Origin of the sequence: Pseudomonas sp. PDM20 (assembly GCF_014852575.3) — a bacterium.
Taxonomy (GTDB): Bacteria; Pseudomonadota; Gammaproteobacteria; order Pseudomonadales; family Pseudomonadaceae; genus Pseudomonas.
In genome coordinates this window covers 390,829-503,025 of the sequence record NZ_CM181224.1, presented here as the reverse complement: position 1 = coordinate 503,025, position 112,197 = coordinate 390,829, and the positions used below count along the sequence as shown (strand labels likewise).

The following is a 112,197-nucleotide window of genomic DNA, read 5'->3' as shown; positions in this document are numbered from 1 at the left end:
CCCGGAATGAGCAGGCCGGCGAGCAGCAGGCGGAAGGTGAATGGCATGGATGGCGGCTCCGGAAAGGCTATGGCGGCACTATAGGCAATAAAAAACCCCGGATGTTTCCACCCGGGGTTTCTTGGCTGACGCCAGGAAGCGTTTAGGCTACCTGTACGCGCTCGGCCTGCATGCCTTTCTGGCCCTGCACGACTTCGAAGGTGACTTTCTGGCCTTCGGCCAGAGTCTTGAAGCCGTTACCTTCGATAGCGCGGAAGTGTACGAACACGTCCGGGCCGCTTTCCGGGGTAATGAAGCCGTAGCCTTTGGTCTCGTTGAACCACTTGACGGTGCCGTTCTGACGATTCGACATGGTGTTCTCCTTGGAACGTATTTTTAAAATTAGCCACGAATGGCCAGGAACTGAGTTGCAAGGAGTTACAAGGAGTCGAGCAGGACGGGGTGGAATAACCGACCGCATCAGGTCACGATCGACGGCGACCCATGCAAACACAGTCCGGAAACTCTACGACAAAAATCTGCGGAAAGCGAATCTCTTGAAAAAACCGCGGATCAGCACCTGGAGAAAATCGGACGAGTGGCCTCAAACCCTTGCCATATCAGCTTCTCAGCCCTCCTGAGGGTGCTCTCCTGCTACACTGCGCGGCCATATGGATTCACCCGGGCTCCCTTCGTGACCACCTCTGCATTTTCCAGCCTCGCGCTGTCGGCCGACCTGCTGGCCAACCTCGACTCTCTCGGCTATCGCGAGATGACGCCGATCCAGGCCGCCGCCCTGCCGGCGGTCCTCAAGGGCCGCGACCTGATCGCCCAGGCCAAGACCGGCAGCGGCAAGACCGCCGCCTTCGGCATCGGTCTGCTCAGCCCGCTGAATCCGCGCTACTTCGGCTGCCAGGCACTGGTGCTGTGTCCGACCCGCGAGCTGGCCGACCAGGTGGCCAAGGAAATCCGCCGCCTGGCCCGCGCCGCCGACAACATCAAGGTACTGACCCTGTGCGGCGGCACGCCTTTCGGCCCGCAGATCGGCTCGCTGGAGCACGGCGCCCACGTGGTGGTCGGCACGCCCGGCCGCATCCAGGAACACCTGCGCCGCGGCACCCTGAAGCTCGATGGCCTGAACACCCTGGTACTCGACGAAGCCGACCGCATGCTCGACATGGGCTTCTACGACAGCATCGCCGACATCATCGGCCAGGCGCCGGCGCGCCGGCAGACCCTGCTGTTCTCTGCCACCTACCCCGAGGGTATCGACCAGCTGGCGGCGAAGTTCCTGAAGAATCCCGAGCGCGTGGAAGTGGAAGCCCTGCACGACGACAGCCAGATCGAGCAGCACTTCTACGAGATCGATCCCAAGCAGCGCCTCGATGCCGTCGTCCGCCTGCTTCAGCATTTCCGCCCGCAGTCCTGCGTCGCGTTCTGCCATACCCGCCAGCAGTGCATGGAAGTGGTCGAGCAGCTCAACGCCCGGAAGATTTCCGCCCTGGCCCTGCACGGCGATCTGGAGCAGCGCGAGCGCGACCAGGTGCTGACCATGTTCGCCAACCGCAGCTGCAGCGTGCTGGTGGCCACCGACGTGGCCGCGCGCGGGCTGGACATCGCCGCACTGGAAGCGGTGATCAACGTCGAACTGTCGCGCGATGCGCAGATCCACATTCATCGGATCGGTCGCAGCGGACGTGCCGGCGAAAAGGGCCTGGCGCTGTCGCTGGTCACCCCCGCCGAAGCCAACCGCGCGCAGGCCATCGAAGACCTGCAGGGTGCACCGCTGAACTGGGAGCGCATCGACTTCCTCAAGGCCAACGACACCCCGCTGCTGCCGCCGATGACCACCCTGGCCATCGCCGGCGGGCGCAAGGACAAGCTGCGTCCCGGCGACATCCTCGGCGCGCTGACCGGCGACGCGGGGCTCAAGGGCCCCCAGGTCGGCAAGATCGCCATCTTCGACTTCCAGGCCTTTGTTGCCGTGGAACGCGACATCGCCAAGCAGGCGCTGAAGCACTTCAACGAAGGCAAGATCAAGGGCCGCTCGTTCAAGGCGCGCATCCTCTGACTTCGGCATTCATCTGCAGGAGCGCGCCATGCGCGCGATCGCGTGCATGGCCCGCTCCTGCAGGGACCTGCGGTGCAGATTTCCGCACTCGACGTCACCAACACCAAGGTCTGTCGCGCTCGCGATAGCCGCGCCCGGAGCGATCCGCTAGTCTGAGCGGCAGACATCCGGAAGTCCCGCACGCGCATGCTCTCCTCCCCACTGCTCCAGTCTCTGCGGCGCCTCTGGGCGCTGGACAAGTTCGCCTACAGCCTGCGGGTGTTCGTCGCCCTCAGCGGGGTCATGCTCGCGTGCTGGCTGCAGGGTCGGCCGGAGCTGGTGATCCCGCTGTTCCTCGGGGTCATCGCCAGCGCCCTGGCGGAAACCGACGACCACTGGCTGGGCCGCCTGCAGGCGTTGCTGGTGACCCTCGCGTGCTTCACCATCGCCTCGCTGGCGGTGGAACTGCTGTTCCCCTACCCGCCGCTGTTCGTCGCCGGGCTCGCGCTCTCGACCTTCGCCATGACCCTGCTCGGCGCCCTCGGCGAGCGCTATGCGGCGATCGCCTCGGCGACCCTGATCCTGTCGATCTATACCATGATCGGCGTCGACCAGCGCGGCGGCACGCCCACCGACTTCTGGCACGAACCACTGCTGCTGGTGGCCGGCGCGCTCTGGTACGGCTTGCTCTCGGTGCTGTGGAACGCACTGTTCGCCAACCAGCCGGTGCAACAGAGCCTGGCCAGACTGTTCCTCGAACTGGGCGAGTACCTGAAGATCAAGTCGACCCTGCTGGAGCCGCTGCGCCAGCTTGACGTCGAAGCCCAGCGCCTGGCGCTGGCGCGGCAGAACGGGCGGGTCGTGGTGGCGCTCAACCAGGCCAAGGAAACCATCCTCGCGCGCCTGTCCCACGGCAGGCCGAGCCCGAAGATCAGCCGTTACCTGAAGCTCTACTTCATCGCCCAGGACGTCCACGAGCGCGCCAGCTCCTCGCACTACCCATACAACCAGTTGGCCGAAGCCTTCTTCCACAGCGACGTGCTGTTCCGCTGCCAGCGCCTGCTCAACCAGCAGGGCAAGGCGTGCAAGGCCCTGGCGAAGGCGATCCAGCTGCGCCACCCGTTCGACTACAACGACAGCGAACTGGCCCTGGCCGACCTCAACGCCTCGCTGGAGTACCTGCGCCAGCAGGGCAACCCGGCCTGGCGCGGACTGCTGCGCTCGCTCGGCGCGCTGGCGGCCAACCTCACCACCCTGGACCGCAAGCTCAGCGGCGCGAGCAATCCGGACATGCTCGACGACGAGCAGGACAGCACACTGCTGGACCGCTCCCCCCGCTCATTCAAGGACGCGCTGGAGCGCATCCGCCTGCAGGTCTCGCCGACCTCACTGCTGTTCCGCCACGCCCTGCGCCTGTCGCTGGCACTGGCCGCCGGCTACGGCATGCTGCACCTGATCCACCCGACCCAGGGCTACTGGATCATGCTCACCACGGTATTCGTCTGCCAGCCGAACTACGGCGCCACGCGCATCCGCATGGTGCAGCGGATCCTCGGCACACTGGTCGGCCTGGTGGCGGGCTGGGCACTGATCGACCTGTTCCCCAACCCGCTGATCCAGTCGCTGCTGGCAGTGGTTGCCGGGGTCGCCTTCTTCGCCACGCGGAGCACGCGCTACACCCTGGCGACGGCGGCGATCACCCTGCTGGTGCTGTTCTGCTTCAACCAGGTGGGCGACGGCTACGGGCTGATCCTGCCGCGCCTGTTCGATACCCTGCTCGGCGCGCTGATCGCCGGCATTGCGGTATTCCTGGTGCTGCCCGACTGGCACGGGCGCAGCCTGCACCGGCTGGTCGGCGGCACCCTGGCGTGCAACAGCCGCTACCTGCGGGAAATCATGCAGCAGTACGCCAACGGCAAGCGCGACGACCTCGCCTACCGCACCGCACGGCGCAACGCGCACAACGCCGATGCGACGCTCTCCACCACACTGTCGAACATGCTGCTGGAGCCCGGTCACTTCCGTAAGGACGCGGAGATCGGCTTCCGCTTCCTGGTGCTCTCCCACACCCTGCTCAGTTACCTCTCCGCCCTCGGCGCGCACCGCAACCAGCTGCCGCCGGACGTCAACGACGACCTCATCGCCGAGGCCGCCGAACGCCTGACCAGCAGCCTCGACGACATCGCCGCGCGCCTCAACGAACGACGCGCGGTGGAAATCTACAGCGACGAGGAAGACGCGCTGGCCAAGCGTCTGGAAGAACTGCCCGAGGAACAGGACGACGCCCACCGGCTGGTGCAGACCCAGCTGGCACTCATTTGCCGACAGCTCACGCCGCTGCGCACCCTGGCGGCGCACCTGCTGAAGAAGGACATCGGCGCGGAACAGATCGAGGCCGCCTGACGTCGAAACCTCCAGCTGCGTTGGAGCGGACTCCGTCCGCGAAACCCTTGTAGGGCGGATAACCCGGAACGGGTTATCCGCCAATGGCACCGCGGCGGATAACGCTGGCGCGTTATGCGCCCTACGGTCCAAGGCCGATACGGTGGGGTAGACATTGAATCTCCTGCAAAGAGACGGAAAGCCCTTTACAGCCCGTGCTCGCGCATCAGCTCGTCGTAGCTGCCGTCCTCGTGCATCTCGCGGATCGCCTTGTTGAACGCCGCTATGATTGCCGCGTGGTCGGGCACATGCCGGCCGACCAGAATGTGCAGGCCATTCTCGGTCAGCGGCACCGGCAGGAATTCCAGCTGGCCCTTGAGCTCGGCGAGGTCGCCATTGAAGTGCACGCGCGCGGTGATCTCGTCTTCCAGCGTCAGGTCCACCCGCCCGGCCTGCAGCATCAGCGCCGCGTTGACGAAGCTGAACACTGGCACCCGCTGCAGTTTCGGATCGTTGTTGAACGCCTCGGAATAGGCATACCCGCGCACCATGGCGATGCGGTAGGGGTAGAGATCGGCCAGCCTGGCGAAGGTGATGGGCGAGCCCTGGCGCTTGATCAGGCGTACGCGGTTGACCAGGTAGGGCTCGGAGTACACGGCGAAGGATTCCCGCTCCGGCGAATACCAGGCATCCGCCACCAGGTCGTACTCGCCATTCGCCACGCCATGCAGCACGCGCGGCCAGGGCACTTCGATGTACTCGCTGGCGTACCCGGCGCGCTTGAGGGCAGCCTGCACCAGATGCACCGCCACGCCGTTGCCGGGCAGTTGGCGATCGGCGTAGGGCGGCCAGCGGTCCGCCGCGATGCGCAGCACTTCCCCGGCCCGCGCCGCGCTGGTAACGCACAGGAACAAGAGGATCAGCAGCAGGCGCAACGGCATCGGGCTTGTCGTCCAGAGAGAAGCTTTCAAGACTAGACGCTGCCCACGGCGTCGCGCCAACCTCAGAACAGCATCGCCGCGCGCAGGCTCATCCCGCCGCCGGTTTCCGGCACCACGGTCACGTTGTAGCGCTCGCTTTCCGGGCCTTCGAGGAACAGGTTGTAGGTGAAGTTGGCGAAGAAGTTGCCCACCGCCATCCCCACCAGCACATCGGTGGGATAGTGCTTGTCGCCTTCCACGCGCGACAGCGCGGTCAGCCCGTCAAGGGTGTAGAGGCCGGCCTTGGCGGTGTAGCGCCAGGTCGGGTCCATGTCGATGTAGTCCAGGTTGCGGCGGGTGAAACTGGTGTGCACGGCGGTAACGGCAGTGTGCTTGGACGGGAAGGAGTCGTCGGGAATCCCGTCCGGCCGCTCGCGCCCGGACCATTCCTTGGCTTCCTCGACGAAGCCGGTCACGGCGTAGCGGTCCGCCGCCAGCAGCGTCAGGTTGCGCCCGCGCCAGCTCCACTTCTCCTCGCTGCTCACGTCCTTGGGTGAAGCCACCAGGGCGGTGACGACGCTCAGGCCGGTGGCGAGGTTGAGCATGCGGTCGGCCGCCTGGTTGGCGTCGCCGCCGAAGAACCAGTCGTGGTTGCTCGCCGACTTCTGCCACTGATGGTCCCAGCCACCGGCAGCGATCACCGCCGCGCCGGCCACCGGGGCCCAGACGTCGGCACTGGTGACCGCGCGCTGCGCCGAATCCCCTACCCGATCCCAGCTCATTTGCGGTGCCCCTGCGCAACCGATGAGCGCGGCGCTGGCCGCCAGGGTGGCGACTGCCAGCAAAGTCCGATTCATGATGCTCCCCCATGCGCCCGGCCCGCTCCAGGGCAGCGGACGCGTCAATGCATGAGCGGGGAAGGATAGTCCGGTGCGTTCCGAAGGCCTCTGCCTTCAGTCATTAATCGGTAACTCTTCGTTTCCTTCAGCGGAAAAAGAAAAACCCCGCCGAGGCGGGGTTCTTCAAATCAGACGGAATCAGCCTTTGAAGACGTCTTCCACCGACTGCAGCGGGTAGTGCTTCGGATACGGCAGGGTCGCCACGCCAGTCTCGATGGCAGCCTTGGCCACCGCGTCGGACACGACGGTGATCAGGCGCTTGTCCATCGGCTTCGGAATGATGTACTCGCGGCCGAACTCGATGGCGCTCACGCCGTAGGCGTCGCACACGTCCTTGGGTACCGGCAGCTTGGCCAGGTCACGCAGGGCCAGGGCGGCGGCGATCTTCATTTCTTCGTTGATGCGGGTGGCGCGTACGTCCAGGGCACCGCGGAAGATGAAGGGGAAGCCCAGTACGTTGTTGACCTGGTTCGGGTAGTCCGAACGGCCGGTGGCCATGATCACGTCGTCGCGGGTGGCGTGGGCCAGTTCCGGCTTGATTTCCGGGTCCGGGTTGGAGCAGGCGAAGACGATCGGATTCGGCGCCATGCGCTTGAGATCGTCCGGGCTCAGCAGGTTGGCGCCGGACAGGCCGACGAATACGTCGGCGCCTTCCAGGGCGTCAGCCAGGGTGCGCTTGTCGGTCTCGGTGGCGAACACGGCCTTGTACTGGTTCAGGTCGTTGCGGCCGGCGTGGATCACGCCCTGGCGGTCGATCATGTAGATGTTCTCGACCTTGCCACCCATGCTCACCAGCAGCTTCATGCAGGAGATGGCGGCGGCGCCGGCGCCCAGGCAGACGATCTTCGCGGTCTCCAGCTTCTTGCCGGCGATTTCCAGCGCGTTGAGCATGCCGGCGGCGGTCACGATGGCGGTGCCGTGCTGGTCATCGTGGAATACCGGGATGTCGCACTGCTCGATCAGCGCGCGCTCGATCTCGAAGCACTCGGGTGCCTTGATGTCTTCCAGGTTGATGCCGCCGAAGGTGATGGAGATGCGCTTGACGGTATCGATGAAGGCCTGCGGGCTCTCGGCGTCGACTTCGATGTCGAACACGTCGACACCGGCGAAGCGCTTGAACAGCACGCCCTTGCCTTCCATGACCGGCTTGGAGGCCAGCGGGCCGAGGTTGCCCAGGCCGAGAATGGCGGTGCCGTCGGAAATGACCGCGACCAGGTTGCCCTTGCCGGTGTACTTGAAGGCCAGTTCCGGATCACGCGCGATTTCGCGCACCGGCTCGGCGACGCCCGGGCTGTATGCCAGCGACAGGTCGCGGGCGGTGGCGGTCGGCTTGGTCAGCTCGACGCTCAGTTTACCGGGGCGGGGTTGGGCGTGATATTCGAGGGCAGCGGTCTTGAGATCAGACATTTGGGCACTTCCGCTTTTGTTGCTTGTTGGACAGACGGGGGTCCGAGCATACGCACAAACCCCGCACCTGCCAAGGTAGCCCAAGCCCCTGCTGTCAAGACCTCTAGCGTACGACTTTCAGCCAGTCGCCAGCTTTTGGCTGACCAGTTGGATACAAGTCATTCAATAAACGTATACGATTTATCGAGTCAGATTCCGGACCGGATTCAGCCTTCGCGAACTGCTCGACAGTCTGCCCGGATTTGACCTGAATGACGGCGATCCGGCGCGGTTGTGCGAGTTTCTGCTCGTCGGCGCGCATCGGCCGGAAGCTGCGGATGACCTGCATGAAGTGGTCGTCTTCGCTTTCCAACGAGGCGCGACCTTTGACCACACCGATGAACAGGTAGGCGCGGTCCTTCTGGTAGATCACCGCGGCGCGGCGGGCGGGCGAGCCGGGCACCACGCCGGTGGCGACGTCGAGACCGGCTTGCTGGAAACTTTCTTCGTTCGATAACCGCCCGCCAGCGCCCTTGCGCAGGTATTCCGCCGGGGTCAGCTGGCCTTCGCGGGGCACCAGCTTCATGCCGATGTAGGCCTGCTGGTCAGCGGTGTAGCCCACCAGCGCGGTCGGCTGGTTGAGGATGCCCCAGCCCGACGGGTAGGTCAGGGTGAAGTCCAGCTCCGAGTGGTAGAAGCTCTGCCCACGGCGCACGCCACTGGAAGCGGAATCGCCGAAGGGCATGCCGTCGATGGCCTTCAGGTAGCGCTCGGCGCCGATCTCGTGCTGGCTGTTGGCGGCCAGGGCCTGGGCCGGGCCGAGTACCTGTTTGAGGCGCTGATCATTGTCCGGGTGGGTGTCGAATAACCCGTGGTAGCCGACCGGCTGAGCCGTCTGGCCCTTGCGCGCGGCCTCGTCGCGGGCGAAGTCTTCCTGGTTCTTCAGCACCCGCACCACCTGGATCATGGCGGTGGGGTCATAGCCCGCACGGGCCAGGTACTTGGCACCCAGGCCGTCGGCCTCCAGCTCCATGTCGCGGCCATAACCGCGCACGAAGGCGGTGCCGAGCACGTTGGTCAGGTCCGCCGCCGCGCCGACACCGGTGCCGATGGCCACGGCCTGACCGAGGATGCCCCAGGCGCTGGACTGGCTCTGCTGGCGCACGCTGTGGCGCGCGGTGACGTGGCCGACCTCGTGCCCCAGCACGGCGGCCAGTTCCGCTTCGGAGCCCAGGTACGCCATCAGCCCGCGGTGGATATAGATGTAGCCGCCGGGCAGGGCGAAGGCGTTGATGTCAGGGGTGTCGATGACCGTGAAGTGATATTGCAGGTTGGGCCGGTCGCCAGCGCGGGCGACGCGCTCGCCGACCTGCTGAACGTAGGCCTGCAACTTGCCGTCCTCATAGCGCGGATACTGCTGGGCGATCTGCTGGCTGTACTTCTGCCCCATCTCCAGCTCGCTCTGCTCGCTCATCATCACGAAGTCAGACTTGCCGGTGGCCGGGTTGGTGGCGCAGCCGCCGAGAACGCTCAGCAGCGCCAGCAGGGTCAGAATTCCGAACGAGCGCAAGCTCATGGCAATACCTCCATCATCGCCGGGTCGGTCACAGGCAGCATCCAGCGCGCCTGTCCGGGTTTCACGCCACCACGCTCGGCGCGGTCGATGACCCAGCCGCGCGCCTCCACCTGTCGACCCTTGAGATCGCGCAGGGTTGCATCGTCGAAACGCTTCACGAGTCGCGCCTCGATCCGCAGCACCAGCGGGCCATCGAGATCGATCCACAGCCCGCCGCGATTGCGTTGTACCTGCTCGCCCCGTCCGCGAACCACTGCGAATCCGCTTTCGTGAAGTTGTTCCGCCGTCTGTACCGGAGAGCGCTTCCACAGACCGAGCCCGGCGCTGCGGGCTTGCCGCTCGGCAGCCTGCTGGCAGACGGTGAGGTCAGTGTTGGGGGCGATAGCTACAAGGTAGCCCAGGCCTTCGGCGAGCAGGCGGGATTCGAGGTTGTTGCCGTGGGCGTCATAGGCGTGGGCCAGGGTGCGGCCGTACTTGTCCTTGCCCTGCTGGCCGGCAACCAGGCCGACCTCGCCGTCATTGGCCGCCACCAGTTGCTGCAGACGGCGCTGGGCGGCGACCGCGAAGGCTTCTTCGGAGCGGCCATGATGGGCCAGTTCCGGGGCGTTGACGCCGATCAGGCGGACGCTGCGGCCGTCGGCCAGCTTGAGCGTGTCGCCGTCCACCACCCGCGCCACGCGCACCGTTTCGGCCGACGAAGGCTGCGGGCAGGCAGCGGCGCTGGCATCCAGGGAAAAAAGGACGGCCATAAAAAAGGCGCCCACGAGGGACGCCTTCTTCGAATTACCGTGAAAAACCATCGTCGGCCTTTCCCGGAAATCGATCTTACTTCTTGCCGCCGAACATGGCGAAGCGCTGGTTGAAGCGGTCGATACGGCCGCCGGTGTCCAGAACTTTCTGCTTACCGGTGTAGAAGGGGTGGCACTCGGAGCAGACGTCCAGGTGAATGCCCTTGCACAGGGTGGAACGGGTCTTGATCACGTTGCCACAGCTGCAGGTAGCTTCGATGTCTTCGTACGCGGGATGGATTTCCGGTTTCATGGTCTCTTCCTCTCGGTGGTGTGCCGCCACCCAGTCTCTGGCAGAAGCCGAGCCACGGTCATCGAGGACCGCGGGCGGGATCTTTTACCGGGCACCGCACGGAAATTAAGGGCGTGGATCATACCAGAGAACGCTTTCAACGCAAGATCAGGCATGACCGACCGTCGCATCGCCCATGCTACCATCCGACGCTCCCCGCCGCCCCGGAATCCGTCGCGTGCCGTCACCGTCCATCCTGCGTCTCGCCCTGCCCTCGCCGCTGCGCCGCCTGTTCGACTACCTGCCTCCGCGTGGGGTCGACGTCGCACGCCTGCAGCCCGGCATGCGCCTGCGCGTCCCCTTCGGCCGCCGCGAGATGGTCGGCGTGCTGGTGGACAAGGTGGAAAGCTCCGAGGTCCCGGCAGACAAGCTACGCCCGGCCCTGGCCGTGCTCGACCGCGAACCGCCGATGCCGGCGCACCTGCTGGAGCTGTGCCGCTGGACGGCGCAGTACTACCAGCACAGCCTGGGCGACACCTTTTCCTGGGCGCTGCCCAACCTGCTGCGCCAGGGCGACCCGGCCGAGGCGCGCCAGCAGCGCTTCTGGCACGCCGAACCCGGCGCCCGCGAGGAAGACCCGCGCCTGGCCCGTGCACCGCGCCAGCGCGAGACGCTGAAGATCCTCAAACAGCATCCCCACGGCGTCGCCCACGACCTGCTCAGCCAGTTGCAGATCAACAAGGACAGCCTCGACCTGCTGCAGGAAAAGGGGCTGGTCACGCTGGAGGTGCGCGTCCACAGCGTGCCGCCGCACCACGGCCCGTGGCTGGCGCAAGCGGAACTGCCGCTGAACGCCGAGCAGCGCGCCGCCTTCGAGGCCGTGCGCGCGGGCTTCGGCAGCTTCCACAGCTTCCTGCTGGCGGGCGTCACCGGCAGCGGCAAGACCGAGGTCTACCTGCAGCTGATCCGCGAGACCCTGGAAGCCGGCAAGCAGGCGCTGGTGCTGATCCCCGAGATCAACCTCGGCCCGCAGACCCTTTCGCGCTTCGAGCGCCGCTTCAACGCGCGCATCGCCCTGCTGCACTCCGCGCTGACCGACCGCGAGCGCCTCGACGCCTGGCTCGCCGCCCGCGACGGCGAGGCGGACATCATCATCGGCACCCGCTCGGCGCTGTTCACCCCCATGAAGAATCCGGGGCTGATCATCATCGACGAAGAGCACGACGCTTCCTATAAACAGCAGGAAGGCCTGCGCTACCACGCCCGCGACCTGGCCATGGTGCGTGCGCGGCTGGAGAACGTGCCGATCCTGCTCGGCTCCGCCACCCCCGCGCTGGAGAGCCTGCACAACGCCCAGAGCGGCCGCTACGGCCTGCTGCGCCTGACCCAGCGCGCCGGCGGCGCACACCAGCCGAAGTTCCACCGCCTGGACGTGAAGAGCCTGCCGCTGGATTCGGGCATCTCCATGCCGCTGCAGCGTTCGATCAAGGAGACCCTGGCCGCCGGCCAGCAAGTGCTGGTCTACCTGAACCGCCGCGGCTTCGCCCCGACCCTGCTGTGCCACGACTGCGGGTGGATCAGCCAGTGCCCGCGCTGCGACGCACGGATGACCGTGCACCAGGGCAGCGGCGAGCTGCGCTGCCACCACTGCGACCACCGCGAGCGGCCGCCGCGCAACTGCCCGAAATGTGGCACGGTAGACCTGCGCCCGGTCGGCGCCGGCACCGAGCGCGCCGAGGAACGCCTGCGCATCCTCTTCCCGGATTACCCGGTGCTGCGCATCGACCGCGACAGCACCTCGCGCAAGAACGCCATGCGCGACCTGTTCGCCACTATCAATAAAGGTGAGCCGTGCATCCTGGTGGGCACGCAGATGCTCGCCAAGGGGCACCACTTCCCGCGCGTCACCCTGGTGGCGATCCTCGATGCCGACGGCGGGCTGTTCTCCGCCGACTTCCGCGCCAGCGAACGCATGGCCCAGCAGATCGTCCAGGTCGCCGGCCGCGCCGGGCGCGCCGAGGAACCAGGCCGTGTGCTGATCCAGACCCACCTGGCCGACCACCCATTGCTGGTGCAGCTCACCGAGCAAGGCTACTTCGCCTTCGCCGACCAGGCCCTCACCGAGCGCCGCTCCGCCGGCCTGCCGCCCTTCTCGCACCTCGCCCTGCTGCGTGCCGAGGCGCACAAGCCGGGGCAGGCCGAAGGCTTCCTCGACGAAGCCTGTGCCGAGGCCGAACGCCTACAGGCGACCCTCGGCCACGACGTCGACCTCCTCGGCCCGGTGCCAGCGCCCATGGAGCGCCGCGCCGGCCGCTACCGCGCGCAGCTGCTGCTGATGAGTACCGCCCGCGCGCCCCTGCACCGCCTGCTCACGCCCTGGCTGCAAACACTCGAAGGCATGCCCAGCGGACGCCAGGTGCGCTGGTCGCTGGACGTGGACCCGATTGACCTGTTCTGACAGATGCGCCGCACGGATAAAACCCTCCGGGCTTGCGCATCCGTCCTACATTGACTTCCATCAGCCGCGACGGATGGCACAGCGGCGAGACTGATCAAGGAGCGCTCCGCGGTTGGCAAGCCATGCCCGGCCACGGATAATGCGCGGTTCTGAGCCCGATAACCGGTCGCGCGCGCCGGATGCACGCGAGCACGGAGAAAACCATGAAAGACACGATTCGCCACCTGATCCAGCAAGCCCTTGTCAGCCTCACCGAAGACGGCACGCTGCCGGCCGGCCTGACGCCCGACATCCAGGTGGAGAACACCAAGGACCGAACCCACGGTGACTTCGCCAGCAACATCGCCATGATGCTGGCCAAGCCGGCCGGCATGAAGCCGCGCGACCTCGCGACCAAGCTGGTCGCCGCGCTGCCGCAGAGCCCGGAAGTGGCCAAGGTCGAGATCGCCGGCCCCGGCTTCCTGAACTTCTTCCAGGACCAGGCCTGGCTCGCCGCCAGCCTCGACAAGGCCCTGGCCGACGGCCACATCGGCGTACGCAAGGCCGGTGCGGCCCAGCGCGTGGTGGTGGACCTGTCCTCGCCGAACCTGGCGAAGGAGATGCACGTCGGCCACCTGCGCTCGACCATCATCGGCGACGCCGTCAGCCGCGTGCTGGAGTTCCTCGGCGACACCGTGATCCGCCAGAACCACGTGGGCGACTGGGGCACCCAGTTCGGCATGCTGCTGGCCTACCTGGAAGAACAACCGGTGGATGCCCAGGCCGAACTGCACGACCTGGAAGTCTTCTACCGCGCCGCCAAGAAGCGCTTCGACGAGTCCGCCGAGTTCGCCGACCGCGCCCGCGAGCTGGTGGTGAAACTGCAGGCCAACGATCCCAAGTGCATCGCCCTGTGGACCCGTTTCAACGACATCTCCCTGTCGCACTGCCAGAAGGTCTACGACCTGCTGGGTGTGAAGCTGACCATGGCCGACGTGAAGGGCGAGAGCGCCTACAACGACGACCTCGCGCAGGTGGTGGCCGACCTCACCGCCAAGGGCCTGCTGGTCGAGAGCGACGGTGCGCTGTGCGTGTTCCTCGATGAATTCAAGAACGCCGAAGGCGAGCCGCTGCCGGTGATCGTGCAGAAGGCCGGCGGTGGCTACCTCTACGCCACTACCGACCTCGCCGCCATGCGCTACCGCCACAAGGTGCTGCACGCCGACCGCGTGCTGTACTTCGTCGACCAGCGCCAGGCCCTGCACTTCCAGCAGGTGTTCGAAGTCGCCCGCCGCGCCGGTTTCGTCCCGGCCAGCATGGAACTGGAGCACATGGGCTTCGGCACCATGAACGGCGCCGACGGCAAGCCGTTCAAGACCCGCGATGGCGGCACCGTGAAGCTGATCGACCTGCTGATCGAGGCCGAAGAGCGCGCCTACACCCTGGTGAAAGGCAAGAACCCGGACTTCAGCGAGCAGGACCTGCGCCAGATCGCCCACGCCGTCGGCATTGGCGCGGTGAAGTACGCCGACCTGTCCAAGCACCGCACCAGCGACTACAGCTTCAACTTCGACCTGATGCTGAGCTTCGAGGGCAACACCGCGCCGTACCTGCTGTATGCGTACACCCGCGTGGCGAGCATCTTCCGCAAGCTGGGCAAGACCTATGACGAAGTGGGCGGCAGCATCCACCTGCAGCAACCCCAGGAAATTGCCCTGGCCGCGCAGCTGGCGCAGTTCACCGACCTGCTCAACAACGTCGCCGTGAAGGGTGTCCCGCACATCCTCTGCGCCTACCTGTACGAGCTGGCCGGCCTGTTCTCCAGCTTCTACGAGCACTGCCCGATCCTCACCGCCGAGGACCCGGCGCAACAGGAAAGCCGCCTGCGCCTTGCCGCGCTGACCGGCCGCACCCTCAAGCAGGGCCTGGAGCTGCTGGGCCTGGAAACCCTGGAGCGCATGTAAGCACCCATGGCGAAGAAGAAACCCGCTCCCAAGCGCGGCGCCAGCCGCTACCAGGCCCCGGCCAAGAAGACGTCGGTCCCCGGCTGGGTCTGGCTGGTCGCAGGCCTCGCCATCGGCGGCTTCATCATGTTCCTGATGAAGCTGGAGCCGGGTCGCAACGACGTCAAACGCGAGAAAGCGGAGGCGCCCAAGACCGTGGTCGGCTCCAACAAGCCTTCCGGCACCGTGCAGCCGCAGCAACCGGCCGCACCGACCGGGGTGAAGCCCAAGTACGACTTCTACACCCTGCTGCCGGGCTCGGAAGTCGCCGTGCCGCCCGAAGCCGTGCCGCCGCCGGCCAAGCCGCAGCAACCGGCAACCGTGGTCGCGACCAAGGAAGAAGCCGAGAAGATCGACACCCAGCGCGCCCTGGCGGCGCTGAGTGGGCAGAATCCGCCGCCGCCCGCGGTGGTCAAGCCGGCAACGCCCGCCACGCCGCCCACGACCCAGGTCGCCAGTGCGCAGAAGCAGGCGCTGCCGCAGGCCCCGGCCAGCGACACCGCGCCAGCCAAGCCGACGCCGCCGCCGGCGGTGGCCGCAACCCAGTACTACCTGCAGGCCGGCTCGTTCCGCAAACAGACCGACGCCGACCACCTGCGCGCGCAGATCATCATGATGGGCCAGAACGCCCGCGTGGAGTCCGGCACCGTCCGCGACGAAACCTGGTACCGCGTCATGGTCGGCCCCTACGGCGACCGCGCCAAGGCCTCCGCGGCGCAGAAACAACTCGCCGGCAACGGTTTCAGCAACCTGCTGTTACAGCAGCGTCAGACCCGCTGAGCCCCGGCCATTCCAAGGCTTGCGCCGACGGGTGGCGCGCGAAATGCGCGCTACTCGTCCGGCGCAGGACTTGAACCCCGCCTTCCTAGTCCCCATCTGACTCTGCATTCGGGCACATCGCCCCGCTAGTGTGGAGTAAGACCCTTGACCACCATCGTATCTGTCCGCCGCAATGGCAAAGTCGTCATGGGCGGCGACGGCCAGGTTTCCCTGGGCAACACCGTGATGAAAGGCAACGCGAAGAAAGTCCGTCGCCTGTACCACGGTGAAGTACTGGCCGGCTTCGCCGGCGCCACCGCCGATGCCTTCACCCTCTTCGAACGCTTCGAGCAGCAGCTGGAAAAACACCAGGGCCACCTGGTGCGCGCCGCTGTCGAGCTGGCCAAGGACTGGCGTACCGACCGTTCCCTGAGCCGTCTGGAAGCCATGCTGGCGGTCGCCAACAAGGACGCCTCGCTGATCATCACCGGCAACGGTGACGTGGTCGAACCCGAGCACGGCCTGATCGCCATGGGCTCGGGCGGCGGCTTCGCCCAGGCGGCGGCCCTGGCCCTGCTGCAGAAAGGCAGCGACGACATGAGCGCCCGCGAGATCGCCGAGACCGCACTGAACATCGCCGGCTCCATCTGCGTGTTCACCAACCAGAACCTGACCCTTGAGGAGCTCGACAGCGCCGTCTGAGCGCTGTCGTTCCGGAGTAGCACGTCAAATGTCCATGACTCCCCGCGAGATCGTCCACGAACTCAACCGTCACATCATCGGCCAGGACGACGCCAAGCGCGCCGTCGCCATCGCCCTGCGCAACCGCTGGCGGCGCATGCAGCTGCCGGCCGAGCTGCGCGCCGAAGTGACGCCGAAGAACATCCTGATGATCGGCCCGACCGGCGTCGGCAAGACCGAGATCGCCCGGCGCCTGGCCAAGCTGGCCAACGCTCCCTTCATCAAGGTCGAAGCGACCAAGTTCACCGAAGTCGGCTACGTCGGCCGTGACGTCGAGTCGATCATCCGCGACCTCGCCGATGCCGCGATCAAGATGCTCCGCGAGCAGGAAGTGCAGAAGGTGAAGTACCGCGCCGAAGACGCCGCCGAAGAGCGCATCCTCGACGCCCTGCTGCCGCCCGCGCGCACCACCGGCTTCGGTGACGAACCGGCGCGCGAGGATTCCAACACCCGCCAGCTGTTCCGCAAGCGACTGCGCGAAGGCCAGCTGGATGACAAGGAAATCGACATCGAGGTCGCCGACATTCCTTCGGGCGTGGAAATCATGGCCCCGCCCGGCATGGAAGAGATGACCAACCAGCTGCAGAGCCTGTTCTCCAACATGGGCAAGGGCAAGCGCAAGAGCCGCAAGCTGAAGGTCGCCGAGGCCATGAAGCTGATCCGCGACGAGGAAGCCCAGCGCCTGGTCAACGAAGAAGACCTCAAGGCCCGCGCCCTGGAAGCCGTGGAGCAGAACGGCATCGTCTTCATCGACGAGATCGACAAGATCGCCAAGCGCGGCAACGTGGGCGGCGCCGACGTCTCCCGCGAGGGCGTGCAGCGTGACCTGCTGCCGCTGATCGAGGGCTGCACCGTGAACACCAAGCTGGGCATGGTGAAGACCGACCACATCCTGTTCATCGCCTCGGGCGCATTCCACCTGTCCAAGCCCAGCGATCTGGTGCCAGAACTGCAGGGCCGCCTGCCGATCCGCGTCGAGCTGAAAGCCCTGAGCCCGAGCGACTTCGAGCGCATCCTCAGCGAGCCGCACGCGTCGCTGACCGAGCAGTACACCGCGCTGCTGAAGACCGAAGGCCTGGACATCGAGTTCGCCGCCGACGGCATCAAGCGCCTCGCGGAAATCGCCTTCCAGGTCAACGAGAAGACCGAGAACATCGGCGCCCGTCGCCTGCACACCCTGCTCGAGCGCCTGCTCGAAGAGGTGTCCTTCGATGCCGCCGACCTCGCCAGCGAGCACAGTGACAAGGCCATCGTGATCGACGCGGCCTACGTCAACGGCCACCTGGGCGAGCTGGCCCAGGACGAAGACCTGTCCCGCTACATCCTCTAAGCGATCCCTATCGCTGCGACGGGGCGCCTCAGGGCGCCCCGCTGTTTTTCCGGCGGCGCTACAATGCCGGAATCGCCGTCCAGGAGCCGTCCATGCGCATTCCTTCCGCCATCAAGCTGCACAAGGCCTCGAAGAAGCTTTCGCTGACCTACGGGGAACAGTCCTTTGATCTGTCCGCCGAGTTCCTGCGCGTGCATTCGCCATCGGCGGAAGTCCAGGGCCACGGCAACCCGGTGCTGCAGGTGGGCAAGCTGAATGTCGGTCTGAACAACATCGAGCCGGCCGGGCAATACGCGCTCAAGCTGACCTTCGATGACGGCCACGACAGCGGCCTGTTCACCTGGGACTACCTCTACGAGCTGTGCATGCGCCAGGACGAGATGTGGACCGACTACCTGGCGCAACTGGAGAAGGCCGGCAAGTCGCGCGATCCGTCGGAGTCCGTGGTCAAGCTGATGCTGTAAGCAGCTAACGCCGAAATGCCGCCTGCGCAGGAGCGGGCTCCGCACCTCGCAATACCGTGTAAGGCGTTATCCGCCATTGATGCCATCGGCGGATAACCCGTTCCGGGTTATGCGCCCTACGCGCGGGCTCTGCAGCGGGGTCGGTTGGCGAGCAGGCTCGCTCCTACAAGATCAGGAGCGCTTCCCGCACATCTCTTCACCGCCCCCTCCAACTCGTTCGATCTTTCCTCCCCGCCTCCCCCGGCGCACCAACCTTCGTCGGGCAATCGCTCCAGGGCACGCCATTTGCAATATTCCCGTTGCAGACTGCTGCGTGCAGGTCGGTCACCCCGGGTTTGGCGAGATGCCCCCGCTCTAGGGCGCGTTTTCTAACTTTTCCCGACATACTCCTAGGAGTTGGCCCACGCTGCACCAGCTTGCGCGGCGAAGGAAACTCGGGTAACCAAGGCAGTGCAATGTACGGAACTACAGTGCACAGAGCGTGGTTTCCTGAACTTCCAGTGATGCCGCCAAGTAGATGAATCGCGTGGAGCCCTCTCCACGTTCCGCAACCCCGAGAAGTACTTGGCCTTACGTCACGAAAGGTGAGCCCCGCCAGTATGTGTCTCAGGACAATGGAGCGTCGCCGATGACCCAGAAGAACAACAGCGATCTACCCCAGCAAGCCGCGGAAAATACCCTGAACCTCAGCCCGGTGATCGGCATTCAGGGCAAGGACCTGCTCACCTCTGCCCGCATGGTGCTGCTGCAAGCGGTCAAGCAGCCGTTCCACAGCGCCAAGCACGTGGCCCATTTCGGCCTCGAGCTGAAGAACGTGCTGCTCGGTAAATCCGACCTCAAGCCGTCGGACGACGACCGCCGCTTCAACGACCCGGCCTGGAGCCAGAACCCGCTCTACCGCCGCTACCTGCAGACCTACCTGGCCTGGCGCAAGGAGCTGCACACCTGGATCGGCGACAGCGACCTGTCCAGCCAGGACATCAGCCGCGGCCAGTTCGTCATCAACCTGATGACCGAGGCCATGGCGCCGACCAACACGCTGTCCAACCCGGCAGCGGTCAAACGCTTCTTCGAGACCGGCGGCAAGAGCCTGCTCGACGGTCTTACCCATCTGGCCAAGGACCTGGTGAACAACGGCGGCATGCCCAGCCAGGTCAACATGGAAGCCTTCGAGGTCGGCAAGAACCTGGCCGTGACCGAAGGCGCGGTGGTGTTCCGCAACGACGTGCTGGAAGTCATCCAGTACAAGCCGATCACCGAGAGCGTGCATGAGCGCCCGCTGCTGGTGGTGCCGCCGCAGATCAACAAGTTCTACGTCTTCGACCTGTCGCCGGAGAAGAGCCTGGCGCGCTTCTGCCTGCGCAACCAGGTGCAGACCTTCATCGTCAGCTGGCGCAACCCGACCAAGGCACAGCGCGAGTGGGGCCTGACCACCTACATCGAGGCGCTGAAGGAAGCCATTGACGCGGTCCTGGCCATTACCGGCGCCAAGGACCTGAACATGCTCGGCGCCTGCTCCGGCGGCATTACCACCGTCACCCTGCTCGGCCATTACGCCGCCCTGGGCGAGACGAAGGTCCACGCCTTCACCCAGATGGTCAGCGTGCTGGACTTCGAGATGAACACCCAGATCGCCCTGTTCGCCGACGAGAAGACCCTGGAAGCCGCCAAGCGCCGCTCGTACCAGTCCGGCGTGCTCGAAGGCAAGGACATGGCCAAGGTGTTCGCCTGGATGCGCCCCAACGATCTGATCTGGAACTACTGGGTCAACAACTACCTGCTGGGCAACGAGCCGCCGGCTTTCGACATCCTGTTCTGGAACAACGACACCACGCGCCTGCCGGCCGCGCTGCACGGCGAGCTGGTGGAGATGTTCAAGACCAACCCGCTGACCCGCGCAGGCGCCCTGGAGGTCTCCGGCACCGCCATCGACCTCAAGCAGATCACCTGCGACTTCTACTGCGTGGCCGGCCTGTCCGACCACATCACGCCCTGGGAAGCCTGCTATCGCTCCGCTCGTCTGCTGGGCGGCAAGTGTGAATTCATCCTGTCCAACAGCGGACACATCCAGAGCATCCTCAACCCGCCAGGCAACCCCAAGGCCCGCTTCATGACCGGCCCTGAACTCTCGGCCGATCCGAAGGCCTGGCAGGAAAACGCCAGCAAGCACGCCGACTCCTGGTGGCTGCACTGGCAGAACTGGCTCGCCGAGCGCTCGGGCAAGACGCGCAAGGCACCGACCGCCCTGGGCAACAAGGCCCACCCGGCCGGCGAAGCCGCCCCTGGAACCTACGTACACGAACGATGAAAACAGAACTCCTCCCGCAAGCCGGCGCCGTGGACGACGCCAACACCCCAGAATCGTCGCAGGCCGTGGAAGTGGCCGCGCCGACGAGCCGGCGCGCGCGCAGCAAGCGCAGCGCGGAGGAGATACTGCCGAGCAAGGCGCCGGCGGCGCAGCCCTTCGAGTTCCGCACCATCGAGCTCGACGGGCAGACCATCCGCACCGCCGTGCGTCCGGGCAAGAGGCACATGACGCCGCTGCTGATCTTCAACGGCATCGGCGCCAACCTGGAACTGGTCTTCCCCTTCGTCGCCGCGCTGGACCCGGACCTGGAGGTGATCGCCTTCGACGTCCCCGGTGTCGGCGGCTCGTCCACGCCCAGCACGCCGTACCGTTTCCCCGGCCTGGCGAAGCTGGCCGCGCGGATGCTCGACTACCTGGACTACGGCCAGGTGACGGCCATCGGCGTGTCCTGGGGCGGCGCCCTGGCGCAGCAGTTCGCCCATGACTACCCCGAGCGCTGCAAGAAGCTGATCCTCGCCGCCACCGCTGCCGGTGCGGTGATGGTGCCGGGCAAGCCGCGGGTGCTCTGGCGCATGGCCAGCCCGCGACGCTACATCCAGCCGTCCTATGGCGTGCACATCGCCCCGGACATCTACGGCGGCGCCTTCCGCCGCGATCCGAAGCTGGCCATGGCCTTCGCCAGCAAGGTGCGCTCGTCCGGCAAGATGGGCTACTACTGGCAGCTGTTCGCCGGCCTGGGCTGGACCAGCATCCACTGGCTGCACAAGATCCGTCAGCCGACGCTGATCCTGGCCGGCGACGACGACCCGATCATCCCGCTGATCAACATGCGCATGATCGCCTGGCGCATCCCCAACTCCGAGCTGCACGTGATCGACGACGGCCACCTGTTCCTGGTGACCCGCGCGGAAACGGTGGCGCCGATCATCATGAAATTCCTCCAGGAAGAACGGCAGCGCGCGATCATCCATCCCCGGCCTTTCGCTCCGAAAGCCAGCTGAAGCATCACAGCTTCGTCACAGTCGGCGGGCATCCTGCCTTGACCGATCGCTGCGCAGGCACTTTTTTTAAAGAGCCGAACAACAAACAGGCGTGTTCACGGGTATCGACACGTAGCGCCTGATTCGGGACCCGCGCTGCGGCCACCTTCGAAGGTGACCGCAGGGCAGCCCGGCTGCTGATCCGCTGCCCTGTTTTCGGGCAGTTGCCCTCTCGCGTCGATACCCGTGCACACCCCTCGAACCGGCGGCAGGCGTCTGGAACGGGAGTTTCCCGATTCTGGTACAGGCCTTGCGTCGCCATTGTCAGGTCGGACCCTTTACGGAGTGCTGTTCATGCGAGAGAAAGCTGAGCCTGGTAGCGTCCCCGTCCCCACCCAATACATGAATGCGCAGAGTGCGATGGTCGGCCTGCGCGGCAAGGACATGCTGTCCACCCTGCGCATGCTGGCGCTGCAGGGCGTGCGTCGGCCGGTCCATTCGGCGAAGCACCTGGCGGCCTTCGGCAAGCAGGTGGGCAAGGTCCTGATCGGCGACTCGCCGCTGCAGCCCAACCCGCAGGACGCACGCTTCCAGGACCCGTCCTGGCGACTGAACCCCTTCTACCGGCGCACCGTACAGGCCTACCTGGCGTGGCAGAAGCAACTGCTGGCCTGGGTCGACGAGAGCGACCTGAACAGCGACGACCGCGCCCGCGCGCGCTTCCTGCTGTCGATCCTCTCCGACGCCGCCTCGCCATCGAACACCCTGCTCAATCCGCTGGCGGTGAAAGAGCTGTTCAACACCGGCGGGCAGAGCCTGCTCAAGGGCGCGCAGCACCTGCTCGACGACCTGATGCACAACGGCGGCATGCCTAGCCAGGTCAACCGCAGCGCCTTCGAGATCGGCCAGAACCTGGCCACCACGCCCGGCGCGGTGGTGTTCCGCAACGAGGTGCTGGAACTGATCCAGTACAAGCCGATGGGCGAGCATCTGCATGCCAAGCCGCTGCTGATCGTGCCGCCGCAAATCAACAAGTTCTACATCTTCGACCTGACCAGCGAGAAGAGCTTCGTCCAGTACGCCCTGAAGAACAATCTGCAGCTGTTCATGGTGAGCTGGCGCAACCCCGACGCGCGCCACCGCGAGTGGGGCCTGTCGACCTACGTCACCGCGCTGGACGAAGCCATCGACGTATGCCGCTCCATCAGCGGCAGCCGCAGCGTCAACCTGATGGGCGCCTGCTCCGGCGGGCTGACCATCGCCGCGCTGCAGGGCCACCTGCAGGCGCGCCGACAACTGCGCAAGGTCGCCAGCGCCACCTACCTGGTGAGCCTGCTGGACAGCCAGGTGGAGACCCCGGCTGCGCTGTTCGCCGACGAGCAGACCCTGGAGAGTAGCAAGCGCCGCTCCTACCAGCACGGAGTGCTGGACGGCCGCGACATGGCGAAGATCTTCGCCTGGATGCGCCCCAACGACCTGATCTGGAACTACTGGGTCAACAACTACCTGCTGGGCAAGCAGCCGCCGGCCTTCGACATCCTCTACTGGAACAACGACAACACACGGCTGCCCGCCGCACTGCACGGCGACTTCCTCGACTTCTTCAAGCACAACCCGCTGGCCCGTCCCGGCGCCATGGAAGTCAACGGCAGCGCCATCGACCTGAAGAAGGTCGCGGTGGACAACTTCCACGTCGCCGGCATCACCGACCACATCACCCCGTGGGACGCGGTGTACCGCTCGGCCCAGCTGCTGGGCGGCGAGACGCGCTTCGTGCTGTCCAACAGCGGGCACATCCAGAGCATCCTCAACCCGCCGGGCAACCCCAAGGCCTGCTACTTCGAGAACGGCAAGATCAGCTCCGACCCGCGCGCCTGGTACTACGACACCAAGCGCCAGGAAGGCAGCTGGTGGCCGCTGTGGCTGGAGTGGATCCAGGAGCGCTCGGGCGAACGCCGGCCGGTGAACTTCGAGCTGGGCAACGCCGAATACCCGGCCAAGGAAGCCGCGCCGGGCACCTACGTGCACGTACGCTGAGGCAAGCATGGATCGGGCAACCCGTTGCGGGTTGTTCGCTCCGCGCCTTCCACTGGCACCGTAGAACGCTCTCGTAGGATGGGTGGAGCGCAGCGATACCCATGCTGACGGCGCGCTGAGTCGATGGGTATCGCTACGCTCCACACCATCCTGCGTAGATGCCCTGGCAACCCACGTCGCGGGGGCACCATGCAGAAGTTTGCCGCACAGCAATTGGCAGCCACCCTCTCCCGAAGCTATCGTCGGCCCCACTGCGGCTGGAACCTGAACACGGATGAAAACGCGCGACCGGATTCTCGAATGCGCCCTGCAGCTGTTCAACGAGCAGGGCGAGCCCAACGTTTCAACCCTGGAGATCGCCACCGAACTGGGCATCAGCCCGGGCAATCTCTATTACCACTTCCACGGCAAGGAACCGCTGGTGCTGGCGCTGTTCGAGCGCTTCCAGGACGAACTGGCGCCGCTGCTCGACCCGCCCGAAGACGTGCAGCTGGGCGCCGAGGACTACTGGCTGTTCCTGCACCTGATCGTCGAGCGCCTGGCGCACTACCGCTTCCTCTTCCAGGACCTCTCCAACCTCGCCGGGCGCCTGCCCAAGCTCGCCCGTGGCGTGCGGGCCTGGCTCAACCAGCTCAAGCGCACCCTGGCCACCCTGCTGGCGCAACTCAAGGCGCAGGACGAACTGGCCAGCGACACCGAAGCCCTCGGCCAACTGGTGGAGCAGATCACCCTGACGCTGCTGTTCTCCCTCGACTACCAGCGCATCCTCGGCCACGATGGCGACGTCCGCCAGGTGGTGTTCCAGGTCATGATGCTGGTAGCGCCGCATCTGCGCCCGGACTCGCAGCTGATCGCCGAGCGACTCGCCAAGCGCTACCTCGCCCCCTGACTTATCCCTGCAGGCTTTTGTCTTGAGAGAATGAAAACGCCCGGCGCGAGGCCGGGCGTGGGTGTTGCAGCAGACCGGTCAGGCCTGGGACGGCGGCGGCGTTGCCGGAGCAGCGGCGGACGGCGTCACGGCCGGCGCGGCGGCGGGAGCCGACGGTGCCGGAGTGGCGGCCGGAGCGGTTGCCGGTTTCGCAGCAGCCGGCTTGGCGGCGGCCTTGGGCGCAGCGGGCTTCTTCACGGCAGGCTTCTTCGCCGCGGCCGGCTTGGCTGCAGGTTTCGCAGCGGCAGGCTTGGCGGTGGCAGCCGGTTTTGCAGCGGGCTTGGCAGCAGGCTTCGCGGCGGCTTTCGCAGCAGCGGGCTTGGCAGCCGGTTTCGCGGCGGGCTTGGCCGCAGCCTTGGCAGCCGGCTTCGCGGCAGGCTTGGCAGCGGGTTTCGCGGCAGCCTTGGCAGCCGGTTTGGCGGCGGCTTTGGCAGCGGGCTTGGCGGCCGGCTTCGCTGCAGGTTTGGCAGCAGCCTTGGCAACCGGTTTGGAAGCCGCGGTCTTCACAGCGGGTTTCGCGGCCGGTTTGGCGGCGGCTTTCGCTGCGGGTTTGGCGGCGGCCTTGGCGGCCGGTTTGGCGACGCTGACGCCGGTGAGCTTCTCGATCTGCTTGGTGAGGCTGTCGACCTTGCTGTGCAGGTCTTTCACTTCACGGCTGCTCGGCACGCCCAGGCGCGAGATCGCACTGTTCAGGCGCTTGTCGAAGGCCTCTTCCAGCTCGCCCCACTTGCCGATCGCGGCGCCCTTGACGGCATCCACGCGCGCCTTCGCGGAACGGGTGGAGGTCTTCACCGCACCCTCGACTTCGGTCTTGGCCAGTTTCTCAGCCTTCTCGCCGTCCTTGACCAGGGTCTCGAACACCTTGCTGCCGTCCTTGCTGACCTTCGAGTAGGCCCCCAAGCCAGCCAGCCAGATCTGCCGCGAGTATTTCTCGATCTCGCCGATCCAACTGGACTCTTTTTTATCGGTAGTTTTTTTGCCAGCCATCCTGCTCTCCTTATTGGGTTCTCGCGACACGCTCGAGCACTGCGCTCAGCTCATCCAGCTTAGCAGAGAGCGCCTCCACATCACGCCTGGAGGGAATTCCGATTCGGTTGAGGGCGGAGGACACGCGCGCATCGAACGCCTCTTCGATCCTGTCGAAGTTCAGCTTGGCCTTGACGCTGTGCAGACGACCCTTGACGGTGTCGTTGGCGGCGTCGATCTGGGTGCTCACCAGGTCACGGCCTTTCTTCTCGACGGACTCGCCGGACTTGACCAGTTCCTTGAAGTACTCGCTGCCTTCCTGGCCAACCTTGGCGTAGGTGCCCAGGCCCGCGAGCCAGATCTGCCGCGCGTAGTGCTTGGCATCGGAGTAGAGGGAGGATTCGAGTTCTACGACTTTCTTCTTGCTGACAGCCTTGGCCATGGTGGCACCTCACAGATTCGGATTCGATGATGTCGAATAGCTGCCCGCGAAAGGCGGGACTGCGAGCCAAGGTATCGGGGAAAATTAGAAAACACATACCAGGCTTTGTAGGAAAGCCGGCGCCGCCCGAAAACGGCATGGCCCCGCGGGGAGCGGGGCCGGCAGGGAATCAGGCCAGCGCCTTGTCCAGCGCGCGCTCGATCTCGCCCTTGAGCAGGCCGCCCATGGCCGAGAGCATCAGGCCCAGCTTCACGTCCACCGCGACCTTGTCCGCGCCCACTTCGATGCGCCCATCCACGCCGCTGCGCTTGAACAGCAGGGTGTCGCCCTGCCACTCGCTGCTCACGCCGTGCTCGCGGGTGAGCTTGTCGGCAAGCTTTTCCGCCTTGGCGCGGGCGGCCTCGAGGCCGAGGGAGTGGGAACGTTCGACGTGGATACGGGACATGCTGGAACTCCGCAGTTGACTGACCCCGCCGATCATACGCGCCGCGCCGTATCGCCGCACCCCGCCGGCGGCGTGACCGGGGCGGCGTTTTCTCTGCATCCTGTTAGAATGCCCGCCACTGACTTCCAGGGTACAAACGCCATGAGCGAACCGCGCAAGCCCCAAGCCGGCCAGGACAGCGCCGATCCCACCACGCACTTCGGCTACAAGACCGTGCGCGAGAGCGAGAAGGCCGAGAAGGTCGCCGAGGTATTCCACTCGGTCGCCGCCAAGTACGACCTGATGAACGACCTGATGTCCGGTGGCGTCCACCGTCTGTGGAAGCGCTTCACCATCGAGCTGTCCGGCGTGCGCGCCGGCAACCGGGTGCTGGACATCGCCGGCGGTACCGGCGACCTGACCCGCCAGTTCTCCCGCCTGGTCGGCCCGACCGGCGAAGTGGTGCTGGCCGACATCAACGCCTCGATGCTCAAGGTCGGCCGCGACAAGCTGCTCGACAGCGGCGTCGCCGGCAACGTCAACTTCGTCCAGGCCGATGCCGAGAAGCTGCCGTTCCCCGACAACTACTTCGACGCGGTGACCATCGCCTTCGGCCTGCGCAACGTCACCCACAAGGACGAAGCGATCCGCTCCATGCTGCGGGTACTCAAGCCCGGCGGCCGCCTGCTCGTGCTGGAATTCTCCAAGCCCACCAGCAGCCTGCTGTCCAAGGCCTACGACGCCTACTCCTTCACCCTGCTGCCGCTGATGGGCAAGCTGGTGACCAACGATTCCGAGAGCTACCGCTACCTCGCCGAATCGATCCGCATGCACCCCGACCAGGAAACGCTGAAGTCGATGATGGTGGAGGCCGGCTTCGACCGCGTCACCTACCACAACATGACCGGCGGCGTGGTCGCCCTGCACCGCGGCATCAAGCCCTGATGACCCTGCTCCTGCAGGCCGCCCTGGCCAGCGCCGAAGCCACCGTCAACCGCGTGCTGCGGCTCGATGGCGTGGCCCTGCGGCGTCTCGGCCGGCTCGCCGGCAAGGTGCTGGAAGTGGACTGCCAGGCCCCCGCGCTGCGGCTGTTCATCCTGCCCGACGCCGACGGCCTGCACCTGGCCGCGCACCACGAGGCGCCAGCCGACTGCACCCTCGTCGCGCCCGCCGGCAGCCTGCTGCAACTGGCGCTGGCCAAGGACAAGACCCGCGTCCTGCACAGCCCTGAAGTGACCATGGGCGGCGACAGCGCAATGCTGCTGGAGCTGGCCGATGTCCTCCAGAGCCTGGAGCTGGACTGGGAATACGAAGTCTCCCGCTGGCTCGGCCCGGTGCCCGCGCACCTGCTCGGCGCGCGCTTGCGCGGCGGCATGGCCTGGGCCGGCGACAGCCTGGAAAGCCTGCGCCTGAGCCTCGCCGACTACCTCGCCGAGGAAAGCCGCAGCCTGGTCGGCCAGCACGAAGCCGAAGCGCGCTTCGCCGAGCTGGACCAGTTGAAGATGTCCCTCGACCGCCTCGACGCGCGGATCAACCGCCTGACCCAGAAGATCAAGCCTGACGCATGAAGCTGCTCGCCTTCCGCCGCCTGCTGCGCATCCAGCGCGTAGCCATCCGCTACCGTCTGGACGACATGGTCCTCGAACTGCCCTTCCTGCCCTGGTGGCTGCGCCTGCTTGGCGGGCTGCTGCCCTGGCGCTGGCTGCCGCGCAAGCCGTTGGACCTCAGCCGTGGCGCGCGCATCCGGCTGGCGCTGGAAGACCTCGGACCGATCTTCATCAAGTTCGGCCAGATACTCTCCACCCGCCGCGACCTGCTCCCCGACGACATCGCCCTGGAGCTGGCCTTCCTGCAGGACAAGGTGCCGCCCTTCCCGCCGGAACAGGCCGTGGCGCTCATCGAGCAGCAGCTGGGCGCGAAGATCGAGCAGGTGTTCTCCCGCTTCGAGCGCGAACCGCTGGCCTCCGCCTCGGTGGCGCAGGTGCACACTGCGCAGCTCAAGAGCGGCGAGGAAGTGGTGGTGAAGGTCATCCGCCCGAACCTGGAGCCGGTGATCCGCTCCGACATCGCCTGGCTGCACATCCTCGCCCGCACCGCCGAGCGCATCTCCGCCGACGCCCGCCGCCTGCACCCGGCCGAAGTGGTCAGCGACTACGAGAAGACCATCTACGACGAGCTGGACCTGCTGCGTGAAGCGGCCAACTCCTCTCAGCTGCGGCGCAACTTCGAAGGCTCGCCGCTGCTCTACGTGCCCCAGGTCTACTGGGACTGGTGCCGCCCCAAGGTACTGGTGATGGAGCGCATCTACGGCATTCCGGTGACCGACCTGGACACCCTGCGCGACCAGCGCACCGACTTCAAGGCGCTGGCCGAGCGTGGCGTGGAGATCTTCTTCACCCAGGTGTTCCGCGACAGCTTCTTCCACGCCGACATGCACCCCGGCAACATCTTCGTCAGCACCCGCACGCCGTGGAGCCCGCAGTACATCGCGGTGGACTGCGGCATCGTCGGCAGCCTCACCGACGAGGACCAGGATTACCTGGCACGCAACCTGATCGCCTTCTTCAAGCGCGATTACCGCAAGGTCGCCCAACTGCACATCGACTCGGGCTGGGTACCGGCCCAAACCAAGGTCAATGATTTCGAAGCGGCGATCCGCACCGTGTGCGAGCCGATCTTCGAGAAGCCGCTCAAGGACATTTCCTTCGGCCAGGTGCTGCTGCGCCTGTTCCAGACCGCGCGGCGCTTCAACATGGAAGTGCAGCCGCAACTGGTGCTGCTGCAGAAGACCCTGCTGAACATCGAAGGCCTGGGCCGCCAGCTCTACCCGGAGCTGGACCTGTGGACCACCGCGCAGCCGTTCCTGGAACGCTGGATGCGCGAGCGCGTCAGCCCCGGCACCCTGCTGCGCAACGCCCAGCAGCACATCGAACAACTGCCGCACCTGGCGCAGATGACCCGCGACACGCTCGAGCGCCTGTCCCGCGAGCCTCAGCCCGAAGCGCGCCTGAGCGGCACCCCGGTCGGCATGGCCGGCGCCTGGCCGGCGCGGCTGATTGGCGCAGTGCTGGTCGCCGGCGCCGCCGAAACCGGCCTCGCCACCCACAGCCTCGCGGCCTGGCCGGCCTGGGCGATGCTGGCCGGTGGTCTGTATCTGATTCTGCGCCGATAGCCAGTCGCCGCACTGGCTGGCACACTTAACCGCTATACGAAGTGGCTTACGAAGTGGCTCTGGGCACCGCAAGTGCCCGCTGTACGGAACCCGAGATGAAAGACTGGCTGGACGAAATCAAGTGGAATGCCGATGGACTGGTGCCGGCGATCGCCCAGGACCATCGCACCGGCCGCGTGCTGATGATGGCCTGGATGAACCGCGAGGCCCTCACCCTCACAGCCGCCGAGAACCGCGCCATCTACTGGTCGCGCTCGCGCGGCAAGCTCTGGCGCAAGGGCGAGGACTCCGGCCACGTGCAGAAGCTGCATGAGCTGCGCCTGGACTGCGACGCCGACGTGGTGATCCTGATGGTCGAACAGCTGGGCGGCATCGCCTGCCACACCGGCCGCGAGAGCTGCTTCTACCGGGTGTTCGAGAACGGCGCCTGGCAGACCGTCGACCCGGTCCTGAAAGATCCGGATGCCATCTACTCCCACGTAGGTACAGGAAAACCCCATGAGCACTGATACCCTCGCCCGTCTGGCGGAAGTCCTCGAAGCGCGCAAGAATGCCGCACCGGACAGCTCCTACGTGGCCAGCCTGTATCACAAGGGCCTGAACAAGATCCTGGAGAAGGTTGGCGAAGAGTCGGTGGAAACCATTCTCGCCGCCAAGGACGCCGCCGCCAGCGGTGACTGCACGGACCTGATCTACGAAACGGCCGACCTCTGGTTCCACTCCCTGGTGATGCTCGCCGCCCTCGGCCAGCACCCGCAGGCGGTACTGGACGAGCTGGACCGCCGCTTCGGCCTTTCCGGGCACGACGAGAAAGCCGCGCGCCAACCGTCTGCCTGAACCCGACAACTTTGCGAGGAAAACAAGATGGGCATCTTTGACTGGAAACACTGGGTCGTCATCCTGATCGTCGTCGTCCTGGTCTTCGGCACCAAGCGCCTGAAGAACCTCGGTTCGGACGTCGGCGAAGCCATCAAGGGCTTCAAGAAGGCGATGAACACCGAGGAAGACGAGAAGAAGGACCCGAACGCCGCTGCCGGCAACCCGCCGCTGAACCAGCCGCATACCATCGACGCCCAGGCGCAGAAGGTCGAAGAGCCGGCGCGCAAGGACTGATTCATGTTCGGTATCAGCTTCAGCGAACTGCTGCTGGTGGGCCTCGTCGCCCTGCTGGTGCTCGGCCCCGACCGCCTGCCGGGCGCCGCGCGCACGGCAGGCCTGTGGATCGGCCGGCTCAAGCGCAGCTTCAACGCCATCAAGACGGAAGTGGAGCGCGAGCTGGGCGCGGATGAAATCCGCCGCCAGCTGCACAACGAGCACATCCTGCAGATGGAACAGGAAGCCAAGAAGCTGATGGCGCCGCTGACCGACCTGCAGGAGCAGGCCCGGGAAACCTTCAATCCGCAGCAGCCGGCCCAGTCCGACGGCCATAACGCGCCTGCCCAGCCGCCCGCGGCGCCGAGCATCGCGCCCAACAGCCGCCTGAACAGCCTACCGGGCGCGGGCCTCGCGCCTGCCCCCGCGGAGGCCGCCGCACCGCAGGCGCCGGAAGCCGGCCAGCCGAGCCAACCGACCGCTGCGAGCCAGCCGCCCGCTTCGCCCGAGACGCCGCGTACCCCATGAGCGCCGAAAAACCCGACCAACCCGAACACGACCAGGAAATGCCCCTGGTCTCCCACCTGACCGAGCTGCGCACGCGCCTGTTGCGCTGCGTGGTTGCGATCTTCGTGATCTTCATCGGCCTGCTGTACTTCTCGCAGAAGATCTACGCACTGGCTTCCGAGCCGCTGCGCCGCTTCCTGCCCGAAGGCGCGACCATGATCGCCATCGACCCGGCGTCGGCCTTCCTCGCGCCGCTGAAGCTGACCATGATCGTCGCCGTGCTGTTCGCCATGCCGGTGATCCTCGCCCAGGTCTGGGGCTTCATCGCGCCGGGCCTGTACAAGCACGAGAAGCGCGTCGCCCTGCCGCTGCTGGCCTCCAGCATCGTGCTGTTCTACGCCGGCATGGCCTTCGCCTACTTCCTGGTGTTCCCGTTGATGTTCCACTTCTTCCTTGGCTCGGCCCCGGAAGGCGTGACACCGATGACCGACATCAACAGCTACCTGGACTTCCTCACCCTGCTGTTCGCCTTCGGCGTGGCCTTCGAGATTCCCGTGGCCACCGTGCTGCTGGTGTGGATCGGGGTGGTCAACGTGGCTTACCTGAAGAAAATCCGCCCCTACGTGATCATCGGCTGCTTCGTCGTCGGCATGATCCTCACCCCGCCGGACCCGCTGTCGCAGACCCTGCTGGCCGTGCCGATGTGGTTGCTGTTCGAGGCCGGCGTGCTGTTCAGCCACCTGATCCGCAAGCGCGGCCCGGAAGAGGAAGAAGAGTCCAAGGGCGACCAGCCTCCGGCTACCCGCTCGTGAACCTGCTGCTCCTCGACGACGCCGACTTCGTGGCGGCGGATCGCGTGATCCTGCGCGACCGCCGCCTGACCCACCTGCAGGAAGTCCACCGCGCCGAAAGCGGCGACCGGATGCGCGTCGGCCGCCTTGGCGGCCTGATGGGCGAGGGCCGCCTGCTGCGCCTGGAAGCCAACGAGGCCGAATTGCAGGTCAGCTTCGACCAGCCCCCTCCGGCCAAGCTGCCGCTCACCCTGCTGCTCGCCCTGCCCCGCCCGAAGATGCTCCGCCGCGTGCTGCAGACTGTCGCCGCCATGGGCGTGCCGCGCCTGGTGCTGCTCAACAGCTACCGGGTGGAAAAGAGCTTCTGGCAGACCCCCTTCCTCGAACCTGACGCCGTGCGCGAGCAACTGATCCTGGGCCTGGAACAGGCGCGCGATACCGTGCTGCCCGAAGTGGTCATCGAGAAGCGCTTCAAGCCCTTCGTCGAAGACCGCCTGCCTGCGCTGGCCGCCGGCAGCCTCGGGCTGATCGGCCATCCCGGCCCCTGGCCCGAGTGCCCACGGGCGTTGAGCGAGCCGGTGACCCTGGCCATCGGCCCGGAAGGCGGCTGGATTCCCTACGAGGTCGACAAGCTGCGCGAAGCCGGTCTGAACCCCGTGCAACTGGGCGAGCGCATCCTGCGCGTCGAGACCGCCGTGACCGCGCTTTTGGCACGCCTGTACTAACGGGAAATGGCTAGAGGCCAGTAACCACGCGGCCTCCAGCGTGAACCACCAGTCAGAAAATTACCGCAAAACCCTTCAGTTCCCCGCAGCGAAGCCGATATCAGCGGTACCGGTCGTCCCCACTCTGCGCATTTCCTGCTCAGCCATGCGTACCGGCCCTGTTCATCGCTGGAGCGCCGCCTTCATGTTTCGCTGGTTCAATAACCTGACTGTCAAACTCAAACTCGCCTCGGGCTTCGGCCTGGTGCTGCTGCTCACCCTGCTGATCGCCCTGACCGGCTGGATCAACCTGGGCAACGTGATCGAACGGGGCGACAAGCTCGGCGAGATTTCCGAGCTGATCGCGATCGCCAAGGACCTGCGTATCGCCCGTCTGAAATTCCAGTCCACCCGCGCCCCGGAAGACGCCAAGGCGGTGCTCGATACGCTGGACAAGCTGGACCAGCGCCACCGCGCGCTGAACGAGCGGTTCACCGAGGCCGAGGACCGTCGGGTCATCGACCAGCAGCATGATCTGAGCGTGGAGTACCGCAAACTGTACGCCCAACTGCTGAAGTCCTTCGAAGAGCGCGACGCCGCCAAGCAGGTGCTGATCCAGGCCGCCGGCGCGGTCAGCGAAGGCATGCAGAAGGCCGAGCAGAAGCTGGTCAGCAACGGCAGTCCCGAAGGTCTGCAACATCTGCAGGACCTCTCCGGCCTCGGTCGCAGTGTCATGGAGGCGCGCCTGCAGGTCATGGCCTACACCAGCACCGACGCGCAGAACCTCGAGCAACCCGCCTTCGCTGCCCTGCAGAAGCTCATCGACGGCGTGAAGAGTGACATGAGCACCTCGCCGGCCGAGCTGAACGGCGAATTCCGCGCCACCCTCGACGCGCTGGAGACCTACCGCAACGCGCTGACCAATTACCGCAACGAGGTCAACGACAGCCAGGCTGCCCGCGACCGCATGCGCGATGCCGGCCAGCAGATCGAGAAGCTCAGCAACGAACTGACCTCCACCCAGACCGCCAAGCGCGACGCCGGCGTCGCCCAGGCCAAGACCCTGCTGGGCCTGGCCGCGCTGATCGCCCTGGTGCTGGGCAGCATCGCCGCCTGGATCATCACCGGGCAGATCGTCAATCCGCTGCGCGACGTGCTGGGCCACGCCGAGCGCATCGCCGACGGCGACCTCAGCCGTGACATCCCCACCAATCGTCACGACGAACTGGGCCAGTTGCAGAAGAGCATGCAGCGCATGAACCTGTCCCTGCGCGAGCTGATCGGCCGCATCCACGATGGCGTGACGCAGATCGCCAGCGCCGCCGAAGAGCTGTCCGCGGTGACCGAGCAGACCAGCGCCGGGGTGAACAATCAAAAGGTCGAGACCGACCAGGTCGCTACTGCCATGAACGAGATGGCCGCCACCGTGCAGGAAGTCGCGCGCAACGCCGAGGAGGCCTCCGAGGCCGCCTCCGCCGCCGACCGCCAGGCCCGTGACGGTGAAGGCGCGGTGACCGAAGCGGTGACCCAAATGGATCGCCTGGCCGGCGAAGTCGGCCGCACCAACGAGTCGGTGCTCAAGCTCAAGCGCGAAAGCGAGAAGATCGGCAGCGTGCTGGACGTGATCAAGGCGGTCGCCGAGCAGACCAACCTGCTGGCGCTCAACGCCGCCATCGAAGCCGCCCGCGCGGGCGATGCCGGCCGTGGCTTCGCCGTGGTGGCTGATGAGGTACGCGGCCTGGCGCAGCGCACCCAGTCCTCCACCGAGGAGATCGAGGAGCTGATCGCCGGCCTGCAGAGCGGTACCCAGCAGGCCGTGCAGATGATGGAAACCAGCCGCGACCTGACCGTCAGCACCGTCGACCTGACCCGCCGCGCCGGCGAGCGCCTGGGCGCCATCACCCGCACCGTGTCGACCATCCAGTCGATGAACCAGCAGATCGCCGCCGCTTCCGAGCAACAGAGCGCCGTGGCCGAAGAGATCAACCGCAGCGTGATGAACGTGCGCGACATCTCCGAGCAGACCGCCGCCGCCAGCGAGGAGACCGCGGCTTCCAGCGTCGAGCTGGCGCGCCTGGGCAACGAGCTGCAGGTGCTGGTCAGCCGCTTCCGCGTCTGATCCGGCCCCGCCACGCAAAAGGCCCGCGCACTGCGGGCCTTTTTTATTCTGCGCAGGGTTTCCGCTGCAGGAGCGACAGCCAGGGTGGCTTTTGTAGGATGGGTGGAGCGCAGCGATACCCATGCTGTCGGCGCGCGATGTTTGATGGGTATCGCTTCGCTCCACACCATCCTACGAGGCGCTACAACGGCGCTCTTGGCAACAGGAAGCCGTACCGAGCCGGAAACATCGCGACAAATTCCCGCCTTCAGTTTCCCCTTTCGCCGCCGATAGCCTCTGACGCACGAAGATGCGTCCCGACAATTGCGCCTCGCCTCTGCACACTCGTTCTTGCCAGCCACGGGCCGTCGATCCCGTGGCGACGCCTGCCTGGAGTTTTCGACATGTACGATTGGCTAGTAGTACAGCTGGGACGCCTGAACGTCAGCCTGAAGCTGGTGGTGGGCTTCGGCATCCTCCTCTTCCTCACCCTGCTGGTGCTGCTCAGCGGCCTGCACAGCCTGGATAACCAGGCCGAGCGCGGCGAGCAGATGGCGACCATCACCGAACTCAACGACCTCAGCCAGCAGGCCAATCTCGCGCGCCTGCAGTTCGAGCTGGGCGGCGATCGCAGCCAGGCCGAGCGCGTCGAACAGCACAGCACGAAGATGCTGGAACTGATCGAGCAGCGCCTGAAAGACAGCGATATCGACGCCAGGCAGCTGGCAGCAGCGCGCCAGGCCGTCGGCGAGTACCGCGAAGCCTTCAGCGCGCTGACCCGCGCCGTCGACCAGCGCACCCAGGCCCGCGGCACCCTGGTAGGCAGCGCGCAGAGCGCCCTGCAGGCCTTCGAGGCGCTGGACAAGCAACTCTTCGAGCTGCTCGCCGAACAACCCGGCGACGCCCCGTTGCTGCATGGCGCACAGGCCGTCGGCCAGCTGCACCAGCAACTGCTGGTGGTGCGCTACCAGGTACGTGGCTATGTCTTCGAACAATCCGCCAGCGCCGAACAGGCCGCGTTCGCCGCCTTCGACAAGCTGCGCGACACCGGCACAGCCCTGCAGAGCCAACTGCCGGCCATCGCCGCCGACGGCCTGGGTACCGCGCTCAAGGACCTGCAGAACTACCGCAGCGGCATCGAGCATTTCCGCGAAGGGGTGAACGCCACCCAGCAGGCCCGCAAGGCGCTGAGCGGCGCCAGCGATGCATTGCTCGCCGCAGCCGACCGCCTCTACGACGACACCCTGGCGCGCAACGACGCCGAGACCGCTGCCGCCAAGACCCGGCAGATCCTCATCGCCGTGCTCGCCCTGGCCTTTGGCTTCCTCTCCGGCTGGGCCATCAACCGCCAGATCGTCCGCCCGCTGCACGAGGCCCTGGAGCTGGCCGAGCGCATTGCCCAGGGCGACCTCTCCCAGGGGCTGTCGCGCGACCTCAACCTGCAGCGCAGCGACGAGCTGGGCCAGTTGCAGCGGGTGATGCTGCGCATGCGCGAGAGCCTGGCGCAGCTGCTCGGCCACATCGGCGGCAGCGTCAGCCAGCTGGCCACCGCCGCCGACGAACTCTCCGCGGTCACCGAGCAGACCCGCGCCGGGGTGAACAGCCAGCGCGTGGAAACCGAGCAGGTTGCCAGCGCCATCCATGAAATGGCCGCCACCGTGCAGGAAGTCGCGCGCAACGCCGAACAGGCTTCCGCCGCCGCCCAGCAAGCCGACCAGCAGGCCCGCGAGGGGGAGCGGGTGGTGCAGGACGCGGTCAACCAGATCGACCGCCTGGCCACCGAGGTGGATCGCTCCGCCGAGGCCATGGAACTGCTGCGCAAGGAGAGCGAGAAGATCGGCAGCGTGCTGGACGTGATCAAGTCGGTGGCCGAGCAGACCAACCTGCTGGCGCTCAACGCCGCCATCGAGGCCGCCCGCGCCGGCGAGGCCGGGCGTGGTTTTGCCGTGGTCGCCGATGAGGTGCGCGGCCTGGCCCAGCGCACGCAGTCTTCCACCGCCGAGATCGAGGGCCTGATCGCCGGCCTGCAGCGCGGCGCCCAGGAAGCAGTGACGCGCATGGACGACAGCCGCCGCCTGACCGGCAGCTCGGTGGAACTGACCCGCCGTGCCGGCGAGGCGCTGGGCGTGATCGCCCGCACCGTGGCCGACATCCAGGGCATGAACCTGCAGATCGCCTCGGCCGCCGAGGAGCAGAGCAGCGTTGCCGAGGAGATCAACCGCAGCGTGGTACAGGTGCGCGAAATCGCCGACCAGTCCGCCGCCGCCAGCGAGCAGACAGCCAGCTCCAGCACCGAGCTGGCGCGCCTGGGCAACGAGCTGCAACTGCAGGTGGGCCGCTTCCGCCTGTGAGGCGCCAGTCGGTCGGTGCGCCCGCGCCGACCGACAACGGCAGGACAGTTGTCATGCGCATGGCGTAGGATCGGTCACTCGCCAACCAGGGAGAGTGACCATGCGCCCGCTGACCATCGATATCGACGAACTGGCCTTCGCGCTCGATACCCAGGGTAGCGATCACTACCTCGATCTGTTCAGTGGCCAGGTACTGCTGATCCCCGAAGAAGACCCGGACCCGGAGCTGGCCGAGTTGCTGCACCGCGAGCCGGAGCGCCTGCTGCCCATCGAGCCGCTGAGCAGTGGCCAGTCGCTGGAGCTGATGCGCGACTTCCTCCGCGAAGTGCCCGAACCCCACGCCTATTCCGCCCTGGCCAACGCCATCGAGGGGCGCAAACCGTTCAAGGCCTTCCGCCACGTGCTGATGGGCTATCCGGAGCTGCTGCAGGCCTGGTACGTCTACCAGGGCGAGCGCCTGCGCGAATGCGCGCTGGACTGGCTCGCCGACAACCAGATCCAGCCGGCGGGGCGCAGCTCCGGCGCTTACCTGTAGAGCCGCCTCGAACACCGGATCAGCCTGTAGGGCGCATAACGCCCTAGGCGTTATCCGCCGTTTTGGCGGCGGATAACCCGTGCCGGGTTATTCGCCCTACGTGTGTCAGTCCGCAGCGGCGATTGCCCTCTCCCTAACCCTCTCCCTGAAGGGAGAGGGGACCGTTCGGTTTCAAGCGTACTGCCGAGCTGGCCGGCGAGTCCGTACCGCGCCCTCTCCCTTCAGGGAGAGGGCTGGTCCGAGCGCAAAAGATCAGGGCAGGTGCTGGCCCATGAGAGCATGCCCCGCCGCACCAACAAAAACGCCGCCCCGAAGGGCGGCGTTCTCGTTTCCAGCCGGTAAGGATCAGCCTTTCGGCGCCTCGCTGGAGATCGGCCTGGCTTGCGCCGCCGTGGCCTGCCAGCCGCCGCCGAGAGCCTTGTACAGGTTGACCTCGCTGGTCAGCTGGTTGAGGCGGTCGGTGATCAGCTGCTGCTGGGCACTGAACAGCGAGCGCTGCGCGTCGAGCACGGTGAGGTAGTTGTCCACACCGGTGCGGTAGCGCTTGTCGGCCAGGCGGTAGTACTCGCTGGTGGCGTCCACCAGCGAGCGCTGCGCCTGCAGTTGCTCGTTGAAGGTGCCGCGCGCGGCGAGGCCGTCGGCGACCTCGGAGAAGGCCGTCTGGATGGCTTTCTCGTACTGCGCCACGTTGATGTCCTTCTGCACCTTGGCCAGGTCCAGGCTCGCCTGCAGGCTGCCGGCGTTGAAGATCGGCAAGGTGATCGAAGGCTTGAACAGCCAGCTGCCGGAGCCACCGTCGAACAGGCCGGACAGGTCCGGGCTGAGGCTGCCGGCGTTGGCGGTGAGGCTGATGTTCGGGAAGAACGCCGCCCGCGCCGCGCCGATATTGGCGTTGGCCGCCTTGAGCTGGTGCTCCGCCTGGAGGATGTCCGGGCGGCGCTGCAGCAGGTCGGAAGGCAGGCCCGCCGGCACGGTGGCCAGCAGCTCGTCGGACAGCTGGCGGCCCTGCGGCAGGTCGCCCGGCAGACCGGAACCCAGCAGCAGGACCAGCGCGTTCTGGTCCTGCGCGACCAGACGGGTGTATTGCGCCAGGGTCGCCCGCGCGCTTTCCACCGAGGTCTGCGACTGGCGCAGGTCGAGGGCCGAGGCGACGCCCACTTCGTAGCTGCGCTTGGTCAGGTCGTAGCTCTTCTGGTAGGTGGCCAGGGTGTTGCGGGTCAGCTCCAGCTGGGCCTGGTCGGCGCGCAGCGTCAGGTAGGCGTTGGCAACGTTGGCCACCAGGCTGGTCTGGGTGCTGCGGCGGGCCTCTTCGCTGGCGAAGTAGGTTTCCAGCGCCTGGTCACGCAGGGCGCGCAGGCGGCCGAACAGGTCGAGCTCCCAGGAAGTCACGCCCAGGGTCGCGCCGTACTGGCTGCTGATCATCGAGCTGCCGGTGGTCGACAGGTCGGCCGGCAGGCGCTGGCGCGAACCGGTGATGCCGGCGTCCACCGCCGGGAACAGGTCGGCCCGCTGGATGCGGTACTGCGCCCGGTAGGCTTCGATGTTCAGCGCGGCGACGCGCAGGTCACGGTTGTTTTCCAGCGACACTTCGACCAGTCGCTGCAGTTGCGGGTCCTTGAAGAACTCGCGCCAGCCGATGTCGGCGCCGGCAGTCGCCGGCTGCCCCGCATCGTAGGCATCGCCCTGCGGATAAGCCGCGGCCACGGGCGCCTCGGGGCGCTCGTAGTCGGGGATCAGCGAGCAGCCGGACAACACGCCGGCTGCTATGGCGAGGGACAGTAAGGACTTTCTCATATCAATGCCCCTTCTCGGTGGATTCCTGTTCCTTGGACGCGGCGTCCTTGAACAGGGTACTGACCACCACGTAGAACAACGGCACCCAGAAGATCGCGAGGACGGTCGCGGTGACCATGCCGCCGATCACGCCGGTACCGATCGCATGCTGGCTGCCGGAGCCGGCGCCAGTGGAAATCGCCAGCGGCACCACGCCGAGGATGAACGCCAGGGAGGTCATGACGATCGGGCGCAGACGCATCCGGCAGGCCTCGATGGCCGCCTCGACGATGCCCTTGCCCTGCTCGTGCAGTTCCTTGGCGAACTCGACGATCAGGATCGCGTTCTTCGCCGACAGGCCGATGGTCGTCAACAGACCCACCTGGAAGAACACGTCGTTGGACAGGCCGCGCATGGACGTCGCCAGCAGTGCACCGATGACGCCCAGCGGCACCACCAGCATCACCGAGAACGGAATCGACCAGCTCTCGTACAGCGCCGCCAGGCAGAGGAACACCACGATCAGCGACAGGGCATAGAGCGCGGGAGCCTGCGAGCCGGACAGGCGTTCCTCGTAGGACAGACCGGTCCAGGCATAGCCGACGCCCTTGGGCAGTTGCTTGACGATGTCCTCGACCGCCGCCATGGCCTCACCGGTGGAACGGCCCGGGGCCGGTTCACCGAGGACTTCCATGGCCGGCACGCCGTTGTAGCGCGCCAGCTTCGGCGAGCCATAGCTCCACTCGCCGGTAGCGAAGGCGCTGAACGGCACCATCTCGCCGGAGCTGTTGCGCACGTACCACTTGTCCAGGTCTTCCGGGCTCATCCGCGCGTTCGGGCGGCCTTGCAGGTAGACCTTCTTCACCCGACCACGGTCGATGAAGTCGTTGACGTAGTTCGAACCCCAGGCGATGGAGATGGTGCTGTTGATGTCCGCCAGGGAGACGCCCAGCGCACTGGCCTTCTCGTCGTCGATCAGCAGCTTGTACTGCGGTTCGTCGTTCAGGCCGTTGGGACGCACGCGCTGCAGTACCGGGTTCTGTGCGGCAAGACCAAGGAACTGGTTGCGCGCCTGCATCAGCACTTCGTGGCCGACGCCGGCCTGGTCCTGGAGGAAGATGTCGAAGCCCACGGCGTTACCCAGTTCGAGTACTGCCGGCGGGGCGAAGGCGAACACCATCGCGTCCTTGAAGCTGAAGAAGTGCTGCTGCGCGCGCTGGGCCAGCGCGAACACGCTGTTCTCCGCGCCCGGACGCTCTTCCCAGGGCTTGAGCATGATGAACGCCATGCCCGAGCTCTGGCCACGGCCGGCGAAGTTGAAGCCGGTCACGGTGAACACCGAGTTCACCGAGCTGCTTTCCTTGTCCAGCAGGTACTCGCGCATGGAGTCCACCACCACCTGGGTGCGCTCGGCGGACGAACCGGCCGGGGTCTGCACCTGGGCGAACAGCACGCCCTGGTCCTCGTCAGGGAGGAACGCAGTGGGGATGCGGGTGAACAGGAAGACCATGCCGCCGAGGATCAGCACGTACATCAGCAGGTACGGCACGCGGTGCTTGAGGATCGAGGTGACGCCGCGCTCGTAGCCGTGGGTGGTGGAGAGGAACGCACGGTTGAACCAGCCGAAGAAGCCGCGCTTGTGCTCGCCGTGGTCGCCCTTCTCGATGGGCTTGAGCATGGTGGCGCAGAGCGCCGGGGTCAGCACCAGGGCCACCAGCACCGACAGGGCCATGGCCGAGACGATGGTGATGGAGAACTGGCGGTAGATCACCCCGGTGGAGCCGCCGAAGAACGCCATCGGCAGGAATACCGCCGAGAGCACCAGGGCGATACCCACCAGCGCACCCTGGATCTGGCCCATCGACTTGCGCGCCGCCTCGCGGGGCGACAGGCCTTCCTCGGCCATCACCCGCTCGACGTTTTCCACCACCACGATGGCGTCGTCCACCAACAGGCCGATCGCCAGCACCATGCCGAACATGGTCAGGGTGTTGATCGAGAAGCCGAAGGCGGCGAGTACGCCGAAGGTGCCCAGCAGGACCACCGGCACGGCGATCGTCGGGATCAGCGTGGCGCGGAAGTTCTGCAGGAACAGGTACATCACCAGGAACACCAGCAGGATCGCTTCGCCCAGGGTCTTCACCACCTCATGGATCGAGGCGGAAACCACCGGGGTGGTGTCGTACGGGTAGACGATCTTCATGCCCTGCGGGAAGAACGGCTCCAGCGTGGCCAGGGTGGCGCGGATCGACTTGGCGGTGTCCAGCGCGTTGGCGCCGGTGGCCAGCTTGATTGCGATACCCGAGGCCGGCTTGCCGTTGAACTGCGCATTGATGCTGTAGTCCTGGCCGCCCAGGGCGACATCGGCGACGTCCTTCAGGCGGACCTGGGAGCCGTCGGCGTTGACCTTGAGCAGGATGTCCTTGAACTGCTCGGCGCTCTGCAGGCGGGTCTTGCCGATGATGGTGGCGTTGAGCTGCTGCCCCTTCACCGCAGGCAGGCCGCCCAGCTGGCCGGAGGAGATCTGCACGTTCTGCGCCTGGATCGCCGTCTTCACGTCGCCCGGGGTCATCTGGAAGCTGTTGAGCTTCGCCGGGTCCAGCCAGATGCGCATGGCGTACTGCGAACCGAACACCTGGAAGTCGCCCACGCCAGCGGTCCGCGACAGCGGGTCCTGGATGTTGGAGACGATGTAGTTCGACAGGTCTTCCTTGGTCATGCTGCCGTCTTCGGAGACGACGCCGACCACCATCAGGAAGTTCTTCACCGCCTTGGTCACGCGGATGCCCTGCTGCTGCACTTCCTGCGGCAGGAGCGGCGTGGCCAGCTGCAGCTTGTTCTGCACCTGAACCTGGGCGATGTCAGGGCTGGTGCCCTGGTCGAAGGTCACGGTGATGGTCATGCTGCCGTCGGAGTTGGACTCCGAGGAGATGTAGCGCAGATGGTCGAGACCGTTCATCTGCTGCTCGATGACCTGCACCACGGTGTCCTGCACCGTCTCGGCGGAGGCGCCCGGGTAGCTCACCTGGATGGCGATGGCCGGCGGCGCAATGGCCGGGTACTGGTTCACCGGCAACTTGAGGATCGACAGACCGCCCGCCAGCATGATCACCAGGGCGATCACCCAGGCGAAGATGGGCCGGTCAATGAAAAACTTCGACATTACGAATCCCCTTGATTAACCCTGCTTGGCCGGTTGAGCGGCGGCGGGCTTGTCGGCGGCACCGGCGGTGGGCGCCACGTTCTTCGCGGGTACGGCCTTGGCCTGGGCGCCCGGCTGGACGTACTGCAGGCCTTCGGTGATCAGGCGGTCGCCGGCCTTCAGGCCATCGCTGACCAGCCAGTAGGCACCGACGGTGCGGTCGGCCTTGATGGTGCGCAGCTCGACCTTGTCCTGGGCATTGAGCACCAGCGCGGTCGCCATGCCACGGAAGTCACGGGTCACGCCCTGCTGCGGCGCCAGGATGGCCTGTTTCTTGATGCCCTCTTCCAGCTGCGCATGGACGAACATGCCCGGCAGCAGCTCCTTGTTCGGGTTGGGGAAGATGGCGCGCACGGTCACCGAGCCGGTGCCCTGGTCAACCGAGACCTCGGAGAACTCCAGCTTGCCCTCGACGGGGTATTCGGAGCCGTCTTCCAGGTACAGCTTGACCTTGGCGGCGTTGTCGCCGGCCTTCTCCAGCTGCCCGGCGGCCAGCTCGCGGCGCAGGCGGATCAGCGAAGTGGAGGATTGGGTGACGTCGACGTAGATCGGGTCCAGCTGCTGCACGGTGGCCAGCGCGGTGCTCTGGCCGTTCTGCACCAGGGCGCCTTCGGTCACGCTGGAGCGGCCGATACGGCCGGAGATCGGCGAGTAGACCTTGGTGTAGCGCACGTTGATCTGGGCGCTGTCGACAGTGGCCTTGGCCTGCAGGTAGGCGGCCTGGGCGTCGGCGTACTGCTGCTTGCTCACCGCCTCGTCCTTGACCAGTTCCTTGTAGCGTTCGGCCTGCTGCTGGGTGGATACCAGGTTGGCCTGGGCGCTCTGCAGCGTCGCCTGGTAAGTGGCCGGGTCGATCTGATACAGCTGCTGGCCTTCCTTGACGTCGCTACCTTCCTTGAACAGACGCTTGAGGATGATGCCGTTCACCTGCGGGCGAACTTCGGCAATGCGATACGCGGTAGTACGGCCCGGCAGTTCGGTGCTCAGGGTGACTTCCTGCGGCTGCAGGGTCACTACACCGACCTCGGGGATCTGCTTCTCCTGCGGGGCCTGGGCTTTGTCGCAGCCGGCAAGAGTGGCCATGGCGACGAGCAGGGCCGGGACCAGGGCGCGCATGGCTGGCTTTCGTTGCATATCGTTGTCCTCGTGAGCAAAGCATCCGGTTTGGCTGTGGGCTTGCCGGTCCGGAAAAGCTGGCAAAAATACTTACATTCAGCTGTGTTTGTAAACGTCCGAAAGCCCTGAGGGAAACCTACTGAAACGTTTTAGCCTTTGGCTGATAACGCAGTAGGTTTCCCGCAAGGCAGTCGCGGCGATGAACAAAGTTGATAACATCAACTAAAATACGAAAAAATGGTTGAGCCGATCAACCTGATTTACACAAGACTTACCGTGACCGAGCCGATGACCCACAACGTGAATCCCGACCTGCCACAGACCCTGATGAAGGTCCTCGACCACTTGCGCGAGAGCCTCCAGGACCAACTGTGCGCGGAGGGCATCGACCTCACGCCACCGGACATCCGCCTGCTCGAACTGATCGGCGCCGATGCCGGCCAGAGCCTGCAGAGCCTCGGCCGCAAGATGTGCCGCGACAAGGCACTGGTGACCCGCAAGATCCGTGAGATGGAGACGCTGGGTCTGGTGCGTCGCGAGCGCAACCCGGGTGACCAGCGCAGCTTCCAGCTGTTCCTGACCGAGGCCGGGAGCCGTGTCGACGAGCGTACCCAGGCCATCCTCGCACGGACCCATGACAGTCTGTTCGCGCCGCTGGACGACGACGAGCAACGCACCCTCACCCAGCTCCTGCGGCAGTGCCTGCAGGGTCACGCGGACTGACAGCACAAACGAAAACGCCGGCATTCGCCGGCGTTTTCGCAATCCTGCGTCTTACTGACGCACCCCTTCGACCGACAGGGTCAGCTCGACTTCCTGGGAAGCCGGGCCGAGATCGCGCTGGATGTTGAAGTCTTTCAGCTTGAGGGTGGTGGTGCCGAGGAAGCCGGCACGGTAGCCGCCCCACGGGTCATCGCCCTGGCCGATCAGTTCAGCCTTGATGGTGACCGGCTTGGTCACGCCGTTCAGGGTCAGGTTGCCGGTGATCTCGGCATTCTTGCCATCGGCCTTCACGCCGGTGGATTCGAAGGTCGCGGTCGGGTTCTTCGAGACGTTCAGGAAGTCCGCGCTGCGCAGGTGCTTGTCACGCTCGGCGTGATTGGAGTTCACGCTGTTGGTGTTGATGGTCACCTTGACCTTGTCGGCGGACGGGTTCTTCTCGTCGAAGGTGAAGGCACCGTCGAAGTCGTCGAAGCGGCCGTACAGCCAGCTGTAACCCAGGTGTTTGATGCGGAACTCGATGAAGGCGTGCTGGCCTTCCTTGTCGATCTTGTAGTCCGCGGCCATGGCCTGGCCAGCGGAGAACAGGGCGGTACCCAGCGCCAGAGCGGCGAACGTCTTCTTCAGCATTGAAGCAATCTCCCTTTGAGGTGAGGTGTTATTTCGCGGCACGACCGAGCATGCGGACCAGCGTCTCATCACGGTCGAAGAAATGGTGTTTGAACGCCGCCAGGGCGTGCAGCACGGCCAGTACAACCAGGGTCCAGGCCAGGTACAGGTGAATGGCGCCGGCGATGTCGGCCTGGTCGGTGATGCCGCTCAGGGTGGCGGGCACGTCGAACCAGCCGAACACGCTGATGGGTTTGCCTTCGGCGGTGGAGATCAGGTAGCCGGCGACGATCACCGCGAACAGCAGCGCGTAGAGCGCCAGGTGGCCGAGCCTGGTGGCCAGGCGGGTCATCTGGCCATGGTTGGCCGGGGTCGGTGGCGCCGGGCTGATGAAGCGCCAGAGCACGCGCACGATCAGGGCGATAGCCAGGAGGATGCCGATGCTTTTGTGGATTTCCGGAGCGCGGTGGTACCAGGTGTCGTAGTAGTCCAGCTCGCGCATCCACAGGCCTAGGCCGAACAGGCCGAAGACCACCAGCGCACTGCCCCAGTGCAGGAACAGGCTGACCAGTCCGTAGCGAGCGGGGGAATTACGCCATTGCATCGATCGACATCCTTGAAAACGGGAATTCAAGACTAGCGGTTAATCCATCGAAGAAAAGCAGAAAAATCTGCTTTGAAACATCGACTGACAAGATAGGTCCGAGTCTGAAACGCCCGTCCCAGAGCAGAAACGACAATGCCGGCTTTCGCCGGCATTGTCGGGGTGGAGCAGGTTCGGTCAGAACGGCAGCCAGGACATGATGCCCTTCTTCTCGCCCTTGGCATCGGCCGGCTTGTCGCTGGCGGCCGGCTTGTTGTCAGCCACCAGGGACGCGCCTTCGAGCACCGGCGTCTTGCCGGCGTAGAGGTCGCGGACCTGGCTGGCGGCACGCTTGCCGCTGCGCAGGGCGCCTTCGATGGTGCCCGGGTAGAGCGCATCGGTGTGCTCGCCGGCGAAGGCCACGCGGGACACCGGGGTCTCCCACACACGCCAGAAGCGGCTGATCTGGCCCGGACCGAAGGCCAGGTAGGAACCGCCGGTGCCGGCGTCGGTGCTGTAGCGACGCATTTCGTAGCCGTCGTAGGCGCCGCGCATCTTCGGGTAGTACTTGTTCATGCGGATCAGCACCTGCTCGGAGAGCTGGCGGTCGCCGAAGGCCTGCATCACGCGGGCGTTGTCGCCGGACAGGTTGATCAGCACGTTGGCGCCGCCCTTGGTCGCGGGCTCGACCCAGATCATGCCCAGGCCCTGGTCGCTGTAGATCTCGCCGGAGAGGCGCGACTTGTCGTCCCACACCGGGCGCTTGAACTTCATCAGGATCTGGTCGCGCCAGCCGTAGTTGGTGCCCTTGAGGGCCGCCAGCTGCTTCTCGTTCAGGCCCGGGGTCAGGGTGATGTTGCCCAGGGCGCGCAGCGGCACGGCCAGCACCAGGTAGTCGGCGGTGTAGCCGGTGGCGCCGACCTTGACGGTCACGCCGTCCTTGTCCTGGCTGATCGAGGTGACCTTGGCGTTGGTCTTGATGGTCTTGATCTGCTTGACGAAGGCCTGGGCTAGCACCTGGCTGCCGCCGGGCAGACGCGACGCGCGCAGGTCACGGTCGTCGACGCCGCGGTACACGCGGCCCTGCTGGGCGAGGTAGAGCAGCGACAGGCGCGACGGTTCGTCGTAGTGCGAACGGATGCGCTGGTTGACCAGCAGGCGCGCGGTCGGCGACAGGTTCAGCTTGTCCAGCCAGCGCGCGGCGGTGAGCTGGTCGAGGGCGAACAGGGTCTTGTTCGCCAGCGGGTTGAGCGGGTCGTCGATGGAGGCGGACAGCTCGTTCAGGGACTTCTCGAAGCGCTCGAGGTCCGCGGCGACGGCCGGCATCTTGGCCTTCAGGTCGGCGCTGGTGTAGTAGACGCCGTCGATCAGGTAGCTCGGGGTGCGGACGAATTCCGGCGCCGGCACCGAATTCACCTTCAGGGTTTCCAGGTAGCCGTTGAGGGTCGGCTGGACCTTCTTGTTGCCGATCCACTCGCTGGTGGCCAGGCCCGAACGACCGCCCACCTGCGGCTTGGCTTCCAGCAGGGTGACCTGCCAGCCCGCCTGCTGCAGCTCGTAGGCTGCGGAAAGACCGGCAAGACCGCCGCCGACCACGATGGCGGTCGGTTGTTTGTCCTTGCCCAGCGCCACTACGCTGAACACCCCCAGAGCAAGCAACGCGGCAGCGCGCAGCCATCCCATTTTCATCGCCAGACTTCCCCGAATCGGTGCAAAGGCGCGAAGCATACGTGAGCGCCCGAATGCCGAATAGCCGTGTTGGTCGGCTGCCCACCGCATGTGTCGTAGGACGTGTCCTTGTTCATCTCAGGAGCATTGAATAGGCTTGCCCGATCCGGGCGAGTCGACCGTCTGACGAGCCATTATTTAAAGGAGCAGACCATGGGCCTGAACGCCGAGTGGATGCAGCGCGATCTCGAGGTGCTGTGGCACCCCTGCACCCAGATGAAAGACCACGAGCGCCTGCCGGTGGTCCCGATCCGCCGCGGCGAGGGCATCTGGCTGGAGGACTTCGAAGGCAAGCGCTACATGGACGCGGTCAGCTCCTGGTGGGTCAATGTCTTTGGCCATGCCAACCCGCGCATCAACCAGCGCATCAAGGACCAGGTGGACCAGCTGGAGCACGTGATCCTCGCCGGTTTCAGCCACCAGCCGGTGATCGAGCTGTCCGAGCGCCTGCTGCGCCTGGCACCGGCCGGCTTCTCCCGGGTGTTCTACGCCGACAGCGGCTCGGCCGGCATCGAAGTGGCGCTGAAGATGAGCTACCACTACTGGCACAACCTCGGCCAGCCGGAGAAGAAGCGCTTCATCACCCTGACCAACAGCTACCACGGCGAAACCGTGGCGGCGATGTCGGTGGGCGACGTCGCGCTGTTCACCGAGACCTACAAGTCGCTGCTGATGGACACCATCAAGGTGCCGACCCCCGACTGCTACCTGCGCCCCGAAGGCGTGAGCTGGGAAGAACACTCACGGACGATGTTCGCCGCCATGGAGCAGGCGCTGGAGCAGCACCATAAAGAAGTCGCGGCGGTGATCGTCGAGCCGCTGGTGCAGGGCGCCGGCGGCATGCGCATGTACCACCCGGTCTACCTCAAGCTGCTGCGCGAGGCCTGCGACCGCTACGGCGTACACCTGATCCACGACGAGATCGCCGTCGGCTTCGGCCGCACCGGTACGATGTTCGCCTGCGAGCAGGCCGGCATCACTCCGGACTTCCTCGTGCTGTCCAAGGCGCTGACCGGCGGCTACCTGGCGATGAGCGCGGTGCTCACCACCGACAAGGTCTACCAGGCCTTCTACGACGACTACGCCACCCTGCGCGCCTTCCTCCACTCGCACACCTACACCGGCAACCCGCTGGCCTGCGCCGCCGCCCTGGCGACCCTGGACATCTTCGAGCAGGACAACGTCATCGAGGCCAACAAGGCCCTGGCGGCACGCATGGCCAGCGCCACAGCGCACCTGGCCGACCACCCGCACGTCTCGGAAATCCGCCAGACCGGCATGATCCTCGCCATCGAGATGGTCCAGGACAAGGCCAGCAGGACGCCCTACCCGTGGCAGGAGCGTCGCGGCCTGAAGGTCTTCCAGCACGGCCTGGAGCGCGGCGCGCTGCTGCGCCCGCTGGGCAGCGTGGTGTACTTCCTGCCGCCGTACATCATCACCCCCGAGCAGATCGACTTCCTCGCCGAGGTCGCCAGCGAAGGCATCGATATCGCCACCCGCGACAGCGTGAGTGTGGCGGTCAGCGAACGCTTCCCCGAGCATCGCGATCCGGGCTGAAAGCGGCGGCAGGCTTCAGGCCATAGGCTGCAGGCGATACACTAGCCAGCCTGTAGCCCTTAGCCTGCCGCCTGTAGCCCAAAAAATGCGCCTCTCCCGCTTCTTCATCGACGCCCCGCTCTCCCTCGGCCAGCATGAGCTGCCCGAAGCCCAGGCCCACTACATCGGCCGCGTGCTGCGGCACACGGCCGGCGACGCCGTGCAGCTGTTCGACGGCTCCGGCCACGAATACCTGGGCGAACTGATCGAGGTCGGCAAGAAGAACGTCCGCGTGGAACTGCGCGAAGCCTTTGCCGGCCAGGCCGAGTCGCCGCTGCACATCCATCTGGGACAGGGTCTGTCCCGCGGCGAGCGCATGGACTGGGCGATCCAGAAGGCCACCGAACTGGGCGCCAGCGAGATCACCCCGATCGTCAGCGAACGCTGCGAAGTACGCCTGAAGGACGAACGCGCCGACAAGCGCATGGCCCACTGGCGCCAGGTGGCGATCAGCGCCTGCGAGCAATGCGGCCGCTCGGTGCTGCCGGTGCTCAACGCGCCGATCACGCTCGGCGAATGGCTGGAGAGCTGCGAGGCGCAACTCAAGCTGGTGCTGCACCCGGTGGCCGAACCGCTGACCAGCCATGACAAGCCGTCCAGCCTGGCCTTCCTGATCGGCCCGGAAGGCGGCTTGAGCGATGCGGAAGTGGAGCAGGCCAAGGGGGCTGGTTTCCATGCCGCGCGACTGGGACCGCGCGTGCTGCGCACCGAGACCGCTCCGGTGGTGGCATTGAGCGTGGCGCAGCAGCTTTGGGGTGATTTCTAACCGCTTCGGCGTCAGACGCCGCGCAACGCCAACCCCGCCAGCACCAGCAACACCACCCCGCACAACGCATGGCTGACCCGGTGCCAGCGCGGCGAAGCGTTGCGCCGCAGCCAGTCCACCAGTGCGGCGCAGAGGAAGCAGCAGCTCACCGAGGCGGTCATGAAGCCGGCGAAGAACACCAGCGAGTCCGCCAGCGACGGCACGCCGTCGACCAGACCGGCCATGGCGCCGCCCAGCGCGCCCCAGTAGACGATGTTCTTCGGGTTCGACAGCGACAGCATGGCCCCGGATGCGAACGCCCCGGCATTGTGCTCGCCGCTGTCGCCCTCCTCCGCCAGGCCGACCTGGCGAGCATCCATCAGGCTCTGCACACCCAGCCAGGCCAGATAGGCTGCGCTGGCCAGGGTCAGCGGCAGGCGCAGGGTCTCGTGACCGAGCAGCAACGCCAGCCCGGTGAGGCCGATCAGCGCCCACACCGCATCGCCGATCAGCGAGCCGAACTGCACCAGCAGCGCCGGGCGGAAGCCGCCCTTCAGACCACGGCGCAAGGTTTCGGCGAGGACCGCGCCGGGGGACAGGCAGAAGACGATGCCGAACAGCAGTGCGGCGAAGAACAGGGTCATGGATCAGCTCTCGAACCAGTAGGCGATGACGCGATTCTGCCTGGGCAGCGGCCGCCGGACTTGAACCGGATTGCTCAGCGCAGGGCGCGCTGGAAGTTGCCCGGCGACACACCATAAGCCGCGCGGAAGTGCCGGTTCAGGTGACTCTGGTCGGCGAAGCCCAGTTCGTGCGCCACTTCAGTGGCCGGCAGCCCCTTGCGCAGCAAGGCCTGGGCGCGCCGGGTGCGCAGTTGCATGGCCCACTGCCGCGGGCTAAGGCCAACCTGCTTCTGGAAGCTGCGCAGCAGGTGGAAGCGTGACAGGCCGAGGTGGGCGGCCATTTCGTCGAGGCTGGGTTGTCGCGCCAGGTCGGCGGCCAGCCAGTCCTGCAGGTCGGCAATCCGGCCGCCATTCTCCAGACTTTCCTGCGGCAGGCGCACGCCCATGGCGCGGGCGATCTCGGCCAGCAGCAGTGTCAGGCGTTCCTCGCCGCGCTGGCGAACGAAGGCATCATCGCCCAGCACGCCCTCGACGGCGTCGGCCAGGGCAGCGGCCAGGGCGGGAAGGCGGTCAGTGGGCCGCTCGAACTCCAGGCGCTGCAGGCCGAGCATCGTGGCCAGCTGCTCAGGCGCGATGTAGAGGCTGACGAACTGCCAGGGCTGGCCTTCGTCAACACCGCCGCCCTGAATCTGGCCGGGGTTGTAGGCGGTGATGGCGCCGGGGCCGGCGTCGAAGCTACGGCCATCCAGCCATACGCTTTCCTCGCCGCGCAGGTTGGCGCTGATGACGAATTCGTCGTGGCTGTGGCGTTCGAAACGGTGGCCGCCGAGGGTGGCGCCGGCGACCTCGAAGCCGGGTTGGTCCCCCAGCTGGGCAAGGCGCAGGCCACCGGTCATGGCGGGCTCAGATCAGGCCGGAGTCGGCCAGCTTCTGCTCCAGCGCGGCCAGGTCGGGGATGCGCGCCTGGGCGTCGCCCAGGTCAACCGCGTCCAGCTCCAGCGGCGCCAGCGGCACGTCGGCGCGCTTGAGATCACTGCCAACTTTCACCGAACGTGGGATGCCCTGCACCAGCAGGGCGAAGAATTTCACGTTGGGTCGCCCGCCCAGGGCGTTGACCACGATCACCCGCGCGCCGGGGCTGACTTCGGCCTGGCCGTCGGAGGCCGCCTCGAAGGACAGCAGCGGCAGGCGCAGGTCGCGCCAGGCCACCTGGCCCAGGTACCAGGACGGCAGGCCGTCCACCGGGTGCGGGGCACGGTAGGTGATCAGCTCGGCCACCGCCACGTTGGGCAGCAGCAGGTTGCGGTCGGCCAGTGGCACCAGCAGCGCGGTCAGGCTGCCGGGGGCCGCGGCACCCTTGGCAACAGCACCATTGGCAACGCCGGCATTGGCGACGGGAAGATCACTCATCGGTCCGATCTCACTGCGTGACTACGCCGACGCATTGCTCGGCGAGGTGATTGACCAGCGCCGCCGCGAGTTCGCGCGGGTCGCCGGAAAGGGTGCTGTAGCCGCCTTCGCGCAGGCTGTCGGGCATGCTCGAGCAGGCGCAGCTGTCGGCGCGCTGGGTCCAGATCGGCGCGCCCTGGCGGCGCACGTAGGCCGCGGCGGCGCTGCCGTCGCTGCACATGCCGCTGAACACGATCACGCCACAACGATCGCCGTACTGTTGGGCGAGGTTGAGCATCATCTGGTCGATGGACGGGCTGTAAGGCTCCGGCCAGCTGCGATCTTCCACGCGCATGCGCGCCGAGCCGTCGAAGCCCAGTTCGCGGGCGATCGGCACCACCACGACTTCGCCGCAGCGCACCGGGTCGCCGTCGCGCACGGTGTTGACGTGCCACTGGCTGTGGCGGCCGACCGCTTGCGGCAGGTTGGCCTCGAAGGAAGCGTCGATGTGCTGGGCGTACAGGAAGCCCACCGGCAGGCCGCCGGGCAGCGCATCGAGGAAAGTCTTCACCGCTGCCGGGCCGCCCAGCGAGGCGGCCAGCAGCCAGACCTGCGCCGCAGGTTCACCGGCCTTGAGCGGGGAGGCCGCGAGGTCATCGGGCAGCGTCACGCGGGTCGGGCGCTGCGCTTCGTCGAGCAGCGCAGCCAGGCTGCGGCCGACGCCGGCGCTGGGGTCGCCCACCAGCTTGCGCAGCTTGGAGACCAGCCGGCGCTCCCAGCGCGGGTAATGTTCGGAATGCCGCTCCGGTGCGTGGCCTTCGCCGAACAGTACGGGCACCCGCGACTGCTCCAGCAGGTTGTCCACCAACGGCGAATCTTCCTGCTGCGCCAGGTCCACCAGCCACAGGTCGGTCTCGCAGGCTTCCAGCTGCTCGCTTTCAAGGCGCGCCGGGTCGGCGTTGAGCACCACCTGGTAGCCATGGCCGGCCAGGGCCTGCGCCAGCACGTGGCGCTGCAAGGAGGTATCGGCAATCACCGCAATCCGCGGCGTGCTCTGCTCAGACATGGGCCTTCACCAGCTTGTGGATGTTCTCCAGCAGCTCGGATTCCTGGTACGGCTTGCCCAGGTACTGGTTGACGCCGATGGCCAGGGCACGGTCGCGGTGCTTCTCGCCGGTACGGGAGGTAATCATGATGATCGGCAGGTCCTTCAGCTGTTCATCGTGGCGCACCAGGGTGGCCACCTCGAAGCCGTCCATGCGCGGCATCTCGATGTCCAGCAGCATGATGTCGGGCTTGTGTTCCTGCAGCTGGGCGATGGCGTCCACCCCGTCCTTGGCGGTGAGCACGTTCATGCCGTTGCGCTCGAGCAGGCGGCTGGTGACCTTGCGCACGGTGACCGAGTCGTCCACCACCATGACCAGGGTCGGGCGCTGGTGCTCGATCTCCGCGGCGGCCGGGCCGGCCAGCTGGCGGCGCGGGGCGTGCTGGACATGCTGCGCATGGAGCACACGGATGGTCGCCAGCAGGTCGAGAATCACCACCACGCGACCGTCACCGAGGATAGTCGCACCGGAGATGCCGCTGACGCCGGCGAACTGCGCACCGAGGCTCTTCACCACGATCTCGCGCGAGCCCGCCAGGGCATCCACCTGCACTGCCACGGCGTGGTCCGCCGAGCGCACGAGGATCACCGGCAACGGCAGCGACTGCCCGACCAGCTTGGGATGCTGGCCATTGTTGAGCAGGTCGCCCAGGTATTTCAGTTCATAGCTCTGGCCCGCATATTCGAAGCTCGGCGCGGCGCCGGTCTCGTCGGCGGCAGCCTGCTCGTAGAGGGCTTCGAGCTCGTACGGGGAGACCCGCACGATACCTTCGATGGTGTTCAGCGGCAGGGCGTAGAGGTCTTCGCCGGAGAGCACCATCAGCGCGCGGTTCACCGACACGGTGAACGGCAGGCGAATGTCGAAGCGGGTGCCTTCGCCGATGCTGGAGTGGATGCTCATGGAGCCGCCGAGCTGCTTCACCTCGGAGTTCACCACGTCCATGCCCACGCCACGGCCGGAAATCTGCGTGACCTTCTCGGCGGTACTGAAGCCCGCCTCGAGGATGAACTGCAGCACCTCGTGGTCGTTCAGCTCGCTGTCGTCGGTCATCAGGCCACGCTCGATGGCCTTGCGGCGCACCGCTTCCAGGCGGATACCGGCGCCATCGTCGGCGAGGGTCAGGAGGATGTCGCCACCCTCGCGGCCCAGGGTCAGGCGGATGGTGCCCTGCTCGGCCTTGCCGGCGATGCGGCGCGCCTCGCCGGACTCGATGCCGTGGTCGACCGCGTTGCGCAGCATGTGCTCCAGCGGCGCGACGATGCGTTCGAGCACGGTACGGTCCATCTCGCCTTCGGCGTTGCTGACCACGAACTCGACCTGCTTGCCCAGCTCGCTCGCCACCTGACGGACGATCCGGCGCAGGCGTGGCACCAGGCGGTCGAAGGGCACCATGCGGGTGCGCATCAGGCCTTCCTGCAGCTCGGTGTTGACCCGCGCCTGTTGCAGCAGCAGGGTCTCGGCGTCGCGGTTCTTGGCGGCCAGGGTTTCCTTGAGGTCGAACAGGTCGGAAGCGGACTCGAACAGTGCACGCGACAGCTGCTGCAGCTGCGAGTAGCGGTCCATTTCCAGCGGGTCGAATTCTTCGTAGCCGGCGCGCTCGGCGTCGGCCTGGTGGCGCGAAAGGATCTGCGCCTGGGTTTCGGTATCGAGGCGGCGCAGCTGGTCGCGAACCCGCTCGATGGTGGCGTCCATCTCGCCCAGGGTCGAACCGACGTCGCTCACCTGCTGCTCGACGCGACCACGGAAGATCGAGGTCTCACCGGCGAGGTTGACCAGGCCTTCGAGCAGTTGCGCGGGCACCTTCACCAGTTCCTGCGGCGCGCGACGCGCAGCGGCTTCCTGGGCGGCTTCCTGGGCACGGCGGACGAAGGGCAGCACCACCGGCGCATCGCTGCGCTGCGGTACGGCCGCGGCCATGATGGCTTCCGGCAGTGCCGGCAGGTTCAGCGGGGCCGGAGGTTCGGCAATCGGCTCCTCGGCGAGGTCTTCCTGCTGGCCTTCGACGCTCTCGACTTCACCCAGGTGCAGGCGCAGCTGGTCGACTTCGGCCTGCAGGCCCTCGAAGCCGGACTGCGCGTCCATCAGCAGGCTTTCCGGCCAGGGCGCGCCCTGCTGCTGGGCTTCGCCCAGGTGCTGTTCGAGGTCGTGGGCCAGGTCGCCCAGGCTGGTCTGGCCAGCCAGGCGCGCACCGCCCTTGAGGGTGTGGAGAATGCGCAGCAGCTCGTCGAGCGCACCGTTCTCGCGCTCGGCGTCCCAGCGGCCCAGGGCCTGTTCCATGGCTTCGAGCAGGTCGTCGGCCTCTTCCAGGAAGATATCCAGGATGTCGGCTTCCGGGCCTTCCGGCGCTGCATGGGCGGAGCTGATCGCGTGCAGGCTGACGCTACTGGGGATGCTCAGTTGTTCTTCGGGGTTGGCACGAAATCGGTGGATCGCGTCGATCAGCGATTCACCTCCCGGAATCCGGCGATGCTGCTGAACCGCCTCGAGCATCTCGGCGAGACGGTCGTGGCAGCGCTGCAGCAGCTCGAAGAGTGTCGGGCTGGCGCGCAGGCGTCCGCCGCAGAGGCCTTCGTAGAGGAATTCCAGTTCGTGGGAGAGATCGCCGATGGGGCGGATCTCGGCCATCCGCGCGCCGCCCTTGAGGGTGTGCAGGTCGCGTTGCAGCGCTTCCAGCTCGACGCTGTTGTCGGGGTTTTCCATCCAGCGGTGCAGGGCACCGGAGGAGCTTTCGAGGATGTCGAAACCTTCCTCGAGGAAGATTTCCACCAGTTCCTGGTCGCGGTCTTCGTCCAGCTCGTACTCGCTGTCCTGAACGCCAGAGGCTTCAGGAGCAACTGCGACCGGCTGCGCTTCGGCAACTTCAGCCTCGGCGGCTTCGAGGAAGGCCTGCAGGTCGAGATCCTGCGCCGTGACTTCCAGCTCCGGCTCGGCGCCCGCGTCGGCAGCAATGCTTTCCGGCTCGATGGCTTCGAGCTCGATGCTGTCGAGCTCGATGTTTTCCAGATCACTGGCTTCAGGATCAGCCGTTTCGATGCCTTCAGCAGCTTCGGCTTCCGGCGCCACCTCGGCGGGCAGCTCCAGCTCGATGGCGTCTTCGATGACCGGCGGCAGTTCGAGGGTTTCGTCCTGCTCGGCCACGGCGTCCTGCTGCACAGCCAGGGCTTGCGGCTGGTTCAGGCCGGCGGCCGGGTTCTGGCGGAAGGTGCGGATGGTCTGCACCAGGTCGGCCGGGTCGGTCAGCGCCTGGCCGGCCTGCAACTGGTCGAGTTGGGTCGCCAGACGGTCGTGGCAGGTACGCAGCAGATCACCCAGCGGCTGGCTGTGCTGGAAGCGATGGTCCAGCAGGCCTTCGTAGAGCGATTCGAGTTCGTGGGACAGGTCACCGATCTCGCGGATTTCCGCCATGCGCGCGCCACCCTTGAGGGTGTGCAGGTCGCGCTGCAGGGTCGAGAGTGCAGCAAGGCCTTCGGGCGAGGCCAGCCACTGGTCCAGCGCCTGGCCGGCGTTATCCAGGATATCGACCGCCTCTTCGAGGAAGATCGCCACCATTTCCTCGTCCAGCGCCCGCGGCGGTTGCTGCGGGGCGGGATGGGCATGCGGGGTCTCGGCGGTGATAACCTCATCGTCGTCATCATCGGCGGCGCCGCGCGGGGCGCCGTCATTGTCGTTGCGCGCCGACCAGCCCAGGCCGTCGGGCAGGTTGTCGTCGTCCACCGGGCGGCCGCCCAGGAGGAACTCCTCGTCCTCGGCCGGGAAGTCCTCGGCGGTGAGGCTTTCCAGGTCGACGAACTCGATGTCCGAATCGTCCTGCTGGTCGTTCGCAGGCTCTTGCGGTGCGGCGACCGGAGCGTCCAGCAAGCGATGCAGCGCTTCGACCTGTTCCGGGCGGGCGCTGACCTGCAGGGCCGCAGCCACCTGGTCCATCATGCCGATCAGCGCCTCGTGGGCAGTTTCGGCGGCGGAGAAGAAGGCATCGCCGGTTTCCAGGCGCCCCTGGCGCACGGCGCCGTAGACCGCCAGCAGCGCATCGGCGAGTTCCGCCATCTGCGGCAGCTCGGCCATCTGCGCGCCACGGCTGAGGGTTTCCAGCTCGTCGTAGAGGGCGCCCAGTTCGTGGCGCTCCTGCGGGTGTTCACGCCAGCGGCGCAGCAGGTCCTCGGCGTCGAGCAGGATGTCCATGCCCTCGGCGAGGAACATGCCGATCATCTGCGGGTCGTTGCCGCTGCCCTCGCCGCTTTCACCGCGACGCTTGGCCTCGGCGGCCTCCAGGCGTTCCTGGTGGATCTGCGCGATGCGCGCCAGCAGCTCCGGGCTGCCCTCGATGGGCGCCAGCGGGCGGCCTTCGACAAGCTGGTCGAGACCGACGCGGAACAGGCCTTCAGCGGCGTGCAGCAGCTCGGCCTCGCGCAGGTCCACCTGCAACAGGTTGGTCTTGAATTCCTTGACCAGCCGCTCCAGCGGCGTGGCGATTTCCGCGATCGGCAGGATGCCGGCCATGTGTGCGCTGCCCTTGAGCGTGTGCAGGGCGCGCTGCAGGTCGTCGGTCACCGGCTGCGGCAGCTGTTGCGCGCAATCGGCGAGGAAGCCGACCAGGGTTTCCAGATGGGCTTCGGCTTCGTTGCGGAAGATCTCCAGCAACTGCGGGTCGAGGCTTTCGTCGAGGCCCTCGTTGGCCGCTTGCGCAGCGATTTCCTCGACGTCAGCCAGCTCGGGGGTGATGTCCTCGACCTGCGGCGCCGACTCCGGCAGCCCGCCACTCGGCGGCGGCACCGGCTGTCCCTTGGCCAGGGCGTGGGCGGTGGCGGCAAGACGGTCGACATCGTCGCGCTGGCGCTGGGCGCTGGCGGCGTACTCATCGATCAGTTCAGGCATCAGCGCGACGACATCCTGGACCACCAGTTGCACTGTCGGCGAGTCGGTGATGCTGCGATCCAGCACGCGATTGAGCAGGTTCTCGATGGACCAGGCCAGTTCGCCAATCACCAGGGCGCGGACCATCCGGCCACTGCCCTTGAGGGTGTGGAAGGCGCGGCGGATTTCGGTCAGCGACTCGCGGCCGTCGGCGCTCCCCAGCCAGGTCGGCAGGTGTTCGCCAATGGTTTCCAGCACTTCACCGGCTTCTTCGATGAAGACTTCGCGCAGCTCTTCGTCGATCGGTTCTTCGTCGGCGGGCGGCGGCAGCAGGCTGGGCGGCACGTCCTGGGCAGGCGGGTTGATCGCCTGGACCGGGGCAGCCATGACTTCGGCCAGGGACAGCGGCTTGGCCGGTGCCTCGGCGACCGGCTCGGGCTCGGCCGGCGGGCTGGGCAGCTCGACTTCCGGCAGGTCCAGTTCGGCGATGTTCTCGTCGCTCCAGGCTTCGGCCTGGAAGGCGGGCGTTTCGGCTTCGGCCAGCGACTCCAGCGGTTCGAGCTGCAGCGGCGCGTCGAGGCTGAGGTCGACGCCGGCGTCCAGCGCGGTCGGCTCGCTCAGCTCGCCCAGGGTCCAGTTGTCATCGCTGACCAGCGCGACTTGCGCGGGGGACGGCTCATCAGTGGCCGGTTGGGCGTCGAAGCTCAGGTCGTCCAGGGATTCCAGGGTCGCCAGCGGCGCGGGTTCGAGCGCTTCCAGGCTGGCGAAGTTTTCGTCCAGTTCCAGGGAAGGCGCAGGCGACTCGGCAGCCGGCTGGGTCAGGTCGACGCTGAACCAGTCTTCCTCGGCGGGCTTCTCGCCAGCCGGGGTGAGCGCTTCCATGTCCCAGCTCAGCTCGTCCACCGGGGCCGGAGCGGCCTCCAGCGACGGCAGGCTGGCGAAGTCTTCGACCAGCTCCGGGGTTGCCGGGGTGTCGCTCGGCGCGGTGGACAGGTCCAGGGCTTCCCAGGACTGCTCGGCAACGACGGCCTCCGCCGGAGCCGGCTCGTCGAAGCGCGGCGCCTCGGCCAGCGCAGCGGTGTCGTCCAGGCTCCAGCTCAGTTCATCGGCCAGCGGCTGCGCGGGAGCTTCTTCCAGCGTTTCGAGGCTGAACTCGATGCTGTCGGCCTTGTGGCTGTCGTCCAGCGACCAGCCTTCGTCGGCCAGGGTGGTGTCGGTGATCGGTGCAGCCGGCTCCAGCTCGATGTCCCAGCTGAGGCTTTCCGGCTCCAGCGTGGCGGTCGGCGCGCTCGGTTCGGTAGAGGCGGCCAGCGGCTCGACCTCGTCCAGGGTCCAGGCGCCCAGCTCAGCGATGGGCTCGGCGGCAGGCAGGCCGGAGTCCAGCTCCAGGGGCTCGAAGGTGAAGCTGGAATCGGCTTCGCCGGCAGCTTGGGCTTGCGGCTCGAGAGGGAGGTCGACGTCGGCCAGCAGCGCGGGCTCTTCCACGGCAGCAGGTTCGACGACCGGCTCCAGGGATTCGAACGTGAAGGTCTCTGCGTTTTCGACGGCGGGTTGTGGCGCGTCGAAGTCCGCCAGGTCGAGGGTCGGTTCTTCTACCGGGGCCGGCTGCTCAACGGGGGCCAGTTCTTCCGAAGGAGCGAGCTCTTCCAGAGAAGCAAGGGGGGCAGGCTGTTCGAGCGACGGCTCTTCGAGCGGGGCGGCCTCGAAGCCGGACGGCTCGAAGCTGTCGGCGATTTCCACCGGCGCGGCCAGTTCCGGGACTTCCTCCACGGGCACCGCTTCGGTCGGCTCGGCCAGCGGCTGGGCGGCCAGCACGTCGATCTCGTCGAGTGGATTGTCCAGCGGAGCAGGCGCGAAGGCGCTCGGCTCGGCGTCGAGGATCGACGGACGCGGCTTGAGCGAGTAGCCCAGGCTGTCCAGGCTCTCCTCGGCCACGTCGAGGATCATGTCGCCCTGGGTGTTGTGGTCTTCCGACAGGCGCTCGAGGTAGTACTCGACGCTGGTGATGGCGTCGGCCAGGGTGTCCAGGCTGTGCCAGTCCGGCACGGCCTGGCGCACCAGCAGTTGTTCCTGGATGTAGCGATTGCAGTTTTCCAGCAATTTCGCCGCACGTTCCTGGGAGATCATCGCCAGTCCACCGCGAACCTGCGTCAGCAGTTCCGGCACGCGGGCCAGGTGCTCGTGGTTCCACTGCGAGGCGATGAACTCGATGATCGCGTCCTTGGCCAGTTCCAGGCCGTTGCGCGCTTCCTTGATCACCACCTGGTGGATCTGCTCGACATCGGTGGTCGGCAGGACGTTCTCTTCGCGGCCCGGCTCTTCGCTCGGGCCGACCATGCCGGCCAGGGTGGCCTCCACATACAGCAGCGCACCGGCGACATCCATCAGGGTGGCGTCGCTGGGCTGGCGCTGGCCGTGGGCGAGCGCGCTGACCACGTCGATCTGGTCGAGGATGACCTTGCGCGGCTGGCCGAAGCCCAGCACGGCGAGGGTGTCGGCGATCTGCTTGAGCGGCGCCAGCAGGCTGCCCAGCTCGTTCACGCCGCTGCGGTCGCTGCGCACGAAGAGGTCGAGGCTGTCCTTGACCCGCACCAGCTCCTCGCACAGCGCGCCAACGACGGAGCGCATGGCGTCGCGGTCGGGGCCGGCGAGGCGGGCACGCTCCTCGTCCACCAGGGCTGCGCCCGGCAGGGCGTCGTCCAGGCGGTACTCGTCCTTCACCGCACGCACGCGCGGCGACTGGTCCGAGGCCTTGGCCACGTAGAACAGCAGGTTCTTGATCAGCTCGTCGGGCGCCGGCTGGTTCATGGCGTCGGCGCCCTGGTCGACCAGACGTTTGAACTCGCGGTCGACCTGGCGCAGCAGGTTACGCACCGAGGTGCCGTTGGCGATGCTGCCGTTGGCCAGGCCTTCGATCATCGCCGAGGCGATCACCCACAGACGGCCCAGCGGGGCGTCCTTGCACAGGGATTCGAGGCGGGCGAAGACGCGCGCCAGGTAGCCCAGGTTGGTCGGCAGGTCCTGGTTGCGGATAACGCCGACCAGGGCGACCTGCAGCATCTGCCGCAGCTTGCGCAGCAGCGCCGGCAGTTCGGCGGTGCGCAGGCGCGCCAGGGCGTCCACCGGCAATACCGGGGATTCGCGGGACAGGTCGGGGGAGAACAGGCTGGTTTCCGACAGCAGCTTCTCGCCACGGGCGGTGCGCAGGTCGTTGAGCAGCGGCAGCACCACCAGCGGCAGGTCGCGGCGGGCGCTCTGGATGCGCTCCAGGTAGGCCGGCAGTTGCAGGATGGCCTGCATCAGCACTTCCAGCGCTTCGCTCTGGCTGGAAGTCGTGCCGTCGATCAGCGCCTGGGTCAGGTACTCCATTTCTTCGGCGAGCAGGGCTGCGCCGTAGAACTCCACCATCTGCAGAGTGCCACGTACCTGGTGGATATAGGCCAGGCAAAAGCCCATCCGCGTCGGGTCCTGGGGATTCTCGACGTAGGATTCGAGGGCCTGCCGCGCCTGCTTGAGCGTTTCGGCAATCTCGCCTTTTACCCATTCCAGGGCGACATAATCGTGCCGATCACCCATAGCCACTCCACTCATGTGTCTGTGTCATCCCTTCCGGGTAAAGGCCAGAACGCGCTCATCGGCGACCGGTTCGAGCAGCGGGTGGTGCCAATCGGCGACCTCGCCCACTCCGATCACCAGCAGTCCCCCAGGCGCCAGCCGCTCGGCCAGGCGATTGAGGATTTCCCGCCGCCGCCAGCGGCGGAAATAGATCAGCAGGTTCTGGCAAAAAATCACGTCCATGCCGGACATTGGCGCCTTGGCCAGTTCCAGCACATTCAGCCGCGCGCAACAGACGCGCCCGGCGAGATCGGGTATCACTGCGTATCGACCGTCATCCTGCGCGCTGAAGTAGCGCGTGGCCAGTTCCGGGTCGATATCCGCAAGCTTGCGTGCCGCATACGTGGCCTCGCGCGCCCGGTTGAGGGCATTGAGGCTGATGTCGGTGCCGGTCACGCCATACAGCGGCGCAAGACCTGCGTCTTCCAGTACCTTGGCGGCCACCATGGCGAGGGAGTAAGGCTCCTCGCCGCTGGAACAGCCGACGCTCCACAAGGCCAGCGGCCGGCTCGGGCCGACCTGTTCAAGGCGCTGGAGCAGAAAGCTTTCCAGCACGTCGAAGGATGCCTTGTGGCGAAAGAAACGGGTTTCCTGAACGGTGAGGCGGTCCAGCAGGTTCGACCACTCGACGGCGCCGCGCGGGCCATCGGTGACCTGGCGGTAATAGGTGCCGTAGTCGGCAATGCCCAGTTCGCGCATCCGCGCGCCCAGGCTGGTCTGCAGGAAGGCCCGGCGCTGCTCGTTGACGACAACGCCGGTGCGGTCTTCCAACAGTGCCTGCCAGTCGCGGAAGTCCGCGGCCGACATGTCGGCCAACGGCTGCAACGACCAGACGCCACTTGCCTGCATGTCGCGCCCCTCGCTCAAGATCGTCGTGCGCTACCCGGCTAAGAGCAGCGCACCTCCTCTGCTCAGGCCTGTTCGGCGGTGTCCGGCAGTTTGAAGCCGGATACGGAGTGGCGCATCTCGCCGGCCATCTTGGCCAGGTTACCAATGCTGCGCGCGGTAGCGGTGGTACCGGCAGAGGTCTGCGAGGTGATCTCCTGGATCACGTTCATGGTGTTGGAAATGTGGCCGGCGGAGGAGGCCTGCTGACGGGCGGCGTTGGAGATGTTCTGGATCAACGCTGCCAGGGTCTTGGATACCTTCTCGATCTCTTCCAGGGACACACCGGCGTCCTGCGCCAGACGGGCACCACGTACCACCTCGGAGGTGGTCTGTTCCATCGAGATCACCGCTTCGTTGGTGTCGGTCTGAATGGTCTTCACCAGCGCCTCGATCTGCTTGGTCGCAGCGGAGGAACGTTCCGCCAGGCGCTGTACTTCGTCCGCTACCACGGCGAAGCCGCGGCCCGCGTCGCCCGCCATGGACGCCTGGATCGCGGCGTTCAGTGCGAGGATGTTGGTCTGGTCGGCAATGTCGTTGATCAGGCTTACGATGTCACCGATCTCCTGGGACGATTCACCGAGGCGCTTGATCCGCTTCGAGGTGTCCTGGATCTGCTCACGGATGTTGTCCATGCCGGTGATGGTGTTGTGCACCACTTCGTTGCCCTTGTTGGCGATGGCTACGGAACGTTCCGCTACCGCCGAGGACTCGGAGGCGTTCGCCGATACCTGGTCAATGGACACGGCCATTTCGTTGATCGCGGCGGAGGCGCCGGCGATTTCCTGGGCCTGGTGCTCGGAAGCCTCGGCCAGGTGCATGGCGGTGGCCTGGGTTTCCTGGGCGGCGGCGGCCACCTGCACGGCTGTCAGGTTGATGGTTTCCACCAGCTCGCGGAGCTGGTCGATGGAGTAGTTGATGGAGTCCGCGATCGCACCGGTGAAGTCCTCGGTTACCGTCGCGGCCACCGTCAGGTCACCGTCGGCGAGGTCGGCGATTTCGTCGAGCAGTCGCAGAATCGCCGCCTGGTTACGTTCGTTCTTCTCGGCGGTCTCGGCCAGTCGGCGGTTGGTTTCACGCACCATCACCAGGCCGATGAGGATGATCGCGCCCAGGGCGATGATACCCAGCGCGGCGCTGGCGACCTGGTTGAACACACGGCCTTCGGCCAGGTTCTCGAAGCCGGCGGCGAGGCTGGAAGCCTTGTCCAGCAAGGTCTGCGAGCCACCGAAGATGGTGTTGGCGGCTTCACGGACCTGGAACAGTTCCGGGGAGGTCTCGAGGATCTCGTCCACCGAGCCGGAAACGAATTCGAACAGCTCGGCGATCTCGTTGAGGCGGTCCACCGCTTCGGCGTTGGTCACCTTGGAGATGCTCATCGCCGCGTTGCCTTCCTTCATGCCCTTGAGTACGCGACCGAAGAGGCTGGCGTCACGGCCGAAGCTGTCGGCGGCCTGCACGGAGTTCTCGTCACCGGCGAGCACCTTGTTCACCGAGCCGAGGATACGTTCGGCCAGCAGCGACTGGCGCTGGGCTACCGCGACCTGGTCGGCCGGGGCGCCGTTTTCCAGCAGGATGTCGACGACCTCTTCGTATTCCACCTGCAGCTGCGGGATGGTTTCGGCGAGGGTCGCGGCTACCTGGTGCAGGGACAGTACGGTCTGTTCGCTGGCGAGGATGGAGTCGGCATTCTTGCGCAGGGTGTCCCAGTCCTTCTGTACATCCGCCATCTGCGGTTGTACCGAATCCGGGCTCGGCGGCAGGCCGGTGCTCTCGTCACCCTTGGAGAGGATGTTCCAGCGCTTCTCGAAGTCGTTGCGCGCTTCTTTCAGCAGCTTGAACGCCTCCGCCTTGCCCGCCGCGGCTTCCGTGGCGTTCTTGGCGATACGCTGGGACAGCACGCGCAGTTCGCCGGCATGGCCGATGTACTGCTTGTCGTGGTTCGCCTGGGTGTTGAGGTAAGCGAAGTTGGCGAACAGCAAGACGATCGCCACGATCAGGACCACGAAGAGTCCGAGGATCAGCGAGCTGCTACGCGCACCCGAAAAAAGACTGCCTGCCTTTATATTTTTCATATTCGGCCCCCGCCTGGACCCACCACGATTACGAATTCCATGTCACAACAAGGGCCGGCAATGCCGGCCCAACCGGTCAAACTCTAGCTGGCGACGTCCAGGAACCCCGGGTGCTGAGCCAGCGCATGCGGGCTGAACACGAGCCAGGGTTGCTCCCGATGGAAGACGCCATGGATAAAGGGCTGCAGGACCGCTTCGAGGGGCGGCAGCTGCTCGGAGAAGGTGTCCACCGGGAAGTGCTGCATGCCGAACACCTCATCGACGATGAGACCGGCGAAGACTTCCTGGTATTCCACGACGAGCACACGCCGTTGCTTGCGCAGAGGCGAAAGCTCCGCGCCGAGGAAACCGCACAGGTCCATGATCGGCAACAGGCGGCCGCGCACGTTGGCGACCCCCTTCACCCAGTCACGGACACCGGGCAGCAGTGTGTAGCGCGGCTCATGAAGAACCTCGCCGACCTCCCCCATGGGCGCCACGAACAGGCGCCCAGCCATGCGAAAGCCGATGCCGTTCCAGCTCTGCACCACCTCGCGCTGCGCGGGCAGACCCGCGGCCAGCTGACGACAGCGCTGATCGATCTGGACGAGAACCTCGAAAGGACTCTGGACTTCCGCCATGCCGGCCCTGGCCTTCTCTAATAATTATGTTCAGGTGTGCAGGTACGGCTGTATCAGCCGGCCAGCACCGAATTGATGGTCTTGAGCAGTGTTTCTTCGTCCACCGGTTTGGTCAGGTAGTCGCGAGCGCCCTGGCGCTTGCCCCAGACCTTGTCGGTCTCCTGATCCTTGGTGGTGACGATGATGACCGGAATCGCGCTGGTTTCCGGGTCCTTGGACAGCTGACGGGTCGCCTGGAAGCCGTTCAGGCCGGGCATGACGATGTCCATCAGGACGACGTCGGGCTTTTCCTGGCGAGCCAGGGCCACGCCATCGGCGCCATTTTCGGCCTTGAGTACCTGGTGCGAGTGCTTTTCCAGCATCGCGGTCAGCTTGTACATCTCGGTCGGCGAGTCATCAACAATCAGAATTCGAGCCATTGTGGTCCCCATACGGAATAGGCGTCACCGGCGCTTGCGCCGGACTTCAGGAAGCGTGCTCCACCGGGGTGAAGTCGGGCACATGGGTCTTGATCGCGCCGAGCAGTTCTTCCTTGCTGAAAGGCTTGGTGAGGTACTGATCGGAACCGACGATGCGACCCTTGGCCTTGTCGAACAGGCCGTCCTTGGAGGACAGCATGATCACCGGCGTGGATTTGAATGCACTGTTGTTCTTGATCAGGGCGCAGGTCTGATAGCCATCCAGGCGCGGCATCATGATGTCGACGAAGATGATGCTCGGATGGGTATCGGCGATCTTGGCCAGCGCGTCGAAGCCGTCGATGGCTGTAATGACATCGCAGCCGACTTTCTTCAGCAGGGTTTCAGCCGTGCGACGAATCGTCTTGGAATCGTCGATCACCATTACTTTCAAACCGTCGGAATGCTGTTCCATGTTCGCCCTTACCATCTCGGTGAGTCGTTTTTCCGCTTTTTATTTCAGTGCGCAAGCGCCCTGCCACCGTCGGGCTGCGACCCAATCGTGGGAACCTTTTACCACAATCGTCAGAATCTTTACCACGCCCAGCAAATTCAGGCCATAAGACCCCGAACGCGCAGGCTTTTTCCTTGACCGAGCGCACATCCAGCGCCACCCTGAGCGTCCATTTTCAGCCTTTGCGGCGCGGCCTCGAGTCGCAGCCCCAAGCCGACGAATTCCCCCAGGAGGACATCCCATGAGCGTACGCCTCGGGATCGTGATGGACCCCATCGCGCAGATCAGTTTCAAGAAGGACAGCTCGCTGGCCATGTTGCTGGCCGCCCAGGCCCGTGGCTGGCAGCTCTTCTATATGGAACAGCAGGATCTTTACCAGAAAGAGAACGTCGCCCGCGGTCGCATGCGTCCGCTCAAGGTGTTCTACGACCCAGCCCACTGGTTCGAACTGGAAGACGAAGTCGACCAGCCGCTGTCGGACCTGGACGTGATCCTGATGCGCAAGGACCCGCCCTTCGACAACGAGTTCGTCTACTCCACCTACCTGCTGGAACAGGCCGAAACCGCCGGTACGCTCATCGTCAACAAGCCGCAGAGCCTGCGTGACTGCAACGAGAAGTACTTCGCCACGCTGTTCCCGCAGTGCGCGCCGCCGACAGTGGTGAGCCGCCGGTCCGACATTCTCCGCGAATTCGCCGCGGAGCATCGTGACATCATTCTCAAACCCCTGGATGGCATGGGCGGATCGATGATCTTCCGCCACCGCGAAGGCGACCCGAACCTCTCGGTGATCCTCGAGACCCTGACCCGCCACGGCCAGGAGCAGGTCATGGCGCAGCGCTACCTGCCGGCCATCAAGGATGGCGACAAGCGCATCCTGATGATCGACGGCGAGCCGGTGGAATACTGCCTGGCGCGCATTCCCGCCCAGGGCGAGACCCGTGGCAACCTCGCCGCCGGCGGCCGTGGCGTGGCCCAGCCGCTGACCGAACGCGACCGCTGGATCGCCGCCCAGGTCGGCCCGGAACTGCGCAAGCGCGGCCTGCTGTTCGTCGGCCTGGACGTGATCGGCGAGAACCTCACCGAGATCAACGTCACCAGCCCGACCTGCATCCGCGAGATCGATGCGGCCTACGACACGCGCATCGGTGAGAGACTGATGGCAGTCATCGACGAAAAGCTCAAGGCGCGCAGTGCGTCATAGACTTTTATAAGCCTCGTCGGCAGACTTCCGCCCCACCCTGGCCCGTGCGATCCGCAATGAACGCTGCAACCCATCAAGACTTCCCCGTGTCCTCCGGCGTACGTCCGGCGGACCGTCTGGGTTTCACCCTGTTCGTTGCGGCCATCCTGCACGTGGCCGTGCTGCTGGGCGTGGGCTTCACCATGCCCTCGCCCAGCCAGCTGAGCAAGACGCTGGAAATCACCCTGGCCAGCTTCAAGAGCGACAAGGCGCCCGAGAAGGCCGACTACCTCGCCCAGATGAACCAGCAGGGCAGCGGCACCCTGGAACACAAGGCGATCCCCAAGACCACCGAGCAGGCGCCGTTCCAGGACACCGAAGTCAAGAAAGTCTCTCCGCCGGCCACCCCGCGCCAGGCCAAGAGCCCCGAAGCACCCAAGGCCGCCGTCGCCACCCGCACCCCGCGCCCGGACAAGGTGCAGACCAAGCAGCAGACGCCCAAGGCCGAGACCGTCGCCAAGCCGGCGCCGCAGTTCGACTCCGCCCAGCTCTCGGCGGAAATCTCCAGCCTCGAAGCCGACCTCGCCCGCGACCAGCAGGCCTACGCCAAGCGTCCGCGCATCCACCGCCTGAGCGCCGCCTCGACCATGCGCGACAAGGGCGCCTGGTACAAGGAAGAGTGGCGCAAGAAGATCGAACGCATCGGCAACCTCAACTACCCCGACGAAGCCCGTCGCCAACGCATCTACGGCAGTCTGCGGCTGCTGGTGTCGATCAACCGCGACGGCTCGCTGTATGAGGTGCAGGTCCTGGAATCCTCCGGACAGCCGACGCTCGACCAGGCCGCCCAGCGCATCGTGCGCCTGGCCGCGCCTTTCGCGCCCTTCTCCGGCGACCTGAACGACATCGACCGCCTGGAAATCATCCGCACCTGGCGCTTCGAGCGCGGCGACCGCCTGTCCAGCAACTGAGCCAGCGCGCCCGAAGCGTCTGCTGACGCTTTCAAGTCTTGTCCCTTTGGCCCCCAGGCCTGAAACTAGCCGGCATGAAAAGCACAGCCGCCAGCTACCTCAAGCACCACTTCCTGATCGCCATGCCACACATGGCGGACTCCAATTTCGCCCAGACGGTGACCTACCTCGTGGAACACAACGAGCAGGGTGCCATGGGCCTGATCATCAATCGCCCCAGTGGCCTGAGCCTCGCCGACGTGCTCGAACAACTGCGCCCGGACGAACTGCCGCCGGTGCGCTGCCAGGGCGTGACCATCTATAGCGGCGGCCCGGTGCAGACTGACCGCGGCTTCGTCCTGCACCCCACCGGGCGCAGCTACCAGGCCACGCTGGGGCTGGGCGAGCTGTCGCTGTCCACCTCCCAGGACGTGCTGTTCGCCATCGCCGATGGCAGCGGCCCCGCGCAACACCTGATCACCCTCGGCTATGCAGGCTGGGAAGCCGGCCAACTGGAAGCCGAACTCGCCGACAACGCCTGGCTGACCTGCCCCGCGGACCCGGCGGTGCTCTTCGAGGTGCCGGCCGAGCAGCGCCTGTCGGCGGCCGCCGAGCGCCTGGGGGTCAACCTCAGCCTGCTCACCGCCCAGGCCGGGCACGCCTGATGACCAGCAAACCCCTGCGCCTGCTCCTGGGTTTCGACTACGGCACCAAGCAGATCGGCGTCGCCGTCGGCCAGGCCATCACCGGCCAGGCCCGCGAACTGTGCGTGCTCAAGGCACAGAACGGCGTGCCGGACTGGAACCGCGTCGAAGCCCTGATCAAGGAATGGCAGCCCGACGCCATCGTCGTCGGCCTGCCGCTGAACATGGACGGCACCCCCAGCGACATGAGCGAGCGCGCCGAGAAATTCGCCCGCCGCCTGCACGGCCGCTACAACCTGCCGGTACACACCCACGACGAACGCCTGACCACCTACGCCGCCAAGGGCGAGCGCCTGGCCCAGGGCCAGCGCGACGGATACCGCGAGCGCCCGGTGGACGCCCTGGCCGCCGCCCTGCTGCTGGAGGGCTGGCTGGCCGACAACGCCCCCGCCTGACCCGAGGCCGGCTCCCTTGACCTGAAGCAGCGCCAGGGGAGCGAAAGCCACTAAGCTTGCCGGACCACTCCTTCCCGGAACGGTCCGCCCCGATGGCCGCCCGCGCCGGGTGGCCTCGCCAACCGAACCGGAGACGTCATGACCCTGCCCAGCCCCGCCGAACTCATCCCCCGCATGGCTACCGACCTGCGCAACTACCTCGCGCAGCGCGGGATCGACTCGCCGCGCTTCGTCGGCATCCACACCGGCGGCATCTGGGTCGCCCAGGAACTGCTCAAGGCACTGGGCAGCGACGAGATCCTCGGCATCCTCGACGTCTCCTTCTACCGCGACGATTTCAGCCGCAGCGGCCTGCACCCGCAGGTCCGTCCGTCGGAACTGCCCTTCGAGATCGACGGCCAGCACCTGGTGCTGGTGGACGACGTGCTGATGAGCGGCCGGACCATCCGCGCCGCGCTCAACGAGCTGTTCGACTACGGCCGCCCGGCCAGCGTGACCCTGGTCAGCCTGGTGGACCTGAACAAGCGCGAGCTGCCCATTCGCCCGGATATCGTCGGCGAAACCCTGTCCCTGGCACCCAACGAGCGGGTAAAATTGCGCGGTCCCGCACCACTCGTCCTCGAGCGCACGCTTCTCAGCACCGCGCTGTAACTCCGCGCGCCCGGACCTCCACCCCCAACTTTCAGGGCCTGCCACATGCCGACCGACGCCAAGCGCCCGCTGCAGCTCAACGACCTGGGCCAGCTGCGCCACTTCCTCTCGCTCGACGGGTTGTCCCGCGAACTGCTGACTGAAATCCTCGATACCGCCGACTCCTTCCTCGAAGTCGGCGCCCGCGCGGTGAAGAAAGTCCCGCTGCTGCGCGGCAAGACCGTGTGCAACGTGTTCTTCGAGAACTCCACGCGCACCCGCACCACCTTCGAACTGGCCGCCCAGCGCCTGTCCGCCGACGTCATCTCGCTGAACGTGTCGACCTCCTCGACCAGCAAGGGCGAGACGCTCACCGACACCCTGCGCAACCTCGAGGCCATGGCCGCCGACATGTTCGTCGTGCGCCACAGCGACTCGGGCGCCGCGCACTTCATCGCCGAGCACGTCAGCCCCAACGTCGCCGTGATCAACGGCGGCGACGGCCGCCACGGCCACCCGACCCAGGGCATGCTCGACATGCTCACCATCCGTCGCCACAAGGGCAGCTTCGAGAACCTCTCGGTGGCCATCGTCGGCGACATCCTGCACTCGCGGGTGGCGCGCTCCGACATGCTGGCGCTGAAGACCCTCGGCTGCCCGGACATCCGCGTCATCGCCCCGCGCACCCTGCTGCCGGTGGGCCTGGAAGACCAGTACGGGGTGAAGGTGTTCACCGACGCCAACGAAGGCCTGAAGGACGTCGACGTGGTGATCATGCTGCGCCTGCAGCGCGAGCGCATGGCCGGCGGCCTGCTGCCCAGCGAAGGCGAGTTCTTCAAGCTCTACGGCCTGACCCAGAAGCGCCTGCAACTGGCCAAGCCCGACGCCATCGTCATGCACCCCGGCCCGATCAACCGCGGCGTGGAGATCGATTCCGCCGTGGCTGACGGCGAACAGTCGGTGATCCTCAACCAGGTCACCTACGGCATCGCCATCCGCATGGCCGTGCTGTCCATGGCCATGAGCGGCCAGAACGCCCAACGCCAGCTGGAACAGGAGGACGCGCAATGACCGTCAGCATTCGTGGCGCCCACCTGATCGACCCGGCCAGCGGCCTGGACAAGGTCTGCGACCTGCACATCGAGGCCGGCCGCATCGTCGCCATCGGCGACGCCCCCGAAGGCTTCCACGCCGCCCAGGAAATCGACGCCGCCGGCCTGACCGCCGCGCCCGGCCTGGTGGACCTGAGCGTCGCCCTGCGCGAGCCGGGCTACAGCCGCAAGGGCAGCATCGAAAGCGAAACCCGCGCCGCCGCTGCCGGTGGCGTCACCAGCCTGTGCTTCCCGCCGCAGACCAAGCCGGTGCTGGACACCTCCGCCGTCGCCGAGCTGATCCTCGACCGCGCCCGCGAAGCCGGCAACGCCAAGGTCTTCCCCATCGGTGCGCTGACCAAAGGGCTCGCCGGTGAGCAACTGTCCGAGCTGGTCGCCCTGCGCGACGCCGGCTGTGTGGCCTTCACCAACGGCCTGGCGCCGATGGCGAGCAACCGCGTGCTGCTGCGTTCGCTGGAATACGCGGCGACCTTCGACCTGACCGTGGTGTTCACCTCCCAGGACGCCGAACTGGCGGCCGACGGCATCGCCCACGAAGGCCCGACTGCCAGCTTCCGCGGCCTGGCCGGCATCCCGGAAACCGCCGAGACCGTGGCCCTGGCCCGCAACCTGCTGCTGGTGGAGCAGTCCGGCGTGCGTGCGCACTTCAGCCAGCTGACCAGCGCCCGTGGCGTCGAGATGATCGCTCAGGCCCAGGCCCGTGGCCTGCCGGTCACCGCCGATGTGGCGCTGTATCAGCTGATCCTTACCGACGAGGCACTGGCGGACTTCTCCAGCCTGTACCACGTGCAACCGCCGCTGCGCTCGCGCAAGGACCGCGACGCCCTGCGCGAAGCGGTGAAGAGCGGCGTGATCCAGGCCATCGCCAGCCACCACCAGCCCCACGAGGCGGACGCCAAGAACGCACCGTTCGCCGCGACCGACCCGGGCATCAGCAGTGTCGAACTGCTGCTGCCGCTGGCCATGACCCTGGTGCAGGACGGCCTGCTCGACCTGCCGACCCTGCTCGCGCGCCTCTCCAGCGGCCCTGCCGCCGCACTGCGCCTGCCGGCCGGCAAGCTGGCCATCGGCGCGGCAGCGGACGTGGTGCTGTTCGAAGCCGACGGCCAGACCCTGGCCGGCGAGACCTGGCACTCCCGCGGCCAGAACTGCCCGTTCCTCGGCCACTGCCTGCCGGGCGTGGTGCGCTGCACCCTGGTGGACGGGCACATCGTCCACGCGGTGTAACGCTCCGCCGTCCCATGAAAAAGCCCGCCGATTGGCGGGCTTTTTCTTTTCATACGGCGAATCCCGTGCAGGAGCGCGCCATGCGCGCGATCGCGGGCATGGCCCGCTCCTACAGGGTGCTGCAAGTAATGGGTATTGCTTCGCTCCATCCTACAAATGCATCTCGTGCTTCAGATCATCGCCAGGGCCTTGGCCAGATCGGCGCGCAGGTCTTCTACATCCTCCACCCCCACCGACAGGCGAATCAGCGAATCGCCGATCCCCAGCGCCGCGCGGTTCTCCGGCGGGATGCTGGCGTGGGTCATGATTGCCGGGTGCTCGATCAGGCTTTCCACGCCGCCCAGGCTTTCCGCCAGGGCGAACAGCTGGACGTTCTCCAGGAAGCGCCGCGAGCCGGCGAGGTCGGTGTCCAGGTCCAGCGAGATCATCCCGCCGAAGCCCTTCATCTGCGTGCGCGCCAGTTCATGCTGCGGGTGTGACGGCAGGCCGGGGTAATAGACGCGCTTCACCTGCGGTTGCTGTTCCAGCCATTTCGCCAAGTCCAGTGCATTGGCGCAGTGGCGCTCCATGCGCAGGGCCAGGGTCTTCACCCCGCGCAGGGTGAGGAAGGCGTCGAACGGGCCGGCGATGGCGCCCACCGAGTTCTGCAGGAAGCCCAGGCGTTCGGCGAGGTCGGGGTTGTCGCCGACGATGGCGATGCCGCCGATGACGTCGGAGTGGCCATTGAGGTACTTGGTGGTGGAGTGCACGACGATGTCGAAGCCCAGGTCCAGCGGGCGCTGCACATAGGGGCTGGCGAAGGTGTTGTCGGCCACGCAGAGGATGCCGCGCTCGCGGCAGGTGCGGGCGATGGCGGCCAGGTCGGTCAGGCGCAGCAGCGGGTTGCTCGGGGTTTCCACCCAGACCATGCGCGTCTTGTCGGTCAGCGCCGCTTCCAGGGCGCCGGGCTGGGCCAGGTCGGCGAAGTGGAAGTCGTGCCCGGCGCTGCGCCGGCGCACCCGCTCGAACAGGCGGAAGGTGCCGCCGTAGAGGTCGTTGCCGGAAACGATGTGCGAGCCGGCGTCGAGCAGTTCCAGTACCGCCGAGATCGCCGCCAGCCCCGAGGCGAAGGCGAACGCCTTGCTGCCGCCCTCCAGGTCCGCCACGCAGCGCTCCAGCGCCCAGCGCGTGGGGTTGTGCGAGCGGCCGTAGTCGAGCCCCTTGTGCACGCCGGGGCTTTCCTGGCGGTAGGTGGAGTTGGCGTAGATCGGCGGCATGATCGCCCCGGTGGACGGGTCCGGCTCCTGCCCGGCGTGGATCACGCGGGTGGCGAAACCGAGGCGGTCGTCGTGCTGGCTCATGCGAGGGTCCTCCGCAAATGGTTGAGCAGGTCGAATCTTGTGATCAGGCCGTGGAAGCCCGAGGCGTCGGCGATGATGGCCACCAGGCCGCGGCCGAGCACGGCTTCCAGTTCGCCGAGGCTGGCACCGGGGGCCAGGGTTTCCGGAGCGTCGCTCATGGCGCTGGAGACTTCGCAACGGTAGTGCGCCGGGTCGTCATGCACGCCCATGAGGATGTCGGACTCGTCGATCACACCCACCAGGCGCTTGCCGTCGAGCACGGGGAGCTGGGAGATGTCCGCCAGGCGCATGCGCTGGAAGGCGGTGAGCAGGGTGTCGCCGGGGCCGACACTGACCACCCGCCCTTCTTCGAAACGCCGCGCGATGATGTCACGCAGGTCGCCGTAGTGCTTGCGCTGCAGCAGGCCTTGGTCGGTCATCCACTGGTCGTTGTAGATCTTCGACAGGTAGCGCGTGCCGGTGTCGCAGACCAGGCTGACCACGCGCTTGGGTTCCTTCTGCTCGCGGCAGAAACGCAGCGCGGCGGCCAGCAGCGTGCCGGTGGACGAACCGGCGGCGATGCCTTCGTTGCGCAGCAGCTCGCGGGCGGTGGCGAAGCTTTCCTCGTCACTGATCGAGTAGGCATGGCGCACGCTGGAGAGGTCGGCAATCGACGGCACGAAGTCTTCGCCGATGCCCTCGACCGCCCAGGAACCGGGCGTGCCGATGGCACCGGAGCGCGAGTACTCGGCCATGATCGAGCCCACCGGGTCGGCCAGGACCATTTCCAGCTCGGGCTGGACCTTCTGGAAGAAGCGCGTGAGCCCGGTCAGCGTGCCGGCGGAGCCGACACCGACCACCACGGCGTCGAGGTCATGGCCGGTCTGCGCCCAGATTTCCGGGCCGGTGCCGGTCTCGTGGGCCAGCGGGTTGGCGGGGTTGTTGAACTGGTCGGCGAAGAAGGCGTCGGGCAGGTCTTTCGCCAGCCGCGCCGCGACGTCCTGGTAATACTCGGGATGGCCCTTGCCGACGTCGGAGCGGGTGATGTGTACCTCGGCGCCCATGGCGCGCAGGTGCAGGACCTTCTCGGTGGACATTTTGTCCGGCACCACCAGCACTACCCGGTAGCCCTTGGCGCGGCCGACCAGTGCCAGGCCCAGGCCGGTGTTGCCGGCGGTGGCTTCGACGATCACGCCACCGGGCCTGAGCCGGCCGTCACGCTCGGCGGCCTCGATCATGGCGACGCCGATGCGGTCCTTGATGGAGCCGCCGGGGTTCTGCGATTCAAGCTTGAGGAACAGGGTGCAGGGTCCGGTATCGAAGCGCGTCACGCGGACCATGGGGGTATTGCCGATCAGGTCGAGTACGGCAGGGCGGGATTCGTTGCTCATGGCAGCCACTCCTTCTGCGGCGCCACGGGGATCGCCCGGCGGCGCCTGCTACTGTCCTCCTGACCTTAGGCGGGAGGCACAGGTCGCGCCAGGTGGCGCGACGAAAGACGGCGAGGCAGAAGGTGTGCGAAAGGTGCGGCATTACCTGAAGGATTGCTCCGGATCAGATTCGCTGCGGCCCGTTGCGCTCGGAAATCTGGCTGTTCAGCGTCCAGAAGTCATACAGCACGCCGATGAAGAACAGCCCGCCGGTGAACAGGTAGAGGATGCCTGTGAGCCACTTGCCCATGTACATGCGGTGCACGCCGAACACGCCGAGGAAAGTCAGCAGGATCCAGGCGACGTTGTAGTCCACCCCGCCGGAGCGGTAACGCTGGTCCGCCGCGTCATCCATGGAGGGAATGAGGAACAGGTCGATGATCCAGCCGATGAAGAACAGGCCGAGGGTGAAGAACCAGATGGTGCCGGTGATCGGCCGGCCGTAGTAGAAGCGGTGCGAGCCGGTGAAGCCGAAGATCCACAGCAGGTAGCCGATGACCTTGCTATGGGTGTCAGGGTTGGCGGACATGCCTTTCTCCCGTTGCGTTACAAGGTCATCAGCATAAACGAAAAGCCCGCACGGGGCGGGCTTCTCAAGGAGCAGGATCAGCGGAAACGACGGTTGGGATCGTCTTCGCTCATCTCCAGGGTCAGGCCCTGGGTCATGGTGGTCAGGTGGTCGGCGTCGGTCTCCGAACCCAGCTTGATCATCAGGCGCAGGTCGTTCGCCGAGTCGGCATAGGCCAGCGCATCTTCGTAGGTGATCTCGCCCTGGGTGTAGAGCTGGTACAGCGCCTGGTCGAAGGTCTGCATGCCCTGCTCGGTGGAGCGCTTCATCAGCGGCTTGAGCTCGTGGACCTCGCCCTTGCGGATCAGGTCGGCGGCCAGCGGGGTGTTCAGCAGGACCTCGATCACCGCGCGGCGGCCCTTGCCGTCCGGGGTGGGCACCAGTTGCTGGGCGACGATGGCCTTGAGGTTGAGCGACAGGTCCATCCACACCTGGCCGTGCCGGTCGGCCGGGAAGAAGTGGATGATCCGCTCCAGCGCCTGGTTGGCGTTGTTGGCGTGCAGGGTCGCCAGGCACAGGTGGCCGGTTTCGGCGAAGGCCACGGCGTGGTCCATGGTCTCGCGCGAGCGCACCTCACCGATCATGATCACGTCCGGCGCCTGGCGCAGGGTGTTCTTCAGGGCCACCTCGAAGGTATCGGTATCCAGGCCCACTTCACGCTGGGTGACGATGCAGCCCTGGTGCTGGTGGATGTACTCGATGGGGTCTTCGATGGAGATGATGTGGCCGGTGGAGTTCTTGTTGCGGTAGCCGATCATCGCCGCCAGCGAGGTGGACTTACCGGTGCCGGTGGCACCGACGAAGATCACCAGGCCGCGTTTGGTCATCGCCAGCTTCTTGAGGATTTCCGGCAGCTTCAGGTCATCGATGGTCGGGATGTTGGTCTCGATGCGGCGCAGCACCATGCCCACCAGGTTGCGCTGGTAGAAGGCGCTGACACGGAAACGGCCGACGCCACGGGCGCTGATGGCGAAGTTGCACTCGTGGTTCTCGGCGAAGTCGCGGCGCTGCTGCTCGTTCATCACCGACAGCACGGTCTCGCGGGTCTGCTCCGGCGACAGGGCGGTCTTGGTGACCGGCAGTACCTTGCCGTTGACCTTCATCGAAGGCGGCACGCCCGCCGTGATGAACAGGTCGGAGGCTCCCTTTTCCACCATCAGGCGCAACAGCTTCTCGAATTCCATGATCTTTCTCGCCGAGTTCACGCTGACTACGACAGGGCTGTCGGATCACGAAGCGGGTGCGTGTGGCGCGCTCCGTGCGCCGGGCCGCAAGGGCCCGGTGGGATTTAGAAGTTTTCCGGGATCTTGGCTTTTTCTTTCGCCGCGTCGCGGGTCACCAGGCCCTTGGCGACCAGGCCCTTGAGGCACATGTCGAGGGTCTGCATGCCGATCGCGCCGCCGGTCTGGATGGCGGAGTACATCTGCGCGACCTTGTCCTCGCGGATCAGGTTACGAATCGCCGGGGTGCCGATCATGATCTCGTGGGCCGCAACACGACCGCCGCCGATCTTCTTCAGCAGGGTCTGGGAAATCACCGCCTGCAGGGATTCGGAGAGCATGGAGCGGACCATGGATTTCTCCTCGGCGGGGAACACGTCGACGATACGGTCGATGGTCTTGGCCGCGGAGGTGGTGTGCAGGGTGCCGAAGACCAGGTGGCCGGTTTCCGCGGCGGTCAGCGCCAGGCGGATGGTCTCCAGGTCGCGCATCTCACCCACCAGGATGATGTCCGGGTCTTCACGCAGTGCCGAGCGCAGGGCCTCGTTGAAGCCGAGGGTGTCGCGGTGCACTTCGCGCTGGTTGACCAGGCACTTCTTCGACTCGTGGACGAATTCGATCGGGTCTTCGACGGTGAGGATGTGGCTGTACTTGGTGTTATTCAGGTAGTCGAGCATCGCCGCCAGCGAGGTGGACTTGCCCGAACCGGTCGGGCCGGTCACCAGGACCAGGCCGCGCGGCACGTCGGAGACGCGCTTGAACACTTCGCCCATCCCCAGGTCTTCCATGGTCAGTACCTTGGAGGGAATGGTCCGGAACACGGCGCCGGCGCCGCGGTTCTGGTTGAAGGCGTTGACCCGGAAGCGGGCGACGCCCGGCACTTCGAAGGAGAAGTCGGTTTCCAGGAACTCTTCGTAATCCTTGCGCTGCTTGTCGTTCATGATGTCGTAGATCAGCGCGTGAACCTGCTTGTGCTCCAGCGGCGGCAGGTTGATGCGGCGAACATCGCCGTCGACGCGGATCATCGGCGGCAGGCCGGCCGAGAGGTGCAGGTCCGAAGCGCCCTGCTTGGCGCTGAAGGCGAGCAGCTCGGTAATATCCATGGGACTCCCCAATCAAGAGCAAGCAGGTAGAATGCCGCAGAACACGCAGCAGCCGGGCGGAAAAGCGACGGTAATGTCCACGATAGCAGAGAATATTGCAAAGGTTCGCGTACGAATCCGTGAGGCGGAACAAGCGAAAAATCGCACGCCTGACTCGGTGCAGTTGCTTGCCGTGAGCAAGACCAAACCCGCCGCCGCGATCCGCGAAGCGTTTGCCTGCGGCCTGGCCGATTTTGGCGAGAACTACCTGCAGGAAGCCCTGCTCAAGCAGGCCGAACTGGCCGACCTGCCGCTGACCTGGCATTTCATCGGCCCCATCCAGTCGAACAAGACCCGGCCGATCGCCGAGCACTTCGACTGGGTGCATTCGGTGGACCGCCTGAAGGTCGCCCAGCGCCTCTCCGAGCAGCGCCCGGCGAACCTGCCGCCGCTGAACGTGCTGCTGCAGGTGAATGTCAGCGGCGAGGACAGCAAGTCCGGCTGCTCCCCTGCCGAGCTGCCCGCCCTCGCCCAGGCGGTTGCGCAACTGCCCCACCTGAAACTGCGCGGCCTGATGGCCATCCCCGAACCCACCGAGGACATTGCCGCGCAGCACGCCGCGTTCGCCCGCCTGCGCGAGCTGATGCAAGCCCTGAATCTCGGCCTGGACACCCTGTCCATGGGCATGAGCCACGACCTCGAAGCCGCCATCGGCGAAGGCGCCACCTGGGTGCGGATCGGTACCGCCCTGTTCGGCGCCCGCGACTACGGCGCCTCCCACTGAATAAAGGAAGCGACTCCATGAGCAGCACCCGCATTGCCTTCATCGGCGCCGGCAACATGGCCGCCAGTCTCATCGGTGGCCTGCGCGCCAAGGGCGTCGCCGCGCGCGACATCCGCGCCAGCGATCCGGGCGCCGAGCAGCGCGCGAAGATCGCCGCCGAGCACGGCATCGAAGTGGTCGGCGACAACGCCAGCGCCGTGGCCGGTGCCGATGTGGTGGTCCTGGCGGTCAAGCCGCAGGTCATGAAGGACGTCTGCCTGGCGCTGGCGCCGTCGCTGAGCGAGAACGCGCTGATCGTCTCCATCGCCGCCGGCATCCCCTGCGCCAGCCTCGAACGCTGGCTGGGCGAGGTGAACGGCCAACCGCGCGCCATCGTCCGCTGCATGCCCAACACCCCGGCGCTGGTCGGCCTGGGTGCCAGCGGCCTGTACCCCAACGCCAGCGTCAGCGCCGCCCAGCGCGAGCAGGCGGAGCAACTGCTGAGCGCCGTGGGCATCGCCCTGTGGCTCGACGAGGAGCGCCAGATCGACGCGGTCACCGCCGTCTCCGGCAGCGGCCCTGCCTACTTCTTCCTGCTGATGGAAGCCATGACCACCGCCGGTGAGAAGCTCGGCCTGTCCCGCGAAGTCGCCGGCCAACTGGCCCGCCAGACCGCCCTGGGCGCCGCACAGATGGCCACCACCAGCGATGTCGACCCGGCCGAACTGCGCCGTCGTGTGACCTCGCCCAAGGGCACCACCGAAGCGGCCATCAGCACCTTCCAGGCCAACGGTTTCGAGGCGCTGGTGGAGAAGGCAGTCGGCGCCGCCGATCACCGCTCCGCCGAGCTGGCCGAACAACTGGGCCGCTGATTGCCGCGTCGCAGGCGACCATGGACGGTCGCCCCGCTCCCGCCTGTGACAGACAACCCCTGATCGCCACGCGGGATTGAATTTGCACGTGACGAAACACACTTACACGCGACCGGCGACGATGAATTCCCTACAGTATGGCGTTACAGCGCCGTCGTTGACCGACCGCCCGATTCGCCCGGCCCTGCGCGCCGGCGCCCAACGTTCACCAAGGACCGCCCAATGACCGGACTTTCCACAGCCGCCATCTATGTGATCCAGACACTTGGCAGCCTGTACCTGCTGATCGTGCTGCTGCGCTTCATCCTGCAGCTGGTCCGCGCCGACTTCTACAACCCGCTCAGCCAGTTCATCGTGCGCGCCACCAAGCCGCTGCTGAACCCGCTGCGCCGCGTCATCCCCGGCTTCGGCGGCATCGACTTCGCCTCGCTGGTGCTGGCGATCCTGGTCCAGCTGGTGCTGATGGTCATCACCCTGACCCTGATGGGCTACGGCGTCGGCGGCTACATCCTGCAACTGCTGGTGTGGTCGATCATCGCGGTGACCTCGCTGTTCCTGAAGATCTTCTTCTTCGCCCTGATCATCAGCGTGATCCTCTCCTGGGTCGCTCCGGGCAGCTACAACCCCGGCGCCCAGTTGGTAAACCAGATCTGCGAGCCCTTCCTGGCGCCCTTCCGCAAGCTGCTGCCGAACCTCGGCGGGCTGGATATCTCGCCGATCTTCGCGTTCATCGCGCTGAAGCTGATCGACATGCTGGTGATCGGCAACCTGGCCGCGATGACCGGGATGCCGCAGATCCTTTCGCCCTTCATGTAAGCAGGCATGCCGTTCTATCACTGGGACGGCGAGGACCTGATCCTCGACTGCCACCTGCAGCCCAAGGCGAGCCGCGACGAGTTCGCCGGGCTGCACGGTGAGCGCCTGAAGATCCGCCTCACCGCGCCACCAGTCGAAGGCAAGGCCAACGCCCACCTGCTGGCCTTCCTCGGCAAGGCCTTCGGCGTACCGAAAAGCGCGGTGAAGCTGGAAAGCGGCGAACTGAACCGCCAGAAGCGCGTGCGCATTCCCCGTCCGACGAAACTTCCGGCAGAACTCGGGATAGCCGCTCAGTAACCTTGGCCGACCTTACGTGTAGGAATGTGCTGTAGGCCAATTGCTATTCCTACGCCCCGACGCATAATCCACGCCATCCATTCCCCGCGCAGGACGCGCCAGCCCAAGGAACGCCCGGATGAGCATGGAACGTCTCAGTCAGCAGATCGATGCCTACGTCACCTGGAAGCGCGAGCTGGTCCGCGAGATCACCCGCTATCGCAGCTGGCTTGAGCGCGCCCGGCTGAATACCCCGGAAATCGAGAACCGTCTCGAACGCACCCTGCGCCTGCTGCGCGTCGACCACATCACCCTGGCCTTCGTCGGCGAGTACTCGCGCGGCAAGACCGAGCTGATCAACAGCCTGTTCTTCGCAGGATTCGGTCGCCGCATGCTGCCGTCCCAGGCCGGGCGCACCACCATGTGCCCCACCGAGCTGTTCTTCGACCCGCGCTCGGAGCGCCCGTACATCCGCCTGCTGCCCATCGAGACCCGCGTCGCCGATGCCAGCGTCGCGCAGTTCAAGCGAATCCCGCGGCACTGGGTGAACATCCCGCTGGATACCTCCGACCCGGCGAACATGGCCGAGGCCTTCGCCCAGGTCGCCAAGACCAAGCCGCTGCCGGTGGAACAGGCGATCCAGCTGGGTTTCCACCCGGACATGCTCGAAGCCACCGACAAGCCCGGCATCGTGCTGGTGCCGGCGTGGCGCCACGCGCTGGTCAACTTCGACCATCCGCTGCTGCGCCAGGGCCTGCGCATCCTCGACACCCCCGGCCTCAACGCCCTGGGCAGTGAGCCGGAGCTGACCCTGTCGATGCTGCCCAGCGCGCAATCGATCCTCTTCCTGCTGGCCGCCGATACCGGCGTCAGCGCTTCCGACATGGCGATCTGGCAGGACCACGTGCGCCAGCTCGGCGAGGACGGCCATACCACCCTTTATGCGGTGCTGAACAAGATCGACGTGCTCTGGGACGACCTGGCCGGCGAAGCCTTCGTGCAGAACGCCATCCGCCACATCCAGGACACCACCGCGCGCCAGCTGGGCATCGCCCGCGAGGACGTGCTGCCGCTGTCGGCCAAGCAGGCGCTGCTGGCCAAGGTACGCGGCGACCGCGAACTGCTCGCGCGCAGCCAGATGGAGTCCCTGGAGGACCTGCTCTGCGAGCGCATCGTCGCGCAGAAGGAACGTCTGCTGGAAACCGCCGTGGTCGGCCAGGTGCTGGCGCTGGTCAACAACAGCCAGCACAGCCTGCGCGTGCGCCTGGACAAGGTGAAGGAGCAGCAGGCGCTGCTCAACGACCAGCAGCAGGACAGCGGCCAGCTGCTGTTCGAGCTGACCGCGCGGACCAAGGACGACCACAACCTGCACCACAAGCGTCTGCTCAGCCTGAAGACCAACCAGCGCCTGCTGCGCCACCAGGGCGAGCAGTTGCGCGAGGCAGTGCGCGCCGAGCGCCTGGAACAGCACCTGAAGAAGGTCCACGACAAGCTGCGCGGTAGCTGGACCACGGTCGGCATCCACCAGGCCATCCTGCAGTTCTTCCGTACCGTGGAAGGCGACCTGGTCGCCCTCGGCCACGAAGCCGAAACCGCCAACCGCATGGTCGCGGCCATCTACCAGCGGCACAACGAGGAAAACCCGCTCAACGCCCTGGACGCCCCGCAGTTCCGCGTCCAGCGCTACCTGCGCGACCTCGCCAAGCTGCAGGAGAAGGCCGACCGCTTCCGCCTGCACCTCAAAACCCTGCTCACCGAGCAGCGCCTGCTGACCCGGCGCTTCTTCGCCACCGTCGCCCAGGAAGTCATCGGCCTGCACCAGCGCCTGCGCGAGGAAGCCGAGCAATGGGCCGCCGACGCCCTGATGCCGCTGATGCAGTACAGCCTGGAACACAAGCAGATGCTGGAAACCCACATGCTGCGCCTCAAGGCCCTGGCCCAGGAAACCCAGCAGGCGCGGCAGCGCTCGCTGCTGCTGGGGCGCTATACCGAGGAGCTGGAACAGCAGCTCACCGAGGCCACCGACATCCTCCGCCAACTGCGCCGCCCGGCGCCGCTGCAACGCCAGGCCAAGGTCGTCACCCTGCCCACCTCGCAGCGCGCCTGAACCCCGCGCCGCGCCCGCCCTGCCGCTTCCGAGTGCGCTTGCCGCAGGGGGCGGCGCTCTTTAGACTGGCCGTCCTTTTTTATTCATGAGCTGGGTCGATGCCAACAGTCTTCCCCGAAGATTCCGTCGGTCTGGTCACCCCCCAGACGCTGCAGTTCAACGAACCGCTGCCCCTGGCCTGCGGCAAGACCCTGCCCGAATACCAACTGGTGATCGAGACCTACGGCGAGCTGAACGCCACGGCGAGCAACGCCGTGCTGATCTGCCACGCCCTTTCCGGCCATCACCACGCCGCCGGCTACCACAGCGAGGATGAGCGCAAGCCGGGCTGGTGGGACAGCTGCATCGGTCCGGGCAAGCCCATCGACACCCGCAAGTTCTTCGTCGTCGCGCTGAACAACCTGGGCGGCTGCAACGGCTCCACCGGGCCGACCAGCCTCAACCCTGCCACCGGCAAGACCTACGGCGCAGACTTCCCGGTGGTCACCGTGGAAGACTGGGTCAACAGCCAGGCACGCCTGGCCGACCGCCTCGGCATCCACAGCTGGGCCGCCATCGTCGGCGGCAGCCTGGGCGGCATGCAGGCGCTGCAGTGGACCATCAGCTACCCCGAGCGCGTGCGCCATTGCCTGTGCATCGCCAGCGCACCCAAGCTGTCGGCGCAGAACATCGCCTTCAACGAAGTCGCCCGCCAGGCCATCCTCTCGGACCCGGAGTTCTTCGGCGGCCACTTCCAGGAGCACGACGTGATTCCCAAGCGCGGCCTGCGCCTGGCGCGGATGGTCGGGCACATCACCTACCTCTCCGATGACGCCATGGGCGCCAAGTTCGGCCGCGACATGAAGTCGGAGAAGCTCAACTACGACCTGCACAGCGTCGAGTTCCAAGTGGAAAGCTACCTGCGCTACCAGGGCGAGGAGTTCTCCACCCGCTTCGACGCCAACACCTACCTGCTGATGACCAAGGCGCTGGACTACTTCGACCCGGCCGCCGCCAACGGCGACGACCTGGCGCGCACCCTCGCGGGGGTGAAGGCGGACTTCTGCCTGATGTCCTTCACCACCGACTGGCGCTTTTCCCCGGCACGCTCGCGGGAAATCGTCGACGCGCTGCTGGCGGCGAAGAAGAACGTCAGCTACCTGGAAATCGACGCACCGCAAGGCCACGACGCCTTCCTGATGCCGATTCCGCGCTACCTGCAAGCCTTCAGCGGTTACATGCACCGCATCAGCGTATAAGGACCACCATGCGCGCCGACCTGGAAATCATCCAAGACTGGATCCCCGCCGGCAGCCGCGTGCTCGACCTGGGCTGCGGCGATGGCGAGCTGCTCGCCTGGCTGCGCGACCACAAGCAGGTCGGCGGCTACGGCCTGGAGATCGACTCCGAAAAGATCGCCAAATGCATCGAACGCGGCGTCAACGTCATCGAACAGGACCTGGACAAGGGCCTGGGCAACTTTGCCAGCGACAGCTTCGACGTGGTGGTGATGACCCAGTCGCTGCAAGCCCTGCGCTACCCGGACAAGGTGCTGGCGGAGATGCTGCGCGTGGGCAAGACCTGCATCATCACCTTCCCCAACTTCGGTCACTGGCGCTGCCGCTGGTACCTCGCGCGCAATGGCCGCATGCCGGTGTCGGAGTTCCTTCCGTACACTTGGTACAACACGCCGAACATCCACTTCTGCACCTTCCGCGACTTCGAGGCGCTCTGCCACGAGCAGCACGCGAAGGTGCTCGACCGTCTGGCGGTAGACCACGAGCACCAGCATGGCTGGGCCTCGCGAATCTGGCCTAATCTGTTGGGTGAGATCGGCATCTACCGGATCAGCGGCGCTGGCGTGCAAGACCACCGCATCGCCGTCTGATCGCGGCTATCTGATAGAGCCCGGGAGAAACATCATGCGCCGCCTGCTTACCTTCCTCGCCTGCCTGGTCCTCGCCGTGCCCGCCTTCGCCGAACAGGTGAAGCGCCTGGGTGATCTGCAGGTGCACTACAGCGTGTTCAATTCCAGCTTCCTCCAGCCCAATGTCGCGCAAGCGGTGGGCGTGGTACGCAGCAAGGCCCAGGGCGTGGTCAACATCGTGCCGCTGGACGCCAGCGGCAAGCCGGCCAACGTCACCGTCGCCGGCTCCGCGAAGAACCTGATGGGACAGACCGTCCCCCTGACCTTCAAGCGTGTGGTCGAGGAAGGCGCCGTCTACAACCTGGCGCAGTTCCCCATCGAAGGCCGCGAAACCCTGACCTTCTCCATCCAGGTCCAGTCCGGAAACGAAGCCCCGCAAAGCTTCGATTTCATGCAGGAAATCTTCCCAGACGAATGATCAAGCTCGAACAACTGGTGCTGGCCAGTCACAACGCCGGCAAGCTCAAGGAACTCCAGGCCATGCTCGGAGCCCACGTGAAGGTGCGCTCCATCGGCCAGTTCAGCGACGTGGAACCGGAAGAGACCGGCCTCTCGTTCGTCGAGAACGCCATCCTCAAGGCCCGCAATGCCGCGCGCATCTCCGGCCTGCCGGCGCTGGCCGACGACTCGGGCCTGGCGGTGGACTTCCTTGGCGGTGCGCCGGGCATCTATTCCGCGCGCTATGCCGACGGCAAGGGTGACGCGGCGAACAACGCCAAGCTGCTGGATGCCCTCAAGGACGTTCCGGATGAGCAACGCGGCGCCCAGTTCGTCAGCGTGCTGGCCCTGGTCCGCCACGCCGACGACCCGCTGCCGATCCTCTGCGAAGGCCTCTGGCACGGCAGCATCCTGCGCGAAGCTCGCGGCGAGCATGGCTTCGGCTACGACCCGCTGTTCTGGGTGCCGGAAGCCGAGTGCTCCAGCGCCGAGTTGGCGCCCGAGCGCAAGAACCAGATCAGCCACCGCGCCCGCGCGATGGCCCTGCTGAAGCAGCGGCTGGGTCTATGAGCCAGACAGGAAGCCACGGGCTCGACGCAGGGCCGGTGGTTTCCGGCTTTCGCCTGCCACCGCTGTCGGCGTACGTGCACATCCCCTGGTGCGTGCGCAAATGCCCCTATTGCGACTTCAACTCCCACGCCGCCGGCCCGGAGCTGCCCGAGGACGCCTACGTCGAGGCGCTGCTGGCTGACCTGACGGCAGATCAGGGCTATGTGTACAGCCGCAAGCTGACCTCGATCTTCTTCGGCGGCGGCACGCCCAGCCTGTTCTCGGCCAGGGCGCTGGGCCGCATCCTCGCAGGCCTGGAGCGGCAAGTCGGGTTCGAGAGCGACATCGAGATCACCCTGGAGGCCAACCCCGGCACCTTCGAGCAGGCCAAGTTCGCCGACTACCGGGCGCTGGGCATCAACCGCCTGTCCATCGGCATCCAGAGCTTCCAGGCCGAGAAACTCAAGGCACTGGGCCGCATCCACGATGGTGACGAAGCAGTACGCGCCGCCGAAATGGCCCGCCGCGCCGGCTTCGACAACTTCAATCTGGACCTGATGCACGGCCTGCCGGAGCAGAGCGTCGCCGACGCCCTGGCCGACCTGCAGCAGGCCGTCGACCTGGCGCCGACGCACCTGTCCTGGTACCAGCTGACCATGGAGCCGAACACGGTGTTCTGGAGCCAGCCGCCGGAACTGCCCGAGGATGACCAGCTGTGGGAAATCCAGGAAGCCGGCCAGGCGCTGCTCGCCCAGGCGGGCTACGCCCAGTACGAAACCTCGGCCTATGCCCGTGACGGCAAGCGCGCGCGGCACAACCTGAACTACTGGACCTTCGGCGACTTCCTCGGCATCGGCGCCGGCGCCCACGCCAAGCTGAGCACGCCGCAAGGCCGCATCCTGCGCACCTGGAAGACCCGCCTGCCGAAGGACTACCTGAACCCGGACAAGCCCTTCCAGGCCGGCGAGCGCGGCCTGCAGGCGGACGACCTGCCCTTCGAGTTCATGATGAACGCCCTGCGACTCACCGAGGGCGTGCCGGCGGCGGCCTTCGCCGAGCGCACCGGCCTGCCACTGGCCGCCATCGAGCAAGCCTGCCGCCAGGCACGCCAGGACGGTCTGCTGGTGAACGATCCGCAGCGCCTGGCGCCGACCGAGCGCGGCCAGCTGTTCCTCAACGACCTGTTGCAGCGCTTCCTGCCTTGAGAAGGCGTCGGGCGACGCTGCCGTCGCCCGCCGTGTACACTCCCCGGCGACTCTGAATCCCAAGGAGCCCCAATGGACTTCGCGCTCGACCTGATTGCCAACGTCTCCCGCTGGTGCCGCGGCCACCTGTCCGACATCGCCCTGGCGATCATGGCGACCGTGCTGGTGCTGTTCGGCCCGGCGATCAACGCCTGGGTACAGCAACGCATCGGCAGCCTGAACTTCGTCTTCCGCACCCTGCTGTTCGTGCTGATCTGCGCCGTCGGCTATGGCCTGGCGATGGTCTTCGTCACCCCGTGGCTGGCCAAGGGCCTGGGTTACTTCAACAACTACACCCTGGCCCCCGTCCTGCTGCTAGTGTTCTTCGTGATTGGCATGATCGCCGACCGCAGTTGACCTGCGTTCCTCCGGCGGTTGGCCACCCATCCGCCGGAGGACACATGAAGCCGATCAAGCATCTCTACCTGCACTTCTCCGATGGCCAGCGCCTGGCGCTGCGCTTCCCGCAACAGAGCGACGACCCCGCCGAAGTGGCCCGCGGCATCCGCAAGCAGATGGAGTCGCCGGTAATCAGCATCGAGGTGGACGGCGACCTGCTGATCATCCCGCGCACCAGCATCAAGTACCTGCAGATCAGCCCGGCGCCAATGCGCATGCCGGAGACCACCGTGCTGGGGGCGGAGTTGATCGAGTAGAAGGCCTGCGTCTGCGCAGGAGCGGATTCATCCGCGATCGGGTCGGTACGGTGCCAACTGACAGCACCGCCTTTCAGGCGGTTCGCGGGCATGGCCCGCGACTCGCTGAACCAGCAGCGACATTCCACACTGCACAAACACAAAGGCCGCCTCGCGGCGGCCTCTGCTGGACTCAGTTACCCTCGCGGCGCAACGCCTGCGGAGTGAAGTCGCGCGGCCCCAGCGGGACCTTGAAGTCGTACATCGGCTCGTTGTTGTCCAGGCCGTCGACGAAGTAGCGCGCCCCTTCGAAGTCGTACAGCGCTTCCAGAGTGCTGAGCACCATGGGCACGTCGTAGTAGTTGATCGGGTGCACTTCCTGGGCGCGGATCAGCTTGCCGTCGGCGTTGTAGATGTCCGAGGCGAGGATCTGCCAGCTGTCTTCATCCAGGTAGAAGCGGCGCTTGGCGAACGGATGGCCCATGCCCTTGCGCAGGGTCGCCTCGACCACCCAGACGCGGTGCGGCTCGTAGCGCAGCAGCTCGGGGTTGAGGGTCTTGGTCCTGAGGATGTCGGCGTAGGGGATGCCCTTCTGGTGCACCGCGTAGCTGTTGTACGGCACCAGCATCTCGCGCTTGCCCAGCAGCTGCCACTCGTAGTGGTCCGGCGCGCCGTTGTAGACGTCCACGGTGTCGGCGGTGGCCAGGCCGTTGGTGTCGGGCTGCAGGGTGTCGTAGGCCAGGCTCGGCAGGCGGCGCACGCGACGCTCGCCGCTGTTGAAGCGCCAGGCCTTGCGGATCGACAGCACCTGGTCGATGGTCTCCTGCACCACCAGCGCAGAGCCGGCGAGCTTGGCCGGGGCGACGATGTTGTACTTGTAGTAGAACAGCGTGTTGTTCAGGTCCTGCGGGGTCATGCCCTCGCGACCGTAGTTGAAGTACACGTAGCGGTCGAGCTTGAGCAGGTTGTAGCTGCCGCTGGCGAGCACGGCGGCCTGGTTGGTCACCATGTGAATCTGCTCGCCACGGTAGCGCATGATGTGGTTCCAGATGGCTTCCAGGCCGGTCTTCGGCATCGGGAACGGCACACCGGCGGCGGCGCCCTGCACGCCGTTGCCGTCGGCGATCAGCTCGGCGTTCTCGGCATTGAAGCGGGTGGCGTCATAGATGCGCTGGGGCAAGGATGCACTGCGGCGGCTGGGGAAGACGCGCAGGTAGTAGTCCGGGTTCTCCTGCAGCAGCGCCTGGGTGCCGGGAGTGAGCAGCGCCTGGTACTGCGCCAGGTTCTTGCTGTCGATCTTGTACTGCACGGCATCAGCAGCGTACGGATCGAGGTGGTGGGTGCCGGGCTGGTAGCCCGCCGGGGCGCTGGTGATGCCACCGGTCCACGCGGGGATGGTGCCACTGGCATTGCCGGCCATTTCCGCCCCCATCGGCGTCAGGTCGCGACCCAGTCGAGCGGCCTCGGTGGCATCGACTTTCGCCTGCGCCGGCAGGACCCACGCCCCCGCCATCAGCAGTACAGCAAGTTTCTTCAACACAGCAGACTCCTTTGCGACGGACTCCTGTCCATCACTCTTATTTTCGTCCGCGGCGGATGCCGCTTTTTATTCAGGAGGTGAGGGTGGCCTTTGCGGCCTGCCGGGTGGTCCCGGTCTATAGGCTGTTCATCCGTGAAAAAGGCCTGCTGCGCAGGCCTTTTTCCGCTGAATCAGTCGACACGCTCGAACTTCAGGTCCCAGACGCCATGCCCGAGTCGCTCCCCGCGACGTTCGAACTTGGTGACCGGACGCTCTTCCGGGCGCGGCACATAGGTATTGTCCGCCGAAAGGTTGCGATAGCCGGGTGCGGCATTCATCACTTCCAGCATGTGCTCGGCATATTGTTCCCAGTCAGTGGCCATGTGCAGCACGCCGCCGACCTTCAGCTTCTGCCGTACCAGCTCGGCCCAGGCCGGCTGCACGATGCGACGCTTGTGGTGGCGCGACTTGTGCCACGGGTCCGGGAAGAACAGCAGCAGGCGGTCGAGGCTGGCATCGGCCACGCAGTCGCGCAGTACTTCGATGGCGTCGCAGCTGTAGACGCGGATGTTGCTCAGGTCCTGGGTCAACATGCCGTTGAGCAGTGCGCCGACGCCCGGACGGTGCACTTCCACGCCGATGAAGTCCTGCTCCGGCGCGGCAGCGGCCATCTCCAGGGTGGCGTGGCCCATACCGAAGCCGATCTCGAAGGTACGCGGCGCCTGGCGCCCGAACACCTGATCGAAGTCCCGCGCGCCGTCGGCCAGTTCCAGGCCGTACTTCGGCCAACCCTGGTCGAGGCCGCGTTGCTGGCCTTCGGTCATGCGCCCGGCGCGCATCACGAAGCTCTTGATGGCGCGCATCGGACGGTTGTCGGCGTCGGGCTGGTTCTCGGGCTGATTCTCGGGAATGTCACTCATGACTCGGACCTTGCGGGTAAATGCACGCGCGGGCCGGCTGCCTTCGGCATACCGGCCCGCGCGTCGGAATGGAAATACTTAGTTGATCAGGCCCGTCATCGGCGACGACGCGCTCGCGTACAGCTTGCGCGGCATGCGGCCGGCCAGGTAGGCCAGGCGGCCGGCGACGATGGCGTGCTTCATGGCCTCGGCCATCATCACCGGGTTCTGCGCGTGGGCGATGGCGGTGTTCATCAGCACGGCTTCGCAACCCAGTTCCATGGCGATGGTGGCGTCGGAGGCGGTGCCCACGCCGGCATCCACCAGCACCGGAACGGTGGCTTCTTCGAGGATGATGCGCAGGTTGTAGGGGTTGCAGATGCCCAGGCCAGAGCCGATCAGGCCGGCCAGCGGCATCACCGCGATGCAGCCGATCTCGGCCAGTTGGCGGGCAATGATCGGGTCGTCGCTGGTGTACACCATGACGTCGAAGCCGTCCTTGACCAGCACTTCGGCGGCCTTGAGGGTTTCGACGACGTTGGGGAAGAGGGTCTTCTGGTCGGCCAGGACTTCCAGCTTGACCAGGTTGTGGCCATCGAGCAGCTCGCGGGCCAGGCGGCAGGTACGTACGGCCTCGACGGCGTCGTAGCAGCCGGCGGTGTTCGGCAGGATGGTGTAGCGATCCGGCGGGATCACGTCCAGCAGGTTCGGTTCGCCCGGATTCTGGCCGATGTTCGTGCGGCGCACGGCAACCGTGACGATCTCGGCGCCCGAGGCCTCGATGGCGACACAGGTCTCCTCGAGGTCCTTGTATTTGCCGGTGCCGACCAGCAGGCGGGAATTGTAGGTACGGCCAGCCAGGATGAAGGGCTTGTCGACCGGCAGGTTGGAGTTGGTTTGGCTCATCGGATCACTCCTGAAGGAAAGGCGGGCGGGGCCTGAAAGTCTGGGAGGCGGCTGCTAGCCGCCGCCGATGGCATGCACCACTTCCACCTGGTCGCCTTCGCTCAGGGCGGTGGCGGCGTGCTGGCTGCGCGGCACGATGTCCTGGTTGAGCTCGACCGCGACACGCTTGCCGGTGAGGTCGAGACGCTCGAGCAGGTTGGCGACGCTGTGGCCGTCGGGCAGCTCGAAGGGTTCGCCGTTCAACTGAATACGCATGGGCGGGACGGTCGTTGCTGGAGGGGGTCGCATTCTAGCCCGATCGCGCCGGATGACCAAGGTTCCGGAGTGCCGCACTCGGGCTTTTCTGACGCTCGGGTCAACCCAGCCGGAAGGCCGCCACCAGCAGCAGCGCCCAGCCGATCAGGAAGAACAGCCCGCCGATCGGGGTGATGATGCCCACGCCGAGGCCGGCCAGGGTCAGCAGGTAGAGGCTGCCGGAAAACAGCAGGATGCCGACGGTGAAGGCCCAGCCGGCAAGGCTGACCAGGGTGCCGCCGATATGCGCCGAGAGCAGCGCCACGCCGAACAGCGCCAGGGCATGCAGCATCTGGTAATGCACGCCGGTCTGGAACACCGCCAGGTACTCCGGGGTGAGCTTGCTCTTCAGGCCGTGGGCAGCGAAGGCGCCGAGGGCGACACCGGTGAAACCGAAGAAGGCGGCGAGCATCAGGAAAGTACGCAGCATCGGAAAGCTCCAGACAGGTGAGTGCCGCTATAATGGCCCGCTCATCCGCCCAGTCAAAGCCTCGCATGCGCAACGTCCTCCGCCGCCTGTTCAAGATCGCGCTCTGGTTCGTCGCCATCAGCGTGGCGCTGGTCATCATCCTGCGCTGGGTACCGCCGCCGGGCACCATGGTCATGATCGAGCGCAAGGTCGAGTCCTGGTTCAACGGCCAGCCCATCGACCTGCAGCGCAGCTGGCGCTCCTGGGACGAGCTGCCGGACAGCCTCAAGCTCGCCGTGATCGCCAGCGAAGACCAGAAGTTCGCCGAACACCACGGCTTCGACGTGCCGGCGATCCAGAAGGCCCTGGCGCACAACGAGCAGGGCGGCAGGGTCCGCGGCGGCAGCACCATCAGCCAGCAGGTGGCGAAGAACGTCTTCCTCTGGACCGGCCGCAGCTGGGTACGCAAGGGCTTCGAGGCATGGTTCACCCTGCTGATCGAGACCTTCTGGTCCAAGCAGCGGATTCTCGAGGTCTACCTCAACAGCGTGGAGTGGGACGCCGGCGTATTCGGCGCCCAGGCCGCTGCCCAGCACCACTTCGGCGTCGACGCCAAGCGCCTGTCGCAACAGCAGGCCAGCCTGCTGGCGGCCGTGCTGCCCAACCCGCGCAAGTGGAGCGCCGGCAAGCCCGGCCCCTACGTGCGCCAGCGCGCCTCCTGGATCCGCCAGCAGATGTGGCAGCTGGGTGGCAGCGATTATCTCGGGCGCCTTTAAGGCGCCTCGCTGGTCTTGAGAGTATTGCGCGGCACCACCCGCACCCACTGCAGGGTGCCGTCGCGATGCAGCAGGGTCATGCCCTTCTCCGGATAGACCCAGGCCTCGCCGCCATCCACCTGCAGGCGCAGTCGCGGATCGCCCAGGCTCACTGCCAGGCGACCGACCGCCAGGTCTTCCTGCGGCGCCAGCGCCAGCTCGGAGACCGGCTTGTTGCCCAACTGGCCCATCAGCTCGGCGCTCAGCGGCTGGTCCTTGCTGGTCGGCTGCATGCCGGTGGCCTTGGCCAGGCTGGCATGCTCGGCATCGCTCAGGGCCAGCTCCGCCTCGACGTGCCAGGGCCCCTCTTCCGTCACCAGCTTGCCGCGGTAATGCAGTTGCGGGCCGTCCTGGCTGGCGGTCAGCCACAGCTCGCCGGGCTGCTGGCCCTGCAGATCGTTCAGGGTCAGCTTGTCGTCGGCCAGCGGCTCGAAGACCTTTTCCTTCCAGTCGTTGAACCACTGCGGCGGCTTGGGCGGCGCGGACGTGCGGGCGACCCAGGAACCGAGGCCGAAGGCCAGCAGGGCGATGACCAGGAAGAACATCCCGTGGACGGGACGCAGGCGCGGCATGGGACTCTCCAGACGCTGAAGGCGGGCAGAAAAAAACCGCACCAGGGTGCGGTTCGCGACTCGCAGGGCGCGTCGAAGCCGGTCAGGCTTCGATGCGACCCTTGAGCTTGTTCATCGCGTTCTTTTCCAGCTGACGGATCCGCTCGGCGGACACGTTGTACTTGGCCGCAAGGTCGTGCAGGGTCGCCTTCTCCTCGGCCAGCCAACGCTGGTAGAGGATGTCGCGGCTGCGGTCGTCCAGGCCTTCCAGCGCCTCGTGCAGGCTGGCGGTGGAGCTGTCGCTCCAGTCCGCTTCCTCCAGCTGGCGCGCCGGGTCGTAACGATGGTCTTCCAGATAATGCGCCGGGGACTGGTAGGCGCTCTCGTCGTCGGCATCCGCCGCCGGGTCGAAGGCCATGTCCTGCCCGGTGAGACGGCTTTCCATCTCGCGGACTTCGCGGGCCTCGACACCGAGGGTTTCCGCGACGCGGTGCACTTCGTCATTGCTCAGCCAGGCCAGCTTCTTCTTCTGGCTGCGCAGGTTGAAGAACAGCTTGCGCTGCGCCTTGGTGGTCGCGACTTTCACGATCCGCCAGTTGCGCAGGATGAACTCATGGATTTCCGCCTTGATCCAGTGGACGGCGAACGACACCAGGCGCACACCCATTTCCGGGTTGAAGCGCTTCACGGCCTTCATCAGGCCGACGTTGCCTTCCTGGATCAGATCGGCCTGGGCCAGGCCGTACCCGGAATAACTCCGGGCGATATGCACGACGAAGCGCAGGTGCGCCAGAACCATTTGCCGTGCCGCTTCCAGATCTTGCTGGTAGAAGAGGCGTTCGGCCAGTTCGCGCTCCTGCTCCGGCGTCAGCAGCGGAATGCTGTTCACCGAGTGCACATAGGCTTCCAGGTTCGCACCGGGAGCCAGGGCATATACAGGTTGCAGAGAAGTGGTCATGCGAATCCTCCGATTCACGAAACTCGCGCAGTGTAGCACTGCGAAATCTGACTGCAAGCGGGTGTAAAAGTTCCTTTACACCCGCTTAACCCCTGCAAAATCAGGGGGTTTCAGCGCGGTGCCAACTCGCGCAGGTGGCGCGCCACGGCCAGCCAGGCACCGATCCAGCCCAGCAGCACGGCACCAATAGTGAGCGACAGGCCGTCGTCGACCGGTACGCCCGCCAGCCCGAAATCACTGCCGTACAGCCCGGCCAGGTTGACCACGGAGCTGTTCAGCCAGTCCAGGCCGAAGGCCAACAGGGCCCAGGACAGGATGCCCGCACCCAGGCCGTACAACGCACCCATATAGAGGAAGGGGCGACGCACGTAACCGTCCGTCCCGCCGACCAGCTTGATGACTTCGATTTCGTTACGGCGGTTTTCGATGTGCAGGCGGATGGTGTTGCCGATCACCAGCAACAGGGTCAGCACCAGCAGGAGGGTCAGGCCGAAGACGAAGCGGTCGCCCAGCTTGAGGATCGCCGACAGCCGCTCGACCCAGACCAGGTCCAGCTGCGCCTGTTGTACACCCGGCAGCTCCGACAACCTTTGACGCAAGGCATCCAGCTGGGCCTTGTCAATCTGCTTGGGCGTCACCGAGATGACCGCCGGCAGCGGGTTGTCAGGCAATTCCTTCAGCGCTTCGCCGAGACCGGACTGCTCCTGCAGCTCTTTCAGCGCATCGTCGCGACTGATCAGCTGCGCCTCGATCACATCGGGCATTTTCTCGATCTGTTCGCGCAGGTCCTGGCCCTGGGCCTCGCTGGCCTTGAGGTCGAGGAACAGGGAAATCTGTGCGGCGCGCTGCCAGGAGCCACCGAGGCGCTCGACGTTGTTCAGCAGCAGCGACAGCCCCATGGGCAGGCTCAGGGTGATGCCCATCACCAGGCAGGTGAAGAAGCTGCCGAAGGGGTGGCTGACCAGGCGGTGCAGACTGTCCATCAGGCTGGCGCGGTGGTTTTCCGCGTAGGCCGAGAGGGACGCGCTGTGGTCCTGGTGTTCATTGTCTTCCGGGCGCTCGCGGGTGTTGCGCGTCGGGGTGCCTTCTTCGTCGCCGCGGGGCAGGTCATTGGCGCTCATCAGGCGTTCTCCTCACGATCAGCGATGATCCGGCCACGCTGCAGGGTGATCATCCGGTGGCGCATGCGCGCGATCAGTGCCAGGTCATGGCTGGCGATCAGCACGGTGGTGCCCAGGCGGTTGATGTCTTCGAACACGGACATGATTTCCGAGGCCAGGCGCGGGTCGAGGTTGCCGGTGGGTTCGTCGGCGAGCAGCAGGGCCGGACGGTGCACCACCGCGCGGGCGATGCCGACGCGCTGCTGCTGCCCGGTGGAGAGGTCGGACGGACGGTCCTCGGCCTTTTCCTTGAGGTTCACCCGGTCGAGCGCCGCTTCGACGCGGTAGGCGATGTCCGCCTTGGGCAGGCCGAGAATCTGCATCGGCAGGGCGACGTTCTCGAACACGCTGCGGTCATCGAGCAGCTGGTGGTTCTGGAAGACCACGCCGATCTGCCGGCGCAGGAAGGGAATCTGCGCGGTGGAGATGCGCGAGACGTCCTGCCCGCCTAGCAGCAGCTTGCCGGAAGTGGGTCGCTCCATCGCCAGGATCAGGCGCAGCAGGGTGCTCTTGCCCGCACCGGAGTGGCCGGTGACGAACATGATCTCGCCGCGCGGCACGCGGAACGAAATCTCGTGCAGGCCGACGTGGCCGTTGGGATAGCGTTTGCCAACCTGCTCGAAACGGATCATGCGATTTCCCGGGTCTCGAAGAGTGCACGGACGAAGGCATCGGCTTCGAAGGTTCGCAGATCGTCGATCCCTTCGCCGACACCGATATAGCGGATCGGCAGGCCGAACTGCTTGGCCAGGGCGAAGATCACCCCGCCCTTGGCGGTGCCGTCCAGTTTGGTCAGGGCCAGGCCAGTGAGTTCCACGGCATTGTTGAACTGCTTGGCCTGGTTGATGGCGTTCTGCCCGGTACCGGCATCCAGCACCAGCAGGACTTCGTGGGGAGCCGTCTCGTCCAGCTTGCCGATCACCCGGCGCACCTTCTTCAGCTCTTCCATCAGGTTGTCCTTGGTGTGCAGGCGACCGGCGGTATCGGCGATCAGCACATCCACGCCACGGGCCTTGGCGGCCTGCACGGCATCGAAGATCACCGAGGCGGAGTCCGCGCCGGTGTGCTGGGCGATCACGGCGATGTTGTTGCGCTCGCCCCAGACCTGCAGCTGCTCGACGGCGGCGGCGCGGAAGGTATCGCCGGCGGCCAGCATGACCTTCTTGCCATCGAGCTGCAGTTTCTTCGCCAGCTTGCCGATGGTGGTGGTCTTGCCAACGCCGTTCACGCCGACCACGAGGATCACGTAGGGCTGCTTGTCGGTGGTGATGGTCAGCGGCTGCTCGACGGGGCGCAGCAGGCCGGCCAGCTCTTCCTGCAGGGCCTTGTACAGCGCTTCGCTGTCGGCCAGCTCCTTGCGCGCCACGCGCTTGGTCAGGTTCTGCACGATGGTGGTGGTGGCCTCGACGCCGACGTCGGCGGTCAGCAGGCGGGTCTCGATCTCGTCGAGCAGGTCGTCGTCGATGGCCTTCTTGCCCAGGAACAGGCTGGCCATGCCTTCACCGAGGCTGGCGCTGGTCTTCGACAGGCCCTGCTTGAGGCGGGCGAAGAAGCCGAGCCTGGACGGCTCGCTGGCGGCCGGTCTGGCCTGCGACTCGGGTTCGGGCTGCGGGGCAGGCTCGGGCTGGGCGACTACGACGGGCGCTTCGGCAACGGGTTCGGGCTGAACCGGCGCGGCGACAGGTGCCGGCGCGACCGCCTGGACAGCCGGCTGCGGCGCCTCGCCAACCACTGGCGGCGCAACGGGTTGCGGCTCAGGCCGCGGCGCGGGCTGCACTTCAGGTTGCAGAGCGGGCTGCGCCAGTGGCTCGACCGGCACGCTGGCCGGCACCACGTCGACTATCGGTTCGGGCGTCGGCTCAGGGGTCAGCTCGGCGCGCGGGGCGACCGGCTCGGCCTGGACGGAGGGAGCCTGCTCGAGGGCGGGAGCCGGTTCGGCGGCAACAGGCTGTTCAGCCTGGGACTCGGCTTGCTCGGCGGGTTGTTCCTCGGCCTGGGGCTTCTTGCGCCACCAGCCGAACAGACCCTTCTTCTCCCCGGCTGGCGGGGCCTTCTTGTCGTCGTTGGAACCAAACATGTAGGGATCGAATCTCTAGGGGACGCCACGGAAACAGGCAGAAAAAAAGCCTCGAAACAGCTTTGAGAAGCCCTGAACGTGGCCGCCCGGAAAACGGATGGGTATCCTAGCATCTCCTCGCCCGCCGGGGTTAAGAGGCTGGCCGCCAGCCTGCATAGACCCCGCGGACAGCCCGAAAGGTTCAGTCCACGATGAAAACCCTTGCACGCCGCCACGCCGGCCTGCTGCTCGGCTCCCTGTTGCTGCCGCTGATGGCGAGCGCCGCGGAACCACAGCCCACCCACGAATACACCCTGGACAACGGCCTGAAGGTCGTTGTCCGCGAGGACCACCGCGCCCCCGTGGTGGTCTCCCAGCTCTGGTACAAGGTCGGCTCCAGCTACGAGACGCCCGGCCTCACCGGGCTCTCCCACGCCCTGGAGCACATGATGTTCAAGGGCAGCCGCAAGCTCGGCCCCGGCCAGGCTTCGCTGGTGCTGCGCGACCTCGGCGCGGAAGAGAACGCCTTCACCACCGACGACTACACCGCCTATTACCAGGTGCTCGCCCGCGACCGCCTGCCGGTGGCGCTGGAGCTGGAAGCCGACCGCATGGCGCACCTCGCCCTGCCGGCCGACCAGTTCAAGAGCGAGATCGAGGTAATCAAGGAGGAACGCCGCCTGCGCACCGAGGACAAGCCCAGCGCGCTGGCCTTCGAGCGCTTCAAGGCCGCCGCCTACCCCGCCAGCGGCTATCGGACACCGACCATCGGCTGGATGGCCGACCTGCAGCGCATGACCATCGACGATCTGCGCCACTGGTACCAGGCCTGGTACGCGCCGAACAACGCCACCCTGGTGGTGGTCGGCGACGTCAGCGGCGACGAGGTGAAGGCCCTGGCCGAGAAGTACTTCGGCGAGATCCCCAAGCGCGACCTGCCCGCCGCGCGCAAGCCGCTGGAACTGGCCGAGCCGGGCGAGCGCCGCCTGAAGCTGCACGTGCGCACCCAGTTGCCCAGCCTGATCATGGGCTTCAACGTGCCGACCCTGGGCAGCAGCGATGACTCGAAACAGATCAACGCCCTGCGCCTGATCTCGGCGATCCTCGACGGCGGCTACAGCGCGCGCCTGTCCGCGCGCCTGGAGCGCGGCGAGGAAATCGTCGCCGGCGCCTCGGCCTCCTACGACGCCTTCTCCCGCGGCGACGGCCTGTTCTTCCTCTCGGCCACCCCCAACGTGCAGACCGGCAAGACCCTCGACCAGGTCGAGGCCGCGCTGTGGAAGCAGCTGGAAGACCTCAAGCAGAACCCGCCGAGCAAGGAAGAACTGGAGCGCGTTCGCGCCCAGGTCATCGCCGGGCTGGTCTACGAGCGCGATTCCATCGCCGGACAGGCCAGCACCATTGGCGAGCTGGAAAGCGTCGGCCTCGGCTGGCGTCTGGCGGACAAGGACCTGGAAGCCATCCAGGCCGTCACCGCCGAAGACATCCAGCAAGCCGCCCGCACCTACTTCACCCGCTCCCGCCTGACCCTCGCCCAGGTCCTGCCGGAAGTCGCCACCGACAAGGAGCCGAGCCATGAGTGAACGCAATGGCCTGCGCTACGGCCTGGTCGGGCTGATCGTCATCGCGCTGATCGCCGGACTGGTGCTGTTCGTTTCCCGCCCCGCCGCCGAGACGGCGGCACCTGCACCTGCACCGGCACAGCCGGCTGCCGCCGAGACTGCCGCGCCCACCGGCCTGCAATCGCTGGCCGAAGCCGCCGGCAAGGCGCCCAGCCACCGCAAGCTGAACATCCAGCAATGGCAGACCGCCGAAGGCGCCCGCGTGCTGTTCGTCGAGGCCCATGAGCTGCCGATGTTCGACCTGCGCCTGACCTTCGCCGCCGGCAGCAGCCAGGACGGCGACAGCTACGGCCTGGCCATGCTGACCAATGCCATGCTCAACGAAGGCGTGCCCGGCAAGGACACCAGCGCCATCGCCGCCGGTTTCGACGACCTGGGCGCCAACTTCGGCAACGGTTCCTACCGCGACATGGCGGTGGCCAGCCTGCGCAGCCTCAGCGAGCCAACCAAGCGCGACGCCGCGCTGGCGCTGTTCGACCAGGTGATCGGCCAGCCGACCTTCCCCGAGGACGCCCTGGCGCGCATCAAGAACCAGGTCATGGCCGGCTTCGAGTACCAGAAGCAGAACCCCGGCAAGCTGGCGGGCCTGGAGCTGTTCAAGCGGCTCTACGGCGATCACCCCTACGCCCACTCCAGCGACGGCAACGAGCAGTCGGTGCCGAAGATCAGCGTCGCCCAGCTGCGTGCCTTCCACCAGAAGGCCTACGCCGCCGGCAACGTGGTCATCGCGCTGGTCGGCGACCTGACCCGCGAGCAGGCCGAAGCCATCGCCGGCAGCGTCTCCAGATCCCTGCCCAAGGGCCCTGCCCTGCCGGCACCGGGCGAGCCGCAGATGCCCAAGGCCGGCGTCACCCACATCGAGTTCCCGTCCAAGCAGACCCAGCTGATGCTGGCGCAGCTGGGCATCACCCGTAACGACCCGGACTACGCCGCGCTCTACCTGGGTAACCAGATCCTCGGCGGCGGCGGCTTCGGCACCCGCCTGATGGACCAGGTGCGCGAGAAGCGCGGCCTGACCTACGGCGTGTACTCCGGCTTCACCGGCATGCAGTCGCGCGGGCCGTTCACCATCGGCCTGCAGACCCGCGCCGAGATGAGCGAAGGCACCCTCAAGCTGGTCCAGGACATCGTCCGCGACTACCTCGACAAGGGCCCGACGCAGAAAGAACTCGACGACGCCAAGCGCGAGCTGGCCGGCAGCTTCCCGCTGTCCACCGCGAGCAACGCCGACATCGTCGGCCAGCTGGGCGCCATCGGCTTCTACAACCTGCCGCTGGATTACCTGGAAACCTTCCTCAGCCAGGTCCAGGACCTGAGCGTGGAACAGGTGAAGCAAGCCATGCGCCGCCACCTCGACCCGGACGCTTTCGTCATCGTCACCGCCGGCCCCACCGTGCCGCAGCAACCGCTGCCGCCGCCCACCGACAAACCCGCCGCGCAACCTGCCGGCGTACCGGAGCACTGATGAGCAAACGACCCGGCGGCGCCCCGCGCGCCGCACAGAAGCCCCACGGCGGCCAGGGCCAGCTGCGCATCATCGGCGGCGAATGGCGCAGCCGGCGCTTCGCCTTCCCCGACGGCCCGGGCCTGCGCCCGACGCCCGACCGCGTGCGCGAGACCCTGTTCAACTGGCTCGCGCCCTACGTCCCCGGCGCCCGCGTGCTCGACCCCTTCGCCGGCAGCGGCGCGCTGTTTCTCGAAGCGCTGTCCCGTGGCGCCAGCGCGGGCCTTGCGCTGGACACCAACGGCGAAGCGGTGGCCGCCCTGCGCGGCACCCTCGACACCTTGAAGTGCGCCACCGGCCAGTTGGTGATGACCGACGCCCTGCGCTACCTGGACAACCAGGCCGCGCAGCCCTTCGACCTGGTCTTCCTCGACCCGCCCTTCCACCAGGACCTGCTGCAGAACGCCTGCCGTCTGCTGGAAGAGCGCGGCTGGCTGGCCAAGGACGCCTGGGTCTACACCGAAAGCGAAGCCGTGCCCTCCAGCCTCGGCCTGCCGGGCAACTGGCGACTGCACCGGGAGAAGAAGGCGGGCTCGGTGCATTATGCGCTGTGGCAGCGGGAAGGTTGACGGATGCCGGATGCCCTTCGCGAACAGCTGCTGGCGCTGGACGAACACTGCTTCGCGCAGCCCGCCAGCGACTGGGCCGGCGACATTGCCCTGCCCGCCGAGCTGGAACGTTTCTACCGTGAGGTCGGTCCCTGCGACTGCACCCTGGATACCGCCGGCAACCCGTTCTTCATTCCCTCGCTGGCGAAGCTGTGGAAACAGCAGGCCGGCTACCGCTGGCACGGCCTGACCGGCGAGCGGCTGGCAGGGTGGAGCGAGGACTGGATCGTGGTGGCGGACCAGGGCGCCGATCCCTTCATCTTCGAGAGCTCCACCGGCCGCATCCTCTTCGACCAGCACGGAGGTCCCTGGGACCCAGCGCCGATGTTCGATGACCTCTGGCAGATGACCGCCTGCCTTGCCACTTTCGCCCGAGTGTGGCGCGGCGCCGGCGAGGACATCTTCGCCGAGGATTACAGCGTCAACCCGCTGTACCGCCGCGAGCTGATCGACGAGCTGGCGCCGCTGCTCGGCGACGCCCGCCGCGCGCAGGACCTGGCCGACGAGTTCGGCTGGTAGCGAGCCTTATTGGCTCGCCGGCTCCGCCGCGTCTACTGCCTCTGCTGCGTCGGCCGCGCTGGCCTCCACGGCTTCCGGCTCAGGCGAGGCGTTGTCCACGCCGCGATTGGCATGCCGGCGATCCGGCGCGCCGGAGCAATCGGCAGTGCCGGACAGCTCGCCATCCAGCGCGGCGTGGCCCCAGTTTTCCAGGCGGGTGTACCAGGCCGCGTCCTCGGCAGTCTTCAGCCAGGCGATGGCTTCCGCGTCCTGCTGCTGTGCGGCCTTTTCCAGCCAGAGCCGCGCCTGCAACTTGTTCATCCCCGCACCGGCACCGTTCCAGTAGGCCTCGCCAACCTTGAACTGGGCGCGGGCGCTGCCCCGGGTGGCCGCCTTGCAGAACCACTGGAAAGCCTTTTCGCGGCTGGCGGCGTAGCGGTCCAGCAGGGCAGCTTCTTCGTCGCTGGCGGCGCCATAGACTCCCTGCGAATCGTCCAGGTAGAACCAGCCCAGGTTGGTCTCCGCGTCTTCGCTACCGGCCTTGGCCGCGCGCTCGAACCAGATGCCGGCCTTGACCCGGTCCTTGTCGACGCCTTCGCCGCTCCAGTAGAGGACGCCCATCTCGTTCTGTGCGCTGGCGTCGCCCTGCTCGGCCGCCCTGGCGAACCAGCGCGCCGCTTCGGCCTTGTCCTGCGGACCACCGTCGCCGTCGCGATAGAGCATGGCCAGCTGGATCTGCGCGCGGGCCAAGCCGGCCTCGGCAGCCTTGCCCCACCATTTGCGCGCACCGGCGTAGTTCTGGTGCTGATAGAAGTAGGCACCGAGATTGAACAGGGCCTGCGGCTCGCCCGTCTTCGTGGCCTGGTGCAGACGGGTGAATTCCGCGAACAGCTCTTCGGCACGCGGATCACTCTGCTCGGTGCTGGACACCTCATCGCTGAAATCTGAAGAAGCGCCATCGGACCATGCCAGGGACGGCAGGACCAGAGAGAGCGCAGACAGGAACAGCCAACGGCTGAACATAGGGGACAATCCTCATGTCGATTGAATCGGTCGGCCGTCCAGGGCCGACTCCTTGATAATGAAGGCTCAGCAGCCCTCAGATGGACTTGCCGACATCGACGGTGCTGGTGCGCACCAGTTCCACGCCGTCGACCACCATCTTCCATTGGCTACCGTCCTGATAGGGTGGTTTCGAGACCTTGAAGTGCGTATCGAAGGGACCGAAGCCCACGGTGAAGCCGTCGGCTTCGTAGCTCTTGATCGGTGCCTCGATGGACCTCGACGTGCTGCCCGCCACCCGTTTGTAGGCGACGCGGCCATCCGCCGTCACCAGCAGGCTCATCTGCGGCGCGGTCCACAGGCCGACGTAGGAGCGGTGCTCCTGCGGCACCGGTTCGCCGCACGCGGCCAGCCACACCAGCAGGCTCAACGCCGCGATTTTCTTCCACATTCCATCCCCTCCTTTGCGTGGGTTTTCCTGACGACGGAGGCATGAGGCATCCATCGCACGGCCGACTTGGCGTTACTATCACGATTCGTCGGCCCCATTCGATCCGTGATGACTATACCCTCCCCGTTCAAACCCGCCTGGTGGCTACCCGGCCCGCACCTGCAAACCCTGTATGGCTCGCTCGCACGCAAGGCGCCCAGCCTCGAGCGCACGCGCGAACGCCTGTGGCTGGAGGATGGCGACTTCATCGACCTCGACTGGCACGGCCCGCACGAGGCGGATGCGCCGCTGGTGCTGGCGCTGCACGGGCTGACTGGCTCGTCGTCCTCGCACTACATCCTCGGCGTGCAGCAGCAGCTGGCGGCGCAAGGCTGGGCCAGCGTCGCGCTGAACTGGCGCGGCTGCTCGGGCGAGTCGAACCTGCTGCCGCGCGGCTATCACTCGGGCGTCAGCGAAGACCTCGCCTCGGTGGTCGCCCACGTCCGCGCCAAGCGGCCGATGGCGCCGCTCTACGCAGTGGGCTATTCGCTGGGCGGCAACGTATTGCTCAAGTACCTGGGCGAAGCCTCGGACAGCTGCCCGCTGAAAGGCGCGGTCGCGGTGTCGGTACCCTTCCGCCTGGACCAGTGCGCCGACCGCATCGGCATCGGTTTCTCCAGGGTCTACCAGGCCCACTTCATGCGCGAGCTGGTGGCCTACGTGCAGACCAAGCGCCAGGCCTTCGCCGCCGGCGGCCACGCGGAAAACCTCGCCGCGCTGGAGCGCCTCGGGCCGCTGGACGGCATGCGCACCTTCTGGGACTTCGACGACCGGGTGACTGCGCCCCTGCACGGTTTCGCCGACGTGCACGATTACTACCGGCGCGCCTCCAGCCGCTATTACCTGGGCGGTATCCGCGTGCCGACGCTGATCATCCAGTCCAGCGACGATCCGTTCATCCACGCCCACAGCGTGCCGCAGCTGGACGAGCTGTCGGCTTCGACGCAGATGGAGTTGCTGCCCCATGGCGGCCATGTCGGCTTCATCGGCGGCTCGCCCGGGCGCCCGGACTATTACCTGGAGCGGCGCATCCCGCAGTGGCTGCGCGAACGGCGGGAAGCCTGACTGCGCTGGGTCAGCCCCTGGACGCGGGAATGAGGCAGACTGAAGGTGCACCCGGAAGGAAACGCCAGAAAGGAGCGCCGCCATGCACGACACGCCGCTGACGATTCTGCACAACGCACCGCTGAGCGATGCTCAGTGCGTCGGCATCGCCACGCTGTACCGCGCGGTGGGCTGGGGCTCGCCCGGCACCACGGCGGAACTGCGCGATCTCTACGAGTTTTCCAGCTACTTCCTGCTGGCCATGGACGGTGATCAGGTACTCGGCCTGCTGCGCGCGGAAAGCGAAACGGCGCAGACTACCTGGCTGGCGGAAATCGCCGTGCTGCCGGGCTTCCAGTCCCGCGGGATCGGCCTTGCGCTGATGGCGCGCTTCCTCGCCGATCACCCGAACCGCACGCTCTACACCGATGCCACCGAGGGCGTGGAGGAGTTCTTCCTGCGTCATGGCATCGCCCTGCGCCGGCCACGGGTGCCGGGGCCCCGCCAGGTGGATGCCTGACCGAGCAGCCGGCGGATAACGCTGGCGCGTGATGCGCCCTACGTAACGGTTGAGCGTAAGGCGGATAACCGTTCACGGTTCTCCGCCGTCTGAAGATCAGTCTTCCAGCGGCACGTACAAGCGGTCGAACACCGCCGCCACGGCTTCGCGGAACGGCGGGGCGATGTGTCCGCTTTCCAGCGCCAGCACCTGGTAGATGCCCCGGCGCATCAGAACCTCGCTGAGGTCATTGGCTACTTCACGGGTGGTGCACAGGTAACGCACCCAGGAGGTGAGGATGATCCAGGCGTTGAGGGTCAGGGCCTCGAGCTGGGGTTCGTCCATCTGCAGGATGCCGGCGTCGACGAAGCCCCGGTAGATCGCCTTGGCATTGTCCATCGCGCGGCGGGCGAAGGCGCGGTAGCCGGCGGCCAGTTCCGGGTCGGAATCCAGCAGGTGTTCCAGGTCGCGGTGCAGGAAGCGGTAGTGCCACATCGCGGCGAGCAGCGCTTCCAGGTAGAAGGTCTTGTCCTCCACCGTCAGCGCGCGACCCTCGGGCAGGTGCAGGAACTGGTCGACGTGGCTTTCGTACTCGGCGAACAGCTGGGCGATGATCACCTGCTTGTTGCGGTAGTGGTAGTACAGGTTGCCCGGCGAGATACCCAGGTGCGCGGCGATGTGGTTGGTGGTGACGCTGCGCTCGCCCTGGGCATTGAACAGCTCAAGGCTGGCCTGGGCGATGCGGTCACGGGTGTTGATGCGTGGTGCCATTGCCAAAACTCGTCGAAGCGGATTGCGCGGACGCAAAGGTACACCGATTGCTACCACCTGACACAACTGTCGGGCTCGCCCAACTTTTCGTTGGCTGGGCCCGGCGGCGCGGAACCGGCATGCTGATTGACACTCTAGAGCAATTGCTCTAAAAAACCAGCGACAGCATAAAAACGCGAGGCATCCGGGATTCCTGTGCGAATCATCCGAGAGCCTCCCCACCACGCTTGCGCCAGGAGCCCGTCATGGTTGCCGATATCGCCTACCTGCAGCAGACCCAGCAGCAGATCAGTCAGCTGGAAACCCTTCTCGAACGCCAGCGCCAGGCGTACCGCACCAACCCGATGCCCGACGCCGGCCAGCGCATCCAGTGGCTGAAAAGCCTCGCCAACCTGCTGGTGACCGAGCAGAAGGCGATCATCGATGCGATCAGCAGTGACTTCAGCAACCGCTCCGCCGACGAGACCCTGCTCGCCGAAGTGATGCCCAGCCTGCACGGCGTGCACTACGCGACCAAGCGCGTGAAGAAGTGGATGAAACCGTCGCGCCGCAGCGTCGGCATGCAGTTCATGCCGGCCTCGGCCAAGGTCATCTACCAGCCGCTGGGTGTGGTCGGCGTGATCGTGCCGTGGAACTACCCGCTGTTCCTCGCCATCGGCCCGCTGACCGGAGCGCTGGCCGCCGGCAACCGGGTGATGATCAAGATGAGCGAATCCACCCCGGAATCTGCCCGCGTGCTGAAAGAGCTGCTGGGCAAGGTATTCCCCGAAGACCTGGTCGCCGTGGTGCAAGGTGAAGTGGATGTGGGCGTGGCCTTCTCCAAGCTGCCTTTCGACCATCTGCTGTTCACCGGCGCCACCAGCGTTGGCAAGCACGTGATGCGCGCCGCCGCCGAGAACCTCACCCCGGTCACCCTGGAGCTGGGCGGCAAGTCGCCGGCCATCGTTTCCACCAGCGTGCCGATGAAGGACGCCGCCGAGCGCATCGCCTTCGGCAAGTCGCTCAATGCCGGCCAGACCTGCGTGGCGCCGGACTATGTGCTGGTGCCGCAGAACCGCGTCGACGAGTTCGTCGAGAGCTACCGCCAGGTGGTCCAGGGCTTCTTCCCGAAACTGGAGAACAACCCCGACTACACCGCGATCATCAACGAGCGCCAGCTGTCGCGCCTGAACAGCTACCTCGCCGACGCCCAGGCCCGCGGCGCCACCGTCGTGCCGCTGTTCCCGCAGGCCCAGGGCCGCCGCCTGCCCCAGGCGCTGGTGCTGAACGTGACCGACGAGATGAAGATCATGCAGGAAGAGATCTTCGGCCCGCTGCTGCCGGTGATCCCCTACCAGAACCTCGACCAGGCGCTCAGCTACATCAACGAGCGCGACCGCCCGCTGGCGCTGTACTACTTCGGCTATGACAAGCGCGAGCAGGACCACGTACTGGCCCAGACCCATTCGGGCGGCGTGTGCCTGAACGATACCCTGCTGCACGTTGCCCAGGACGACATGCCCTTCGGCGGTGTCGGCCCGTCCGGCATGGGCCACTACCACGGCCACGAAGGCTTCCTGACCTTCTCCAAGGCCAAGGGCGTGTTCAGCAAGCCGCGCTTCAACGCCGCGCGGGTGATCTACCCGCCCTACGGCAAGGCGCTGCAGAAGCTGGTCTACAAGCTGTTCATCCGCTGACCAGCCCTTTCCACCACAGGTGCCCTCTACACAGGTGACAGAACAAGAATGACAGACACCTCCCTGAGCGCGCCGGGACTCTCCCGGCGCGGCGTGCTCAAGATCGGCCTGCTGGGCGGGGCCTTCCTCGCCACGGCGGGCGTCACGGCCACCCTGAGCGGCTGCTCGGCCAATACCCCGGCCAACGGTTTCGCCGTGCTGCGCGATTCCGACATGCCCTTCCTGCGTGCGCTGATTCCGGTGATGCTGGCCGGTGCCGTGCCCGCCGAGCGCATGGCCGAGGCGGTCAAGGGCACCATCGAAAGCCTCGACAACAGCCTCAACCACCTCTCCCCGGAGATGCTCAAGCTCACCGTGCAGCTGTTCGACGTGCTCGCCCTGCCGGTCACCCGCGGGCCGCTCACCGGCATCTGGGGCAGCTGGGACAACGCCAGCTCGGACGACGTGCAGAACTTCCTGCAGCGCTGGCAGAACAGCTTCATCTCCCTGCTGAAGATGGGCCACAGCTCGCTGCTGCAACTGGTGATGATGGCCTGGTACGGCCGCACGGAATCCTGGGGCCACTGCGGCTATCCCGGACCGCCGAAGATCTGATGTCACCAGAACAACAAGAATTCGCCTGAGAGATTCCCGATGCCCGTACCCGATCTGTTCGCCGAGGGCCTGGCCCGCGGCTGGAAAGTCCACAACGGCTCGCGCCTGGACAAGGACCTGACCCTGGAAGCCGATGTCGTCATCGTCGGCACCGGCGCCGGTGGCGGCACCACTGCCGAAGCCCTGAGCGCCGCCGGCTACAAGGTGCTGCTGGTGGAAGAAGGCCCGCTCAAGACCAGCACCGATTTCAAGATGCAGGAGTCCGACGCCTACCCCAGCCTCTACCAGGAAGGCATCGGCCGCATGAGCAAGGATGGCGCCATCACCATCCTGCAGGGCCGCGCCGTGGGCGGCACCACCCTGGTCAACTGGACCTCCAGCTTCCGCACGCCGGAGCCGACCCTGGAACACTGGGCCAAGGAACACGGCGTGAAGGGCCACAGCGTCGCCGAGATGGCGCCCTGGTTCGAGAAGATGGAGCAGCGCCTGGGCGTCGCGCCCTGGATCATGCCGCCCAACGCCAACAACGACGTGATCCGCAATGGCTGCGAGAAGCTCGGCCTGCACTGGAAGGTCATTCCGCGCAACGTCCGTGGCTGCTGGAACATCGGTTACTGCGGGATGGGCTGCCCGACCAACGCCAAGCAGTCGATGCTGGTAACCACCATCCCGGCGACCCTGGAAAAGGGCGGCGAGTTGCTGTTCCTCGCCCGCGCCGACCGCCTGCTGCACGACGGCAACAAGGTCAGTGGCCTGGAGTGCTCGGCCATGGACGAGCGCTGCGTCGCCCCCACCGGCCGCAAGATCACCATCAAGGCGCGTCACTACGTGCTCTCCGGCGGCGGCATCAATACCCCGGCGATCCTCCTGCGCTCCAAGGCGCCGGACCCGAATGGCCGCGTCGGCCAGCGCACCTTCCTGCACACGGTGAACTTCAGCGCCGCCCTGTTCGACGAGGTCATCAACCCCTTCTACGGCGCGCCGCAGTCGATCTATTCCGATCACTTCCAGTGGGACGATGGCGCTACCGGGCGCATGTCCTACAAGCTCGAAGTCCCGCCACTGCAACCGGCGCTCAGCGCCACCCTGCTCGGCCGCTTCGGCGAGGACAACGCGCTGCGCATGGAGCAGCTGCCGCACACCAACGTGATCCTGGCGCTGATGCGCGACGGCTTCCATCCGGACAGCGCGGTGGGCTCGGTCAGCCTGCGCGGCGACGACACCCCGGTGCTCGACTACCAGATGACCGACTACACCTGGGACGGCATCCGCCGCGCCTTCCACACCATGGCCGACATCCAGTTCGCCGCCGGCGCCAAGGCTGTGCTGCCGCTGCATGCCGATGCCGACTATGTGAAGAGCGCCAAGGAGGCCCACGCGCTGATCGACGGCCTGAGCCTGGAGCTCTACCGCACCCGTCTGGGCAGCGCCCACGTGATGGGCGGTTGCGCCATGGGCGAGGATTCGAAGCAGTCTGTCTGCGACAGCCTCGGCCGCCACCATCAGCTGGAGAACCTGTCGATCCACGACGGCTCGCTGTTCCCCACCAGCATCGGCGCCAACCCGCAGCTCTCGGTCTACGGCCTCACCGCACAACTCGCGGACGCCCTGGCCAAGCGCCTGGGCAAGGCCTGACGCGCAACCCGAGCGCCCATGCCGACACCTGCGCTTCCGTAGGGCGCATAACGCGCCAGCGTCATCCGCCGCAGGTTGGCCGGCGGATAACCCGTTCCGGGTTATCCGCCCTACGAAACAGAGCAGCATCAGGCAAGACAGCACGCGCAGGCTCTGGCACGGGGCCTGCGCGTGACTCACCGGTCTCTCGCCGGTTATCTCAGGTAGTCCGTTCACAGAAGCACTACCAAGGTCGCTTGGCCCCACGGACATGCTGCGTTACCATCCGCCCGCTATTGCACCAGCCTGCCAACAAGAGCCGACCAGGACGCCGCGATGAATCGAGTGTTGTACCCGGGTACCTTCGACCCCATCACCAAAGGCCATGCCGATCTGGTCGAACGCGCCTCGCGACTGTTCGACCAGGTGATCATTGCCGTCGCCGCCAGCCCCAAGAAGAATCCCCTGTTCCCGCTGGAACAGCGCGTAGAGCTGGCCCGCCAGGTCACCTCGCACCTGCCCAACGTGGAAGTCGTCGGTTTCTCGACGCTGCTCGCCCATTTCGCCAAGGAACAGAACGCCAACATCCTGCTGCGCGGCCTGCGCGCGGTGTCGGACTTCGAGTACGAGTTCCAGCTGGCCAACATGAACCGCCAGCTCGCACCCGACCTGGAAAGCATGTTCCTCACGCCGTCGGAGAAGTACTCCTTCATCTCCTCCACCCTGGTGCGCGAGATCGCGGCACTGGGCGGCGACATCACCAAGTTCGTGCATCCCGCGGTGGCCAGCGCCCTGGCCGAGCGCTTCAAGCGCTGACCGCGCAACCGCCAAGGACGGCGGTTTCCGTCTGCTGACTCCCCTTCGCGTGCACTAAACGCGCCGATACGGCACAATTTCACTATTGTTGCTACCGATCGCCATGGCTGCCGTCATGGTTGGAGTTGTTCGATGTCCCTGAAAATCACTGACGATTGCATCAACTGCGACGTCTGCGAACCCGAGTGCCCCAATGCCGCGATCTCCCAGGGCGAGGAGATCTACGTCATCGACCCGAACCTGTGCACCGAGTGCGTCGGCCACTATGACGAACCGCAGTGCCAGCAGGTCTGCCCGGTCGACTGCATCCCCCTCGACGAAAGCAACGTCGAGAGCAAGGATCAGCTGATGGAAAAGTACAAGAAGCTCACCGGCAAAGCCTGACTTCGCGCGTTTCGACACTTTTTCATTGAGTTCTCACAAACCCGGGGCGTTGTGGATTGTCTATCCTCCACCTTCGCCCCGTTTGGTTTTCCAGCCGGCCCTGCCGGCGGTTCGTGAGATGCCATGTCCCTGTTGAACTCCCGCTCCCGCGCCTCCCTGCTTGGCTTCTGCAGCCTCCTGCTGCTGAGCTTTGCCCTGCACGCCGCGGAACATCCGGCCCAGGCCAGCGTTGCCAGCGCGCACCCATCGGCTACCGTGGCCGGCCTGGAGACCCTCGCCGACGGCGGTAACGCCTTCGACGCCGCCGTGGCCATCGCCGCCGCGCTGGCGGTGGTCGAACCCTACGGCTCGGGTCTGGGCGGCGGCGGTTTCTTCCTGCTGCGCAAGGCCGGCAGTCCGCCGACCTACCACTTCATCGATGCCCGCGAGCGCGCCCCGCTAGCCGCCCACGCGCGGATGTACGAGCGCAACGGCAAGGTCGACCCGCAACTGTCGCTCAACGGCCCGCTGGCCGCCGGCATCCCCGGCCTGCCCGCCGCCCTGGCGGACATCAGCAGCCGCTACGGCCGCAAGACCCTGGCGAACAACCTCGTGCCGGCGATCCGCCTGGCCACCGATGGCGTGTCCATCGACCGCGTCTACATCGACCGTGCCTCCTGGCGGCTCGACGCGATGCGCAAGGACCGAGAAACCGCACGCATCTTCCTCGACCAGGGCAACCTGCCCGAGGAATACAGCCTGATGCGCCAGCCGCAGCTGGCCAATACCCTGGAGAAGCTGGCGCGCTACGGCCGCATCGGTTTCTACGAAGGCGAAACCGCGCAGAAACTGGTGGACGGCGTGCGCGCCGCCGGCGGCGTGTGGAGCCTGGAAGACCTCGCCAGCTACCGCACCGTCGAACGCCAGGCACTGCGCTACCCGCTGGCCGACGGCCGCGAACTGATCAGTGCCCCGCCGCCCTCCGCCGGTGGCGTGGCCCTCGCGCAGAGCCTGGGTATGCTGCAGCAACTGCCGTGGCAGAAGGCCGAGCCAGTGCAGCGCGCGCATTACGTGGTGGAAGCCCTGCGCCGCGCCTACCGTGACCGTGGTCTGCTGGGCGACCCGGATCGCGTCGCCAACCCGGTCAACCAGTTGCTCGCGCCGGACTACCTGAAGCGCCTGGCCGCCGGTATCGACCCGCAACGCGCCACGCCCAGCTCCTCCCTGCCACCGGCACCGGCCTGGCGCGAAGGCGACCACACCACCCACTTCGTGGTGATGGACGCCGACGGCAATGCCGTGGCTGCAACACTATCGGTCAACCTGCCGTTCGGCGCGGCCTTCACCGTGCCGGGCACCGGCGTGCTGCTCAACGACGAGATGGACGACTTCGCCACCGACGTCAGCGGCGCCAATGCCTACCAGTTGGCTGGCAGCCAGGCCAACGCAGTCGCCGCCGGCAAGCGCCCACTGTCGAGCATGAGCCCGAGCTTCATCGAAAGTCCCACCGAGCTGGCCGCCTTCGGCACGCCCGGCGGCAGCCGGATTCCCAGCATGGTGCTGCTGGCGATGCTGGACTACCTGGACGGCAAACCGGTGCAGCGCTGGGTGTCCTCGCCGCGCTACCACCACCAGTTCCTGCCCGACGTGATCGAGCATGAACCGCGCGCCTTCACCGCCGCCGAAATGGCCGACCTGCAACGCCGTGGCTACACCCTCAAGGATGTCGGCCGCGCCTACGGCAACCAGCAGGTGCTGCTGTGGAACAAGAAGTCCGGCGAAGTGCAGTCCGCCAGCGACCCGCGCGGCATTGGTCTTGCGACCGAGCTGGCGGCGCCGCTGCGCTGATCAGGGCAGGATAAGAGCCGGAGCGTCTTCTTCGCGGGCATCGAACAGGCCATGTTCGGTGCCCAGTTGCAGCACGTTGCGCAGGCTCTGGATGATCCGGCTGACGTAGCCCAGATCGTTCATCAGCGAGCTCATTTGCAGGCCGTCCAGCTCCTGTCGGCGCACCGCCGCGAACAGGCGCTGGCGGAACGCCGCGTCGAACTCCGCAGCGCTCTCGTCAAGCAATTGCAGGCGCGCTACCAGAGCCTCTTCCGGCAGGTCGCCACCGAGCAGCGAACCCAGCGCACGCACTTCCCGCAGCATGCCGATCAGGTGCCGGCGCAGTTCGACGTAGGTATCGCGCAGCGCCGAAGGCTCGCCGTGCAGTGCCTGGCCGAGGTTCTTCTGCAGGTGCTTGGCGTCCTTCACCGCGTCCACCAGTTGCAGCGCAACCACCTGGCAGGACAGCCAGAAGCGCTGGTGCTCCTCGTCCAGAGGCACTTCCAGGCGGCTCATGAAGCTCAGCAGGTCGCCATACACACCCTTGATATGGCGCTGGTAAAGCACCTCCGCGGCCAGCGCATGGCGATCCGGCGCAGCCTGCAGCTGGCTTTCATCAACCCGCGGCTGGTTGAGCATCTCCACCGGCAGGTACAGCGCGTGGCAGATCACCTCGATGCTCAGGCGCCCCAGATGGCGCAACTCCTGCAGCACCGCACTGGCGGCGGCATCGGCGGAATCCAGCGCGCGCTCATTCAGGTAGCGCGCATGGGTGCGTTCGATGGTGGGCAGTGCCGGCGCCATGTCGGTGATCAGCACCGCCGGCTCCTCGACCTCCGGCAGCCAG

General features: G+C 66.4%; 105 protein-coding genes and 2 pseudogenes (2 of these 107 cut by a window edge). 61 read left to right on the top strand and 46 right to left on the bottom strand.

The window, feature by feature from the left end:
- Together rloA3 and IB261_RS02415 are read right to left on the bottom strand one after the other, a co-directional pair.
- Positions 1 to 47: the 5' end (the start) of a retropepsin-like aspartic peptidase RloA3 gene (gene rloA3 / locus IB261_RS02420; protein WP_151189080.1), read on the bottom strand. Its footprint begins 463 nt before the window's first position; only the first 47 of its 510 coding nucleotides appear in the window; the start codon lies at positions 45 to 47; the stop codon falls past the left edge of the window.
- Positions 48 to 142: 95 nt separating this feature from the next.
- Positions 143 to 352 (bottom strand): cold-shock protein, encoded by a 210-nt coding sequence (locus IB261_RS02415; protein ID WP_081519642.1) that lies wholly within the window; start codon positions 350 to 352, stop codon positions 143 to 145.
- A 321-nt stretch (positions 353 to 673) separates the two neighbouring features.
- Here IB261_RS02415 and dbpA point away from each other — a divergent pair, with 321 nt between their 5' ends.
- Both dbpA and yccS read left to right on the top strand, forming a co-directional pair.
- Complete coding sequence (gene dbpA, locus IB261_RS02410) at positions 674 to 2,050, top strand: ATP-dependent RNA helicase DbpA (RefSeq protein WP_192383322.1); 1,377 nt, start codon at positions 674 to 676, stop codon at positions 2,048 to 2,050.
- Positions 2,051 to 2,236: 186 nt separating this feature from the next.
- Positions 2,237 to 4,432 (top strand): YccS family putative transporter, encoded by a 2,196-nt coding sequence (yccS, locus tag IB261_RS02405; RefSeq protein WP_081519640.1) that lies wholly within the window; start codon positions 2,237 to 2,239, stop codon positions 4,430 to 4,432.
- Positions 4,433 to 4,617: 185 nt separating this feature from the next.
- On the opposite strand, the gene IB261_RS02400 is transcribed toward yccS, so the two are convergent.
- The 6 genes from IB261_RS02400 to rpmE form a co-directional block, all read right to left on the bottom strand.
- Positions 4,618 to 5,352 carry a substrate-binding periplasmic protein gene (locus tag IB261_RS02400; protein ID WP_151189078.1) on the bottom strand — a complete coding sequence of 245 codons (735 nt, stop codon included), beginning with the start codon at positions 5,350 to 5,352 and terminating at the stop codon, positions 4,618 to 4,620.
- Positions 5,353 to 5,414: 62 nt separating this feature from the next.
- Positions 5,415 to 6,188 carry a phosphatase PAP2 family protein gene (locus IB261_RS02395; protein WP_167523250.1) on the bottom strand — a complete coding sequence of 258 codons (774 nt, stop codon included), beginning with the start codon at positions 6,186 to 6,188 and terminating at the stop codon, positions 5,415 to 5,417.
- Between the two features lie 180 nt (positions 6,189 to 6,368).
- Complete coding sequence (locus IB261_RS02390) at positions 6,369 to 7,637, bottom strand: malic enzyme-like NAD(P)-binding protein (RefSeq protein ID WP_045212856.1); 1,269 nt, start codon at positions 7,635 to 7,637, stop codon at positions 6,369 to 6,371.
- A gap of 103 nt (positions 7,638 to 7,740) precedes the next feature.
- Positions 7,741 to 9,192 carry a M48 family metalloprotease gene (locus IB261_RS02385; protein WP_192383323.1) on the bottom strand — a complete coding sequence of 484 codons (1,452 nt, stop codon included), beginning with the start codon at positions 9,190 to 9,192 and terminating at the stop codon, positions 7,741 to 7,743.
- A complete protein-coding gene (locus IB261_RS02380; protein WP_225606153.1) occupies positions 9,189 to 9,941 on the bottom strand; it encodes a thermonuclease family protein in 753 nt (250 codons plus the stop codon). Before IB261_RS02380 ends, IB261_RS02385 begins: the two co-directional genes overlap by 4 nt.
- Positions 9,942 to 10,017: 76 nt before the next feature.
- Positions 10,018 to 10,233, bottom strand: coding sequence for a 50S ribosomal protein L31 (rpmE, locus tag IB261_RS02375; protein ID WP_024766509.1), 216 nt, complete (start codon positions 10,231 to 10,233; stop codon positions 10,018 to 10,020).
- Positions 10,234 to 10,450: 217 nt separating this feature from the next.
- Between rpmE and IB261_RS02370 the strand changes: the two genes are divergently transcribed.
- From IB261_RS02370 to IB261_RS02325, 10 genes are all read left to right on the top strand, one after another.
- Entirely contained in the window at positions 10,451 to 12,670 is a 2,220-nt protein-coding gene (locus IB261_RS02370; RefSeq protein WP_494515522.1) for a primosomal protein N', read from the top strand.
- A 203-nt stretch (positions 12,671 to 12,873) separates the two neighbouring features.
- Positions 12,874 to 14,613: an arginine--tRNA ligase gene (gene argS, locus IB261_RS02365; RefSeq protein WP_081519635.1), complete on the top strand. Its 1,740-nt coding sequence runs from the start codon at positions 12,874 to 12,876 to the stop codon at positions 14,611 to 14,613.
- Positions 14,614 to 14,619: 6 nt separating this feature from the next.
- Entirely contained in the window at positions 14,620 to 15,432 is an 813-nt protein-coding gene (locus IB261_RS02360; protein ID WP_192383326.1) for an SPOR domain-containing protein, read from the top strand.
- A 144-nt stretch (positions 15,433 to 15,576) separates the two neighbouring features.
- Entirely contained in the window at positions 15,577 to 16,113 is a 537-nt protein-coding gene (gene hslV / locus IB261_RS02355; RefSeq protein WP_017520170.1) for an ATP-dependent protease subunit HslV, read from the top strand.
- A 28-nt stretch (positions 16,114 to 16,141) separates the two neighbouring features.
- Positions 16,142 to 17,482: an ATP-dependent protease ATPase subunit HslU gene (hslU, locus tag IB261_RS02350; protein ID WP_045212875.1), complete on the top strand. Its 1,341-nt coding sequence runs from the start codon at positions 16,142 to 16,144 to the stop codon at positions 17,480 to 17,482.
- A 92-nt stretch (positions 17,483 to 17,574) separates the two neighbouring features.
- Positions 17,575 to 17,946: a gamma-butyrobetaine hydroxylase family protein gene (locus IB261_RS02345; RefSeq protein ID WP_081519633.1), complete on the top strand. Its 372-nt coding sequence runs from the start codon at positions 17,575 to 17,577 to the stop codon at positions 17,944 to 17,946.
- 628 nt (positions 17,947 to 18,574) lie between these two features.
- Positions 18,575 to 20,254: a class II poly(R)-hydroxyalkanoic acid synthase gene (phaC, locus tag IB261_RS02340; protein WP_192383327.1), complete on the top strand. Its 1,680-nt coding sequence runs from the start codon at positions 18,575 to 18,577 to the stop codon at positions 20,252 to 20,254.
- Positions 20,251 to 21,255, top strand: coding sequence for a poly(3-hydroxyalkanoate) depolymerase (gene phaZ, locus IB261_RS02335; protein ID WP_225594821.1), 1,005 nt, complete (start codon positions 20,251 to 20,253; stop codon positions 21,253 to 21,255). The genes phaC (IB261_RS02340) and phaZ overlap by 4 nt, the downstream gene beginning before the upstream one ends.
- Before the next feature lie 333 nt (positions 21,256 to 21,588).
- Positions 21,589 to 23,271, top strand: a complete 1,683-nt coding sequence (gene phaC, locus IB261_RS02330) for a class II poly(R)-hydroxyalkanoic acid synthase (RefSeq protein ID WP_192383328.1) — start codon at positions 21,589 to 21,591, stop codon at positions 23,269 to 23,271.
- Positions 23,272 to 23,545: 274 nt separating this feature from the next.
- Positions 23,546 to 24,160: a TetR/AcrR family transcriptional regulator gene (locus IB261_RS02325; RefSeq protein WP_192383329.1), complete on the top strand. Its 615-nt coding sequence runs from the start codon at positions 23,546 to 23,548 to the stop codon at positions 24,158 to 24,160.
- Between the two features lie 78 nt (positions 24,161 to 24,238).
- On the opposite strand, the gene IB261_RS02320 is transcribed toward IB261_RS02325, so the two are convergent.
- The 3 genes from IB261_RS02320 to IB261_RS02310 form a co-directional block, all read right to left on the bottom strand.
- The gene (locus IB261_RS02320) at positions 24,239 to 25,186 is read right to left on the bottom strand and encodes a phasin family protein (protein WP_151189073.1); all 948 of its coding nucleotides are present in this window, start codon (positions 25,184 to 25,186) and stop codon (positions 24,239 to 24,241) included.
- Positions 25,187 to 25,196: 10 nt separating this feature from the next.
- The gene (locus IB261_RS02315) at positions 25,197 to 25,607 is read right to left on the bottom strand and encodes a phasin family protein (protein WP_081519628.1); all 411 of its coding nucleotides are present in this window, start codon (positions 25,605 to 25,607) and stop codon (positions 25,197 to 25,199) included.
- Between the two features lie 169 nt (positions 25,608 to 25,776).
- Entirely contained in the window at positions 25,777 to 26,052 is a 276-nt protein-coding gene (locus IB261_RS02310) for a polyhydroxyalkanoic acid system family protein (protein WP_138213081.1), read from the bottom strand.
- 141 nt (positions 26,053 to 26,193) lie between these two features.
- Between IB261_RS02310 and ubiE the strand changes: the two genes are divergently transcribed.
- The 14 genes and pseudogenes from ubiE (at position 26,194) to IB261_RS02240 (ending at position 37,281) form a co-directional block, all read left to right on the top strand.
- Positions 26,194 to 26,976, top strand: coding sequence for a bifunctional demethylmenaquinone methyltransferase/2-methoxy-6-polyprenyl-1,4-benzoquinol methylase UbiE (gene ubiE, locus IB261_RS02305; RefSeq protein WP_151189072.1), 783 nt, complete (start codon positions 26,194 to 26,196; stop codon positions 26,974 to 26,976).
- Positions 26,973 to 27,599 (top strand): ubiquinone biosynthesis accessory factor UbiJ, encoded by a 627-nt coding sequence (locus tag IB261_RS02300; RefSeq protein WP_225606169.1) that lies wholly within the window; start codon positions 26,973 to 26,975, stop codon positions 27,597 to 27,599. Before ubiE ends, IB261_RS02300 begins: the two co-directional genes overlap by 4 nt.
- Positions 27,596 to 29,203, top strand: coding sequence for a ubiquinone biosynthesis regulatory protein kinase UbiB (gene ubiB, locus IB261_RS02295; protein WP_081519624.1), 1,608 nt, complete (start codon positions 27,596 to 27,598; stop codon positions 29,201 to 29,203). Before IB261_RS02300 ends, ubiB begins: the two co-directional genes overlap by 4 nt.
- A gap of 95 nt (positions 29,204 to 29,298) precedes the next feature.
- Positions 29,299 to 29,712, top strand: coding sequence for a phosphoribosyl-AMP cyclohydrolase (gene hisI, locus IB261_RS02290; protein ID WP_045212898.1), 414 nt, complete (start codon positions 29,299 to 29,301; stop codon positions 29,710 to 29,712).
- Positions 29,702 to 30,040, top strand: coding sequence for a phosphoribosyl-ATP diphosphatase (locus IB261_RS02285; protein WP_045212901.1), 339 nt, complete (start codon positions 29,702 to 29,704; stop codon positions 30,038 to 30,040). The genes hisI and IB261_RS02285 overlap by 11 nt, the downstream gene beginning before the upstream one ends.
- Positions 30,041 to 30,067: 27 nt before the next feature.
- Entirely contained in the window at positions 30,068 to 30,316 is a 249-nt protein-coding gene (locus IB261_RS02280) for a twin-arginine translocase TatA/TatE family subunit (RefSeq protein ID WP_017520155.1), read from the top strand.
- Positions 30,317 to 30,319: 3 nt separating this feature from the next.
- Positions 30,320 to 30,823 (top strand): Sec-independent protein translocase protein TatB, encoded by a 504-nt coding sequence (gene tatB, locus IB261_RS02275; protein WP_081519623.1) that lies wholly within the window; start codon positions 30,320 to 30,322, stop codon positions 30,821 to 30,823.
- Positions 30,820 to 31,614 (top strand): twin-arginine translocase subunit TatC, encoded by a 795-nt coding sequence (tatC, locus tag IB261_RS02270; RefSeq protein ID WP_045212907.1) that lies wholly within the window; start codon positions 30,820 to 30,822, stop codon positions 31,612 to 31,614. Before tatB ends, tatC begins: the two co-directional genes overlap by 4 nt.
- A complete protein-coding gene (locus tag IB261_RS02265; RefSeq protein ID WP_081519622.1) occupies positions 31,611 to 32,318 on the top strand; it encodes a 16S rRNA (uracil(1498)-N(3))-methyltransferase in 708 nt (235 codons plus the stop codon). Before tatC ends, IB261_RS02265 begins: the two co-directional genes overlap by 4 nt.
- A gap of 145 nt (positions 32,319 to 32,463) precedes the next feature.
- Positions 32,464 to 33,495, top strand: a pseudogene (locus IB261_RS02260) (methyl-accepting chemotaxis protein); the annotation flags it as partial.
- Positions 33,496 to 33,543: 48 nt separating this feature from the next.
- Positions 33,544 to 34,416, top strand: a complete 873-nt coding sequence (locus IB261_RS02255; RefSeq protein ID WP_405307715.1) for a methyl-accepting chemotaxis protein — start codon at positions 33,544 to 33,546, stop codon at positions 34,414 to 34,416.
- A gap of 98 nt (positions 34,417 to 34,514) precedes the next feature.
- Positions 34,515 to 35,840, top strand: a pseudogene (locus IB261_RS02250) (methyl-accepting chemotaxis protein); the annotation flags it as partial.
- Positions 35,841 to 35,873: 33 nt separating this feature from the next.
- On the top strand, positions 35,874 to 36,746 hold the full coding sequence (locus tag IB261_RS02245; protein ID WP_427871395.1) for a methyl-accepting chemotaxis protein: 873 nt from the start codon (positions 35,874 to 35,876) through the stop codon (positions 36,744 to 36,746).
- Positions 36,747 to 36,846: 100 nt separating this feature from the next.
- On the top strand, positions 36,847 to 37,281 hold the full coding sequence (locus tag IB261_RS02240) for a UPF0158 family protein (protein ID WP_192383333.1): 435 nt from the start codon (positions 36,847 to 36,849) through the stop codon (positions 37,279 to 37,281).
- Between the two features lie 345 nt (positions 37,282 to 37,626).
- Here the strand turns inward: IB261_RS02240 and IB261_RS02235 are convergent, their stop codons facing one another.
- From IB261_RS02235 to mexA, 3 genes are read right to left on the bottom strand one after another with little or no spacing between them, the layout of a single operon-like run.
- On the bottom strand, positions 37,627 to 39,075 hold the full coding sequence (locus IB261_RS02235) for an AdeC/AdeK/OprM family multidrug efflux complex outer membrane factor (RefSeq protein WP_081519618.1): 1,449 nt from the start codon (positions 39,073 to 39,075) through the stop codon (positions 37,627 to 37,629).
- Between the two features lies 1 nt (position 39,076).
- Complete coding sequence (locus tag IB261_RS02230; protein ID WP_081519617.1) at positions 39,077 to 42,217, bottom strand: efflux RND transporter permease subunit; 3,141 nt, start codon at positions 42,215 to 42,217, stop codon at positions 39,077 to 39,079.
- 15 nt (positions 42,218 to 42,232) lie between these two features.
- Positions 42,233 to 43,390 (bottom strand): multidrug efflux RND transporter periplasmic adaptor subunit MexA, encoded by a 1,158-nt coding sequence (gene mexA, locus IB261_RS02225; protein ID WP_192210396.1) that lies wholly within the window; start codon positions 43,388 to 43,390, stop codon positions 42,233 to 42,235.
- 270 nt (positions 43,391 to 43,660) lie between these two features.
- Here mexA and IB261_RS02220 point away from each other — a divergent pair, with 270 nt between their 5' ends.
- On the top strand, positions 43,661 to 44,095 hold the full coding sequence (locus IB261_RS02220) for a MarR family winged helix-turn-helix transcriptional regulator (RefSeq protein WP_139791640.1): 435 nt from the start codon (positions 43,661 to 43,663) through the stop codon (positions 44,093 to 44,095).
- Between the two features lie 51 nt (positions 44,096 to 44,146).
- Here IB261_RS02220 and IB261_RS02215 read toward each other — a convergent pair whose 3' ends face one another.
- The 3 genes from IB261_RS02215 to IB261_RS02205 form a co-directional block, all read right to left on the bottom strand.
- Positions 44,147 to 44,722 (bottom strand): YceI family protein, encoded by a 576-nt coding sequence (locus IB261_RS02215; protein ID WP_081519614.1) that lies wholly within the window; start codon positions 44,720 to 44,722, stop codon positions 44,147 to 44,149.
- A gap of 28 nt (positions 44,723 to 44,750) precedes the next feature.
- Positions 44,751 to 45,305: a cytochrome b gene (locus IB261_RS02210; RefSeq protein WP_081519613.1), complete on the bottom strand. Its 555-nt coding sequence runs from the start codon at positions 45,303 to 45,305 to the stop codon at positions 44,751 to 44,753.
- A 177-nt stretch (positions 45,306 to 45,482) separates the two neighbouring features.
- Positions 45,483 to 46,973 carry a flavin monoamine oxidase family protein gene (locus tag IB261_RS02205; RefSeq protein ID WP_192225475.1) on the bottom strand — a complete coding sequence of 497 codons (1,491 nt, stop codon included), beginning with the start codon at positions 46,971 to 46,973 and terminating at the stop codon, positions 45,483 to 45,485.
- Positions 46,974 to 47,165: 192 nt separating this feature from the next.
- Here IB261_RS02205 and IB261_RS02200 point away from each other — a divergent pair, with 192 nt between their 5' ends.
- Positions 47,166 to 48,569 (top strand): adenosylmethionine--8-amino-7-oxononanoate transaminase, encoded by a 1,404-nt coding sequence (locus IB261_RS02200; RefSeq protein WP_192383334.1) that lies wholly within the window; start codon positions 47,166 to 47,168, stop codon positions 48,567 to 48,569.
- A gap of 85 nt (positions 48,570 to 48,654) precedes the next feature.
- A complete protein-coding gene (locus IB261_RS02195) occupies positions 48,655 to 49,374 on the top strand; it encodes a 16S rRNA (uracil(1498)-N(3))-methyltransferase (protein WP_192383335.1) in 720 nt (239 codons plus the stop codon).
- An 11-nt stretch (positions 49,375 to 49,385) separates the two neighbouring features.
- On the opposite strand, the gene IB261_RS02190 is transcribed toward IB261_RS02195, so the two are convergent.
- The 10 genes from IB261_RS02190 to pilG all read right to left on the bottom strand — a co-directional run bounded on the left by IB261_RS02190 (position 49,386) and on the right by pilG (position 65,390).
- Positions 49,386 to 49,997, bottom strand: coding sequence for a LysE family transporter (locus IB261_RS02190; RefSeq protein WP_192383336.1), 612 nt, complete (start codon positions 49,995 to 49,997; stop codon positions 49,386 to 49,388).
- A 74-nt stretch (positions 49,998 to 50,071) separates the two neighbouring features.
- A complete protein-coding gene (locus IB261_RS02185; protein ID WP_192383337.1) occupies positions 50,072 to 50,872 on the bottom strand; it encodes an AraC family transcriptional regulator in 801 nt (266 codons plus the stop codon).
- A 7-nt stretch (positions 50,873 to 50,879) separates the two neighbouring features.
- Positions 50,880 to 51,386 carry a chemotaxis protein CheW gene (locus IB261_RS02180; RefSeq protein ID WP_192383338.1) on the bottom strand — a complete coding sequence of 169 codons (507 nt, stop codon included), beginning with the start codon at positions 51,384 to 51,386 and terminating at the stop codon, positions 50,880 to 50,882.
- 10 nt (positions 51,387 to 51,396) lie between these two features.
- Positions 51,397 to 52,431 carry a chemotaxis protein CheB gene (locus IB261_RS02175; protein WP_192383339.1) on the bottom strand — a complete coding sequence of 345 codons (1,035 nt, stop codon included), beginning with the start codon at positions 52,429 to 52,431 and terminating at the stop codon, positions 51,397 to 51,399.
- Positions 52,424 to 60,898 carry an Hpt domain-containing protein gene (locus IB261_RS02170; protein WP_192383340.1) on the bottom strand — a complete coding sequence of 2,825 codons (8,475 nt, stop codon included), beginning with the start codon at positions 60,896 to 60,898 and terminating at the stop codon, positions 52,424 to 52,426. Before IB261_RS02170 ends, IB261_RS02175 begins: the two co-directional genes overlap by 8 nt.
- A gap of 24 nt (positions 60,899 to 60,922) precedes the next feature.
- Positions 60,923 to 61,786: a protein-glutamate O-methyltransferase gene (locus IB261_RS02165; RefSeq protein ID WP_151189771.1), complete on the bottom strand. Its 864-nt coding sequence runs from the start codon at positions 61,784 to 61,786 to the stop codon at positions 60,923 to 60,925.
- A 62-nt stretch (positions 61,787 to 61,848) separates the two neighbouring features.
- Entirely contained in the window at positions 61,849 to 63,897 is a 2,049-nt protein-coding gene (locus IB261_RS02160) for a methyl-accepting chemotaxis protein (protein WP_045212954.1), read from the bottom strand.
- An 83-nt stretch (positions 63,898 to 63,980) separates the two neighbouring features.
- Complete coding sequence (locus IB261_RS02155) at positions 63,981 to 64,517, bottom strand: chemotaxis protein CheW (RefSeq protein WP_081519603.1); 537 nt, start codon at positions 64,515 to 64,517, stop codon at positions 63,981 to 63,983.
- A gap of 53 nt (positions 64,518 to 64,570) precedes the next feature.
- A complete protein-coding gene (gene pilH / locus IB261_RS02150; RefSeq protein WP_024766237.1) occupies positions 64,571 to 64,936 on the bottom strand; it encodes a twitching motility response regulator PilH in 366 nt (121 codons plus the stop codon).
- A gap of 46 nt (positions 64,937 to 64,982) precedes the next feature.
- Positions 64,983 to 65,390: a twitching motility response regulator PilG gene (gene pilG / locus IB261_RS02145; protein ID WP_015475142.1), complete on the bottom strand. Its 408-nt coding sequence runs from the start codon at positions 65,388 to 65,390 to the stop codon at positions 64,983 to 64,985.
- Between the two features lie 280 nt (positions 65,391 to 65,670).
- On the opposite strand from pilG, the gene gshB reads away from it, so the two are divergent.
- The 7 genes from gshB to IB261_RS02110 all read left to right on the top strand — a co-directional run bounded on the left by gshB (position 65,671) and on the right by IB261_RS02110 (position 71,630).
- A complete protein-coding gene (gshB, locus tag IB261_RS02140) occupies positions 65,671 to 66,633 on the top strand; it encodes a glutathione synthase (protein ID WP_081519602.1) in 963 nt (320 codons plus the stop codon).
- A gap of 56 nt (positions 66,634 to 66,689) precedes the next feature.
- Positions 66,690 to 67,583, top strand: coding sequence for an energy transducer TonB (locus IB261_RS02135; protein WP_081519601.1), 894 nt, complete (start codon positions 66,690 to 66,692; stop codon positions 67,581 to 67,583).
- A gap of 74 nt (positions 67,584 to 67,657) precedes the next feature.
- The gene (locus IB261_RS02130; protein ID WP_192383341.1) at positions 67,658 to 68,227 is read left to right on the top strand and encodes a YqgE/AlgH family protein; all 570 of its coding nucleotides are present in this window, start codon (positions 67,658 to 67,660) and stop codon (positions 68,225 to 68,227) included.
- Positions 68,224 to 68,661, top strand: coding sequence for a Holliday junction resolvase RuvX (gene ruvX, locus IB261_RS02125; protein WP_138213113.1), 438 nt, complete (start codon positions 68,224 to 68,226; stop codon positions 68,659 to 68,661). Before IB261_RS02130 ends, ruvX begins: the two co-directional genes overlap by 4 nt.
- Before the next feature lie 138 nt (positions 68,662 to 68,799).
- On the top strand, positions 68,800 to 69,312 hold the full coding sequence (gene pyrR, locus IB261_RS02120) for a bifunctional pyr operon transcriptional regulator/uracil phosphoribosyltransferase PyrR (protein ID WP_081519598.1): 513 nt from the start codon (positions 68,800 to 68,802) through the stop codon (positions 69,310 to 69,312).
- A gap of 45 nt (positions 69,313 to 69,357) precedes the next feature.
- Positions 69,358 to 70,362, top strand: coding sequence for an aspartate carbamoyltransferase catalytic subunit (locus IB261_RS02115; RefSeq protein ID WP_138213114.1), 1,005 nt, complete (start codon positions 69,358 to 69,360; stop codon positions 70,360 to 70,362).
- Positions 70,359 to 71,630, top strand: a complete 1,272-nt coding sequence (locus tag IB261_RS02110) for a dihydroorotase (RefSeq protein ID WP_081519596.1) — start codon at positions 70,359 to 70,361, stop codon at positions 71,628 to 71,630. Before IB261_RS02115 ends, IB261_RS02110 begins: the two co-directional genes overlap by 4 nt.
- A 170-nt stretch (positions 71,631 to 71,800) precedes the next feature.
- Here the strand turns inward: IB261_RS02110 and IB261_RS02105 are convergent, their stop codons facing one another.
- The 5 genes from IB261_RS02105 to pilT all read right to left on the bottom strand — a co-directional run bounded on the left by IB261_RS02105 (position 71,801) and on the right by pilT (position 77,270).
- Entirely contained in the window at positions 71,801 to 72,970 is a 1,170-nt protein-coding gene (locus IB261_RS02105; protein ID WP_151189059.1) for a trans-sulfuration enzyme family protein, read from the bottom strand.
- A complete protein-coding gene (locus IB261_RS02100; RefSeq protein ID WP_192383342.1) occupies positions 72,967 to 74,340 on the bottom strand; it encodes a pyridoxal-phosphate dependent enzyme in 1,374 nt (457 codons plus the stop codon). Before IB261_RS02100 ends, IB261_RS02105 begins: the two co-directional genes overlap by 4 nt.
- A 163-nt stretch (positions 74,341 to 74,503) precedes the next feature.
- Positions 74,504 to 74,908 carry an NINE protein gene (locus tag IB261_RS02095; protein ID WP_017520120.1) on the bottom strand — a complete coding sequence of 135 codons (405 nt, stop codon included), beginning with the start codon at positions 74,906 to 74,908 and terminating at the stop codon, positions 74,504 to 74,506.
- A 77-nt stretch (positions 74,909 to 74,985) separates the two neighbouring features.
- Positions 74,986 to 76,131: a type IV pilus ATPase PilU gene (pilU, locus tag IB261_RS02090; protein ID WP_081519592.1), complete on the bottom strand. Its 1,146-nt coding sequence runs from the start codon at positions 76,129 to 76,131 to the stop codon at positions 74,986 to 74,988.
- 104 nt (positions 76,132 to 76,235) lie between these two features.
- Complete coding sequence (pilT, locus tag IB261_RS02085; protein ID WP_017520118.1) at positions 76,236 to 77,270, bottom strand: type IV pilus twitching motility protein PilT; 1,035 nt, start codon at positions 77,268 to 77,270, stop codon at positions 76,236 to 76,238.
- Positions 77,271 to 77,343: 73 nt separating this feature from the next.
- Here pilT and IB261_RS02080 point away from each other — a divergent pair, with 73 nt between their 5' ends.
- The 12 genes from IB261_RS02080 (at position 77,344) to IB261_RS02025 (ending at position 86,876) form a co-directional block, all read left to right on the top strand.
- Complete coding sequence (locus IB261_RS02080; protein WP_081519687.1) at positions 77,344 to 78,033, top strand: YggS family pyridoxal phosphate-dependent enzyme; 690 nt, start codon at positions 77,344 to 77,346, stop codon at positions 78,031 to 78,033.
- Between the two features lie 17 nt (positions 78,034 to 78,050).
- Positions 78,051 to 78,884: a pyrroline-5-carboxylate reductase gene (gene proC, locus IB261_RS02075; RefSeq protein WP_192383343.1), complete on the top strand. Its 834-nt coding sequence runs from the start codon at positions 78,051 to 78,053 to the stop codon at positions 78,882 to 78,884.
- A 222-nt stretch (positions 78,885 to 79,106) separates the two neighbouring features.
- Positions 79,107 to 79,700, top strand: coding sequence for a YggT family protein (locus IB261_RS02070; RefSeq protein ID WP_081519589.1), 594 nt, complete (start codon positions 79,107 to 79,109; stop codon positions 79,698 to 79,700).
- A 6-nt stretch (positions 79,701 to 79,706) separates the two neighbouring features.
- Positions 79,707 to 79,997: a DUF167 domain-containing protein gene (locus IB261_RS02065; protein ID WP_081519588.1), complete on the top strand. Its 291-nt coding sequence runs from the start codon at positions 79,707 to 79,709 to the stop codon at positions 79,995 to 79,997.
- A 118-nt stretch (positions 79,998 to 80,115) separates the two neighbouring features.
- Entirely contained in the window at positions 80,116 to 82,083 is a 1,968-nt protein-coding gene (locus IB261_RS02060) for a dynamin family protein (RefSeq protein WP_081519587.1), read from the top strand.
- A 98-nt stretch (positions 82,084 to 82,181) separates the two neighbouring features.
- Positions 82,182 to 83,321 (top strand): homoserine O-succinyltransferase MetX, encoded by a 1,140-nt coding sequence (metX, locus tag IB261_RS02055; RefSeq protein ID WP_081519586.1) that lies wholly within the window; start codon positions 82,182 to 82,184, stop codon positions 83,319 to 83,321.
- 8 nt (positions 83,322 to 83,329) lie between these two features.
- Positions 83,330 to 83,950: a methionine biosynthesis protein MetW gene (metW, locus tag IB261_RS02050; RefSeq protein WP_151189053.1), complete on the top strand. Its 621-nt coding sequence runs from the start codon at positions 83,330 to 83,332 to the stop codon at positions 83,948 to 83,950.
- 34 nt (positions 83,951 to 83,984) lie between these two features.
- Positions 83,985 to 84,407, top strand: coding sequence for a DUF4426 domain-containing protein (locus IB261_RS02045; RefSeq protein WP_081519584.1), 423 nt, complete (start codon positions 83,985 to 83,987; stop codon positions 84,405 to 84,407).
- Positions 84,404 to 84,997 carry an RdgB/HAM1 family non-canonical purine NTP pyrophosphatase gene (rdgB, locus tag IB261_RS02040; protein ID WP_192383344.1) on the top strand — a complete coding sequence of 198 codons (594 nt, stop codon included), beginning with the start codon at positions 84,404 to 84,406 and terminating at the stop codon, positions 84,995 to 84,997. The genes IB261_RS02045 and rdgB overlap by 4 nt, the downstream gene beginning before the upstream one ends.
- Positions 84,994 to 86,181, top strand: coding sequence for a radical SAM family heme chaperone HemW (gene hemW, locus IB261_RS02035; protein ID WP_192383345.1), 1,188 nt, complete (start codon positions 84,994 to 84,996; stop codon positions 86,179 to 86,181). The genes rdgB and hemW overlap by 4 nt, the downstream gene beginning before the upstream one ends.
- Before the next feature lie 72 nt (positions 86,182 to 86,253).
- Positions 86,254 to 86,577 (top strand): DUF3392 domain-containing protein, encoded by a 324-nt coding sequence (locus IB261_RS02030; RefSeq protein ID WP_017520106.1) that lies wholly within the window; start codon positions 86,254 to 86,256, stop codon positions 86,575 to 86,577.
- A gap of 44 nt (positions 86,578 to 86,621) precedes the next feature.
- On the top strand, positions 86,622 to 86,876 hold the full coding sequence (locus IB261_RS02025) for a hypothetical protein (protein ID WP_017520105.1): 255 nt from the start codon (positions 86,622 to 86,624) through the stop codon (positions 86,874 to 86,876).
- A 172-nt stretch (positions 86,877 to 87,048) separates the two neighbouring features.
- Here the strand turns inward: IB261_RS02025 and IB261_RS02020 are convergent, their stop codons facing one another.
- The 5 genes from IB261_RS02020 to IB261_RS02000 form a co-directional block, all read right to left on the bottom strand.
- Entirely contained in the window at positions 87,049 to 88,395 is a 1,347-nt protein-coding gene (locus IB261_RS02020) for a DUF1329 domain-containing protein (protein WP_151189052.1), read from the bottom strand.
- Positions 88,396 to 88,565: 170 nt separating this feature from the next.
- Positions 88,566 to 89,237, bottom strand: coding sequence for a tRNA (guanosine(46)-N7)-methyltransferase TrmB (gene trmB / locus IB261_RS02015; protein ID WP_218189949.1), 672 nt, complete (start codon positions 89,235 to 89,237; stop codon positions 88,566 to 88,568).
- Positions 89,238 to 89,372: 135 nt separating this feature from the next.
- Positions 89,373 to 90,179: a thiazole synthase gene (locus IB261_RS02010; protein WP_192383347.1), complete on the bottom strand. Its 807-nt coding sequence runs from the start codon at positions 90,177 to 90,179 to the stop codon at positions 89,373 to 89,375.
- A 54-nt stretch (positions 90,180 to 90,233) separates the two neighbouring features.
- Positions 90,234 to 90,434, bottom strand: a complete 201-nt coding sequence (thiS, locus tag IB261_RS02005; RefSeq protein ID WP_017520101.1) for a sulfur carrier protein ThiS — start codon at positions 90,432 to 90,434, stop codon at positions 90,234 to 90,236.
- Between the two features lie 100 nt (positions 90,435 to 90,534).
- Positions 90,535 to 90,903, bottom strand: coding sequence for a DUF423 domain-containing protein (locus tag IB261_RS02000; protein WP_081519578.1), 369 nt, complete (start codon positions 90,901 to 90,903; stop codon positions 90,535 to 90,537).
- A 32-nt stretch (positions 90,904 to 90,935) separates the two neighbouring features.
- On the opposite strand from IB261_RS02000, the gene mtgA reads away from it, so the two are divergent.
- Entirely contained in the window at positions 90,936 to 91,658 is a 723-nt protein-coding gene (mtgA, locus tag IB261_RS01995; RefSeq protein WP_192383348.1) for a monofunctional biosynthetic peptidoglycan transglycosylase, read from the top strand.
- On the opposite strand, the gene IB261_RS01990 is transcribed toward mtgA, so the two are convergent.
- The 5 genes from IB261_RS01990 to ftsY all read right to left on the bottom strand — a co-directional run bounded on the left by IB261_RS01990 (position 91,655) and on the right by ftsY (position 96,443).
- Positions 91,655 to 92,269, bottom strand: coding sequence for a hypothetical protein (locus tag IB261_RS01990; protein WP_081519576.1), 615 nt, complete (start codon positions 92,267 to 92,269; stop codon positions 91,655 to 91,657). The two genes, mtgA and IB261_RS01990, sit on opposite strands and share 4 nt — an antisense overlap.
- 82 nt (positions 92,270 to 92,351) lie before the next feature.
- The gene (gene rpoH, locus IB261_RS01985; RefSeq protein ID WP_045213023.1) at positions 92,352 to 93,206 is read right to left on the bottom strand and encodes an RNA polymerase sigma factor RpoH; all 855 of its coding nucleotides are present in this window, start codon (positions 93,204 to 93,206) and stop codon (positions 92,352 to 92,354) included.
- Positions 93,207 to 93,316: 110 nt separating this feature from the next.
- A complete protein-coding gene (gene ftsX / locus IB261_RS01980; protein WP_081519575.1) occupies positions 93,317 to 94,327 on the bottom strand; it encodes a permease-like cell division protein FtsX in 1,011 nt (336 codons plus the stop codon).
- On the bottom strand, positions 94,327 to 94,998 hold the full coding sequence (gene ftsE / locus IB261_RS01975; protein ID WP_017520095.1) for a cell division ATP-binding protein FtsE: 672 nt from the start codon (positions 94,996 to 94,998) through the stop codon (positions 94,327 to 94,329). The genes ftsX and ftsE overlap by 1 nt, the downstream gene beginning before the upstream one ends.
- A complete protein-coding gene (ftsY, locus tag IB261_RS01970; RefSeq protein ID WP_192383349.1) occupies positions 94,995 to 96,443 on the bottom strand; it encodes a signal recognition particle-docking protein FtsY in 1,449 nt (482 codons plus the stop codon). Before ftsY ends, ftsE begins: the two co-directional genes overlap by 4 nt.
- Positions 96,444 to 96,634: 191 nt before the next feature.
- Between ftsY and IB261_RS01965 the strand changes: the two genes are divergently transcribed.
- Genes IB261_RS01965 through IB261_RS01950 form a run of 4 tightly spaced genes read left to right on the top strand, consistent with a single transcriptional unit; the run spans position 96,635 to position 100,675 of the window.
- Positions 96,635 to 98,005 carry a M16 family metallopeptidase gene (locus IB261_RS01965; RefSeq protein WP_081519573.1) on the top strand — a complete coding sequence of 457 codons (1,371 nt, stop codon included), beginning with the start codon at positions 96,635 to 96,637 and terminating at the stop codon, positions 98,003 to 98,005.
- Positions 97,998 to 99,509 (top strand): M16 family metallopeptidase, encoded by a 1,512-nt coding sequence (locus IB261_RS01960; protein ID WP_192383350.1) that lies wholly within the window; start codon positions 97,998 to 98,000, stop codon positions 99,507 to 99,509. The genes IB261_RS01965 and IB261_RS01960 overlap by 8 nt, the downstream gene beginning before the upstream one ends.
- Entirely contained in the window at positions 99,509 to 100,117 is a 609-nt protein-coding gene (rsmD, locus tag IB261_RS01955) for a 16S rRNA (guanine(966)-N(2))-methyltransferase RsmD (protein ID WP_151189046.1), read from the top strand. Before IB261_RS01960 ends, rsmD begins: the two co-directional genes overlap by 1 nt.
- 3 nt (positions 100,118 to 100,120) lie before the next feature.
- Complete coding sequence (locus IB261_RS01950) at positions 100,121 to 100,675, top strand: hypothetical protein (RefSeq protein ID WP_192210409.1); 555 nt, start codon at positions 100,121 to 100,123, stop codon at positions 100,673 to 100,675.
- A gap of 6 nt (positions 100,676 to 100,681) precedes the next feature.
- On the opposite strand, the gene IB261_RS01945 is transcribed toward IB261_RS01950, so the two are convergent.
- Complete coding sequence (locus tag IB261_RS01945) at positions 100,682 to 101,677, bottom strand: tetratricopeptide repeat protein (RefSeq protein ID WP_192383351.1); 996 nt, start codon at positions 101,675 to 101,677, stop codon at positions 100,682 to 100,684.
- 76 nt (positions 101,678 to 101,753) lie between these two features.
- On the bottom strand, positions 101,754 to 102,107 hold the full coding sequence (locus tag IB261_RS01940; RefSeq protein WP_081519568.1) for a hypothetical protein: 354 nt from the start codon (positions 102,105 to 102,107) through the stop codon (positions 101,754 to 101,756).
- Between the two features lie 108 nt (positions 102,108 to 102,215).
- On the opposite strand from IB261_RS01940, the gene IB261_RS01935 reads away from it, so the two are divergent.
- Positions 102,216 to 103,211, top strand: coding sequence for a hydrolase (locus IB261_RS01935; protein ID WP_177429494.1), 996 nt, complete (start codon positions 102,216 to 102,218; stop codon positions 103,209 to 103,211).
- Between the two features lie 82 nt (positions 103,212 to 103,293).
- Complete coding sequence (locus IB261_RS01930) at positions 103,294 to 103,710, top strand: GNAT family N-acetyltransferase (RefSeq protein ID WP_192210413.1); 417 nt, start codon at positions 103,294 to 103,296, stop codon at positions 103,708 to 103,710.
- 96 nt (positions 103,711 to 103,806) lie between these two features.
- Here the strand turns inward: IB261_RS01930 and IB261_RS01925 are convergent, their stop codons facing one another.
- A complete protein-coding gene (locus IB261_RS01925; RefSeq protein WP_192383352.1) occupies positions 103,807 to 104,460 on the bottom strand; it encodes a TetR/AcrR family transcriptional regulator in 654 nt (217 codons plus the stop codon).
- Positions 104,461 to 104,705: 245 nt separating this feature from the next.
- On the opposite strand from IB261_RS01925, the gene IB261_RS01920 reads away from it, so the two are divergent.
- The 6 genes from IB261_RS01920 (at position 104,706) to ggt (ending at position 111,371) form a co-directional block, all read left to right on the top strand.
- On the top strand, positions 104,706 to 106,136 hold the full coding sequence (locus tag IB261_RS01920; RefSeq protein WP_192383353.1) for a coniferyl aldehyde dehydrogenase: 1,431 nt from the start codon (positions 104,706 to 104,708) through the stop codon (positions 106,134 to 106,136).
- 48 nt (positions 106,137 to 106,184) lie between these two features.
- Positions 106,185 to 106,730, top strand: a complete 546-nt coding sequence (locus tag IB261_RS01915; protein ID WP_192383354.1) for a twin-arginine translocation pathway signal protein — start codon at positions 106,185 to 106,187, stop codon at positions 106,728 to 106,730.
- A 39-nt stretch (positions 106,731 to 106,769) separates the two neighbouring features.
- Positions 106,770 to 108,365, top strand: a complete 1,596-nt coding sequence (locus IB261_RS01910) for a GMC family oxidoreductase (protein ID WP_192225496.1) — start codon at positions 106,770 to 106,772, stop codon at positions 108,363 to 108,365.
- Positions 108,366 to 108,680: 315 nt separating this feature from the next.
- Complete coding sequence (gene coaD, locus IB261_RS01905; protein WP_024767001.1) at positions 108,681 to 109,160, top strand: pantetheine-phosphate adenylyltransferase; 480 nt, start codon at positions 108,681 to 108,683, stop codon at positions 109,158 to 109,160.
- Between the two features lie 132 nt (positions 109,161 to 109,292).
- Positions 109,293 to 109,544: a YfhL family 4Fe-4S dicluster ferredoxin gene (locus tag IB261_RS01900; protein ID WP_017521427.1), complete on the top strand. Its 252-nt coding sequence runs from the start codon at positions 109,293 to 109,295 to the stop codon at positions 109,542 to 109,544.
- A gap of 123 nt (positions 109,545 to 109,667) precedes the next feature.
- Positions 109,668 to 111,371: a gamma-glutamyltransferase gene (gene ggt / locus IB261_RS01895; protein WP_192383355.1), complete on the top strand. Its 1,704-nt coding sequence runs from the start codon at positions 109,668 to 109,670 to the stop codon at positions 111,369 to 111,371.
- Here ggt and IB261_RS01890 read toward each other — a convergent pair whose 3' ends face one another.
- Positions 111,372 to 112,197 carry the end of a Na/Pi cotransporter family protein gene (locus IB261_RS01890; RefSeq protein ID WP_151189038.1) on the bottom strand. Its footprint extends 1,022 nt past the window's final position, so only the last 826 of its 1,848 coding nucleotides appear in the window; its start codon lies off the right edge, out of view — the gene reads right to left on this strand; the stop codon is at positions 111,372 to 111,374. It lies immediately after the preceding gene.

Excerpts from the sequence above, each read along its gene's own strand:
- IB261_RS02320 (WP_151189073.1), bottom strand. The coding sequence starts at position 25,186 with ATGGCTGGCAAAAAAACTACCGATAAAAAAGAGTCCAGTTGGATCGGC.
- IB261_RS02080 (WP_081519687.1), top strand. The coding sequence starts at position 77,344 with ATGTCCACGATAGCAGAGAATATTGCAAAGGTTCGCGTACGAATCCGT.
- IB261_RS02240 (WP_192383333.1), top strand. The coding sequence starts at position 36,847 with ATGCGCCCGCTGACCATCGATATCGACGAACTGGCCTTCGCGCTCGAT.
- IB261_RS02185 (WP_192383337.1), bottom strand. The coding sequence starts at position 50,872 with ATGACCGGTGGCCTGCGCCTTGCCCAGCTGGGGGACCAACCCGGCTTC.
- IB261_RS01940 (WP_081519568.1), bottom strand. The coding sequence starts at position 102,107 with ATGTGGAAGAAAATCGCGGCGTTGAGCCTGCTGGTGTGGCTGGCCGCG.
- IB261_RS01935 (WP_177429494.1), top strand. The coding sequence starts at position 102,216 with ATGACTATACCCTCCCCGTTCAAACCCGCCTGGTGGCTACCCGGCCCG.
- ubiE (WP_151189072.1), top strand. The coding sequence starts at position 26,194 with ATGAGCGAACCGCGCAAGCCCCAAGCCGGCCAGGACAGCGCCGATCCC.
- IB261_RS02025 (WP_017520105.1), top strand. The coding sequence starts at position 86,622 with ATGAAGCCGATCAAGCATCTCTACCTGCACTTCTCCGATGGCCAGCGC.
- phaC (WP_192383327.1), top strand. The coding sequence starts at position 18,575 with ATGACCCAGAAGAACAACAGCGATCTACCCCAGCAAGCCGCGGAAAAT.
- IB261_RS02315 (WP_081519628.1), bottom strand. The coding sequence starts at position 25,607 with ATGGCCAAGGCTGTCAGCAAGAAGAAAGTCGTAGAACTCGAATCCTCC.
- IB261_RS02170 (WP_192383340.1), bottom strand. The coding sequence starts at position 60,898 with ATGGGTGATCGGCACGATTATGTCGCCCTGGAATGGGTAAAAGGCGAG.
- tatC (WP_045212907.1), top strand. The coding sequence starts at position 30,820 with ATGAGCGCCGAAAAACCCGACCAACCCGAACACGACCAGGAAATGCCC.
- IB261_RS01990 (WP_081519576.1), bottom strand. The coding sequence starts at position 92,269 with ATGCCGCGCCTGCGTCCCGTCCACGGGATGTTCTTCCTGGTCATCGCC.
- IB261_RS02380 (WP_225606153.1), bottom strand. The coding sequence starts at position 9,941 with ATGGCCGTCCTTTTTTCCCTGGATGCCAGCGCCGCTGCCTGCCCGCAG.
- metW (WP_151189053.1), top strand. The coding sequence starts at position 83,330 with ATGCGCGCCGACCTGGAAATCATCCAAGACTGGATCCCCGCCGGCAGC.
- gshB (WP_081519602.1), top strand. The coding sequence starts at position 65,671 with ATGAGCGTACGCCTCGGGATCGTGATGGACCCCATCGCGCAGATCAGT.
- hisI (WP_045212898.1), top strand. The coding sequence starts at position 29,299 with ATGAAAGACTGGCTGGACGAAATCAAGTGGAATGCCGATGGACTGGTG.
- argS (WP_081519635.1), top strand. The coding sequence starts at position 12,874 with ATGAAAGACACGATTCGCCACCTGATCCAGCAAGCCCTTGTCAGCCTC.
- IB261_RS02070 (WP_081519589.1), top strand. The coding sequence starts at position 79,107 with ATGACCGGACTTTCCACAGCCGCCATCTATGTGATCCAGACACTTGGC.
- IB261_RS01965 (WP_081519573.1), top strand. The coding sequence starts at position 96,635 with ATGAAAACCCTTGCACGCCGCCACGCCGGCCTGCTGCTCGGCTCCCTG.
- IB261_RS02220 (WP_139791640.1), top strand. The coding sequence starts at position 43,661 with ATGACCCACAACGTGAATCCCGACCTGCCACAGACCCTGATGAAGGTC.
- IB261_RS02190 (WP_192383336.1), bottom strand. The coding sequence starts at position 49,997 with ATGACCCTGTTCTTCGCCGCACTGCTGTTCGGCATCGTCTTCTGCCTG.
- IB261_RS02010 (WP_192383347.1), bottom strand. The coding sequence starts at position 90,179 with ATGAGCCAAACCAACTCCAACCTGCCGGTCGACAAGCCCTTCATCCTG.
- IB261_RS02130 (WP_192383341.1), top strand. The coding sequence starts at position 67,658 with ATGAAAAGCACAGCCGCCAGCTACCTCAAGCACCACTTCCTGATCGCC.
- IB261_RS02095 (WP_017520120.1), bottom strand. The coding sequence starts at position 74,908 with ATGTCCGCCAACCCTGACACCCATAGCAAGGTCATCGGCTACCTGCTG.
- IB261_RS01920 (WP_192383353.1), top strand. The coding sequence starts at position 104,706 with ATGGTTGCCGATATCGCCTACCTGCAGCAGACCCAGCAGCAGATCAGT.
- mexA (WP_192210396.1), bottom strand. The coding sequence starts at position 43,390 with ATGCAACGAAAGCCAGCCATGCGCGCCCTGGTCCCGGCCCTGCTCGTC.
- IB261_RS02345 (WP_081519633.1), top strand. The coding sequence starts at position 17,575 with ATGCGCATTCCTTCCGCCATCAAGCTGCACAAGGCCTCGAAGAAGCTT.
- phaZ (WP_225594821.1), top strand. The coding sequence starts at position 20,251 with ATGAAAACAGAACTCCTCCCGCAAGCCGGCGCCGTGGACGACGCCAAC.
- IB261_RS02215 (WP_081519614.1), bottom strand. The coding sequence starts at position 44,722 with ATGCTGAAGAAGACGTTCGCCGCTCTGGCGCTGGGTACCGCCCTGTTC.
- rdgB (WP_192383344.1), top strand. The coding sequence starts at position 84,404 with ATGATCAAGCTCGAACAACTGGTGCTGGCCAGTCACAACGCCGGCAAG.
- IB261_RS02310 (WP_138213081.1), bottom strand. The coding sequence starts at position 26,052 with ATGTCCCGTATCCACGTCGAACGTTCCCACTCCCTCGGCCTCGAGGCC.
- IB261_RS02390 (WP_045212856.1), bottom strand. The coding sequence starts at position 7,637 with ATGTCTGATCTCAAGACCGCTGCCCTCGAATATCACGCCCAACCCCGC.
- IB261_RS02200 (WP_192383334.1), top strand. The coding sequence starts at position 47,166 with ATGGGCCTGAACGCCGAGTGGATGCAGCGCGATCTCGAGGTGCTGTGG.
- IB261_RS02210 (WP_081519613.1), bottom strand. The coding sequence starts at position 45,305 with ATGCAATGGCGTAATTCCCCCGCTCGCTACGGACTGGTCAGCCTGTTC.
- hslU (WP_045212875.1), top strand. The coding sequence starts at position 16,142 with ATGTCCATGACTCCCCGCGAGATCGTCCACGAACTCAACCGTCACATC.
- IB261_RS02205 (WP_192225475.1), bottom strand. The coding sequence starts at position 46,973 with ATGAAAATGGGATGGCTGCGCGCTGCCGCGTTGCTTGCTCTGGGGGTG.
- pilH (WP_024766237.1), bottom strand. The coding sequence starts at position 64,936 with ATGGCTCGAATTCTGATTGTTGATGACTCGCCGACCGAGATGTACAAG.
- IB261_RS02360 (WP_192383326.1), top strand. The coding sequence starts at position 14,620 with ATGGCGAAGAAGAAACCCGCTCCCAAGCGCGGCGCCAGCCGCTACCAG.
- IB261_RS02105 (WP_151189059.1), bottom strand. The coding sequence starts at position 72,970 with ATGAGCCAGCACGACGACCGCCTCGGTTTCGCCACCCGCGTGATCCAC.
- IB261_RS02110 (WP_081519596.1), top strand. The coding sequence starts at position 70,359 with ATGACCGTCAGCATTCGTGGCGCCCACCTGATCGACCCGGCCAGCGGC.
- IB261_RS02245 (WP_427871395.1), top strand. The coding sequence starts at position 35,874 with ATGCTGCGCATGCGCGAGAGCCTGGCGCAGCTGCTCGGCCACATCGGC.
- thiS (WP_017520101.1), bottom strand. The coding sequence starts at position 90,434 with ATGCGTATTCAGTTGAACGGCGAACCCTTCGAGCTGCCCGACGGCCAC.
- hemW (WP_192383345.1), top strand. The coding sequence starts at position 84,994 with ATGAGCCAGACAGGAAGCCACGGGCTCGACGCAGGGCCGGTGGTTTCC.
- IB261_RS02045 (WP_081519584.1), top strand. The coding sequence starts at position 83,985 with ATGCGCCGCCTGCTTACCTTCCTCGCCTGCCTGGTCCTCGCCGTGCCC.
- pilU (WP_081519592.1), bottom strand. The coding sequence starts at position 76,131 with ATGGAATTCGAGAAGCTGTTGCGCCTGATGGTGGAAAAGGGAGCCTCC.
- IB261_RS02165 (WP_151189771.1), bottom strand. The coding sequence starts at position 61,786 with ATGCAGGCAAGTGGCGTCTGGTCGTTGCAGCCGTTGGCCGACATGTCG.
- coaD (WP_024767001.1), top strand. The coding sequence starts at position 108,681 with ATGAATCGAGTGTTGTACCCGGGTACCTTCGACCCCATCACCAAAGGC.
- IB261_RS02155 (WP_081519603.1), bottom strand. The coding sequence starts at position 64,517 with ATGGCGGAAGTCCAGAGTCCTTTCGAGGTTCTCGTCCAGATCGATCAG.
- pilG (WP_015475142.1), bottom strand. The coding sequence starts at position 65,390 with ATGGAACAGCATTCCGACGGTTTGAAAGTAATGGTGATCGACGATTCC.
- IB261_RS02160 (WP_045212954.1), bottom strand. The coding sequence starts at position 63,897 with ATGAAAAATATAAAGGCAGGCAGTCTTTTTTCGGGTGCGCGTAGCAGC.
- IB261_RS02285 (WP_045212901.1), top strand. The coding sequence starts at position 29,702 with ATGAGCACTGATACCCTCGCCCGTCTGGCGGAAGTCCTCGAAGCGCGC.
- IB261_RS02385 (WP_192383323.1), bottom strand. The coding sequence starts at position 9,192 with ATGAGCTTGCGCTCGTTCGGAATTCTGACCCTGCTGGCGCTGCTGAGC.
- IB261_RS02195 (WP_192383335.1), top strand. The coding sequence starts at position 48,655 with ATGCGCCTCTCCCGCTTCTTCATCGACGCCCCGCTCTCCCTCGGCCAG.
- IB261_RS01900 (WP_017521427.1), top strand. The coding sequence starts at position 109,293 with ATGTCCCTGAAAATCACTGACGATTGCATCAACTGCGACGTCTGCGAA.
- IB261_RS02000 (WP_081519578.1), bottom strand. The coding sequence starts at position 90,903 with ATGCTGCGTACTTTCCTGATGCTCGCCGCCTTCTTCGGTTTCACCGGT.
- yccS (WP_081519640.1), top strand. The coding sequence starts at position 2,237 with ATGCTCTCCTCCCCACTGCTCCAGTCTCTGCGGCGCCTCTGGGCGCTG.
- IB261_RS02100 (WP_192383342.1), bottom strand. The coding sequence starts at position 74,340 with ATGAGCAACGAATCCCGCCCTGCCGTACTCGACCTGATCGGCAATACC.
- ubiB (WP_081519624.1), top strand. The coding sequence starts at position 27,596 with ATGAAGCTGCTCGCCTTCCGCCGCCTGCTGCGCATCCAGCGCGTAGCC.
- IB261_RS02030 (WP_017520106.1), top strand. The coding sequence starts at position 86,254 with ATGGACTTCGCGCTCGACCTGATTGCCAACGTCTCCCGCTGGTGCCGC.
- trmB (WP_218189949.1), bottom strand. The coding sequence starts at position 89,237 with ATGCGCGCCATCAAGAGCTTCGTGATGCGCGCCGGGCGCATGACCGAA.
- tatB (WP_081519623.1), top strand. The coding sequence starts at position 30,320 with ATGTTCGGTATCAGCTTCAGCGAACTGCTGCTGGTGGGCCTCGTCGCC.
- proC (WP_192383343.1), top strand. The coding sequence starts at position 78,051 with ATGAGCAGCACCCGCATTGCCTTCATCGGCGCCGGCAACATGGCCGCC.
- IB261_RS01925 (WP_192383352.1), bottom strand. The coding sequence starts at position 104,460 with ATGGCACCACGCATCAACACCCGTGACCGCATCGCCCAGGCCAGCCTT.
- IB261_RS02175 (WP_192383339.1), bottom strand. The coding sequence starts at position 52,431 with ATGTCTGAGCAGAGCACGCCGCGGATTGCGGTGATTGCCGATACCTCC.
- phaC (WP_192383328.1), top strand. The coding sequence starts at position 21,589 with ATGCGAGAGAAAGCTGAGCCTGGTAGCGTCCCCGTCCCCACCCAATAC.
- ggt (WP_192383355.1), top strand. The coding sequence starts at position 109,668 with ATGTCCCTGTTGAACTCCCGCTCCCGCGCCTCCCTGCTTGGCTTCTGC.
- IB261_RS02060 (WP_081519587.1), top strand. The coding sequence starts at position 80,116 with ATGAGCATGGAACGTCTCAGTCAGCAGATCGATGCCTACGTCACCTGG.
- ftsX (WP_081519575.1), bottom strand. The coding sequence starts at position 94,327 with ATGAGCGCCAATGACCTGCCCCGCGGCGACGAAGAAGGCACCCCGACG.
- IB261_RS01950 (WP_192210409.1), top strand. The coding sequence starts at position 100,121 with ATGCCGGATGCCCTTCGCGAACAGCTGCTGGCGCTGGACGAACACTGC.
- IB261_RS02230 (WP_081519617.1), bottom strand. The coding sequence starts at position 42,217 with ATGTCGAAGTTTTTCATTGACCGGCCCATCTTCGCCTGGGTGATCGCC.
- pyrR (WP_081519598.1), top strand. The coding sequence starts at position 68,800 with ATGACCCTGCCCAGCCCCGCCGAACTCATCCCCCGCATGGCTACCGAC.
- IB261_RS02325 (WP_192383329.1), top strand. The coding sequence starts at position 23,546 with ATGAAAACGCGCGACCGGATTCTCGAATGCGCCCTGCAGCTGTTCAAC.
- rsmD (WP_151189046.1), top strand. The coding sequence starts at position 99,509 with ATGAGCAAACGACCCGGCGGCGCCCCGCGCGCCGCACAGAAGCCCCAC.
- IB261_RS02180 (WP_192383338.1), bottom strand. The coding sequence starts at position 51,386 with ATGAGTGATCTTCCCGTCGCCAATGCCGGCGTTGCCAATGGTGCTGTT.
- ftsY (WP_192383349.1), bottom strand. The coding sequence starts at position 96,443 with ATGTTTGGTTCCAACGACGACAAGAAGGCCCCGCCAGCCGGGGAGAAG.
- IB261_RS02115 (WP_138213114.1), top strand. The coding sequence starts at position 69,358 with ATGCCGACCGACGCCAAGCGCCCGCTGCAGCTCAACGACCTGGGCCAG.
- IB261_RS02400 (WP_151189078.1), bottom strand. The coding sequence starts at position 5,352 with ATGCCGTTGCGCCTGCTGCTGATCCTCTTGTTCCTGTGCGTTACCAGC.
- IB261_RS02280 (WP_017520155.1), top strand. The coding sequence starts at position 30,068 with ATGGGCATCTTTGACTGGAAACACTGGGTCGTCATCCTGATCGTCGTC.
- mtgA (WP_192383348.1), top strand. The coding sequence starts at position 90,936 with ATGGCCCGCTCATCCGCCCAGTCAAAGCCTCGCATGCGCAACGTCCTC.
- IB261_RS01930 (WP_192210413.1), top strand. The coding sequence starts at position 103,294 with ATGCACGACACGCCGCTGACGATTCTGCACAACGCACCGCTGAGCGAT.
- IB261_RS02235 (WP_081519618.1), bottom strand. The coding sequence starts at position 39,075 with ATGAGAAAGTCCTTACTGTCCCTCGCCATAGCAGCCGGCGTGTTGTCC.
- ftsE (WP_017520095.1), bottom strand. The coding sequence starts at position 94,998 with ATGATCCGTTTCGAGCAGGTTGGCAAACGCTATCCCAACGGCCACGTC.
- IB261_RS02135 (WP_081519601.1), top strand. The coding sequence starts at position 66,690 with ATGAACGCTGCAACCCATCAAGACTTCCCCGTGTCCTCCGGCGTACGT.
- IB261_RS01910 (WP_192225496.1), top strand. The coding sequence starts at position 106,770 with ATGCCCGTACCCGATCTGTTCGCCGAGGGCCTGGCCCGCGGCTGGAAA.
- IB261_RS01960 (WP_192383350.1), top strand. The coding sequence starts at position 97,998 with ATGAGTGAACGCAATGGCCTGCGCTACGGCCTGGTCGGGCTGATCGTC.
- IB261_RS02415 (WP_081519642.1), bottom strand. The coding sequence starts at position 352 with ATGTCGAATCGTCAGAACGGCACCGTCAAGTGGTTCAACGAGACCAAA.
- IB261_RS02065 (WP_081519588.1), top strand. The coding sequence starts at position 79,707 with ATGCCGTTCTATCACTGGGACGGCGAGGACCTGATCCTCGACTGCCAC.
- pilT (WP_017520118.1), bottom strand. The coding sequence starts at position 77,270 with ATGGATATTACCGAGCTGCTCGCCTTCAGCGCCAAGCAGGGCGCTTCG.
- rpoH (WP_045213023.1), bottom strand. The coding sequence starts at position 93,206 with ATGACCACTTCTCTGCAACCTGTATATGCCCTGGCTCCCGGTGCGAAC.
- IB261_RS01915 (WP_192383354.1), top strand. The coding sequence starts at position 106,185 with ATGACAGACACCTCCCTGAGCGCGCCGGGACTCTCCCGGCGCGGCGTG.
- IB261_RS01945 (WP_192383351.1), bottom strand. The coding sequence starts at position 101,677 with ATGTTCAGCCGTTGGCTGTTCCTGTCTGCGCTCTCTCTGGTCCTGCCG.
- rpmE (WP_024766509.1), bottom strand. The coding sequence starts at position 10,233 with ATGAAACCGGAAATCCATCCCGCGTACGAAGACATCGAAGCTACCTGC.
- IB261_RS02255 (WP_405307715.1), top strand. The coding sequence starts at position 33,544 with ATGCAGCGCATGAACCTGTCCCTGCGCGAGCTGATCGGCCGCATCCAC.
- metX (WP_081519586.1), top strand. The coding sequence starts at position 82,182 with ATGCCAACAGTCTTCCCCGAAGATTCCGTCGGTCTGGTCACCCCCCAG.
- IB261_RS02395 (WP_167523250.1), bottom strand. The coding sequence starts at position 6,188 with ATGAATCGGACTTTGCTGGCAGTCGCCACCCTGGCGGCCAGCGCCGCG.